The following is a 115343-nucleotide window of genomic DNA, read 5'->3' on the forward strand; positions in this document are numbered from 1 at the left end:
AGTCGGTAATGGATTCACAAGGACGTGTAGTCAACACTTGGGCAGACATCTTAAACAGAGCTAACCTAGGTTTTGAAGTAATGCACGAACGTAATGCACACAACTTCCCTCTTGACCTTGCTAGTGGTGACTCTGCTCCTGTAGCACTAACTGCTCCTGCTATCAACGGTTAATACCGAAACTTGAGACACAGGTAACAAGATAATCAATAGTTGAGCATAAAGCGTCTCTCTAGTTTAGAAGGGGCGCTTTATTTTTAAGACAGCAATGAGTCAATGAATCTAAACCTACCACCAAAATTCAACGAGAATAAATAATCATGTTTCTAACTTCCCTATTGTTAATCTGTTTAATAGCAGTCACAGTTATTACAGAACAAAAGCCTTCTATCGTTGAGCAAGAAGAATTAATTCCTATTCCTGTTCGCACAGATAAAACTAAAGGTTAAACGTCAAATAAATATCAAATAAAGCTTGATTGAGATTGTATTTCTCCAACATATACTGCATACTGCTTAAACACTTATGGCGATCGCTATAAGTGTTTAATTTTTTTAAATATTATCAGCTCAGATATAGGAGTTGGATCTGTTCATTTTTCTGACCAAATTATGGGAAAAATCGCAGGATCGGTATAGTCAGGGAGTCCATTGGCTTGTTTACGACATAAACTATCTAAAAAGTGATGGATTTGTTTGCCATTGTTCCAAAAGGTTTGATAGCGATTTTCACCATCTTGGACGTTCATTACTACTACCCTACGCATGATTTTACTGCGATTTTCATAGCTGCCATGAATCAAGGAGGAATGATGAAAACTAATTTGTCCTTTTTTGAGTATTATGGGAATTTTGTGAAATTCTTGTCCTTGCTGCTTAAATTCTCGCTCAATTTCTGCATGGTTATCATAGTTAAAACCTCGCATTTGATCGGTTTTTGACCATTTATGACTGCGATCGATCACTACTAAAGGGCCTTGTTCTTCGGTAACATCATGAAGAGGAATCCAAGCTGTTAGTAATTTATTAGAAGTGCAATTTGAATGATAAGAACAATCTGTATGCCAGCCAACTTTTGTCGTATTTGGCTGATTAGGTTCTTTACTGACTAATTGATCTTGGAAATATCTGACTGTATCGGTATTCATTAACCTAGCTGCGATCGCGCCAATGATTGGTTGTAAAGATAGTTGCCTAAAAGCTAGATTTTGGAAAGAAATATATTCATTGTTACGTACTGCTGAGCGATCTCCTGGCTGCCAATTTCTACAACCTGCGATCGGTATTTCCGCATCTTTGTTGCCACTATATAATTCTTCACTGGCAATAAATAAAGCATCAATCAAATCTTCGGCAAGGATTTTGGGGGTAACAAACCAACCATGTTCTTGGAAGAATTTAAGATCCTCTACTGATGGTAAAAGTTGCTGCTGCTTTTCATTAAGATGAAATTTTTTTAATTGTCTATTTTCGTTAGCAAATGATAACAATAAATTTAAAGTTTTATTAGTCATTAATTTTAAATTTTAGTTGTATAAATTAGCTGTACTATGTTAAAGACTATTGGCAGGCACAAGAACTTTTTCTTGCAAAGTAAACTTCAAGAACAGAAAGAAAGTTTTAAATTTAAATATTAATAACTAATCTCAATTGAGAGTAAATTTAATTTAAATTATTTAATCAGATATACAAAAAACTGTTTAAATTGACGCTTATTATTAATAATCAATATCAATAATAACATAAATGACACAATATTTTATTTTTCGGTTAAGCCAAAAATAGTTTAGGTTAGGCATTAATCGAATTTAGCTAGAAAAATTACAGTTAAAAGAATCTTCTTTGATTAATTCCAAATTAGCAAGATCAGAAGTATTTCAACAGTAACTATAGTAATTAGCTATTGTTGAAAATTTTATTAGTTACTGAACTTAGTTAGGTTACCTAAAATAACAATCCCACCAGGTAAAAGATGGTTATAACTCAATCAAGTTTTTTGCTATCAATTGCTTCTGCTCTGGCAAGTTCCACTTCGTGTAAATGCTCTGAAGCCCAATTGCAAAGGGTTTTAAGTGGTTTGACAAGTGTTTTTCCTAGGGGAGTCAAAGAATATTCCACCATTGGCGGTACAACTGGATAAACCTGGCGATGAATCAGTCCACTGTTTTCCAGATTGCGCAGGGTTTGAGTTAACATTTTTTGCGACACTCCCCCAATTTCACGGTGTAATTCGCCATATCTTCTGGTATTTCTCGACAGTGACAAAATAACTAATGCCGTCCACCCAATTAATTTTCAAATCCATATTCCATCAATAGTAGTAGTGTGGGCAATGCCCACGCTACTTAAATGAACCCAATATTTTAGCCTAGACGCGCTACTACTAAGTTTCTTATTACTTTTGAGAAGCTGATTATCTTTACGGTGCTGAAGCAACAGATCACCTTGTTGATTGACAATCAGAACAGCAGCTCCAGGAATAATTAAGGGACGATGCCCAACTAGTGAGCGAAGTTCTTGAACATAGCCCATTTGTAACTTACCTATTGTAATTTTGACTGAATCATCCTAACTTAACTTAACGCGATCGCTTTTTACGCTTAAAAGTCAACACGATCATTGAAAAATTTGCAGAATTATTATTAGGCTTTAGCGACTTCATTACCCTGATTTAGTAGCGCCCAACTCACAAAAACAATGGATAGAATTGCCAGTCCAGTTCTGAACCAATGCCAGTTTGACCAAATTACTATTTTTTCCGAGATGTCACCAAGATCCATAGTCTGACTCAAAAACTCTGCATTTGCACCAGCGAAGTAAATGGGAAAAGTAATTGTACAGATAAACAGAGAAATTAAGCCTAAAATTAACGGCAATCGGCTGCTAGGGGATGACTTCCATGCTGTCGCTAAGGCTACAATCAGCATTAATAATGACACCATATTTAAGGGAATCATGATAGTTGGAAATCGAAAAAAGTTCTCGTTCATCCATGATAAGAACATACTGGGTTGTGCTGCCTGCCAAAAGTTAACGACAGCAACAGCAATAAATAACAAAGCGCCTGAATACAAACTCAAGGCAATCAGTGTTAGCACTTGAAAGATGGTCGAAATCTTCGTCATAATAACTCCTCTTAATTTGCTTTGCTTCCACTACATCAAAGCTCGCTGAGGCTCTGACAGGGTAACTTGGACAGTAATCTTACCGTCATTAAGCAACCAAGGACGAATAGTAAAAGTACGAGCGCCACTGCTATGCATAGGATCGGCCTGGGCAATACTTTGGGCTTCTTCGACTGAACTGGCTCTGTAGATCAACAAGCCATCTCCTTCAAAATATTGACCGTCATCCGTCCAAAGTGGCCCTGCGCCAAATAATACATTGCGGTTTTCTAATTCTCTTAAGTAGGCTCGATGCTCAACGAGATTTTGCTTGACAGAATCTAAGTTCTTGGCGATGGAAGTTACAACATAAAGCTGCATCCGTAGGGAATTACCTGAACTTTCGATAATTTTTTGGGCTTTAACGCGATCGCTCATTTTTCTTACTTTTAATATATTTGTAACTTTAGGCAATTTGTGGCAACACATCTTGAAACAAGATTTGTTGTAATTGCGCACCTTCGGATCGACTCCAATCTTGTGCTAATTCCGCCATCATTGTATTGGTTGCCGTTAGCACTACGCCTTCGCGCTCCATGCGTCGTCTCGACATTTCTTCTGAAAGCTCAAAAGGTGATCCTGACGCATCCATTACAGCTTGAACTTGATAGCCCTCTTGGCACGCACTGATTGCAGGGAAAACTAAACAAACATCGGTAGTCACTCCCGCCATAATCAAATTTTTGCGTCTTGTGGCTTCAACGGCTGCTTTGAAGTTTGGATCATTCCAAGCGTTGACAATACCTGCGCGTTTGATGCGAGTTTCAAAAGCTGCTGGCAGAATCTCAGCTAATTCTGGTAAGAGCGCACCCTGAATATTTTCTTCTTGACTACTAGTAAGAATCACGGGAATGTTGAGAATTTTCGCTGTCTTTGCCAGAGCTAGAGTATTTCGTTTAACCACTTCTAGAGGTATGTTGTGGATCAATTTCATTGTGCCAATCTGGTGATCGATTAATAACAATGCTGAGTTTTCCGCTGTGAAGATACTACTCATTTCCTTCTCCTATCGGTTTTGTATTTTGTGTTTTGCAAATGATTGAATGTTTTGATTATCGATTCTTAACAGTTAAAAGCGCAAGTACGTACATAAAAATGCTATACATACATATTTGTATGTATAAACTTCCCAGCTATGACTATCAAAGGCTCAAATAATGTTTTAGATTCACATCCTTATCTGCGTCAGACTCTCGATTTGGTCGCGGATAAGTGGGTTGTTGCAGCTTTGTATATTCTTTCTCACGGGACAAAACGTTATGGAGAAATGCAAAGGGAAATCGGCAATATCTCACAGCGAATGCTGACTCGGACACTGAGAGATTTGGAACGAAATGGGCTAGTGCATCGCCAGGTATATCCTGTTGTACCGCCAATGGTGGAGTATTCTTTGACTCCGCTGGGTGAAACGCTCAATGAAGTATTGAAAGCTCTTTGTGATTGGTCAACGGATAATTTTCAGCAAGTGGAAACTGCAAGAGCAATTTATGATGAGGCAAAAAAGCAATGAAGTTATGGTGAAGCGATCGCATTTTCCTATAGTAACTACTTGACTTGACCAAAACGGCGATTCAATTTTTCCTACTTTCTCATTCTTGACGATACATTCGGCGATTTTGGCTAGTATATAATGCCTTTCATTTGTCTATATTTAGGTAATACCACATATTTCTTAATTCATGCTTTTGTTTGCCTTGGCACAAAGATCATGATATACGTAGTGAATTATGTTTAACCTAACATTTTCCTGAGTCATTTTAACGAGTGCATAGTGATGAGATAATTCCAACATAAAATTTATGAAAGGTTGGCTGCACCAATGAAAAAAAAGCTTTTCCCAAAATTGACTGCTCTACTTTGCTTAACCGCTGTGCTATCAATGATTGGTAGTGATCGATTAGAAGAACAGTTCAACCGCTCTAGCTATTCTGCCCAGCAAGCTATTGACACTAGTTCTCAGTCAACTGTTCTTCCAAAAACTCGTAGCGTTTTCAATAATTCTAATCTGGCACTAAGACAATCGCTTCAAGATGTGCGTTATCTAGAACTTAGCGAATCAATTAAAAGTTTTTTAGCAACGCTTGACAAAACCCAACGCGCCGCTGTAGTTGTTCCCTTTGATAATCCCTTTCGCACCCGATCCTTTTGTTATGTACTCGCCCGATGTAAAGACGAGTTTGTCGGCTTAAAAATGTCAGCGCTCAATTCAACGCAAAAAATAGCGTTAAACAACCTGTTGATGAAAAGCTTTAGTGGTTCTGGCTATTCGAGAGCTATTCAAACAATGAATCGCGAATGGCTTGTCGAAGAGATGGAAAATGCCCATCGCGCTGATCCTAAGAAATATCCCACAGTGGGGAGTCCTTTGGTTCCTGAATGGACGCCACCGCCAAAGCGCGCTGCTCCTGATTACTATATCGCTTTCTTTGGGCAGCCTGCCTCCATGCACCCCTGGGGGCTACGCTTTGAAGGTCATCATCTTAGTTTGAATCTGACTTTTGGGGGTGAAGGTTCGCAGCATAAGGTAGGGACTTCACCAATGTTTTTTGGTTCTAGTCCAATGATCGTTCCAGCAAGTCCAAAAACAGCAGAAGGGCAGACTGCCTATCCTCGATGGTACCAGGAAGAAGGTCAGCAATCGCTCAATCGCGAAGCTTGGCTAGCCCGTTCATTCTTAAATGCTTTAGATGCTTCAACTCTCAAGCCTGGCAAGTGGTCAGCGTTGCCCGATGTTGTTTTAGCTGGCGGTACAGATGTTCCGCTAGACGCCTCAAGTTATCTAAAGAATGAGAAGGTGGGCATCGCCGTTGCCAATTTAAGTCCTCTGCAACAAGACTTACTTTATGAATTTGCCCTGGAGTTTTTACAATTACAGGCAAGCCAAAATATCAATATAGATGACTTTAAGGCCAACTTAGCTAACTCACGCGTTTGGTGGTTTGGTAATAAGAAAGATGATCGAGCGGCTCTTTATTTTCGTATTCAGAGCGATCGCTATTTGATTGAGCTGTTACAGTCAGACACTTTTGGCGTCTCCAGTGAAGTAGAATCCAACCACGTACATGCCTCATTTAGAGACTTAACTAATGATTGGGATCATAACTCTTTAGGGGAGCATTTACGCCAGCATCACCATGACGAAGCACTTATTCGTTAAAACGTTAAGATTTCAAGATTGGGGTACCTCAGCCGAATGCAGAAAGCCAATCCTCTGATAACGCAAGTTCGGAGTTACAGTTTGTTTACGCAAAACCGAACATTTTTAGCTAGAAGACGATGAGCGATCGCATTTTTCTAGAGTAACTACTTGACTTGACCAAAACGGCGATCGCGCTGTTGAAAAGCGACTATAGCTCGATCAAACTGCTCATGATTAAAATCTGGCCAGAGAGTATCGGTCACATAGATTTCAGTGTAGGCTAGCTGCCACAGCATGAAGTTACTCAAGCGCATTTCCCCACTGGTACGAATCAAGAGATCGGGGTCGGGACTAGCAGCAGTATAGAGATGTTGAGAGATAATTTGGTCATTAATAGAGTCGGCAGATAGTTCACCCTGCTGGACTTTTTCAGCGATCGCTTTGCAGGCATGAATCATTTCGTGACGACTACCGTAGTTGATTGCCACATTAAAAAATACGCCTTGATTATTTTTTGTCCGCTCCATTGAGCGATACATTTCCTGTTGTAGGGAAGAGGGTAAAGGCGTTAAATCTCCAATAAAATTAATGCAGACTTCTTCTGCTTCCATCTCCTTTAATTCTTTCTGCAACAGCCTTTCAAATAAGCTCATCAAGAAGTTAACTTCTCCTGTGGGGCGACCCCAATTTTCCGTCGAAAAAGCATAAGCAGTTAAAGTTTTTACCCCTAGATCTTTACAGTAACGCAACATCTCCTTCAGGGCATTAGCACCCCTGCGATGTCCTTCAATGCGCGGTAAACCCCTTTGTGTTGCCCAGCGACCATTACCATCCATAATTACAGCAACGTGGTTCGGCAATTTAGCTTGGTTAGTTTGGTTAGTTTGGGTTAATAGATTAGTTACTAATTGAGCTGTCATAGAAATTATTTTAAGTTAAGGACGATTAAACTAAATAAGAAGTTGCTACTTAGAAAATGATTACTTTAGGCTGATTGTATTCAACACTATTGTTCCCGAAAAAATCTGGAGTCGCACAGCACGAGTGCAAATATTCTGGAGTTAATTGACTACTCCAATACCACATTCGTTTTAAAACCCAAATAAAAGTGTAAATCAATTCGCCTCGACATAAGACTGACCAAGATTGCCAATTTAAAATAGACATCATACGTTGAAACGTAGATTTGATCTCCGCTGGAGATTTAATTGTTGATTCATAGGATACAGGCAAGATAGTATGAATTTGGCTAAGAAGATAGCAAATTAACTGTTCTGTACCATCGGGATAGAGCCACATTCCCATTCCCCAGAATTTTGCCAGGTGATTAACTTCGTCCTGTAACAATTCACTCAAGACTTGTTGGGTTGTTCCTGTTGTGTGAGACATCAGCCACAGGTATAAACAGGCTGCACCATATTCTGTGATCACCCGATGTAAACCGTGTTGATATAAATCTTGGTAGGGATTTGTCCAGGCTTGATAGCTTTTGGCAGTTTGTACTTGAGGGGTAATTGATTCAGTTGCTAGCATTTGATAGAGCTTGGTTAAAGCTGGAGTGTGTTGACGCTCTTCTTTTTCCCACAAGCCTAATTCAATGATTGTGCCATCATCTGCGACTATTCCCCCCACTAACCGCGCCATACTGGGATGAATTGGTTCAAGATACTGTCTACTAGTTTGGGTATATTCTCTGATGGGTGCTTCCGTGTCCAACGCACCTTTAATAATCGACAAAAAAATATCCAATTCTAGACCAATAACTTGTTCTGGATGGATATCTTGCCAATTGATGTTAGACCATTTACGGGGTTGTGGATTGAGAAACTGCTGGGGTAAATCCTCTAGGCGATCGCCTAATTTTTGACAACTTAAATATCGCTCGATTAAATAATTAATCCTAACTTTGGTCTGAAAAAAATTAGGACGAAAACAAACTTCTCCCGCTAAATCGATTGCTGGTTGATACATAGACTTATTGCTGACTATTTCCTCAAAAACTCTGTTTTACTTACTTGAAATTTAGCTTAAGTAAATTCCCGTAGTTTGTCTGTCGGAAAAAGTCGGGAGTTGTGAGGCGGAAAAAGTCGGCAAGTCAAAATTTATTGTAATACTCAATAATTTTATTGGAATACTCATTATTTTATAGTTGTCATAAATCTTTACTACAAATAATTAATATTTTTGAGGTTTGATTGAAGATCCTCACAAATTCTTCAAATTTAAAAACTATTATTTAGATCAGATTGAAGCGAGGAAAAATTATGCCGCCTAATTACTAGCCCAAAATTGACTCAACAGACTTATAAGATACTCTGTTATTACTTCAATTCTACTTATAATCTAGTATTTTCATAATTAAATATCAAATAAATATCAAATACACTTAATACTTTTGTAAAAAACTTGGTTTAAATAATTATGGAAAACTCAAATAGCTGTCCTTGTTGCTCCACACCATTACTACATCATTTTGGTAATAATCGCGAGTATTGGTTCTGCCGACACTGCTGGGCAGAAATGCCAAATGTAGAAATGCTCAAAGACACAAAACATCAGTCAGCTTTCAAAATTATTAATTTATCAACTAGCTTTTCTAGATTGAAAAAACCTGTCTTAGCAAGTTAGCAATTATTCATGTTTAAAATCCTGGAGGAAAAGCTAAGTTCATGCATAGAACTATCAATGAATCACAAATTGAAAGACATCAACAGCAGCAAAATCGTTTAAATTCTAAGCTAAATGAACGATTAGAATATTCAGATGTCTACTTCAACCGAGATTCCCAAGGATTTTTTAAACATCTGTCTGTTTGCGATCAAAAACAATTACTAGAAAGGCTAAAATTAATCTACTCTCAAATTCTCTTTGATTATTTTTCTCCTGAAAACAATACGAATAGTTTAATAGATCGTTTTGTAGAAGAAGCTTTCTTTGTCAACTTACCAATGAATAAAGTTGTCGAGATTCACCTAGAATTAATTGAAAACTTAGAACGCCAACTAAGATTTGAAGGACTGCATATTGACTATCTTAGTGACTTTCGCCTCACTCTAATTGATGTCATTGCTCATTTAGGCGAAATGTATCGTAGTGTAATTTGTGAAAAATGTTTACAAGATTGATTTTAAATTACTGAGAGAAATTTAGTATTTTTGTCTTCACAAATTCTTCAAACTTTATTGCTAACCTATCAATACCAAAGCAAAATTAATTTGATAAATTACTTAGATTAAGAGTAGGAGATGAGTGTAATGGAAGAAGCTAGTAAAACTTGGTGTCCAGCGATTGAGTTGAATGAGACTGAAAAAGATTTAATTCTCAAGGCAGAAATCCCTGGGGTTGAAATCAAACACCTAAACATCAGCGCCGATCCAGAATTAATTTCAATTTCGGGACTTCATAACCATCACAAGTCCTCAACTGAACAAGAATTAATTCCTTCTCAACTTCACTATGGGCAGCTTGACTGTAGTGTTCCCCTGCCAAAATCAGTTCAAGTAAACTACGTTAGAGCTGAATTGATTGATGGAGTTTTAACGATCACTATGCCGAAAGTAAATACAGCCAACTTTGTCAGAAGCTAGCACATAGCAATCAGATCGCCTCATCTGATCGCCATGAATAGTGAGGAAGTTGTGAACTTCAGAAGTCTGAGGTCTAAACGATGAAAGTACATGATAGATCATTTAATTTAACACCAATACTAATAGGATTTTCTCTGTTATTAATTGGAGTAGCTCAAATTACTGTTCTGCGGGCGTTGACCAAAGTAATTCTGCCAACTTCAATCAAATCACCTGCTGTAGAGGAAATACAAGCAGCAAAGTTTAGTCCTCAGATGTATCGATTAGAAATAGTCGATAATCATATTCGCTTGATCCCAGAAACCATTCAAACTCGTGTGGCTTCTCCTGAGATTGCCCTCAAGCAAGCACTGGAAAAATTATTAGCTCAGTCTCCAACTTTCGATCCTACTACGACAATTCCTCAGCAAACACGGTTACTCAATTTACATACCAACAAACAAGGTATATATGTAGATTTATCTCCAGAATTTGCTCAAGGTGGCGGTAGTAGTTCGATGATTTATCGAGTAGCTCAAATTCTTTACACTGCTACCAGCATCAATCCTCAAGCACCAGTGTTTTTGTCTATTGCGGGAAAACCCCTCAACGATAACTATCCTTTAGGAGGAGAAGGATTGATTTTAGAATATCCTCTGACCAGACAACAATTCAAGCAAGATTTCTTAGCAGAATAATTAACCTCAGTTCGGGTTAAAACAATTGATTGGTTAAGCTAGCTATTATAGCCCTACGTAAAAATATTAGGATATCTTTGAAATACTACTTCCTATTTTCTACTTACGAGTCAATTACTCTTAATGTCCTAATCTAATTTTGTACGGCTATAGTGACTAACTACTAACCCACTTCAAAGCTTGCTCTGTTTCATCTGGGGTAAAATGTTTGACCTCAATACTTGAAAATAGAGTATTGCCTAGTGCAGCTAAACCTTCTAGCCATCGATGATCGCTTACGATCGCTTCTTTTTCAAAATCTTTTAAATGTTGCAAGCTGAATTTGAGGTCTTTAATAAAAGCGACCAAAGACATTCCTGACCAATTATTGATCTCAGCATAAATTCTTAACTTCTCACCAGTATTGAGCCTTTTTTCAATCAGCTCGACGATGCGATCGAGATCTTCTGCGTCGATCCAGCCATCAATTTCTAAACCGATTATATGGTCTGGTTTATGGGGAATAAGTTTGATAGTCATAACTTGATTTTCCTAGGTTAGGGAAATAAAATCAGGCATAAATTTGATTTTTAATGCCTTTTGGTAAGGTTGAATTTTCTAAAACAGGAGCCTGAGCAAGTAAGATCGAGCAAGGAGAATGATGGATGACATAGTTACTGACACTACCCAAAAACATTGATTTTAAGCCTTGATGCCCTCGTTTACCCATGACTATTACATCCGCGTGGCAAGAATGGGCGAACTCACAGATAGTCGAACTGGGATGTCCTGTAATCTGACTAAATTCAGTTGAGACTCCTGCTGCGATCGCTTTTTCGGTAAAAGAACGCAATAACTTGATGCCTTTTTGTTGAAAATTAAAGCATTCTTGGTCGTATATTTCGTTTGCTTGGCGCATGATCCAAGAATCGACATGAATACAACGATCTTTATGGCGTATTAGATAGGGAGGCATGGTCGGATCGACTTCATCAACAGACAAAACATGCAATAAAATCAAATTTCCTTGGTTGGTTTTGGCTAAAGATAAAGCTGTCTCAAAAACTTGTTTGCTGCCTGCTGAATAATCAATTGCCACTAAAATTTTCTTGAACATTTTACTAACCTTTGCTAACGGTAAATTAAGAAGTAAACCAGATATCAACGAACATTATTTACTGTTTAAAAGTCTGAAGTTTTTGCTTTGGATCTGCTTTTGTTGATTTAGCCATTGCTTGAGCAAATTTAGAATCAAGGGGAGTTCGGACGATTAGAACTGAACAGGGTGCATGATGAGTCACATAATTACTGACGCTACCGAGAAACATTTCTTTCAAGCCTGTTAGTCCCCGACTGCCAATGAGAATCAAATCTGCTGACCAAGTACTTGCTAATTCGCAAATCGCCCGTCCTGGATTACCAGTTAACTGCGTAAATTCAGTGTTGATTCCTGCTGCGGTGGCTTCTTTTACTTTTGCTGACCAGAAATTAATTATTTGTTGTTTATAATCAGCAAATTTTTTCTTAGATAATTCGTAATCGTAACTATCTAAAACTGGATAATAGTCATAGTTAGATATGACGGGATAACTTGGTTCGTCTTCAGCTAAAACATTGAGTAGCATTAAGTCTGCTCCCACAGTTTTTGCTAAAGATGCTGCCGAATCAAAAACCAATTGATTTGCTTGAGAATAATCTACTGCTACTAAAATTTTGTTAATCATTAGAACACCTCTTCTTAACTGAATATCTGCTGCTTCTTCATCTGAAAAAGTTTGGTTAGATTGAGAATTAGAATTAATGTCAGCACGAATAATCAAAACTGAGCAGGGTGCGTGATGGGTTACATAGTTGCTTACGCTGCCGAGAAACATTTCTTTCAAGCCTGTTAGTCCCCGACTGCCAATGAGAATTAAATCTGCTGACCAACTGCTTGCCAATTCGCAAATCATTCGTCCTGGATTTCCTCCCAACTGAGTAAATTCAGTTTGGACTCCTGCTGCTGTTGCTTCTCTAGTCAGATTTCTAAGAAATTCAATTCCATGTTGTTCGTACTTAGCATATTCTTTTTGATATGTTTCATAATTGCGGTTTTCCACAATGGGATAGTAAGTATAAGCTGGGGCGAGAGGATGATCCTCTTCTTTGACAGATAAAACGTGGAGCAACATTAACTTTGCCCCTGTTATTTTTGCCCAAGATACTGCTGTGCTAAAGACAGACTTGCTGTTTTGAGAACGGTCTACTGCTATCAGAATTTTGTTAATCATGAGCGGCAACTCCTTGTTTGTAAGTAGTTAGTAGTTAGTAGATAAGAGTCAAATGCTGACTTCTAGCAACCAATGCCAACTAATTAATATTTCCTTCAACTTCGGCTATTTTTAACCTAGTTTTAAGTATCGAATCGGGATTGAGACTGATAGAATCAATTCCCTGCGTGACTAAAAATTCGGCAAATTCGGGATAATCGCTGGGTGCTTGACCGCAGATGCCAATTTTACGTCCTTTCAGTTTGGCGATCTCGATCGCCATAGTCAGCATGGCTCTTACAGCAGGGTTACGTTCGTCAAATAGATGTGCCACCAAAGCTGAATCGCGATCGAGTCCCAAAGTGAGCTGAGTTAGATCATTTGAGCCGATCGAAAAACCATCAAAGACTTCGCTAAATTCGGCAGCCAGCATAACGTTGCTAGGAATTTCGCACATGACGTATACTTGCAAGCCATTTTCACCTTTCACTAGTCCGTGTTTAGCCATTTCTTCTAGCACTTTACGTCCTTCATCGGGAGTACGACAGAAGGGGATCATGGGAATGACGTTAGTTAAGCCCATATCATCTCGCACCCGCTTGAATGCCTGACATTCGAGCGCAAAAGCAGCACGATACTGGGGATCGTAATAGCGACTTGCACCCCGCCAGCCCAACATCGGATTTTCTTCTTGGGGTTCAAACTGCTTTCCACCCAACAGATTCGCATATTCGTTACTCTTGAAGTCTGACATCCTCACAATTACAGGCTTGGGATAGAATGCTGCGGCGATGGTAGCAATACCCCGCGTTAGTTTATCGACAAAGAAATCAGGCTTGTTGGGATAGTGAATTGTTTGACGAACAATCGCCATTTTTTCGGCAGGATCTTTGAGCTGGTCAAATTTAATTAAAGCTAAAGGATGAATTTTAATTTGGTTGGCAATTATAAACTCAAGCCTTGTCAAACCCACACCGTCACAGGGCAAAGCTGACAACCCAAAGGCTGATTCAGGATCGCCTACGTTCATGAGAATTTGGGTTTTGGTTTGAGGCAGATGATCTAGCTGAATTGATTCCACAGTAAACGGAATTAAACCAGCGTAAACTTTACCTTGTTCGCCGTCAGCGCAAGATACGGTGACATCCTGTCCTGTTTGAATCTTATTAGTCGCATTACCACAGCCGACGATCGCAGGGATACCCATTTCACGGGCAATGATGGCAGCATGACAGGTTCTACCACCCTGGTTAGTGACGATCGCACTGGCTTGTTTCATGATCGGTTCCCAGTCGGGATCGGTTTTATTGGTAACTAATACTTCTCCTGGTTGAAACTGGTCGATATCACTGGCATTTAAAATAATTCTGGCAACGCCTGCACCAATTTTTTCCCCCACCGATCTGCCTGTGGTTAGTAGGGGCGTTTCGTGAAACGCCCTTTCCTGAAACGACCCCACGTTCAATTTATATGTCTGCAATACATTGTTCGTTTTCTGGGATTGGACGGTTTCGGGGCGGGCTTGAACAATAAATAATTCTCCTGTTAGCCCATCTTTTGCCCACTCGATATCCATTGGCGTGTAAACATTACGCACCTGGGAATAATGATCTTCGATCTGACAAGCCCATTGAGCTAATTGCAGAATTTCAGCCTCATTGAGTGCATATTTAGCTCTTTGTAAGTGAGATGTGGGTACGTTTTTGGTTAGTTTACTACCGCCTACGTCGTACACCAGCTTAATTTCTTTACTACCAAGACGCCGATCCAGAATGGGACGATAGCCTTGTTTGAGGGTTGGTTTAAAAACAATATATTCATCAGGATTTACTGCACCCTGAACAACATTTTCTCCCAAACCGTATGCCGCAGTAATTAACGCTGCATCTTTAAAACCTGTTTCCGTATCAATCGAGAACATGACACCAGAAGTTGCCAAATCTGAACGCACCATCTTTTGCACACCAACAGAAAGAGCTACTTCAAAATGATCGAAGCCTCTAATTGTGCGGTAGGAAATAGCGCGGTCAGTATATAGAGAAGCAAAGCATTTGTGACAGGCTTCGAGGACGCACTGAAGATCGTGAACGTTGAGATAGGTTTCTTGCTGTCCTGCAAAACTAGCGTCGGGTAAATCTTCAGCCGTGGCAGAGGAACGAACTGCTACATCCACATTATAGGTATACTGTTTGCAAACTTCTTTTTCTGCTCCTGTAAATTGGTCACAGTAGGAAAAGTCGATTTTGTATTGCTCACATAGCTGGCTGTAGGCTGCGGTAATCGCTGTATCTAATTCTGGGGGAAATGGGGTATTGAGAATTAATGCTCTGGCTTGTTGACCACGCGATCGCAAGCTGTCTAAATTTTCTACGTCTAGATCGGCAAATAGCTGACGCAGCTTGGTTTCTAATCCTGCCTGTTCGATGAAGTAGCGATAGGCATAGGCAGTAGTCGCAAAACCTCCTGGTACGTTAATTCCTTGAGGTGTTAACTGCTGAATCATTTCCCCCAACGAGGCATTTTTTCCACCCACAAGAGCAACATCTGACATACCCACATCTTCAAACCAGAGAATCAAAGCTTTTTGTTTATCTTGTATGGTTCTGCTGCGACGATCTGCTGTGACGACCATAAATTCTACTTCTCCCTTTATCAATGAGCAGTGAACATTGAACATTGAACAATTGATTAATCAGGTTTAAGACCTCTTTTCAACGATCAGTGATCAGCGATCATTGCTCACTGTTGAATTCTAACTTTCGAGCATTGACATCATCTGTAATGCTTTAAAGTTGATAGTTCTGTTGTAGATTAATACTTTGAGGAACTTGTGAGGATGTTAGACTAGCTTTAAGTTAAACAACCCATAATTAATGTTCGAGTTACAAGAACAAAGCCCACTATCATGTCTGAAGCAACTTAGCCCTACTCATCGGTTTGCTAAGGTTGCACAAGGCACGATCGATCGCACTCATCCTCATCCTCGTCCAGTCGGTTCAAATTCCAATTCAATCAAGGTTTTAAGTTGGAATATTGCCAAAAACAATCATAATCGCGTCTGGAGCGATGATTTTCTCACCATAGTCGAACAGCATCAGCCAGATCAAATCTTTCTGCAAGAAGTACGTCTTTGTGCGCTCAAACAGCAAATTCCCGAACTGGCATCAATGGGTTGGAGTTTTGCCCCTAACCTAATTGATACCTTAGATAACAGTTATTCAGGAGTTCTGACGGCGACTAAAAGCGATCGCCTTAAGAGTCAAGCAATAATTACCCAACACCAAGAACCCGTAACTAATACTCCCAAGGTTTCTCTGTTTGTCGAATATTCTTTGGGTAACGGTTCAGGTACTCTCTTGGCAGTTAATACCCACTTGATTAATTTTGTCGAAACCAGCAAATTTCAAGCACAATTACAAGCGATCGAGACAATTATCGGGCAACATCCAGGGGCAGTAATCTTTTCAGGAGATTTCAATACCTGGAATCGATCGCGCTGGCTAATTTTATTACAAATGACCGCTGGATTGGGTTTGACTCCCGTTAAATTTCCCTTTCTGGAAGCGCAAAAGATTAAACGCTTTTTGCTCTCTCCTCCTTTAGATTACATTTTTTATCGCGGACTTGAACAGAAAACTACTGGTGCTAAAGTAATTGATACGATTACTTCTTCAGACCATAATCCTTTATTAGTCGAGTTTTGTCTTTAGATTGCTCTAAAATATATGCTGCTAGGGATTAATCTGGTTTCCATCTATAGCCTGGCGACAATAATTGCCCATGGGTTAGGAATTATTACGGCTGCCCATGCAGTAATGGTGGTGCGTTCATCCCGTGGAGCGATCGCCTGGGGAATTTCAGCGATTACTTTTCCTTGGGTAGCGATTCCTCTGTATTGGATTTTAGGCAAGAACGAGTTTCAGGAATATGCCACCGCTTTACAGAATGCTTATTTAGAGAAACATAAACTAGTCAGTCAGGCATACGGCGCAATTTTAGACTATAAAGCCCTCTTGCCAGCTAAATTGTCAGACATGGAAAAACTGGTGGAGGTATTTACTTTCCTACCCTTTACTACAGCCAATAAGCTCGAACTATTAATTGATGGTCAACAAACCTACGAGGCAATGTTAGCAGGGATTGCCCAAGCTCAAGACTATATTTTGCTGCAATCCTATATTATTCATAGCGATCGCATTGGTAACAAGTTCTTACAGGCTCTGATCGATAAAGCTAGTCAAGGGGTCAAAATTAGCCTACTCTACGATAAAATTGGCTCGCGCAAACTCTCTCGTACCGATCTCAAATTGCTACAACGTAACGGCATCGAGGTTGCTGGTTTTGGTAGCACCAGAAGAAAAGGCAACCGCTTTAGAATTAACTTTCGCAACCATCGTAAAATCTTAATTATTGATGGCAAAATAGCCTTTATGGGGGGCTTAAATATTGGCGATGAATATTTAGGCAAAAATCCTCGTTTTGGTTCATGGCGCGATACTCACCTCAAGATTCAAGGCGCAGCGGTGCAATGTTTGCAGAGTGTCTTTCTGGGAGACTGGTATTGGGTAACTAGAAAAATCCCGCAAGTTGACTGGCAAGTACAACCAGCCGAAGACAGTCAAACAGCACTAATCTTACCCACAGGGCCTGCCGATCGGCTAGATAATTGTAATTTATTTTGGCTTAGTTTGATCGAGCGATCGCAAACCCGTATCTGGATTGCCAGTCCCTATTTTGTGCCTAACGCCTCGGTTCTCAATGCCCTCAAACTAGCTGCCCTACGGGGTGTTGATGTACGAATTATCTTACCCAGTAGCCCCGACCATTTAACCGCCTATCTCTGTTCTTTTTCTTACTATACAGAGCTTCAAGCCGTAAAAATTAAGCTATATCGTTATTGCTCTGGATTTATGCACCAGAAGGTAATCTTAATCGATGATGACCTGGCAGGCATAGGTACGGTCAACCTAGATAATCGCTCATTCTTTCTCAATTTTGAGGTGATGACCTTTTCGATTGAGCCTCAGTTTATCCATAACGTTGAAACCATGCTACAACAAGACTTAAACTCATCTGGCTTGGTCAATCTTGATGCCTATGAGCAAAAGTCATTCTGGTTTAAGCTAGCTGCAAGGGTATCTCGCTTACTCGCACCAATTTTATGAGTTGGGAGTTCTAGTTTTTTTACTTGCTCCAACTCACAAATTCCTCAAAATTTTAAATTAAGCTAACAATAATAGAGCGGGCTAGTAGGTAGTAGGTAGGGGCGAACGGCCGTTCGCCCGTACAGGTAGTAGTAAAAAAAACTTCCTAACATTTTCTAGTATTGCTCTATCTGGAAAAGGAGTCTGAAAGAACTGGCTTAAATATAATTTGAAATTCAGAAAAATTCAGGAAAAATACGATGCTTGATTGGAATATAGTAATTGACGTACACGAACATAGCTTTAGCAGAGCCTATTTATTATTTGAAGAATTCGGCACAGTTTTTCAGAGTGATTTTGAGAATATATTGCTGATGAAAGTGAATAGTATTCCTGAGTTTTTAGATCACTTTAACAGTAAAGTATTAAGCGATCCTAGTTTAGCCAAAGTAGCCTCTCGAATTGTACCTGTTACCTCAACCTTTTCTTTTCCATCGGCGGCAGAGTTTGAAACCAAAGCCAGAGAAGTGATTCTGCAATGGCTACCAATTTTAGCAGGAAAAAAATTCTATGTCAGAATGCACCGCAAAGGTTTAAAAGATGTAATTGATGGTAACGAAGAAGAAAATCATCTCGATCTCATCATCCTTCAAGAACTGGAAAAAATAGGCAACCCAGGGGAGATTAGCTTTGAAGATCCTGAAGCGATCGTAACTGTAGAAACCATCTCTCAACAGGCTGGACTCTCCTGCTGGACTCGTCAGGATTTAGAAAAATATCCTTGGTTAAAACTCAACTTGTCTTAACCGTTGATTAACGCGAGTTCCGAGTTGTCAAAAAGCTGTAAGCTATAAGCCTTGATCCTTTATGTTAAAGCGATCGCTTTCCTATTTCCTATTTCCTATTTCCTATTTCAATTTCCTAATTTACCGAAAATCAATTTTCAGCGAGAATATGTAAACAAACAAAATTTGTGCATCGGGTGGAGAGAAGAGGGAGTTAGAGTGAGTCAACTATCAAAAAGTAAGTTAAGTCACAATCAGATTGAGGATAGCCAGTATGATTGGCGTTTTTGGGCAAACGTGCCGATCTATCCCTACAGTAAGCGACGTACAATTCGGCGAGAAATATTACCCAACACAATTTGGACTTTCGATCAGCTACAGGGCATTTTTTATGTGGTAGTACCAATTCGCATGACCGTGATTAGGTTAGATCGAGGAGGATTACTGGTATATGCTCCTGTTGCCCCTACCAAGCAGTGTATTGATTTGGTGCAAGAGTTAGTAGTAGAGCATGGAGAGGTGAAATACATCATCTTGCCCACTATCTCTGGACTAGAGCATAAATATTTTGTTGGCCCATTTGCGCGCCAGTTTGCCCAGGCAACGGTATTTGTAGCGCCAAAACAGTGGAGTTTCCCCGTCAATTTACCCTTAAGCTGGCTGGGTTTTCCCGCTAAACGCACCCAAGTCTTACCTGCTGACAGTAGCCAGACCCCCTTTGCTGATGAGTTTGATTACGCTATTTTAGGTGATATCGACCTGAGATTGGGTCAATTTGAGGAAGTGGCTTTTTTGCATAAGCGATCGCAAACTTTGTTAGTAACAGATACAATTGTCTCAATTCCCAATCGCCCACCCGAAATCATCGAGCAAGATCTGTTTCCCTTATTGTTTCATGCCCGTGAAAATGGTCGAGAAAAAATCACAGATACGCCTGAAAATCGCCTCAAGGGTTGGCAGAGAATTTGTTTATTCGCCATGTATTTTCGCTCTAGCGTCTTGGATGTACCTGCTTTGGGTAAGATCTTCCAAGATGCTTGGCGATCGCCTAATAAATCACCTCAAGCCTACTGGGGTTTGTTTCCTTTTCAGTGGCGATTTAATTGGCAACAGGCTTTTACTCAATTGCGCCAAGATGGTCGGTTATTAGTCGCCCCCATCTTACAGACTCTAATTCTTAATCGCGCCCCAAAAGCAACCCTAGAATGGGCAGATAAAGTTGCTAGCTGGAATTTTAAACGGGTCATTCCCTGTCATTTTACGGCTCCCGTGACGGCTACCCCCACAGAGTTTCGTCGTGCCTTTAATTTTCTGGAGGCAGATAGTCCAGATAAGTTACCTGAAGCTGATTTAGTCACCCTGAAAAAGATCGATGCTTTGCTCTATAAACCTGGGATTGTCCCTCCTCCACAGCCATTATTGGGAAGTAGGAAATAGGAAATAGGAAGTAGGAAGTAAGAAATAGGAAAACGATCGCCTTCTATTACTATAAAGAGCGATCGCTTGAAAACAAAATAAAGATGAGTTGTAACAACTAACTTTGATTAAAAGGCTAAGAGCTAAGAGCTAAAAGCTAAAAGCTTAAAACACTTTAAGCCACACTAAAAACTAAAACAAAGCCTAAAACTGCGCCAAACACAATCAGGGCATAGAATTGGGCGCGGCCATTTTCTAGGTATTTTAACCCTTCACCACTGAGAACTGCTGCTAAACCAGTTAGGTTAACTGCTCCATCGACAACACGGTAGTCAACTTCCATAATTTGTCTGGCAATACGACGAATGCCTGTGACAAATACTTTGTTAAAGAGATCGTCTATATACCATTTGTTCAGGGAGAAGCGATACAGCGTAGGTACTTTTTTGGCGATACTGCTGGGATCGATCGTTTTAGTCCGATACATGAGTATGGCAACGATAATTCCTGTTACGGCGATCGCTACAGATAACCCTGCCATGGTAATAAATTCGCTTTTGTCGAAGACATGAGCTTCAATAATTTCGCCTGGGGCATGAATAAATTCTTCAAAGTAATTATTCCAGGGGCGACCAAGCAAACCAATTAAGGTAGAGGGGACGGCTAATACTAATAGCGGTAGCGCCATTGTCAGAGGTGACTCATGGGGAGACTTGCTATGACCATGACCTTCATCAGTATCCATAGCGCCTGGGCCAAAGGCCAAACCAGCTTCTCCCATTAGCTGTTGCTTGATTCCTGCATTGTTACCGCGAAACTCTCCTTCAAAAGTCATGAAGTACATACGGAACATGTAAAAGGCGGTTAAACCAGCGGTTGCCCAACCCACAAGCCAAAGAGCAGGGTTTGCTTCAAATGCCTGTCCCAGAATCTCGTCTTTAGACCAGAAACCAGCAAAAGGAGGAATTCCGCAGATAGCTAAATTACCAATAAAGAAAGCTCCCGCAGTAATGGGCATATACTTTCTCAAGCCCCCCATCAACCGCATATCCTGGGCTAATACTGGATTGTGTCCCACCACGTCTTCCATACCGTGGATGACTGAACCAGAACAAAGGAACAGCATTGCTTTAAAGTAGGCATGAGTTCCCAAGTGGAATAAACCAGCACTATAAGAACCAATTCCCATTGCCATCACCATGTAGCCAAGCTGGGAAACAGTGGAGTATGCCAAACCCTTTTTAATATCGTTTTGGGTTAGGGCAATACTTGCGCCTAAAAAGGCAGTAAACGCACCCGTCCAAGCAATCAGAGTCATGGCAGCAGGCACATTCTCAAAGACGGGATACATCCGCGCAATTAAAAATACCCCCGCAGCAACCATGGTGGCAGCATGAATTAGCGCCGAGATAGGAGTAGGGCCTTCCATAGCGTCTGGGAGCCACACATGCAGGGGAAACTGAGCTGATTTGGCTGCTGGCCCCAAAAATACTAAGATGGCAAATAGGGTCGCTAGAAACGCGCTAATCGCACCAGAGGAAACCAGCTCCCCTAGGCGATCGCCCATTACCTGAAATTCAAAACTACCTGTTGCCCAGTAAAGTCCCAGCATCCCAAGCAATAGCCCAAAGTCACCAACGCGGTTCGTCACAAATGCCTTTTGACAAGCATCGGCTGCGGGTTGGCGATCGTACCAAAAACCAATCAGGAGATAGGAACACATCCCGACTAATTCCCAAAAGATATAGATTTGGACTAGGTTAGGGCTAATGACTAGTCCCAGCATCGATGAGCTAAAGATACTCAGATAGGCATAAAAGCGGACATAGCCTGGATCGTGGGCCATGTAGCCATCGGTATAAATCATCACCAAGAAAGCTACGGTGGTAACAATCACCAGCATCATGGCACTAAGATGATCGATCGTGTAGCCCATTGATAGATGAAAGTCTCCCGCTGAAGCCCACTCGATCGTGCGGGTAACGGCTTCGTGTCCGTGGATCTGACTCCACAGAATGGCAAAAGACATCGCCATCGTCGCGCCAAGAATGGAAACGATGAAGACAGCGACTATTTGACGGAGATTATTGGTTGCCTTGTTGACGGAGATTAAACCAATTCCCACGATCATTGCCCCTAACAAAGGCAGAACGGGAATTAGCCAAGCATATTGATAAAGCGGTTCCATGTTTATATCTAATATATAAATTGCTTAACTACAAGATATGATTAACGCTAATCATTGTGACATATACGATTACTTAAGGATCTATTTAGAGATGGAGATGCTTTATTAGTTATTTGGATCATAAGATCTTAGTAAAGAAACGTCCTCACATTGTCATTATTACTATTTTTTGTAAAAGTGCGATCGCCGTTATACCAACTCTCTATGAAAATGCACTAAATGAAATTTAATTCTTTGTCCCAACAGCGCGATTATTCAAGGCGAAATAAATTCGCCGAATCTCGCGCTCAAACTAAGCGGGATAAACGTCTCTGCGTCTCTGCGTCTTTGCGCGAGATTTACAATCAAAATGTTAAGTGCAAGTTTAAGTAGAAATGGTATTAGACATCTAATTGGAATTTTAGAGCAACTAATAGCGACTAGTAAGGACGTTGTAATTAACAGAACAATATTAGATTGCTAACGTGAAATAAAAAGTAGCTCCTTTACCTTCAGCCGCTTCAGCCCAAATTCTGCCGTTATGACGATGGATAATGCGTTGTACTATCGCCAAGCCAATTCCATTTCCTTCAAACTTTTTGGCATTATCTAAACGATGGAAGGGAGTAAATAATTGCTCTGCTGATTTCATATCAAAGCCTAAGCCATTATCTCGTATGAAGTAAATTAGGTTGCGATAGGCTGAACGGATGCGATTTCTTTGATGCAGATCGCTGATTATTTCTAAATCAGTATTAGTTGTGTGTAAAGTTTTGCTTACTTCGGCTGGATTGGAATCGATCGCGCCGACTTCAATACAAGGATATTGCTCATTGGCAGTGTATTTCCAAGCATTATGCAACAAATTTTCTAAAGCGTGCATCAAAAGATTTTCATCGCCGAGGGCGATTATTTGTGGTTGAATGGTTAACTTTACTTCTCTGACAGCTTGTTGTTGCAAGCGAGTACCAATTTCACTCACTAAATCGCTCAAATTTACGGGTTTGATCTCCAGTTCACTTTTTTTGACTTGAGACAGGATCAGTAAATCCTTGATAATTTGCTCCATGCGATCGCTGGAATCGCAGATATGTTTTAAAAAATCTTGTTCTTGTTCATCTCGTTGTTCAAGATCGTATTTGTGTTTCAGCAGTCTAGCCATCCCTTTGATCACAGTTAAAGGGTTCCTTAAGTCATGGGAAACTGTGTAGCTAAAAGCTTCTAATTCTTGATTTGAGGCTTCTAATTGAGAAGTTCTAGTTTTGAGCTGTTCTTCGATCAGCTTGCGCTCAATCGCATAGTGCAGAGCATGAACTAAAACTTTTCCCATCACTTGTCCTTTGACGAAATAGTCTTGCGCTCCTTGTCTAACTGCTTGAATTGCTAACTCCTCGTCATTCGTGCCTGTAAGAATAACGATCGGTACTTGAACAGCTTTTTTGCCAATAGTTTTGAGAGTTGCTAATCCTTGACTATCGGGCAAGGAAAGATCTAGTAAAATTACGTCACAAGGGCATTGTTCTAGATACGCAATTGCTTTGGCTAAATAGTCAACATGAATTATAGAATATTCAAATGTCTTGGCACTTCTAAATTGCTCTTGAATGAGAAAGGCATCACCTAAATTATCTTCGACTAATAAGACATTAAATAGTTTTTGATTCATAAACTAACTGCCATTGGGAGCAAATTTTGGTGGCAACTGAACTAAATTAAGCCAAAAATTTTCAATCTTTTTAATCGCGTTAACAAATTCTTCAAAGTCAAAAGGTTTAGTTACGAAACAACTAGCATAAAGTTGATAGCATTTTAAAATATCTTGCTCTGCTCTGGAAGAAGTCAAAATAATTACGGGTATTGCTTTTAGTTTGGGGTCAGATTTAATTTCTTCTAAAACTTCAAAGCCTGGTTTTCTAGGTAGGTTTAGGTCTAAGAGTACCAGATCGGGACGAGATACTGCTTGATAATCTCCTTGCTGTTGCAAATACGCCATTGCTGCTTCGCCATTGGCTACATGATGAAGATTGTAAGCAATTTTGCTTTCTTGGAGAGCATTAGTAATTATATAAACGTCACCCAAATTATCTTCACACACGAGAATATCAAAAGCTTGGTTACTTTGACGAAGACTCATACAGTCTAATGTTAAATTTTATAACTTAGTTTAGCTTTTTATTATATTGTATATTGTCCCGTATCTAGCTTAGAAAATAACCAAAAGCGTTTTATACAGGGTTAATCATAGCTTTTCGATAATTTAGGTGGTAACTTGGCTAGATTTAACCAAAAAATCTCAATACTTTTGATAGCTTGAAAAAAAACGAAGTAATCAGAAGGTTTAACAATATAGCTGTTGGCGCACAGTTGATAACTTCTGAGAATATCTTTTTCGGTATTAGAAGAAGTTAAAATTACTACGGGAATTGTCCTCAATTTTAGATCGGCTTTAATTTCTTTGAGAACTTCAAACCCGTTCTTTTTCGGTAAATTAAGATCGAGCAAGATCAAATCAGGAAGAGATACATTTTGATAGCCTCGTTCTTGATGTAAATATGCCATTACCGCCTCTCCATCATCAACTTGATAAAAATTGTGATTGATTTGGCTGTCAGTTAGAGAAGAACGAACGATATAGACATCGCCTGGATTATCTTCTCCTAACAGGATCTCGACTGGAGGTTTGATTGGAATAATATCCATGATGTTTTAGCTGCTCTACTTTAATCATCAGTAGCTCAATAGTTAGAGAAAAATTTAAACTTAAAATAATTTTTATATATGTTTAAATCATAAAACATTTAAGAAATTAATTTAATTTAAAACTTAATTCCGATACATTTCTAGGGAATTTGGCTTTTTTTCGGGCACAAAGTAAAGTAAAAAGTAGATCCCTGTTCCAATGTTGAATCTACCCAAATTTTACCGCCATGATATTCGACGATTTTATGGCAAATTGCTAATCCAATACCCGTACCTGAATATTCTTGCCTAGTATGGAGACGCTGAAAAATTTGAAAAATGCGATCGCTATATTGAGAATCCATACCAATGCCGTTATCTTTGACCCAAAATAACCATTGTTGCGGTTGCGCTTTTGCCCCAATTTCAATAATTGGCGGTTCTTCTCTGCGATATTTAATCGCATTGGCGAGCAGATTTTGAAATAGTTGAATCAACTGGGTTGCATCGCCGATTACAGTCGGCAAAGGACTTCTGGTTATTTGAGTGTTGGTTTCTTGAATGGCAAGGTTAAGATTAGATAAAACTCGATCTAATACCTCGTCGCAGTTTACCGACTCAAAAGTTTTACCTTGACTACCAATACGAGAATAAGCTAGCAAGCCTTCGATTAAAGCTTCCATGCGTTCAGCACCATCAACGGCAAAGCTAATTATTTTATCGGCTTCGGCGTCTAGTTGCCCAGAATAGCGTCTGGAAAGTAGTTGGGTAAAGCTGGTGACCATCCTTAAAGGCTCTCGCAAGTCGTGAGAAGCAATATAGGCAAACTGTTCTAGCTCGTGGTTGGAGGAAAGTAATTCTTGATTTAATTGCTGTAGCTGCTGATTAACTTTTTCTAATTCAGCAGTGCGATCGCTAACTCGCTGCTCTAAGTTGGCTTTTGACTCCTCTAAGGCTTGGTTAGAATGCTGTAGTTGTTCAAATAGTACAGATTGTTGAATTGCGATCGCTACATGGTTGGCTAATTGCTGCAAAAAATCAATTTCAGTTGGCTGCCACTTTCTAGATTGAGAACATTCATGGGCAATCATTAATCCCCAAAGATGAGGAGCTGGGGATGATATTTCTGATTGGTCTATAGAAAGTAAGATCGGTACAACTAAGTTAGCCCTGACTTGATATTGTTCTAAAAATTCCACATAACAAGGAGTCAGATCCTTGAGATAAATATCTTCTGTACTGGCAACTCTGCCGTTACGATAAGGTTCTAGCCAACCTTGCTGAAAACAGGGATCGGCAATGACTCTGCCCATAATTGACCATGCCTCATTGTTAACGGATTCTACCATTACTAATCCACTCCAATCGGGGTTAAAGCGATAGATCAAAACTCGATCGCAGTTTAACCATTGACGCACCTCTGCCACAGTAGTGTGCAAAATTTGGTCTAGGTTTAGAGACTGACGAATACGCAGAGCTATGTTGGCTAAAACGTCTGGAAATACCATTAAAGAGATTTAAAGTTAATTGATTAAAGATTTATTAAATAAAATTGTAAATCATTTAGTTGTTTGACTCTTGTTGAAGAATACAGGCACTCTTAAGGACAGCATGTTTAGCATCCTGGAAGACGGTACAGGTATCTTGTAAGAGTGCGATCGCTGGTACAGTTCCCTGTTCTAATTGTTTGATTGCTGCTTGGGTAGCAGGCTGCTGATCCGTTAGCCAGCGATTATCCGCTAGGTAGGAGACGCTAAAACTAGACTTGTCAATTAACCATAGATCGACCCCATAACGTTTAAGGAAATCTTGAGCTAGTGCCAGATCGGGAGTGTATTGTGCCTCAATTAAATCAAAAAGACGCTGCCGTAAGGGTTGGAAATAACCCATATGATAGGGGATAGCGTGTTCTCGACTAGATAAGACCGAGCGATCGCTAAAGCTAGCAATATTATCCGCCTCATCGGTTAAAGAAGCGATTAAAGTGTCTTTGGGTTGCTCTTTAATAAATTCATATAGTTCAGGATATGTGCCAGTAACATAAAGCAATTTTTTTTCACTGAAGGGATTGCCAACCAAAAGGATAATTAATAGCGCCGTGGCAGATTGAGCTGCGATCGCTTTGGCTTGACTAGTAGGTCGATCGATTGCCCAACTTAAAACTGCTTCCAAAAGTACCATTAGGGTTATCCCAGCAGCCAGGATAATCGCAACTCGCAAACTACGCGCCACATAACGACTGGGTAGATACAGCTTAAATAACACTGCATGAGCTAGGAAAAACCAGCCAAAGGAAGGAATTAGTAAATCCTTGAGATAAGAAATTTTCGGATTAATTTTTTCGAGCAAAGGAAAGCGTTGTGGAAACTTAAATAATAAAGGTAAAAACAATCCCGCGATGACTAAATCTGGGACGAATAGTTCTTGGAGGGTTAATCCTGAGCGAATATTAATAAACCAATATTCCCAAAAATTATCAGTGAAAAAAGAAGTCCTGCCACCTGCTGCAAACTGAGGAATGTTTCTCGCTTGCTCTAGAGTAACCGTAGGGCCATATTCACTAGAAGCCAAGACGTAGGGTACAAGTAATATAAAAGCTACAGCTAAACTGATGCCACTAAAAAGATAAACTTGCCGATATTCAACTAGACGGGGAATAAATCCTTTAAATTGCCATAATTGCCAAAATAACGCCCCCGCAAAAATCAAGATCATCGGAGGATAAAATATAGACCCTAAAAAAAGAGTAAAGCATACTCCCCAAAGCGATCGCTTTAACCAAAAATAAAGAAAAATAAAAAATAGCGGATACACAAAATCTTTTGCTGTGCCTGAAATTGTTCCTTGCGCGGCCCAAACATTCTGATTAAATAGTAGAGTAGTCATAAATGCCCCAAAGGGAATGGGCAAGAGTTCTAGACTCACAGCAAAGCTAAACACCGTAATGATTAAAGCGAGTATCCCTGGCAAAAACTTATTAAAAAGCTGAGGCTCGATCCCCAACATCGCCACCCCCTGATAGAGAGTTTTCACTCCCCAAGGAGAAACCGATTCGTAATAATCCGCAATCAGATCGTGGTTAAATAGTTCGGGATCGATAAAACGACTCATCCAAAAAATATGCTGACGAGCATCATCTTGAACAACATAGTCACTCGCAAAAGCTTGTTGTAATGCCAGCAAAGCATAAATCACCGTAAAGAATAGACCTAAACTGAGCCAGGATAGAGAGCGTTTTGTGTATAGTTTAGTTTCAGTTGCTAACAGAAATTTAGCTATTTTGGCGATCGACATTTTAAGATAAGTAAGTTTAACGTCGAATATAGTAACCCTTTTCTCCTTCGGTTTTCACAGATTGCTCCCTATTTACTAGCTACTGCTTAAACATCCTGATGCCACAAGAATTGTTACCAACTTTTTCCCTGGTTATTCCCGTATACAACGAAGAAGAAATGATTGCAGCTACGGTAGAGGATCTTCATCATATATTGCAGTTATATCAATACGAAATCATTGTGGTGAATGATGGTTCGACGGATGCTACTTCTAAGGTACTCTCTTCTGTTAATGGAATTACTTTAATTGAACATAACCGTAACCGTGGCTATGGTGCTGCTCTTAAGACTGGTATCAGACAGGCTCAGTATCCTCTGATAGTTATTACCGACGCTGATGGTACTTATCCGAATGAACGCATCCCCGATTTATTAACCCTAGCATCAAGAGCGGATATGGTGGTGGGTTCAAGGACTGGTAAAAACGTTACCTATTCCAATCTGCGTAAAATTCCCAAGTGGTTTTTAGTCCGTTTTGCTCAGTGGGTCACAAAAACTAAGATTCCCGATTTAAACAGTGGCTTGCGGGTTTTTCAGCGTGATGTTTTGGTTAAATTTATTCCCGTTTTGCCCAACACTTTTAGCTTTACCACTACTATCACCATCGCCATGTTGACTAATAATTATATTGTTCATTATGAGCCTATTGATTATTTCCATCGGGTAGGTAAGAGTAAAATTAAACCGATTCAAGATACCCTACGTTTTGTCCAGTTAATTCTGCGTATGGGTGTTTATTTTGCTCCCTTAAGAATCTTTTTACCCGTCGCGGGACTGTTTTTTACTGCTTTTCTCGTTACCCTGTTTCAAGATTTATTCATTAGACAAGATTTAACCGAGTCCACTCTCATCTTATTCGTCGCTGCGATCCAAGTTGGGATGTTTGCCTTACTAGCAGATATGATCGACCGCCGTAGTAGTAGGTTTTAGGTTTTAGGTAGTAGGTTTTAGGTAGTAGGTAGTAGGTTTTAGGTAGTAGGTAGCGTTACTTGTTACTCGTTACTCGTTACTCCAAGCTTTCTCACCCATTATTAATTAATTGACAAAGCACTAAATAATTAAAGTAATAGCTAACATGATCTGTAAGTATAAATTTCTCATTTTTTTTAAAGCTTAATGAAATTACCAGAATTAGATGTTAAAACTATCGACCGTGTGGTAGAGATGGCTTGGGAGGATCGTACGCCTTTTGCTGCCATTGAAACTCAGTTTGGTTTAAAAGAAAAAGAAGTCATTGCTTTAATGCGCCAGGAGATGAAACCCTCTAGCTTTAAAATGTGGCGCAAACGAGTTACAGGACGCAAAACCAAACATCTGGCAAAAAGAGATTTTGTGGCAGGTAGATTCCGCTGTAAAGAACAGAAGTAGAAGTTAGGAGTTAAACTGGGCTTTATTTCAGGTGTGAGTAATGGCAATTAGGCAGAAGTCGGCAGTTAAGGTGATTGGAACATATTTATTGCTATGCGCGATCGCCTTTTTGATGTTGTTTCCGCTGTTGTGGTTGATTGGGACAGCGTTTAAATCCCCCACAGAAGATATTTTTGCTTTCCCTCCTCAGATATTTCCCAGTCAGCCTACTTGGGCTAATTTTGCGACGGTTTGGGAGACTTATCCTTTTGCTTTCTATCTGTACAATAGTGCGCTCGTGGCTTTTTTGGCAGTGGGCTTTAATTTGCTGTTATGCTCTTTGGCTGCCTATCCTTTGGCTCGTTTGGATTTTAAAGGACGGGAGTTTATTTTTGCTCTAGTCTTGGCAACAATTATGATTCCTTTTCAAATTGTGATGATTCCGCTCTATATTTTGGCGGTTAATTTGGGCTTGAGGAATACTTATTTAGGCATTGTCTTGCCCAATCTGACTTCGGCATTTGGTATTTTTTTGCTGCGACAGGCATTAAAAGCTGTTCCCCTAGAATTAGAAGAGGCTGCCCGCATTGATGGTTGCTCTGAGTTGGGTATTTGGTGGAATATTATGCTACCTGCCATTCGCCCAGCTTTATTTACCTTAGCAATCTTTGTTTTTATTGGTTCTTGGAGCGATTTCTTGTGGCCATTAATCGTGCTGGACGATCCTGATTACTACACCCTACCCTTAGCGGTAGCTAATTTAGCCGATTCTTTTTCTTTAGACTGGAGACTAGTAGCAGCAGGTTCAGTTATTTCCATCGCCCCAATTTTATTATTATTTTTATTCCTGCAAAAGTATATTGTGCCTACGGATGTGGGGAGTGGAGTAAAGGGGTAAAGAAGCAATTATTCAATTAGATTTCAGTTTTATCAGAATTTAAAGTTTGAGATGAATAGTTATTTTCGTGCTTATTCTCTTCTAGTTTTTATTATCAAAAACTTCTGCTGCTATGACCGATTAATATATTCAATTACTACAGCAATTTCCACCTCGTACTATTAATAATGAAGAGGAGTTAGAAGCAACACAAGCGGTTATTGATAAGTTACTCGATCGCCCTTTATTAAGTCCTGAAGAATTAGATTATCTTAACGTATTAGGAACATTGGTTTATGACTACGAACAAAAAGGTGAACCTATTCCCGATATTTATGGTATCGAACTATTGAAAGTTTTGATTGCCGAAAGACAGTTACGCCAAAAAGACCTAATACCTATATTTAAAACAGAATCTATTGTCTCTGATATCTTAAATGGTAAACGACAATTGACACTTCGTCATATTCAAGAATTAGGGCGATTTTTTAATCTATCTCCTGCTGTGTTTTTACCTGAAGAAGAAAGCTTAAAAGCGATCGCTTAAACCAAATCATCTAAATATATTAATCACTTCACCCTGACATCTCCAATAGAACTATGTCTAATCCGATGAAGACTCATAACATCGCCGACCTAATTTAATCAGTTTTTAAAGAACAATTGTGATGGAATCCGACCTACAACAAATTACTAATCGCTTAAAAGATTTTGGCTCAAGATCAGCGACTCCAGAGGCTAGAAAAGAGATTATGACAGCACTGGAGTCAAAGTGGGAAGGGGTGCAAGTGGTAGCAGCTAAAGTTCTTGCAATTTGGGGAGGAAGAGAATCCGTTGATGCTCTTCGTGCATGGCTTATTCAATGTCAACAGCGTAAAAATGGTTGGGCAGTAAGGAGCGTGGCAGTCAAAGCATTGTCAGAATGTATTGATGAATGTGATGTTGACTGGATTCTAGATATGTACTTCTCAGTTTCTGGTGTACTTACAAAACATGAATTGCTGTATCCCCTTGTGGTGAATCTTCCTCCAAAGGCAGCACGAAAAAGATTAATGCTGGAATGCAAAAGTACGGATCGTGACAATCGACAAGCTGCAATGAAAGCAATTGCCAATATGCGAAATAAGTTTCGTAATAGAGAAGCGATCCTTGAACAATTTACTCAAGATCCTGACCCTCAAATTCGTTATGGCGCAAGCATGAATTTGAAGAAGTTGATGATACAATAGCCAACACTCAATAATTCAAGTAGTGTATTCGTTTTCATGTCGACAAATGATTCTGAACTGCAAGCCCAAGCAAGAAGAATTCTGGATGAGATCGCTTTTAAGCCCTTTGAGCAATGCCAACCGCTGAGCCGTGGGTTTAAGAATATCCCTCCTCGCCCTGGTATCTACGCAGTCAGACATAAGATTGATGGACTACTCTACATTGGTAAGACTAAAAGTTTGCGAGGACGTTTCAGTGGTGGCCATAAAGCTTTTTTGTGGGCGTGGCTCGATAAATATAATGACGAAGACGTGCGGATTGCAGTAGAACTTATTGCACACTGGGAAAATCCCACGCTACTATTGGAACTAGAAGCTATAATTCTCAGAGCAACTGAGCCACCTTACAACGTTCAAATTCCAGCCCAGATGTGAAATTATGCAAAGCCAACTTCACGAACAACTATCCCGCTCCGATGCTGAAGTTATTCTACTGCGATTGCCTGAACGGATTCGCACTGCTCTAATCGATCGGGCTGCTGAAATTGAATACCCGATCGAAGCAGTTGTGGAAATGGCGATCGCTAGTTTTCTTGACACAGAAGCTTTAGGTTTTGTCGATTGTAAACCAGGACGTGGACAGTAAGCTTTCAAAGAACTTGAAAAATAAGATGATTTAGTTGCAAAGATAAAAGCGATCGCGATAGCCACTATCAGCTAAATTTTTAGTTTCGTCTTGATTACAGCCTAGTTGGGGCAAAATATCATCTTCTAGGTCTAAATTTACGCCAACAAGATTTAATGGCTGGGGTTGATTTGCCATCAAGCGATTCACCACAGACGCGAACTGATCTTGACCATACTGATTATCGCTAACTAACATAAATTGAGGTGTGGCAGACTGAGGTAACTCTAAACGTTTAAAGGAATAAGCTAAAGCTACCAATTCGCGAATTTCGGAATGAGTTTGGTGAGTTATGGCGACTAAAATCGGGCCGTTGGAAGTTTGTTGAATATAGGTTGCTAAGGCATCTGAATGGAGAGATTTTTTAAAGCCGAAGTCGTTTACAACCGTTAATGAGCCTAATAATCCCATAATTAGAATGACAGTTACTACCTTGTTCTGGGTAATAGTATTGAAAGTGGTGTTTAACCGACAATTAGCTAAAGCTACCGCAACGAGCAAAATCCAGGCGGGAAAATAGCCAAAATGATAACGCGCTGCCAAAGAAGCATCTTTCCCCAGACCATAAATCAACCCTAAAAACATGATTAATGAGCCGACTAAATAACCTGTCAAGATAATCATCGGCAAGCGAGTAGGAGAATTAGCGATCGCTCTACGCCACTGTCTCACCAGAATCGGCATCGCCCAAATCAAAACCCCCAAGACAATCACCCCAGAGCCAATTACCACCACCTTAGACACCCCTTCGATGGGCAAAAGCATCACCATGGTAATCATCCAGACTAGCAGGCGAGGAATTGGCAGGAAAACATCACCAAGTTCATAACTAGTAGCAATCCAGGTGGTCATCTCATTGCCCGCAACGCTTCTCGCCATGGGTAACCAGACCAAAGCAGTCGCCAAAGTTCCTACACCCGCCAAACTCAAGCCCCGCAAATATCTCACAGGTTGGGGATCTCGAATAACTAACCAAAAAAACACTACGGCGATCGCTTGGGCCCCCAAAGCCAAGACAAAGAAATAATGGGTGGCAATGCCCAAACCATTAACTACAATCCAAACTAAACTCAGCCACAGTGGCAAACTTCTTTGCTGACGAATTAGCCTGATACTTTCCACTAAACAGGCAAGAGATGCTATCACCCACAGCACAGTTAGAGTATAGTGTCGTGCTTCTTGTGCCAGATAAACACCATAGGGAGAAAACGCCATCAGCATCGCTGCCAAATGAGCCACCAAACGAGAGCGAAAAGCCATCCAACCCAAGGCAAAAATACCAGGAATTGCCAACGTCCCAAAAACCGCACTCAGCGATCGCGCAACCTGTAATGAGACTAGATCCCCGTCTTTGAGCCAAAAATCTGCCCACCAACGAGTTAACCAAAAATACAGGGGTGGATGAGTACTTTCTTCCACTAATCGTCTAAACACCTCTGGATAGCCAATTGCCGTATCTAAACGTAGGGGGGCTAATAAAGTATCAAGATCGATAACTCGATCGAGGGGAATCTGCTTAAAACCATGACCCAAACTATAGCCAATCGTGGCAATTTCAATTGAGGCAGGAGGTTTTAGCTCTAAGTTAAACAGGCGGATAGCCAAGCCTAAACCAACCCAGACAAGGAGTAATAACAGGCTAATGACAGTAGAGTGTTTTTGCTGATTGCTAAATTGGTTGCTAAATTTCAATTGCAGGTCAAATATTCTCAATTATATCGGTCATGTCAGGCGCTACAAATATTAACAGTCTTTGGCTCAAATGACGAATTAGAACGACAATTCCGTATTCATCATTACAAAATCCCTGGGTCATAAAACGACTATTCTAAAATTTATTAAAATAAACATTTAAGACCTAGATCGAGTTTTTAACCGAGTAATAAGTTTAGGACAACTAATAATGACCATCAATTTGAGCAAAGGGGAAAGAATTTCCCTCGAGAAAGTAGCCCCAGGACTAGTAGAGATTTTTATCGGCTTAGGCTGGGATATTAATGTTACCGATACTGGAGGAGATTTTGATATTGATGCGTCAATTTTTCTTTTGGACAGTAAAGATAAGTTAATTTCTGACCAGCATTTTATTTTTTACAATAATCCCAAAAGTCCAGATCCCGCACAATCAATTCAGCAACGGGGGGACAATCGCACTGGCGCAGGAGAAGGAGACGACGAAATCGTTGATGTTAATCTTAAAACCATACCTCCAGAAGTGGTGAAAATGGCTCTTACCGTTACCATTCATGAGGCGGAGAAGCGCCACCAGAATTTTGGTCAGGTGAGTAATGCTTTCGTCAGAATTGTCAACTGCCAAAATGAACAAGAAATCATTCGCTATGACCTAACAGAAGACTTTTCGGTAGAGACTGCGCTGATTATGGCAGAACTTTATCGCAAGGATGGTGAATGGCGCATGAATGCTGTCGGCGCGGGTTATGAAGGCGGACTACAGGCTTTGGTAGAACGATATCAGTAAAGCTGTAAGCCTTTGATTCAAGCAGCAGTGTAGGGTGGGCGACGCGAAGCTAGTCCTAAAGGACGACGCGTAGCTAGTGCTTTAGCATAAGCTTCGTGACCAGAGGGAATCCTTTAGGGCAAATGCTTTAGTGCATCGCAAATAATCATAAAGAGCGATCGCTCTTTGATAATGCCCACCATTCGATCAGCAATCAGTAATTAGTAATCAGTAATCAGTAATCAGTAATCATGGCAGTTAATCTGAGTAAGGGACAGCGCATTTCTCTAGAGAAAGTCGCACCAGGAATTAGCGAAGTTTTTGTGGGGTTGGGTTGGGATACTAATATTACCGATACGGGGCAAGATATTGATATTGATGCTTCTGTATTTTTGTTAGATAGTAACGAGAAATTGATCTCTGACAATCACTTTATTTTTTATAACAATCTTGCTAGTCCCGATCCTGATAAATCCGTCGAGCATTTGGGGGATAATCGCACTGGCGCAGGAGAAGGAGACGACGAGGTAATTAAAGTCAATCTTAAGCAAGTGCCTCCAGACGTACAGAGGATTTCTATGGTGGTAACTATCCATGAAGCGGAACAACGTCAGCAAAATTTTGGACAGGTGCAGAATGCTTTTGTGCGGGTAGTTAACGCTCAAGATAAACAGGAAGTAGTCAGGTATGACCTGACAGAAGATTTTTCCATCGAAACGGCTTTGATTATGGCGGAACTCTATCGTAAGGATGGAGAATGGCGAGTTAATGCCGTTGGCGCAGGCTACCAAGGTGGATTACAGGCATTATTAGACCGTTATCAATGAACAGTGAGCAATGAGCAATGAGCAATGAGTCCTAAAGGATATGCCCTAAAGGACTAGCTTCGCGTCGCACGTCACAATGAGCAATGAGCAGTAATTAGTAATCAGTAACCAGTAATTAAAATCATGGCAATCAATTTAAAGAAAGGACAGCGTATTTCCCTCACCAAAGAAGATCCCAGTTTGCAGCAAATTATGTGTGGTTTGGGTTGGGACGTTGCGCCCAAGTCTGGGGGATTTTTCGGTGGTAATAAACAGTTCGATCTTGATTCTTCAGTTCTCTGTTTAAATGCTGATAAAAAATTACTCGATGTTAAAAATATAATTTATTTTGGTAATTTAAGACATAGTTCTGGGGCGATCGCTCACCAAGGAGATAACCTAACAGGTGCAGGAGAAGGAGATGACGAAATTATTAACATCGATCTGCCGTTAATTCCTCCCAGCATTGTTTATTTGCTTTTTGCCATTAATATCTATAAATGCAATGAGCGTCGTCAAGATTTTGGCATGGTCGAAAATGCCTTTGTCCGTCTAGTAAATCGCAATAGCAATAAGGAATTGGCTCGCTATAATCTCTCTGGTGCAGAATATCAAGGGATGACGGGGATGATTCTAGCTGAAGTTTACCGCCACAATGATGAATGGAAAATGGCAGCTGTTGGTAACGGATTTAAGATTGCTACCCTGGCAGATATCGCCAAAATTTATACTTAAATTAATTAACTAGCTTTGAGTGTTAGCTCTTTGATGCTTGTTTTAATTGACCCAGAAAATTTTAGAATAAGAGTAAGATTATAAAGCTATTTAGCTAAAGCGATTAATCTACATGATAAATAGAAATACCGTAAAAATTCAGTGTCTTGGATTACCCTAAAAACGACTAAAGCTCGCTGGGAAGCTGACTTAATGCAGCAAATATTAAACGCCTACGATATTCCTTGTCGCGTGCTTAATATTGGTGCAGGAATTTATTGTGGAGATGGCAGCCAGGCAGCACTCCAGGTCAGAACTAAAGATCGATGGACAGCCCTTTTGCTTCTCAGTCCTGCTGAAGATAGTCAAGATTAAAATACTATAAAAACACTATAAAAACACTATAAAAACCTAAATTTATGTCTTCTTTATTTGATTGGTTCGCCAATATTAGAAAAACTGAAGCTCCTTTGCCAAAGCAACAGGAACGAGAAATTGCCGATGGATTATGGACTAAGTGTAACTCCTGTAGTTCGGTAGCCTACACTAAAGATCTTGAGGCTAATCAGCTAGTCTGTCCTGAATGCGATTATCATAATGCGGTAGGAAGCAGTGAAAGGATTAAGCAGCTAATTGATGCTAATACCTGGATGCCGCTGGATGAAAATATTCAACCGATAGATCCGCTTAAATTTCGCGATCGCAAAGATTATTCGGCTAGATTACTCGACTATCAGACCAAAACTGGTTTGACTGATGCGGTACAAACTGGAACAGGTTTGATTGATGGTTTACCCTTAGCCCTAGGAGTCATGGACTTCAGTTTTATGGGTGGCAGTATGGGATCGGTCGTCGGCGAAAAGCTTTGTCGTTTAATTGAACACGCGACAGAAGAACAGTTTCCCGTAGTAGTTGTCTGTTCTTCTGGTGGGGCGAGGATGCAAGAAGGTTTATTTAGCCTGATGCAAATGGCTAAAATTTCGGGGGCTTTGCACCGTCATCAAACCGCCAAACTACTCTATATTCCCGTGCTGACTCATCCGACTATGGGTGGAGTAACCGCTAGTTTTGCCATGCTAGGAGACGTGATTATTGCCGAACCTAAGGCAACTATTGGTTTTGCTGGCAGACGAGTCATTGAGCAAACTCTGAGGGAAAAACTACCCGATGGCTTTCAAACCTCTGAATATCTTTTAGAGCATGGTTTTGTCGATTCGATTGTGCCTCGCACTAATTTGAAGAAAACTTTGGCGCAATTAATTAGTCTGCATCAGCCCTTTTATTCATTAATGTCTCCCATTGAAGAAAAAAACGGTCATTATTCGGAAGTAACAAAGACTGTTTGATTGCAGTCAAGAGTGTAATACCAATTCTCTATAACAATGCACTAAATTAAATTTAACCCCTTTGTGTCTTAGCGTCTTAGCGCGAGATTTAAACTTAGAATATTAAGTGCAGCTTCAAGGAGAAATGGTGTAAGTATCAATTGTCCTACGATTAAATATCCTTTGATCTCGATGCAACTTTTTTTGCCAAAGCAACTATTCATCTTCATGCCTTTAATTATGGTGGCTAATCTTGGCTTATTTCCAGCATCAGCAACCGCCAATGCTACGCCTTTAACTCAAACTGAAATTGACCAAAAGATTAAAACCATACCTCAATGGCAACAGTCAAAACAAACAATTACCCGTACTTTTGAGTTTAAAAACTTTGTTGAAGCGATCGCTTTTGTCGATCGATTAGTCGAGCCTGCCGAAGCAGCAAAACACCATCCTGATTTGGCTATTTCCTACAATAAAGTCACGGTTTCCCTCTCCTCTCACGATGCAGGAGGCTTAACGGAGCGAGATTTTGCTATGGCAAAGACTATCTCCAACCTTGCTAAGTGAACTAAAATGAGTGTAAGATATTTGTCACTAATTGAACACCATATATGCAGCAGTTTTTTGGCGATTGGACTCCGTCCAAGCTTCGCGATCGCAATCAACCTTACTTTAACTGGGTAAACAAGCTGCTTTTGAGCTGGTTTCTAGCTACTCTTGTTAGTACTCCAGCTGTGGCTGATAGTGTGGTTAAAGAAGCCAAAATCTATAAAGTGCGTAATCAAGTAGACATCAACTATGGTCAAAAATTAGATTGGAGTCAAGCCGAACTTGGCGACGTAATTATGCCTCAAGATTCTGTGCGTACTGGTGCTAATTCTCGCGCAGATCTGCTATTTAATGAAGGAACTTTGGTCAGAACAGGTGCAGGCACTATCTTTCGCTTCCCTCCTGGTAAACGCAGCTTTGAATTAACCAGTGGTGCCGCCTTGATTATGATTCGTCCCGAACAAGGACAAAGCACGATTACTACCCCTGAAGCTAAAGTAGTTTCCCAAGGAACGGCTTTATTTGTGCAGCATAACCCCAAGAATAGCTCATCTCTAGTCGGGGTTCTGACAGATAGTCCTGCGGGTCTAGTTAAAGTACAAAGTACCAATGGCGAGGTGACGATTTATTTACAAGCAGGTCAGTTTGTAACAATTGTCGAAGGAGTTGTGGGACTTGTCGAACATTTTGTTTTGCCAATGTTTTATGAAACGGTGGAACTTGCAGCAGGCTTAGGTTTAGACCCAGAAGCAAGGGAAAAACTGCTAGCCAAAGAATCTCCAGCAGTACAGCAAACGATCAGAGCAGTCCAGGCTGAAGCGATCGCGCCATTGCAAAATCAACTAAACTGGCTTCAGGGTCTTTGTCAGGTTCAAGTGGAAACAGAAAACCTCGATCCTTTATTACAAATAATCGGACTTGATGCTTCAGAAATTAAGGCTAATTTAGCTATTGCCGAGCAAAATCCAGTGGTGTTGCCTTTGCGATCGCTTGGTGGAGTAAACTGGTTAGGAAAATATTGTGACAATCAGATTAAGCGTAAATAATTTAAAATCAAATAATTAATCATCTAAAGATTAAGAAAAATTAAGTAGGGTAAAGCTAGTTTAATTTTGCCTAAACTGCTGGTATTGATGATTTTGACCCTAACATTTACTATTGCTACTAGATAACCATTGATTAAACTGTAACAGGATTTACTTAAACATTACAGATTATTACTTTGTTTTTAATAAAGGAGACTAGAAGCAGCTTAATCTTTTATCTTCAGGATCGATGGATGAATTCAATACATCTATCCAAATAAATAAAAAATTAATTTGTTGTCACAATTAAGGAGAGCTTAATGCTTGACGCTTTTTCCAGAGCCGTAGTAAGTGCAGATAGCAAGACTGCTTGCATAGGCGGAGACGAACTACAATCTCTAAAAAACTTTATTTCTGAAGGAAACAAACGTTTAGACGCTGTTAACACAATTGCTAGTAACGCTAGTTGTATTGTGTCTGATGCTGTTGCGGGTATGATTTGTGAAAACCAAGGCTTGATTCAAGCTGGTGGTAACTGCTATCCTAACCGTCGCATGGCTGCTTGTTTGCGCGATGGCGAAATCGTTTTACGTTACATCACTTACGCTCTATTATCTGGTGATGCTTCCGTACTAGAAGATCGTTGCTTGAACGGATTGAAAGAAACTTACACTGCTCTTGGTGTACCTTTACAATCTACTGGTCGTGCTGTTGGTATCATGAAAGCAGCTTCCTTGGCTCACATCAATAACACCAACACCGAAGCTAATGGTGGCAAAAGATTCCGCAGAATGGAAATGAAAGATGGCGATTGTTCTGCAATCACTTCTGAAGCTGCAAGCTACTTTGACAGAGTAATTTCTGCCCTTAGCTAGTTTTTTGTTTAGTCTCAATGTGGTCAGCTTTTGGCACGAGCATTGAAAACTTACCATAATTTAATTTCAAGCAATTCAGGAGATAATTAATCAATGAAATCTGTTGTAACTACAGTTGTTACTGCTGCTGATGCGGCGGGACGCTTTCCCACTACTTCTGACTTAGAGTCAGTCCAAGGTAGTCTTCAACGTGCTGCTGCTCGTATGGAAGCTGCTGAAAAACTAGCTGGTAACATCGATCAAGTTGCTCAAGAAGCTTACGATGCTGCTATCAAAAAGTATTCTTACTTGAACAACGATGGTGAAGCTAACTCCAATGACACCTTCAAAAGCAAGTGTCTGCGTGATGTTAAGCACTACATGCGCTTAGTAAACTACTGTCTAGTTGTCGGTGGTACTGGCCCTCTAGATGAGTGGGGTATTGCTGGACAGCGTGAAGTATATCGTTCTTTGAACTTACCTACTGCTCCTTACGTAGAAGCTTTGACTTTTGCTCGTAACCGTGGTTGCGCTCCTCGCGATATGTCTTCTCAAGCATTAGTTGAATATAATTCTCTATTAGACTACGTAATCAACTCTCTTTCTTAAGAGTTTGGTTTAAGAGTTTAATTTTCTCTTATAGACAGATAATATTAAATATTTCTGTTTAAATAATGAGGGCTTTAGGTCTGTTGCTGTGACTTTAAGAGGTTTTGGTATCAGTCTTAAAGCTCTTGTTGTTTATGTAATATCAAGTAATGACTAATGACTATTGACGCTTTATTTGAAAAACTGAAGCATCCCAATCCCAACCTACGCTTTAAAGCGATGTGGGAAATAGCCGAGGCGAAAGATGAAAACACGATTCCTCGTCTGATGAGCATTCTCGATCAAGAGGATGTATCCTATCGTAGAGCAGCAGTAAAAACTTTAGGTGTAATTGGTGCGGAAGTAGTTCCTCCTGTGGTAGATGCACTGCTAAACAGCGACAACCCTACAGTACGCTCTAGCTGTGCTAAGGTGCTAGCACAAATCACCGTTAATCATCCAGATGTACCAATGCCCGAAGAAGGTATCCAAGGATTAAAGCAAGCATTAAACGATCCTAATCCTGTAGTTAACATACCTGCGGTGATGACATTGGGTGAAATCGGCTCGCCAGTATTTGACCTTTTAGTAGAGACTTTAAACACCACTGACAACATCGTGGTTCAAATGTCGATCATTAATGCTTTAGGCTCGATGGGGGATGAAAGAGGAGTAGAAGTTTTAAGGCATCTGAGTCAAAATCAATCTGCCGATCCCTATCTTCAAGAATCTGCAACTAGCGCTCTATCTCGTTTAGAGATGGTGATTAAATACAAAAGCTAATTAATCAAAAGTTTTTTTAAAATTCAGGGAAAGCTAAGAGTATGTTTAAACAACTGCTCTCGGTATTTCTCGAATCTCGTTGTGAATTTTGTCACCGCACTACTTCTAATAGCCTGTGCGAATATTGTTGGCAAAAACTCTCTAGTCATCAATTAAAAAAAAGCGATCGCCTTCAACTCAATCGGACTCAAGCTGTATTTGCCTGGGGTAGGTATGACGGACAGTTAAAAAGAGCGATCGCCTTGATGAAGTACCAAGGGAAACCAGAAATTGGTAGTGTCTTGGGAACTCTTTTAGGACAAGCTTGGCTAGAGAGTAAACCAATTAAACTTCCGTCCAAAGTAACTGTCGTGCCGATTCCGCTACACCGCAATAAGCAGAAGGTGCGTGGCTTTAATCAGGCAGAAGTGATGGCGAAAAGTTTTTGTCAAATTACAGGATATAAATTAAATACTCAGGCTTTAATTCGGATTAAAGAAACCGAAGCGATGTTCAATCTGCAAACCTTAGCAGCAAGAGCTAAAAATTTACAGGGTGCATTACAAATAGGCGCGAAACTGCCCAAATATCCTGTTTTACTGCTAGATGATATTTACACCACAGGAACTACTGTTAAAGAATCAATTAAAGTATTGCAACAGAATAAAATTGAGGTTATTGGTGTGGCGGTAGCAGCGAAAGCAGGTAAATGATACTAAATCCTGTTGGTATACAACATTTAAAAGTTGAGCAAAGGTAATGGGTAATGGGTAATGGGTAATAGGTAATAAAGTTTCAGCTTTATCTCATTCATTTCTAAACAATAAAAGTATTTGTCTCAGGGGGAACATCCTGCCAACGTCCTTCACCTACTGCCCTGACTGCTTCTTTAAGACTCACATCTCCCGTATAGATTGCCCGACCAACAATTACGCCTGTAACTCCTATTGGTTCGAGGCTCAGAAGACTCAATAAGTCGGTTAGGGAGCTTACACCACCAGAGGCAATTACGGGAATCTCAATTGCTTGCGCTAATTCCCTGAGTGCATCCATGTTAGGCCCCGATAAAGTACCATCACGATGAATATCGGTATAAATAATTGCTGCTGCCCCTTGTTGAGCCATCCGTTGGGCTAAATCTGTGGCTGCGACTTCAGAAGTTTCTAACCATCCCCTAGTTGCTACCATGCCGTTACGGGCATCAATGCCAACCACAATTTGATTGGGAAACTCTTGACATAATTCTGTGACTAGCTCTGGTTTTTCGACTGCTACAGTACCCAAAATAGCTTGCTGAACTCCTGTTTTGAGTAATCGATCAACTCCTGCGCGATCGCGTAAACCACCGCCAACCTGGACGGGAATATCGATCGCTTTGGCGATCGCCTCAATCACTGATAAATTAACTGATTTACCTTCTTTTGCTCCGTCTAAATCGACTACATGGAGTCTGGTTGCCCCTTCTGCTGCCCATTGAAGAGCAACTTCTACAGGATTATCGTTGAAAACTGAAGCCTGATTATAATCGCCTTGATAAAGACGGACACATTTACCGTCTAGTAAATCTATTGCTGGGATGACTTGCATGATTACTGGTTACTGATTACTGATTACTGTTATTAAACATGAGAATACATTTGCTCTGCCCAAAGTTGTACTGACTCGGAGAATAAGGAATGATAGTTTTGTAGTTCGATATTATTCATTCCCAAGCGTCGAGCTTTATCAAATAGGTAGACCAGCGATCGCGTTGCTGCTTCGGCTGCTTGAGGAGTTTCAGGATTGGCTTTTAATAAGGCTTCTAATTCTTTTTTGATGGGGATGAGGGACTCGCGATCGCGACTATTGGAAAAGGGACGGGCTGGAGTCTCTTCTTCTTCTAATAGTTGTCCTTCAGGGGGGACATAGGTATGAGTCTTAGCGTCATAGGCTAATACCTCTCCTGTTTCGATGTTGTAAACCCAGGCATAGATCTTGAGTTTGCCTTGATGTAGTCTAGTTCTGACGATGGGATAGGTTTTGAGATTATCGATCTGAATCAGGACATTTTCTGCCACCAACATATCCATCAAATCTTCATCGTTATAGTTAGAATAGTTTTCCAGCACTAGACGGCGAGTTGCTTCGGCATGTTTGAGCCAATCGTAAACCAGAGGCATATCTTTTTGCAGTTTATTGAGCTTCAATAACCCTTTCATCGCGCCACAGTTAGAATGTCCGCAGACAACTACCTGCTCGATACCCAAGGCGTTAATGGCATACTCAATTGTGCCACCTTCCCCACCATTGGCAGCACCATAGGGAGGAATAATATTGCCTGCGTTACGAATGACAAATAGTTCTCCCATATCAGTATTAGTGATTAAGTTGGGATCGACCCTAGAGTCTGAACAGGCAATGAATAGCACCCTCGGCTTTTGACCATGAGCAAGCTGCTCTAATAGCTCTTGATGACTACTGACATATGTTTGCCTGAATTTATCTAGTCCGCGAATTAGCTTTTTCACTCTTTACCTATTTGCCAAAAAATCGTCAACTTTAAGTTCTATTATCTAATAAAAGCTCAAAAGATTAAATCTAACTTCAAAATCCAAGTTTTAATTTTGGCGATCGCAGAATTTACTTGAATATTAAAATCATGTGTTGCACTCTTTTTCACCGATCGGCTGGGGATGAAGCTGTTTTTAAAGTTCAGAATCTGGGAATTGATACATACTTGTAAACGCAAATTAATTAACTTTTCTACCGCATATTAATCTCCCCGATATCTACAGTTTTTGAAAGTGTTAAAATCCATTCAACCACAGAAATTATATCCGCCAGAGGAATCGGAACTTGTTGCGAAAATCTGCCCTCCTCAATATCTGCCACCACTTCTTCTGTAGCAACATTACCAGGGTTAATAACTGTAATACCTATTTTGTAATCAAATAATGCTAACTTTAATGCTTGCGCTGCTCCTCTCAAGCCAAACTTTGAGGCTGTGTTAGCCACCTCAATTGATGCTGAATTATCCAACCCAGATAGTGAGCCAATAAATATCGCTCTTGGGTTGTCGGATTTAATCAGATTTTTGGTAAGCTGTTTAGTCAGTTCGATGGGAGCAATAGTATTTACTGCTATCACATAGCGAGTTTCTCGATCGGAACTTTGCATAAAGTTGTATTGTTCTGTAAATGCTCCGTCTTCCCAAACTCCCCCCATGAATAATAGGGCATCCAATTTAGATTCACCAATAGTATCGGCAACTAATTTTATGCCTTCTGGAGTGGAAATATCTGCTTGAATCCATTCTCCTGCGACTGGCTGGCTTCTTGAGACGGAAACCACATAATCACCTTTTTGAACAAAATGTTGAGTTACAGCCGCACCAATACCTCGACTAGCTCCTATAACAACGATTCGCTTTTTCTCTAACTGCATTTCCAGCTTTTGTAATTGTCAATAGTTTTAATACTTCTGGTACTTCTTGATTGAATTGATTGAAAATTAAAATGAAATATAGTCATTCCAAATAAAAAACATGCGATCTTGTAGGGACGATTCGCGAATCGCCCCTACTACCTACTACCTACTACCTACTACCTACTACCCACTACCCACTATTTAATCTCAACCCATCAATTCAAACTTAACGATCTACTAAGCAGCATCTAATAATCCGCTATGTCTTAATAAAGGCTCAGTTTGTGGCTCTCTACCTCGGAAAGATTGAAATACTTCCATCGGGTGTAAGCTACCACCGAGAGACAGAACAGTATCTTTAAAACGTTTACCTACAGTTTTCACTGCTGTTTCATTCTCCAGACCAACTTCTTCAAAAGCAGCAAAGGCATCGGCGCTTAAAACTTCCGCCCATTTGTAGCTATAGTATCCTGCTGCATATCCGCCAGCAAAAATATGTCCAAAAGAACAAAGGAAATTGTCTTCAGGAATGGGTTGTAGGACGCTAGTAGTTTTAGCTAGGCGATCGCGCACATCATTAGGAGTTTCTGTTCCTCCTGGTTCATAATTAGAATGGAGTTCCATATCTAACATCCCAAAATGCAGTTGGCGCAGCATTCCTGAGCCACTCATATAGTTTTTCGCAGCAACTAACTTTTGATAATATGCTTCAGGCAAAGTTTCGCCAGTTTGATAGTGTTTTGCCATGCCGAAAAGAGTCGGGCGATCGTAACACCAGTTTTCCATAAACTGACTGGGTAACTCTACTGCATCCCATTCCACGTTATTGATTCCCGCTGCACCGACATAATCAATGGTAGTCAACATATGCTGTAAACCATGACCAAATTCATGAAAGAGGGTAGTTACCTCACCAAAAGTCATCAAGCTAGGTTTGTCGTCCACAGGAGGAGTTTGGTTACAGGTGAGATATGCCACTGGTAAACGAGTTTCTGTCTTACCTTCTACAGTCATTTTTGCTCGACTAACACAGTCATTCATCCACGCACCACCACGTTTTTCGGCGGGACGAGAATAAGGATCGAGATAGAAAAAGGCGATCGCTCCATTTTCATCAGCTATCTTAAAGTAGCGTACATCTTCGTGCCATACAGGTGCTTCCCCATCGGCTGCGGTAATGGTTACGTCAAAGATACGGTTAGCTAAACCAAATAAACCATCCAAAACTTTAGGTAAAGAGAAGTAAGGACGCAATTCTTCCTCATTAAAGTCAAATTTAGCTTCTCGCTGCTTCTCTGCCCAATAACTTACATCCCAATGCTTAAGATCTTCTTGTCCTGCAAAAGCTTTCAACTCTTCAAATTCTTTAACTGCTGCATCATAACTAGCACCTCGCAGATCATCCTGTAGCTTTTGGACTGCATCTACATCAGTCGCCATTTTTTTAGCTAAACTCAATTCCGCAAAATTAGCAAAACCGAGAATATTTGCTTTTTCTTTTCTTAATTCTAAAATGCGATCGATATTGCCACGATTATCCAATTCACCACTAGCAGCACGAGAGACAAAAGCTTTATATAGTTTTTCCCGCAATTCCCGATTTGTGGCATATTTCATGTAGGGAACATAACTAGGATAATCCAAAGTAACTACCCAAGGGCCATTTTCAGCAGTTGCGTCTTCATCGCCTTCAGCTTTAGCAGTTTGCGCCATCAAGCCCAAAGCACTAGGAGGTAAGCCTTCCACGTCTTTTTTATCAGTCAGCTTAAGTTTAAAAGCCTTAGTCGCATCCAAGACATTATTAGAAAACTTAGTGGATAATTCCCCAGACTCCAATTGAATCTGATTAAATCTGTCTTTAGTTTCCCCTGTCAAACCCACACCAGATAATTCAAAATCTTTAATAGAAGACTCAACAATCCGCTGTTGCGCTGGCTCTAATTTATCCCACTCTGCACCATCTTTAATTGCTTTAAATGCTTCGTATAAAGGCTTGCTTTGACTTAGCTTGGTATAAAACTTAATTACCTCTGGCTGCATCTTCTCATAAGCTTCGCGCAATTCAGGACTATTTTTGACCCCCATCAAATGTCCTACAATCCCCCAACTCCAGCCTAAACGCTCTTCTAACTCTGTCAGGGGTTCGATTAAACCAGACCAAGTAGGAGTTACATTTGACTCTAGTTTAGTAACTGCTTCGTCTAACTCTTTTAATAGTTGCGTCATGGCTGGAACGACTTGTTCTGCCTTGATTTCGTTAAAGGGAGGTAGTCCTTTGCCAATTAATAATGGATTTTTGGTAATAGTTGCGTCTGTCATGTAAATAAATGTCTGCCGATTATATTTATATTTATTTACCCTAACGTTTTATCTGAAGGTGTTGCAGCAGTATGCAGGTTGGGATTACCGAAATTTTAGAAATTTTAAGTTTGCGATCGCACGTCCAATCAAATGTAGGGTGGGTAAAAAAATACTTTGAGTACACAACATTTTAATCAAGAAATTTGCCCACCATTAAAATTTAATAATCGGTTAATCAAAATATTTGTAAGTTAGATTTTTTTCAGCTTTTGTTAATTTAAGCTTCACAGCAGGGAATTGTTTAAATAAGTGCCATTTTAGATAACAGATCCTTATTTGAATTAATTTTGTTTATGGAAGTTTTACTTGGCTTGATAGTTGGATTGATTTTAGGCGGAATGTTTATTAGGCTAACAATGCGTTTGCAAATACAAGAAATAAAATCTCAAAAGCGGGCAAGTGATGATAAATTATCTTTTTATTGTTCGCAACTAGAAACATTGTCGGCTGAAAACAATGACCAAAAGCAAAAAAATCAAAGGTTAGAAATAGAAATTCGCTCAACTCTCAGTAAAGCAAGCGATGCAGAGGCGAAGATATCACGCTTATCAGAGTTGCAGCAAGAGGTACAAATTAAAACGAGCGAAGTTCAGAGTCTTCAATCACAGATTACTGTTCAAAAAGAAGATATATCCAGATTAACTGCCGATTTAAGCAACAAAGAGCAATTTGCTAAACAGAAAATCGAAGAGTTGAATACTAATTTACAGCAGGTAAATTCGGAAAGTAACCGTTATCGAGAAGAAATAGAATTAGCCAATCAAAAGAATGCAGCAGCTAACGCTCAACAAGAACAACTAGCTTATCTTAGACAAGAACTAGAACAAGAAAAAATTAAAAATCAAGGGCTTCAAACTGAAAAAACTAATTTAATAGCAAAATTGTCCAACAGTGATACAGAGGCAAAGATATCACGCTTATCAGAGTTGCAGCAAGAGTTACAAATTAAAACAAGCGAAGTTCAGAGTCTCCAATCACAAATTACTGTCCAAAAAGAAGATATATCCAGATTAACTGCCAATTTAAGCAACAAAGAGCAATCCGCTAAACAGAAAATCGAAGACTTGAATACTAATTTACAGCAGGTAAATTCAGAAAATAATCGTTATCGAGAAGAGATAGAATTAGCTAATCAAAAGAATGCAGCAGCTAACGCTCAACAAGAACAACTAGCTTATCTCAGACAAGAACTAGAACAAGAAAAAATTAAAAATCAAGAGTTTCAAGCCGAAAAAAATGATTTAATAGCAAAATTATCCAACTTAGAATCTCAATTAGATTTACTTGAAAACCTAGAACAAAAATTTACCAGCACCTTTGAACTCCTCTCTTCTAAAGCTTTACAACATAATAATCAGCAATTTATTGAAGTAGCCAAGGAAACTTTTGCCAACATTCATCAGTCCTCTCATAATCGATTAGACAACTTAGTTTCACCATTAAATAGCTCCCTTGAGGCATTTAATAAACAAATTAAAGAAATTGAAAATTCTCGACAAGAAGATAAGGGTAAAATTTCAGAACAACTACAGTCCGTTGTTAATGCTCAATATCAACTACAAACTGAAACCGCTAATTTATCAAAAGCTTTGCGTCAGCCTGTAGTTCGTGGTATATGGGGAGAAATGCAATTGAAGCGCGTAGTGGAATTGTCAGGTATGCAAGAACACTGCGACTTTACCATTCAAGAAACTGTTCACACTGAAGACGGTTCTCCTAGTAGACCAGACTTAATTGTTAAGCTTCCTGGCAAAAAACAAGTAATTGTAGATTCTAAGACTCCTTTAAAAGCCTATTTAGAAGCTATAGAAGCAAAAGAAGAATCAATACAGCTTGCGTGTTTGAAAAATCATGCTGGACATATTCGTACTCACATTAATCAACTAAGTTCCAAAAATTATTGGGAACAATTTAATCAAACACCTGAATTTGTGATTATGTTTTTACCTGGGGAAGTATTTTTCAGTGCTGCTCTTCAACAAGACCCAAGGTTAATTGAGTTTGGAATAGAAAAGAAAGTTATTTTGGCTACACCAACAACTTTAATTACACTATTAAAAACCATAGAGTATGGTTGGAGGCAGGAACGAGTTGCAGAAAATGCTCAAGCAATTGGTAATTTAGGTCGAGAACTATATGACAGATTTATTAAATTTACACAGCATTTAAACACTGTCCGTAAAAAGCTTGATGATACTGTTAAAGCATATAATACAACAATAGGGTCTTATGAATCTCGACTTCTGGTAACTGCTCGAAAATTTCAAGAAATAGGTGGTTATGGTAATGATGAAGTTGAAAGTATTAAAATAATTGATCGTTCTATTCAATTAATAACGCAAGAATACAATTTAGAAAATGATAAATAATAAAATTTGATATTCACTTTATAGATTGATATCTCATAGCTGATCTACAAAACCCACCAGGAAATAAGTTAGAAAGCTTGAAGGGAGAATACAGCATTAGGATTGATCGCCAGTGGAGAATCTGTTTTATTTGGAAGAAAGAAAATGCCAGTAATGTGGAAATTGTTGACTATCATTCCTAATTTTACTTAACTACTGTACATATCAAAGCAGATAATGAATAACAAATTATTAGATAATCCAAAAGTAGGTGAAATTCTCAAAGCAGAATTTCTTGAAGAAATTGGGATGAGTCAAAATGCTTTAGCAAAGGCTATTAATGTCCCATCTAACAGAATTCATGCGATCATTAATGGGACAAGACGAGTGACAGCAGACACCGACTTAAGGCTATGCCGTTTCTTCGGGTTATCAGAAGGATATTTTCTCAGACTTCAAAATGCTTATGAACTGATGGAAGCAAAGCGAAATTTAGGAAAAGTTTTAACAGAAATTCAACCCTATGCTTCTTAAAATTCATGGCGCGATCGCCTGCTCCATCGGCAGTTCCATCTTGATTAGTATCATCAACTAAATAATCTAATAATATAGATGACATTTGACAATTGTAGCTTAGTCAAGACAATCGCTTTTTTTCAAGCTTGAGAGAGTTGGAAATTAACAGGATGTGCGATCGCGCTTGGCACAATAAAAAAATAAATTGCTTTGATTTAGTCTTCAATGTCTTGAATAATCATCCTAATTTTAATTTTTAATTCAGGTAAATAGTCGCTAATGATTCCCCAAACTTCAGCTAAATCAACTCTTAGATAATCATGAATTAAAACATCTCTTAACCCAGCAATTCTTCTCCAAGGTATTTCTGGATATTTTTCTTTGATTTTTGGCGACAGTCTTTTTGTTGCTTCCCCTATCACTTCAAAATTTCTAATTACAGCATCTTGAATAATACGGGTACGCATGAAAGTTTCTTCTCCAGCATCTGTGTAAGATTCAATTGCCTCAATACATTCTTGAATATTACTCAGATAAAGTAAATCGTTTTTCATAGAGGAATAGCTTCTTGCAAAACTTGCTCTCTAATGTATTCATGTAAAACTTCTGGTTTAGCAACATCTACTTTATAGCCAAGTAAATCCTCTAAATCTTGAATCAACGCAATTCTATCTAATAGATTTTTTCCAGGCTCTATATCCATCAAGAAATCAATATCACTATTCGTCGTAGTTTCATTTCTAACTACAGAACCAAAAATACGAATATTTGATGCGCCATGCTTTTGAGCAATATCTAATATTTCTGAACGTTTTGCTTGGAGTATTTCTTTATGATTCATACAAAAAATTTTTGAGTTGTTTGATAATTTGTTTTGCAGTTAATCTAGGAGTACGAGGAGACATTTAATTATTCTCTCTACAAAACCAATTCGATTTGTTCAGAGGTTGAATTACTAGAATATAAATCACCTGGAATAGGCTCAAGCATTAATTTAATTGCATCTTCTAAATTAGCGATCGCTTCTTTTTTGGTATCGCCACAGGATGAAATAAAATTAAGTTCAGGGCAAGTAGCAGAGTAAGCTTCTGCTTCTGCATCCCATTCAATTACGGCTCGAATAATCATACATAATTTGCGGGTTTATTGGTTAACTAAATTACGGCATTTTCAATGATACAGATTTGCCTAAAAGTTTCTTGTACAGCATCTGTATAAGATTCAATTGCTTCAATATAGATAGCTCTAGTCATTGTAGCGTAGCCTTCAAATCGGACTTTTTCCCACTTAGGCGATCGCAATACCATTGCCAGTAAGTGTAATTGTTCATTAAGAAACACTCCCGCAACATCTGTCAGAGGCTTCAAAACTGAAATAATAGAGCTAGAGACACTCTTGACCTAATGTGTCAAATAAACAGTGTTCTAACTAATAATAAATATTATTTTGGGGTTGAGTTATGAGTAACAGCAACATCAAAAACACCCGTAATGTGGCAATTGTGGGCCCATACTCTAGCGGCAAGACAACATTACTCGAAAGTATTTTATTTGTAACCAAACAAATTTCTCGTAAAGGCAGTATCAAGGAAAAAAATACAGTTGGTGATAGTTCAACCGAAGCACGCGATCGCCAAATGAGCGTAGAACTATCCGTTGCCGATACCGAGCATCAAGGAATTAATTTGACCTTTTTAGACTGTCCTGGGTCAGTGGAATTTGTCCAGGAAACCTACAATGCCCTAGTGGGTGCTGGAGTTGTGGTGGTGGTTTGCGAACCATTGGTTGATAAGGTTTTAACCTTGGCTCCTTTATTTAAGTTTCTTGATGATTGGGAAATTCCCCATTTAGTATTTATCAATAAGATGGATCGCAGTTCCTATGGTTATGGGGAGATTCTTCAGGCGTTAAAAAAAGTTTCCAGCCGTCCCCTCGTGCCGCAACAGTACCCCATTGTTCAAGCGGAGCAGACCATTGGCTATATTGACCTAGTATCGGAACAAGCTTATCAATATCATCATCAACAGCCTGCGGATCCCATTGCTTTACCAGCAGAATTGATGGAGTTGGAAAAAATTACTCGTCAGGAAATGCTAGAAACCCTGGCTGAATTTGACGACAATTTATTGGAAGAATTAATTGAGGAAATTGAGCCGTCTCAAACCGAAATACTCCAGGATTTGAAACAAGAGCTAGGTGCTGACTTAATTGTGCCTGTCTTTTTTGGGGTGGCAGAACATGATTTTGGCGTTCGTCCCCTCCTTGATGCTTTAGTTAAAGAGGCTCCATCTCCTGAGGTTACGGCTCAACGTCGAGGTTTAGATGTTAATGCCGTAGGTGATGGTGATACCATTGCGCAAGTCTTGAAAACCTATTTTACTGCTCAAGGTGGACGCTTATCCCTAGTTAGAGTTTGGCAGGGAGAGCTGACAGAAGGAATGATCCTGAATGGGGAAAGAATTGGCGGTATTTATCAATTAAGGGGACAACAGCAGAACCCTTTGCCAAGAGCATCTATGGGCAGGATCGTCGCCCTTGGTAAATTGGATCATGCTGTTACAGGAGATACTCTTTCCAATGCGACAGAACCAGTTGCACCCTTGCCTCAAGCAGAAGCGATCGCTCCAGTCTATGCTCTGGCGATTACGCCACAAAACCGTAAGGATGAAGTCAAACTTAGTAGTGCCTTGGGTAAACTTTTGGCAGAAGACCCGTCCTTGCATTGGGAACAGCATGGTGATACCCGCGAAGTGATTTTATGGGGTCAGGGAGAGGTTCATCTTCAGGTAGCCTTAGCTCGTCTCGAACGCAAGTATAACCTACCTATGAGTACCAATTTACCTCAAATACCTTACAAAGAAACTATTCGCTCTGCCACTAACTCTCATGGTCGTTATAAACACCAGAGTGGGGGACACGGTGCTTTTGGAGATGTATATCTCGATATTAAACCCTTGGATCGAGGGAAAGGTTTTCAATTTCATGAAACTATTGTCGGCGGTGTAGTTCCACGGCAATATATCCCAGGCGTGGAAACAGGAGTGAGAGAATACTTAGCTCATGGCCCTCTCGGTTTTCCTGTGGTGGATGTTGATGTTACCCTAACCGATGGTTCCCACCACTCGGTAGATAGTTCGGAGCAAGCTTTTAAACAGGCAGCCCGAATCGCAATGACCGAAGGGATGACCCACTGTAGCCCAGTTTTGTTAGAGCCTGTTTTAGAAATTACTGTTTCTGTGCCGAATGATTTTACTTCTAAAGCTCTACAACTAATTACTGGTAAGCGGGGGCAAATTTTAGGCTACGATCGCATTCCTAACTGGCAGAGTTGGGACATGGTAACAGGGTATTTACCCCAAGCGGAAATGCATGATTTTATTATTGAATTACGTTCTCTGACTTTGGGAGTGGGATTTTTTAATTGGCAAGTAGCTCATTTACAAGAAGTCCCCGATCAGCTAGCCCAACATATCTTAACCACGGCTAGTTAAATGCTCGTCGAGCGATCGCTTTGTGCAATTCTTTCTACAATTCTTAAAGCGATCGCATTTAGATAAAAACTGGCGATCGTATATCCTTTTAGGCTTTTTACTTAGCTAGTCAGAATCGGACTTGCTAAAAGTAGTTTGTCAGCTGCTCTAAAATAATCTTAGAAGTATAAATATTTAAAATTTAAGGGATCGAATATGGAGCGTCGTTCTTTACTCAAATGGCTAGGAGGCTTAACTACAGGGTTAATTTTAACTTCTCAAACCCATGCCCAAGGTCAACAAAAAAGCGATTTACCTACGGATCGCTGGGGTAAATTATTACCCTTAAGAACTTTAGGACAGACAGGGGAAGCGGTAACAATGCTGGGGGTGGGAGGCTCTCATTTGGGAGGCTTGAGTGAAAGAGATGCCCAAGAAACTATTGAAATTGCTTTGCAGGGTGGAGTACGTTTTTTTGATACGGCTCGTATGTATCAGTCTGGGGGTAGCGAAAGGATGATGGGGAAATTGCTGACTCCTAAATATCGGGATGATATTTATTTGATGAGCAAAACTACTGCTCAAAATACTGAGGATGCTCGTCGCGATTTAGAAGATTCCTTACGAGAATTAAATACTGACTATCTCGATTTATGGCAAGTCCATAGTGTCAATAGTCCTGATGATGTCAGCGATCGCATTACCAACGGTGTATGGTCTGTAATGGCAGAGGCTAAAGCTTCAGGAAAAGTTAGACATATCGGCTTTACAGGTCATACCCAACCAGCAGCCCATCTACAAGTATTGGCAGAGTCGGATATTTTTGATACTTGTCAAATGCCAGTTAATCTTGCCGATCCTAGCTATTCTAGCTTTATCAAACAAGTCATGCCCCAGTTAATTGAGCGCAAGATCGGCGTAATTGCCATGAAATCCCTAGCCAATGGTGGTTTTTTTGGTGGTTCGGCTCATGGACAATCGGGCAATAATCCCAAAATTGTTCCTAACCTAGTAAGTATTGCCGAGGCAGTTCATTTTGCTTGGTCAATGCCGATTAGTGTTTTGGTAACAGGTTTTAATAATCCCCAACAAATGCAGGAAAAAGTAGCTCTGGCTAATTCTTTTGTGGCAATGAATGAATCACAACGTCAAAATTTAATTGACAAGGTTGCTGAGTTGGCAGGAAGAACGGTCGAGTTTTACAAAGCATAGCTCGCGCTCGATACTTCGGATAAAAAGAAGAAAATTGAACGGATCAAAAGCTAAATTCTGTTCTTACTGTTCCTACCCACAAAGTATTACCATCTTCGGTGTCGGGGTTAATAACGACAAATCCTCCAGGCGTAATTTCGATATAGTCATTAACTTCTATACGGTATAAAGCTTCTATATGTATAGGAGTGTCTTCCGTAATTAAATTATCATCATCATGACCGCTAATTACAGGTGGTACACCAATGATAATTCCTCCTAGGTTATTTTCTGCGCCTAAATCGGGGAAAGCAAAAGTCAACGCACCGTTGAGGATAGTTGCGCTAGCATCACCATTTTCCTGTTGTTGGGCTTGAGTATAACCAACCCAACCGCCAATTTCTAAACCAGAAGTGACTTCCCAGTTAGCTTGTAAACCAAAATTATTTGAGGTAGTGGCATTTTGTTCAAAAGGTTCGTTAGCATCCTCAACTCCCGTAGAACCCATCAGGTTAACATCATCATTACGTTCATAGGTACGGGTATAGGTAGCAGCAAAAGCTAATTCATCCTCTGGTTTAATTACTAATTGAGCGATCGCACTATAAGAGCTATCAAATAAGCCTCTACCAGCTTGAGGATCGGCTACATCTTCATTATTAATAAAATAACCCGCAAATCCTAGTATTTCATCACTAAATTCCTGTTTAATGCCAATTCCTGAACCTCCAGGGGCGCGTAAAGTAGCTGGATCTCTGCGACCAAATCGAGAAACTGCACCACTACTACTACTGGAAAAAGGATTTAAAACTTCTCCGACATCATTCAGACTAACTCCTGCTGTGCCGAAAAGAATTTCTGTGCGATCGCTCGTTTGAAAAGTATAGGATAGTTCTGATATTTCGATTTGATTATCGCTGTCACTATCAACACTTAGACGACTTAGGGAAGTATCTGTCACATCATCTAAACGACCAAGATCGCTACTTTCTAAACGAACTCTCAGGAGATCTTGACCTGAGAAACTCGTATCAAAAATTAATCTGGTGCGGTAGCCAAAGGTAGTTTGACTATTATCTTCTTGTCCAAAGCTATCAGTTAAAAAGAATAAAACCTGACCATTAAATTTAGTTGTGGTGGAGAATTGTTCTGATTCAAGTTGAGTAATATTAGCTTCGACTTGAGCTACCTTATTGGTTAATCGAGCTAATTCTGGAGTAAAATCTTGTTGTAATCTTTGTAAAATAGTCAAGTCTTTTTGAGATGAAATAGTATCTATTTGTTGTAGACAATGATTTAACCCGACTGCAAATTCATAACGACTTAGAGGGCGATCGCTTTGATCGTTTTGCCATTTTTCAGTACAGCTATAACGTTGAGCTAGAGATTGTAAAGCTTGATATTCCCAGTCTCCAGTGTGAATATTTTTTAATTTTGATACAGCAGGAATTGATTTAATATTATTAGCTAAAGCAGCAGAAGTATTAAAAAAAGATATGATTACAATAATTCCTAATTTTATTTTTTGTTTAAATTTTATTTTCATTAATTTGTTTATAGCAAGGCAAGATTATCTATTTTACTTGGATTGAAATCAAAGTAAGACAATGTGTAGATTAATCAAAAATTACTGATTAACTGTTAACTTTTGACTGCTCACTGCCATCAGTGGTAATATTCCCTGCAAGATTGAATAGCTATAATTTTGAGGATAATGAATGATAGCAAGATGAGCTGCGATATTTAAAGTATTTATCTTCAAAGTTGTCTGTAAAATTTGGGCTAGTAATTTATCTGAAGCAATAATTAAACCAGTAGTTAAACTTGCTTGTTCTGAACTTAAAAAGTATTTTTTTTGCTTAATAATTGTTTGTTGCCAATCTAAAAAATGGTTTTGCGCTAGAGATATATGAGGAATTTTAGATTGGGCTACTAGATCCTTAATTGGGTATCCTGATACTGAGCGATCGGTTAATAGTAAATCAATTGAGTTACTATTTATTAATCCTGTTACACAGGAATATTTAGCTATATTTTTGGCATTAGCTTTAGATAATAATAACCATCGCCAGCCAGTTTTTCCTGCTTTAAGTTTTGGTAAGGTTTCGCCTAAATGATTGGTGACGTTTAAGTATTTAAGCTCACCAATGTTATGTTTTGAGTAAAATTCCAAGCAACTGATCCCACAATTAGATTGCTGCAAGCTATGATAATATTCTGGATTTAAACCAACCGCCGTACTGATTAAAGCTCGATTAGTGCCACCGTGCGCCACAATTAAAATAGTTTGACCGCGATGTTTAGTTAAAATTTTTTGCCAAAATTGTTGTGCTTGCTTAAATAGTTCTCTCACAGGAAACAAAGTACCATTTAAAGTAAAAAGATGGGGAGTATTCTGCCAATAATTATAAGCATCAATAAATTTTTCTTTAACCTCTTGATACAATAATCCCTGCCAATCTGACATTTGAATTTCAGTTAACTGGCGATCGATAAATAGAGGAGGTATATTATTATTTTTTTGTTTAAAAGTAGCAAGAATTGCTTGAGTGGTTTGTTGAACTCTGGTTAACGGACTAGTATAAATCGCATCAAAATTATACTTTTGCAAAGCTAATCCTGTAGAGTAAGCATCTTGATGTCCTTTTTCTGTTAATACCGAGTCATCACTACTACCTTGATATCTGCCCTGTTCGTTATAGGTAGTGCGAGCATGGCGAACTAGGATTATTTTGGTAAAGGGAGCGGAAGGAGATAAGAAATTATTCATAAATTAATAATTATTGCTTACTTACTCATTACTGTATATAGATTTGTCTATTCCAATGAAAATGAAGTGAAGCTTGTGTGAGAAATTTTTCATAATAAATCAAATATTAAACCGCTTCGCGGTAGCTATTAGCTTGACTGGCATAGTGGGAAAATAAACCCACCACTATGGGATTTTTCCACTTTAGAGAAGTGGAGGAATTAAAGCCTGAAGCGATCGCAAATTTTATAATCAAGAATAAATAATATCTACATAATATCTACAACAACTGTTATGCAATGGCAACCAATAAACGACTTACCAACAGATTGGCAAAAATGGGCTAATCCTGAGTTACCACCTTTAGTAACCGTTTGGAATGAGCAAGCAGATCGTTTGCGTGACTCTGGTGAATTTAAAACTTATATGGAAAAATTGCGCCGTGAAATAGCAATTGAGACGGGAATTATTGAAAGGTTATATACACTAGATCGCGGAGTAACGCGATTATTAATTGAGCAAGGAATCAACGAATCTTTAATTCCCCATGGTTCTACAGATCGACCTGTAGCTCAGGTAATTGCTTTGATTCAAGATCAAAAAGCAGCAATGGAAAGTTTATTTGATTTTGTTGGCAGAACAAGAAGTTTATCAACTTTTTATGTTAAGCAGTTACATCAACTTCTCACTCAAAATCAAGATAGTACAGAGGCATTAGTACCATCTACAGGTCAAGTTATCAATGTCCCACTAATAAGAGGAGATTGGAAAAAACAGGCAAATAATCCGATGAGAGGAGATGGCTCTATTCATGAATATTGTCCTCCAGAACAAGTAGCTTCGGAAATGGATCGATTAATTGAATTACATCATCAGCATAACCATAAAAAGATACCACCTGAAATCAAATCAGCTTGGTTACATCATCGTTTTACCCAAATTCATCCTTGCCAAGATGGTAATGGTCGTGTTGCTCGATGTCTTGGAAATTTAGTTTTTATACAAGTGGGTTGGTTTCCTTTGGTAATTACTCGTGATGATCGGGCAATATATATTCAAGCTTCAGAAAAAGCAGATCGAGGTGATTTATCAGATTTGATTAATTTATTTGCGAAAAATCAAAAAAGAGCTTTTATTCGCAGTCTTGGTTTATCCGAGCAAATCTTATCGGAATCACGCCGTACTCAAATTGTTATTGCCTCTATTGCTGACAAACTTAATCAGAATCAATCGATAACAATCCAAAATAGATGTCATCAAGTTGAAGGTTTTGCCAAAGATTTATACGATTTGGCATTGCAACGTTTAGAAGAAGTTATTGCGGAAATTAAACTTTCGCTATCAAATTTATTAGATGAATTTCAAGTTTTTACAGTTACTCCAAAATCTGATGGTTCTCAATCCCATTATCATCGTTATCAAATTGTCGAAACTGCTAAACAATTAGACTATTTTGCTAATCTTCGCTCATATCACCAGTGGATACAGTTAATTATTGACGTTCAATATCCAACTATAATTTTGTTATCATTTCACGTGCTTGGTCATGAATATCGAGGATTGTTAGTATGTTCGGCTTGTGCCTATCATCGAGATGATTCTGGTAACGGAGAAAGTAACACCAATGATATACAAACACTTTCAGAATCTCCTTTTCAATTCTCCTATGCTGATGAAAAAACTGCGCTGATAGAACGTTTTAAAGTTTGGCTCGAAGAAATAATCGTTAATGGTTTAGAGTATTGGAATAAAAGTATTTAAATTTCAACTAACATTAACAGTTTGTTGTAAGCGATAAAGAGTTGCATAATGCTTACCCAGTTTCATTAATTGTTCGTGTGTTCCCTGTTCTAAAACTTGACCCCCTTCCAGATAAAAAATTTGGTCGGCATTTTGGGCAGTTCTTAAATCGTGGGTGATTAAAAAAGTAGTTGATGTTTGCGTTAAACGATCTAAAGCATCGGTAACAATGCGTTCGCTATGGTTATCTAGTCCGACGGTGGGTTCATCGAGAATAACGATGGGAGCATTACGAATAGCAGCACGAGCGATCGCAATTCGTTGTCTTTGTCCTCCTGAAAGGGTTGCGCCTCTTTCTCCCACAACGGTATCGTAACCTTCTGGGAGTGCCATGATAAAATCGTGGGCATTGGCTAAACGGGCAGCCATTTCGATTTCTTTATCAGTAGCTTCGACGCAACCATAGGCGATATTATCTTTAATGCTGGCAGCAAAAAGAATGCTTTCCTGCAAGACAATACTGATTTGTTTTCTGAGGGAATCGAGAGTGTATTCTCTAAGATCATGTTCATCTATTAGTACTCCACCTTGTTGAGGATCGTAAAGGCGTAGCAGGAGACTAACCAAAGTTGATTTACCGCCACCAGAAGCACCAACTAAAGCTACTTTCTGTCCTGGTAAGACGGTTAAAGAGAGATTATTAAGAGTATTGGCTTGATTTTCGTAGGCAAAACTTACGCAACGAAACTCGACCATCCCCCGAAACAAAGGTGCAGGATAAGCCCATTTAGAATCTCTAACTTCAGGTACTATGTCTAATAGATCGATAATTCTTTCTCCAGAAGCGATCGCTTTAGCAATTTGTCCTGTATATTTTGCCAATTGGCGCATGGGTTTAAACGCCACTTTAAGATAGGTGATAAACACTAGTAAGTCCCCTGGGGTAATAGTCTTAACCATTACTAACTGTACTCCTCGCCAGAGAACAATCGAAGTTGCGATCGCCACTAGCACTTCTACGGTACGCTCTTGTCCTGCCCGTAGTTTTTGGGTTTGTGCGCTTTCATTGAGGCTTTTTTGGTTTTGTTTAGCAAAGGTTTTTTCTAAACGAGACTCAAGGGATAAAGCTTGCACTACTTTAATCGCACCGATAGCCTCGGCTGCATTAGCTGCCATTACTCCTTCCCTTTGGCGTTGTTTCTTTGCCACCTTATGAATGCGTTTGCTCATAGTGGCAGTGGTCATTAAAAATATGGGGAAGATAGCCACCGCAATTAAAGCTAACTGGATATTCAACCACATCATCACCCCTAACATTCCCACCATAGTTAAGGTGTTGGTGACTAAAGGTAAAGCAGCAACGACTGTTACTTCTCGCAATCTTTCAATGTCATAAGTAACGCGAGTAATTAAATCCCCCGTTTTGGCTTTGTTATGAAAAGAAAGAGACAAGCTTTGAATGTGAGAATATAAATTAGCTCGAATCTCACTCAATATCTTGGTTGCAGCTACCGCCATTCCTGCTGTGCTGACATAAGCCATTGAGCCACGTAACAAAGCAATAATTACTAAGGCAACCGCTAACAGGGTTAATAAGGTAATGACATTAAAATCATCTAAGAACGGAACTTTTAGACTTTCAACTTTAAACCCCTTGAAAATAATCTCATCAAAAATAAACTTGAGAGGCCAAGGTTCAAGCATATGCAAACCCGTTTCGGCTAATAGTGCCAAGAAGGAAATAGTAAGTAAGCCTGCCTGTTGACGAATTTGGGGCAGAAAATGCTTTACTATGCGATTAAGTCCCGATATTCCTTGCTTTAGGTTCTTTGGTCGTTTTTTTTTCATTATTATTTGTGTTGAATATATACGTTCATCTATTTCTAATTAAGTTTTGTCAAGCTAAAGAAAATATTAAAATCTTATTGAGAATAGCTAACCATTTTATTAGTGTTTCAAACTATGATAAATTTGTTGAATAACTAAGCTACACATAACCTGATATTTTGGATTTTTATGACTAAATTTTGAAATTTTACTATTCTTAATACTTTGAAATTCAAGTTAGTTAATAACTTGCTGTTTTTCTTGATTCTAAAAATCTTGTTAACTCAACAAAACTTTAAATAGTCTTATTGACTAAGTATTATTACTCAATTGACAATCTGCTTGATATTTATATCTTGTCCAAATATAAAACTGGAGTTTTGAGATAAGAAGTCAGAGGTCAGAAAAGATTAATTGGTCACTGATAATTAATTGTTGATTGTTAAGTAGGTAGGCAAAATAATTGATTAAACCCCTACCCTTAGAGCTATTTGTCCTAAAGGATTCCTAAAGGATTAGCTCCTTCGTCCTAAAGGACTTGTCTCGCATAGTTAGAGATACCGCTCCGCATATCGCGTCACCGCTCCGCATATTACTCGTTACTCGTTACTTGTTACTCCCTAACTTCATTTCCAATTTAATTACACCCACCTACTTACTTCCTATTTCCTATTTTTTATTTCCTACTTCGCTCACTGGTCACTGGTTACTGATAACTGATGACTAATATATTTGTTGACCTTTCTTTCTGCTGCCACCAACATTTTTTCCAGCCAAGTTGCATAACCACCAAAGGAAAGTTTTCTAACTAAGGGACGTAAAAAGGCTTGATGACGGCGTTGTCCTAGGCGACTGTAGCGTTTTTTGAAGTACTTATCTTTTTTGGTTAAATCCCACTTCTGCATAAAGTGTTCGAGACTAGCAACTTCCCAAGCATCACTCCAGCGCAACATGAAGTAAGTTAAATCTGACCATTCAAACCCAGTATCGGGAACATAGGTAGTTATAGAATCAGGTTCACAATAGATTTTGCCTCCTGCATTGGTAACAGACATCGAGAAATCAATGTGTTCTCTGGTGCTGAGTAATTTTTCATCTAATAAACCAATGGTGTCAAAGATATCCCTGCGGACTAACATACAGTGAAACTCGGCAAATTTACATTCTCGCCGTTTCAATTTGTCTTGGACTTCGGCCACAGGACGATTGACAAAATAGTGCTTTTCGTAAACTTTGCGTTTCATTTTGTCATTTTTAACCTCTAGGACTATGTGTGCTTCTCCTCCAGCCAGGTGGACTTTGGAATGGAGGTTTTTACCAATACAAACTAGAGGACAAACTACTGTTGCTTCCGTTTCTTCGGCACAGTTCACTAATTTTTCTAACCAACCAGGGGCAACATGAATGTCATTGTCAACGAAAACAACGTATTTAGTTTTGACGAATTGTAAGCCAATATTTCTCGCTTGATTGGGAGAAAGATACTGTTCAGTTCTAATTAACTTGAAATCTTTGACTGATGCTTGATTAGCTAAATAGTCTTGAATATGTCTTGGGGAATTACCATCAACATAAACTAAATCAAAAGGATAATCAGTATGTTGATAAATACTTTCTAGAGATTCGCGAGTATAGCTAAAACGTTCTCTCGGTACGACGATTAATGTTACTTTGTTCTCGTTCATAATTAGTTGTTAATTGCAAATCGTTAATAGTTAATTGTCGATCTATCACCTACTACCTACCCATTACCCATTACCCATTACCCATTACCCATTACCTATGACTCCCGTTACCCTGCCAAAACTTGAATTTTAGGTTGAGTATTTACTGCCAAAACGCGAGCGTAAATCTCTCGCCAGTTGGCTTGTTCTACAGCAGGGTTTAAATCTTGAATAACTTTTTGTTTAGCTGCTTTACCAAAACTCTTTCTGAGTAAAGGATTATCTATTAATTGCGCGATCGCAATTTTCAACTCCTCACTGGAATAGGGATTTACAAGTAAACCGTTGACACCATCTTCAATAATTTCGGCGATCGCATCGACATTTGTACCCACCACCGCTTTTTCGGCTAACATGGCTTCGAGTAAGGCATTAGGACAACCATCATTGAGAGAAGGAATGGCAAAGATGTCCATATAGGCTAAATATCCCAAGGCTTGTTCTCGACTTACTTTACCGGTAATTATTATTTTGTCTTTTAAGCCACTATTTATTAATTCTTGCTCCCAATATTCTCTTTCTTTAGCAACAAACTCACCAACAAATAATAAAGTAAATTCTGTTTCTATTGTTTGACAAGCGTCTAAGAGATATTCAATCCCTTTTTTATCCCGAAAATTACCTACAGAACCAACTACTGTTCCTTTTAATTGATTCACTAAAGACGGAGTGGGCAGGCTATTAAAATCTACAGGGGCAATCGAGTTTAAAAATGCCGAAGATTTATTCACAATTGTCGGTTCAAATAATCTGGCACGGTGCATTAGATCCTGACTAACAAAAGTAGTCCAATCAGAATTAGCTAAAGTCCAGGCTATTTGTTTTTGCTGTTGAGAATCAAAAATATGTTTGTGTAAATCTGCACCACGCACACTATTGATCACTGATAGTCCATTTTCTTTAGCTAACATAGTAGTTAAAAAACCAGTTTCGTTAATAAAAAAAGCATGAACTACATCAAATTGATATTGTTTATGAAGGACAGTTAACTGTCCATAAATATCCATTAAATAATCTTGATCGCGAGCTAGTGTCGAACGAATAGCAGGATATAAACGATGAACAGTAATCCCATCTTGAATACTAGTTTCACAACGAGAACGACTAAAATTTCCTGCGTTAGCTAACTTTCTTTCTTGACGAAATATAGAACGAAAAACCGCTACATGAACCTGATAACCTAAGTCTGTTAATAACAAAGCAATACGTTTAGCAGATACCCCTACTCCACCGACATCAGGGGGAAATTCTTGGGCTGTAAGACAAATAGTTTTCATGGCTGGAATTAATAGTTAATTATTAATAATCGGTGAACTGATTATTATTTAGTCTGTCAAGTTATGATTAATCGTTCGTGAAACTTTTGTGAGAGAATTTTCATGAAGCGATTGGGCTTCACCTACGGACGCGCCTCCAGGCGCTAATCCTTTAGGGCTTCGCGATCGCCTGAGTTGTGGTGTTTATCTAACCTGAATTAATATCCTTTATTTCCAAGGATTAACTATATCGATACCACATTCTCTGAAATCATCTACATTTCGCGTTGCTAAAGTAGCGTTATGGCAACGAGCGATCGCAGCAATCTGAGCATCAATTTGAGAAATAGGACGACCGATTTTTCTTCTTTTGGCAGCTATAGTTGCAAATAATTGTGCTGCATCGGTATCAAAAGGCAAAATACGCCCAGTAAAATCCAACTCAAACATCAAGTTAGCTGCTTTTTTCAAGGCAGTACGTCGTTTTCCTGCTGGTAAAATTTCCAAGCCATAGAGAATTTCAGCTTGAGTCAAAGTAGTAATAAATAAGCTGGGTGCTTGATATTTACCGAACCAAAGCACTACCGATCTATCGGGTTGCGACTTCATGAGTTCCGATAAAACATTAGTATCGAGAATGATCATTACCCAAATTGAGGGGGTTCGCGCATCTCTTCACGAAAAGCAGCAGGAAGATCGTCAACTCCACCTAGTTGGGCAAAACGTTTTTGAATTGATTCAGCCAGATTTTCTGACAATTGAGTATCTTGCAATAAAGTATGGCGTAAAATTTGCCTTACTTCTTCCTCCATAGAATTACCGTGATGTGCAGCCCGAATACGTAATAATTCTTTTATTGGTTCTTCTAAATTGCGGATAGTTATGCTTGCCATAGTATTTTAGTTTCACTTCCTGCTTACATTGTAATCAATGCTAGCAATGCTATCAATTAAATGTCGCTCAAACTAGGGGCAAATCCTCCGCTTCTAATTCTTTTTTTTAAGTAATCTGATGCCACAAATCATCTACACAACTGAAAACTAAAATGTAACAATATTCAGTATTAAACATTGTTACATTCGAGAGACTAGTTTTGATTCTCTTAAATGGAATTTTTCTTTTCAACTATACTTAAGAGTTGCAATCGGCGTGATTCTTAATAAAAATATGAAGTTGTCATTGGAACAAGAAGCCTTGATACCTGTATATACAGAAAAGTGGGTGAATATTGCTTTTTCTGAACAGAATATAGATCGAGAGCGAGCGAAAAAAATAATTATTGCTGCATACACATTTTTAGGATACTCTGAACCAGAAATTCTATTTTTCAAGAATATTGAATCAATTGCTCAAAGTATTCAACCTCTTCTAGAAGAAAAAATATTAGGTTTGACCAAACAAAGTAAAGAACCAGTTCTAAAGAGAATTGGCAATAAATTAGGAAAACCTCTTGCTGGTCGTCTTCAAGGTTTATACAGACAGCTTTGTGTTGAAGTTGATTCCGAATATTATGCTTTATACCAAAATTTATTTGGTTTAGATTTATATAGACGAGAAAAATATTTCTATCAAATATATGATTATACGACTCATGATTGCTCGAATAAAATAAAGCAAAACTTAAACTTTCAAAATTATGAGTTAAGATTCATTTCATCAGAAAAATTGAAAGTTAAACTTCAGGATAAATTTTTCGATGCTATTTTTCCCAACACATTTTATACTAATGATTGCCTATTCATTGATTATTATTGTGAAGTACTAAATCGTAGTTGTAATTATGATCTATGGCATATTCTCAAGCAACTTTGTGCAGACTGTGGACTAATGCTCATTCCTTTTCAGTCAATATGTTTGGTTTGCGATCGCTATCAACTTCCAATCAAAAATTCAAGAAAGCTTGAGTATTTTTAAGTAGGAGAGATAGATTAATAATTATTGGCGATCTATACCAACTGCTTTTGCTTGGTTAATTGTTTTATATACTGTGCTGTATTGTTAACTCCAGCTAAATTTAAACTCAATTCAGTTTTATCTTGTTGAAGATAGCTAATAATTTGCTCGGCAAACTTTTCTGGTTGTAAATCTTCAGGCTGAATCATTTTGACTCGACCTAAATTATCTAATTTCTTCAAACGAGTTTCTTGTTCTTTGTCGTTATTACCCTGAAATGCCATCATCATTGCTTTCACACCAGTGCTTAAAATATTCATGGTAGTGTTGTAACCAGACATTCCAATAGATAAGTCTGCCTGTTGCATATAATTAAGGAAATTTGGAGTGTAACGTTCAATAGTGATGTTATCTAGATTTTTAGTTATTTGTTGCAGTTTTACTAATACTTCATCAGGACTAAAAGCACCTGTAAAAACTTGCAGATGATGGGGAATTTTATCTTTTAAGATAGGTGCAGTATGAGCCACACATTCTAATAAATCGTGTCCAAATCTTCCCCCACCAACACTAACCAAAATTAAAGGTTTATTAGCTATCGGTTGAGATTGAGGTAGGGGTTGAACTACATAACCCGTGTAGTGTACAGGACAAGTTAAGTCATTAACACGAGAAAAGCTGAGGTTAAGTTTAACAAAATTAGGATCGCCATGAATTAATAACATATCAAAATATTTATTAATCAAACGACAAACCTTTTCTTCATGTCTTTGTTGATTTTGTTTAGTAACTACAATATCTCTCACACTAGAAACAATTTTTGTTCCCATTGCTTTAGCTTTTTCCATTAATGGAATCAATTCAAAAGAAAAGCGTCTTCTCCCAAAAGGAAATAGTTCAATAATTAAAACATCTGGTTGAAAGCGATCGCACGTATCTAACAGGATTTTAGTTCTAATAGTTTCTAACTCTGACATGGTTAAATTATCATCTACAGGAGTAAGTTCAGTAAACTCACTATCCGTTTTGATCGCAGGAATATTGATTACTTCAATTTCCCTAGGAAACTCAAATTCTTCGATAACTTCTCCACCATTAATAAAGCAAATTTGAAAGTCAGGTATTAACCCCCGAACTATTTCTACACTGCGAATCAAATGACCCATGCCAAGAATATGTTGGCAATAAAACATTACTTTTTTCATAATTACTATTTATTGATTGCTGATAATTAGTTATCATTCATCGTTACCTATTACCTATTACCTATTACCTATTACCTATTACCTATTACCTATTACCTATTACCTACTATCCACTACCTCCTACCTACTTAGGCAGATTTAAGAGCAATATTAGAACTTTGATCGATATAGAAAGAGTCAAATAAAAGCATTGCTAAATAATCATTAACTCTCGGTAATCCTGTAAAATCTAAATGGCTAATAGATTTAAAATTATTAACTCGCTCTAAACTATTAAGCAAAGTTGCCATTAATAAACTAGAATTCAGTAAGTCAGGATGAATTATCTTAATTAATCCTGCTTTTGCTAAACTTTGAGCGCGGATTAATTGTTCTTGTCCTGGTTTTATACGAGGAACGACGATCGCTTTTTTGCCTTTTTGTAAAACTTCAGTAATGGTGTTATAGCCACACATACAAATTACCGCATCGGCAGTATTAACATAGCTCATTAAATCATTAGTGAACTCTAATACTGTAACTCCAGGTAATGATTGGGCTTTTTGATATATTTTTTGTTGCTGTTCGGGAGGCATTTCTGCACCACAAAAAATGAGGCTGCGGATTTTTTGATTGACAAAGCGATCGCGCTCTTTTGCCAAACCATCAAGATAATTATTAACTAAGAAATAACCATCTTCTCCACCGCCAGGCGTAACTAAAACTAACTTTTCATTACTTTGAATACCTAATTCTTGACGGATAGTACGACGATTTTTTAAACCAGATTCTTTGCGAATATAACCACAAAAACGGACTTTAGATGCAATTTCCTGACTAAACTGATATTCTTGACAAAGATCAAATATTTCTGGCATCCCTACTACTAAGATGCGATCGTAAATAGACTCTACTATCTGGTAATAATTTTCTTTTTGCCATTCCTGAATAGTTTTTTCTGGAGTATCTAAAATATCTCGTAATAATAAAATAAATTTAGTGTTTGGTAAATGATGTTTTAAATAGTTAATTGTTGAGTTTAATTCTCCTCGAATTCCTGATGGTTTTTTATCAACTAAAACTAAATCTGGTTGATAGTTTTTCGCTGCTGCTAAAATTAATTCCGATCGCAAGTTTAAAATAGATTCAATATCTGCATTGAGATATTTAACCGCCATTTCTCCCGATGAACCACGATTAAGACAGGGAAGCTTGATATAGTCTAAACCTTGGGGTAAACGAAAGCTTTGCAGCATTGGTGAACCAGATACTAACAAAATCGAAAGATTAGGAATTGACTTGAGTAAAGACTTACAAATAGCTAGCATTCGGCGAATATTTCCCAAACCGTAAGCATCGTGGGAATAAACCATGATTCTTTGATATTTGCCTGTAGTAACTGAGGAAGGAAGAATACGAGCCATGATAATTACGCTCTGGTTGTGACTAAATTTTTTGAGGTAGTTAGGAGAGTAGAGGAAGTAGAGAGGTGGTGGGGTAGTTAGGTAGAGGAGTTAATTCTCCACTACTTCAATAACTCCATTACTCCAAATACTCTGCTATCTCTCTAAAAAGTTTTCTATTATTGTTAGTTTCACAGTTGTCAATGAATCGTCTATGAAACTTTGATGAGAAAAATCTTACTTTAACAACAGCCATAAGCTATAAGGCAGGTGCATCTCTAAAATCGTCGGTGTCGGGTTTGAAGGTTAAACCCAGTTTTTTGCAATTACTTAAATCCTGACTATTACAGGCAGTAAAAATAATTATCTGTTTACTTACTTTTGAACTTTATACTGATAACTTAAGTTCTTTTTGTGTAGCATAAATTATTTATAACTATATATAAACGACTTACAATAACCTGAACATGAAACTTTGATGAGACAAAATTAATCTTTATAAGATAATCTTTATAAGATATGTATGACTCCACGTAAAAAAGTAATGAAATTTAAAAATTTTATTTGGCGAAAAATATGGGTTTATTATCATAAGCTTAAATTAAGCGTCAATTGGTTAAATCAACTACAAATATATCAAGAAGCCCGTACTCGTATTTTATTATGGTATTTAGCCTTAATGTGTTTATTTACATTGATCGCTATTCCCATGATTAAATATCGCCTAATTGTAGAAGTAACTAATCGAGTGGAAGCAGATTTGCGGGAGGAATTGGAAGAATTTGAAGCGGAATTAATCCAAATTTTATTGAAATTAAAAGTTAAACCAGAGTTAGAACAAACAGAAGTCGAGCGAGCAAACGATAATATTTATCGAGCCTTTGATAAATTTATTTCCACTAACAAAGCCGAAGATGATAATTATTTTATTGCTATTGTTAATGGTTTATTTTATAAAACCAATGCTGCTTTTCTACCGTCACAAATCGACCAAAATTCCGCTTTAATGCAACGCTGGCAGGAGATTACAGTCGAAGAAGAAGCAGAAATCAAAGTAGACGATCCCAAGGTTGGCAGTGTTATTTATAAAGCCGAACCGATTAAAACTACCGAGGAAGTTATTGGTGTCTTTGTCGTCGCTCACCTTTCTGCGGGGGAACGAAGGGAAGTATTAGATTCTTTTAAGATAGTTATTCAAGTTTTAATATTGATGATCTTGCTCGCTTCGTTGCTAGCTTGGTTAGCAGCAGGAAGAGTCTTAGCTCCTTTAAGAAATTTATCCGCAACAGTAAAATCTATTTCCGAATCCGACCTCTCTCAGCGTATTAATACTCAAGGCAAGGGAGAAGTTGCCCAACTGGGTCGTATTTTTAATGCCATGATGAATCGAATCGAAACTGCTTTTGATACTCAACGCAATTTTATCAACGATGCGGGACACGAACTGAAAACCCCCATTACTATCATTCGCGGACATCTAGAATTGATGGATGCCGATCCTCAATCACAACAAGAAACCGTCGAGTTAGTGATCGATGAACTAGACCGTATGAATCGTTTAGTAGAGGATTTAGTTTTGCTAGCAAAATCAGAACGTCCTGATTTTTTGCAGATCGAAACCATCGAGTTAACTTCTTTTGTGACGGAACTATTTAGTAAACTGCAAAAACTGGGGCAGAGGAATTGGTATTTAGACAACGCAATATTATCAGGTAGAATGACGGGCGATCGCCAAAGAATCACTCAAGCAATTATTAATTTGGCAAACAATGCTGTACAGCATACCATCACCGACAGTTTAATTGTTTTTGGGGCGAAAATAGAGGGCAAGCGCGTTGAATTTTGGATTCGCGATACAGGAAATGGCATTGCTGCCGACGAACAAAAACGGATTTTCGATCGTTTTACTAGGGTAAAAAATACTCGTCGTCGTTCGGAAGGTTCTGGTTTGGGTTTAGCCATTGTTAAGACAGTAGTAGAAGCTCATGGCGGAGCGATTAATCTTCAAAGCCAACTGGGGATTGGTTCGACCTTTTCCTTAGTTTTTCCCTTAGAATTTAACGAAAAGCAGAATTGATGATGAAACAAATATTAATCGTGGAAGATGAAACCAGAATTGCTGCTTTTATTGCCAAAGGTTTAAAAGCCAAAGGTTACAACACCACCATTGTCGAAGATGCGGAAACTGCCTTAGCTATGCCTTTTAGTTGTCAATTCGATCTGGCACTCCTAGATTTAGGCTTACCAGGTCAAGATGGCTTAACGGTCTTAGAAACATGGCGCGGACAGGGAGTCAATTTTCCCGTGATTATTTTGACTGCCAGAGACGATGTGATGGATAAAGTAGCAGGCTTAAAAGGTGGCGCAGATGATTATATGACCAAACCTTTTAGCTTTGCTGAACTACTCGCTCGCATAGAAGTGAGATTAAAAGCTAGTAATAATAATCATCAAGCCGAAGCTAAGATGCAGATTCAGCGAGGCAATATGATTCTTAATCTGCGTACGCGCAAAGTTCAAGTGGGCGATCGCGAAGTGGAATTACCAGCCAGGGAATTTACGATGGTAGAAGTGTTTTTTCGCCATCCTGGGCAAGTAATGACCAGACAACAATTATTAGATTTGGTTTGGGGATACGATTACGACCCTGGTTCTAATATTGTCGATGTTTATGTTGGTTATCTACGCAAAAAATTAGGCAACGAATCGATTGAAACCGTCCGAGGTATGGGTTATCGGTTGGGTAGTAGTTAGTAGGTAGTAGGTAGTAGGTAGTAGTTAGTAGGTAGTGGGTAGTAGGTAATAAGTGTCTCAACAATGAAAAATTTCTCACTTAAGTTTCATATCGCTTTCATTGATTAAGACGAAAGTAAAAGTATTAAAAGTATTAATTGAGTAACCACTCAAGTTTATATAGGAGAATCACTAGATGAAAATTCTCGTTACTGGCGTAGCTGGCTTTATTGGCTATCATTTAGCTACAAGGTTATTGGCAGAAGGTAATCAAGTTTACGGTATAGACAACCTCAATGATTACTATGATGTCAGTCTCAAACAAGCTCGTCTCCAACAAATATTACCCCAGAGCAATTTTACCTTTGACTATTTAGATATTAGCGATCGCACTTTGGTAGCAGAATTATTTGCAGCCAATGACTTTGATGTTGTGGTTCATTTAGCTGCTCAAGCTGGTGTACGTTATTCCCTACAGAATCCCCATGCTTATGTTGATAGTAACTTGGTTGGTTTTACCAATATCTTAGAAGGTTGTCGTCATAGTTCGATTAAGCACCTGATTTTTGCCTCTTCCAGTTCAGTATATGGTGCAAATACCAAAGTTCCTTTTGCTGTCAGTGACAATGTCGATCGTCCCATCTCTCTCTATGCAGCCACCAAAAAAGCTAATGAGTTAATGGCTCATGCCTATAGTCATTTATATCAAATACCCATTACTGGCTTGCGTTTCTTTACTGTTTATGGAGCTTGGGGTAGACCTGATATGGCATATTTCAAATTTGTTAAAGCGATCGCTGAAGACCGACCTATTGATATTTATAATTTTGGCAAAATGAAGCGAGACTTTACCTATATTGATGATGTTATTGAAGCAGTAACTAGAATTATTCCTACTCAACCTTTAACTCGCAATGGACAACCCCCTTATAAAATTTACAATTTAGGTAATAACCAACCAGTCGAGTTGAAGGAATTTATCACCACGATTGAAACAATTATGGGCAAATCAGCTCGCAAAAATTTACTGCCCATGCAGCCAGGAGATGTAGTCTCTACCTATGCAGATGTCCAAGAATTAATTACAGATTTTGATTTTCAACCCAGTACTTCTATTGCGGTGGGACTGGAAAAATTTGTTAGCTGGTATCAAGAATACTATCAAGTTGCTGGTAGTGCATTAAGAAAGTATGGGAGCGATCGAATAACCCAGTTTCCACACGTAGCTTATTTAGATGAAATGCTTTCTCTGCGGTCATGACCAGCCCAGGATTATTTGCTAATTTGATTTGCAATAGGTAGAACAAGGATTAATTACAGCGATTTAATCCTCAAAAATTCGACAGGAAAAAAGTAATTAGCTGATGAAAATCAAGCAGCGTGAATAATTCCCTCCTCCAAAGCGATCAGTTACCATCGTATTGAAGTCTTAGGATATTTGGATTATGGATACCACACCACTGATATGTCATAACTATATCGATGGGAATTGGATTTCTGGGCAAACCAGCAAAGAAAGTCGTAATCCTGCCGATTGGCGAGAAGTGGTCGCCACCTTTCCCAGTTCAAATGTCAATGATGTCAATCTGGCAGTTGCAGCAGCTAGAAAAGCTTATAAAACCTGGCGACTCGTACCTGCTCCCGTCCGTGCAGAATTAGTACATCGAGTCGGTGAAATATTGCTACAACGCAAAGAAGAACTGGCAGATCTGATGAGCCGAGAAATGGGCAAACCCTTGACCGAATCCCTCGGTGACGTGCAAGAAGGAGTTGACTGCGCTTTCTACTATGCTGGTGAAGGTCGTCGTCTGTTCGGTCAAACTACCCCTTCCGAGTTAAATAATAAGTTTGCCATGACCATACGCGTACCAGTGGGTGTTTGTGCGCTGATTACCCCTTGGAATTTTCCCATTGCCATACCTTGTTGGAAAGCTCTGCCTGCTCTTGTTTGTGGTAATACCCTGATTCTCAAACCCGCTCAAGATACTTCTGCCTGTGCAACCATGCTCACAGAAATTTTTGAGCAAGCCCAATTGCCTCCTGGGGTGGTTAACCTAATTCACGGTTCAGGTGAAGTAGTGGGTAGAGCATTGCTAGAGCATCCAGATATAGATTTAGTATCTTTTACAGGTTCTTCTACTACAGGTGCAGAAATTGGTGCTACCTGCGGACGTACCCACAAGCGAGTATGTTTGGAACTAGGGGGAAAAAATGCCCAAATTGTGATGGAAGATGCCGATTTAGAATTAGCCCTCGAAGGAGCATTATGGGGAGCGTTTGGAACTACAGGACAACGCTGTACTGCTACTAGTCGCCTGCTTCTCCACCGCGATATCAAAGCCGAATTTACGGCTAAATTGCTAGAACAAACTAGTAAGTTGCGTCTTGGTGCTGGTGCAGATGTCCAAACACAAGTAGGGCCTTTGGTTAATTCATCTCAGTTAGAACGAGTCAAGCATTATATCGAAGTTGCCCGTAGCGAAGGAGCAAATTTGCTTATTGGTGGAGAAGCACCCACAGAAGCAAAGTTCGAGCATGGCTATTTCTTTTTACCAACTATTTTGGATGCAGCTACACCAACCATGAGAATTGCTCGCGAAGAAATATTTGGCCCCGTGTTGGCTTTAATAGAAATCAATTCCTTTGAAGAAGCGATCGCGATTCTCAACGATACAGATTATGGTTTATCCTCGTCAATTTATACCAGAGATGTTAATCGTGCTTTCATGGCAATGCGCGATATTGAAGCAGGAATTACCTATATCAACGGCCCAACAATTGGGGCTGAGGTACATCTGCCTTTTGGAGGGGTGAAACAGACAGGCAATGGTCATCGCGAAGCTGGTAGTGCAGCCCTAGATGTTTTTACAGACTGGAAGACTATTTATGTTGATTTTTCTGGTCGCCTGCAACGCGCTCAAATTGATAATCGCTAGTAGGAGAAGTTTGGGGTTTAAGCGATCGCTATTTTAGATTTAAACTTCACTTATCTATTAATATCGGGAGTTTGATCGCTCACACATCCATCGCATATTCGATCTGGTAAACTGAGGATATTAGTTTGGCTAAGTTAACTTATGACCATTACAATCGACCAAGCGATACAACAGAAGCCCATCAGTTTTGACGAGTTTCTCGTTAGTTATGGTGGAAATAATCGCTATGAATTAATTGATGGAGAGGTCTTCGACTTGGAACCAACAGGCTCGCATGAAGAGGTTGCAGCTTTAATCACTACAAAGATCTGTGTTCAGATCGATGCAACATGCTTACCTTGGTTTGTCCTTCAGCGGGGAATATTACGCCCTACCAACATTGGGATGACGGCATTTAGACCTGATGTTGCAGTAATCGATCGAGACGAACTTGCTAAAGAAATGCTTTGGTCTGACCAGTCGATCCTGACTTTGGGCAGTTCGATTAAATTTGTAGCGGAAGTGGTTAGTAGCAATTGGCAAAATGATTATTCCCGTAAGGTTGAAGACTACGCGGTTTTAGGTATTCCTGAATATTGGATTGCCGACTACGCTGGATTAGGTGGTACTCGACATATTGGTAAGCCCAAACAACCGACCCTATCTATCTGTACATTAGTAAATGGGGAGTATGAAATTCAGCTGCTTCGGGGCAATCAAACTATCCGCTCTCTAACCTTTCCAGATTTAAAACTGACGGCCGAACAGGTGTTGAAAGCAGGTAGGTAAAATCACCCTAGCTAGTTTCGAGAAATAATATTAATTTTTGAGCGATCGCTGCTCAGGATTTAATTAACCGCAATTTTTTAAGGATCGAGAGGACTTCTGACTCCTCCTTGCTGGTGCTTAATATAAGGCTCAAGCATGGCTTGACAATTAAGCAAATGCTAAAGTATTATTTAGTTAAGCATTTACTTAAATATCTTTATGAGTCGATCAACTGCCAGTACCGACGTTTTTCAAGCGATCGCTGGCATTACTGGTTGCAACAAAAATTACCTGAAGTATTAACTATGAGTTCAAATCAGCAGTTTCTGCAAAATTTATACGAAGCCTTCAACAACCGCGAACTTGAAACAATCATCTCGGTGATGCACCCAGACGTGAAATGGGCTAACGGGGTAGAAGGCGGTTTTGTTTATGGACGCGACGCGGTGCGCGAATACTGGACTAATCAATATAAGGTTATTCAAGTGCAGCTTGAAACCTTAAAGTTTGAGACGGATGAAAACAATCGAAATGTCGTTACCGTTCATCAAATCGTCAGAGATTTGCAAGGCAATTTGCTCGCGGATACAACAGTTCAGCAAATCTTTACTATTGAGAATGGTTTGATCGTTCTTTATGAAATTGGCGAAACTGAAACAATCCAAGAGATGATTCAACAGACGAAAACTTCCAAATCTTTATAAAGAAACTCTTTCTGAGAATGACTGAAGTTTTTTTAGATACTTCTTTTGCGATCGCTTTATCTTCAGTCACCAATTAAAATCATGTGCGGGCTGTTCAGCTTGCTAATCAAATCGACATTAACAAAAATATATTGGTTACTATATAAAATGACTATTTTTTCAACATCTATTTATGCTACGAGAAAATCTTAAAAAAGAATTAGACAAACTAAACGATGAGCAACTCAAAAAGATTGCTGATTTTATAGCCGACCTTGAGCCTCAGTCTATACAAAGCACATCGTCTATCCCATTTGGGCAAGAAGCAACACCATCTGAGAGGGCGAGAGAATTTCGTGAATGGGTTTTACAACTTCCTAAAGGTAGTCCAAGTTTACGAGACGAAGCTTTTGATCGTGAAAGTATTTACGAATAATGACGAAATATTTGCTTGACACTAATACACTAATATAGAGAATTAACAATGAGTAAAGCAAAATATATTCCCGAAGAGATATTATTATCAATTAAAAAATTACCCCAAGATTCTTTAGGAGAGTTGGTAAATTTTATTGAGTATCTTCAATTTAAAAATAGTTCTGAACCAAATCAAAATCGTCAAAATTATAAAGAAGCAGAAGTTAATTTAACAACAAAAATAACTTCTGAAGAAAGTGAGCAAATAATTGAAGAAATATTGACGGAAGTTGGTGAAAAAATCCCTTCTCTTTCTGATTATGCGATTAGTCGTGCTGGAATTTATGAAGACCATTCTTGACTATGAATTATCTAGTCGATACTAATATTTTACTGAGATTACCAGACCGCAACCATCCCCAACATCTGATTATTCGTAAATCGATTCGTTTACTTCGCAGTCAAGGACATAATTTATATATCACACCACAAAACTGTGCCGAATTTGGGAATGTTGCAACTCGTCCGAGTGATAAAAATGGCTTGGGTTTAGATGTAGAAAAAACTGCCAAACTTTTACGATTGTTTGAGCGTCTTTTTTATGTTATTCCTGATAATTCAGATATCTATTCAGAATGGAAAAGGTTAGTTAAAGCTTTTCAAATTAAAGGAATACAAGTTCATGATGCTCGTTTGGTTGCAGCGATGAAAACTCATGGATTGGAAGGCATTTTAACTTTTAATGTCAAAGATTTTAAACGCTATCAAGTTGAGGGAATCAAAGCAGTTAATCCTCAAGATTTAGCAATTAATAATTAATTACTGGGTGATTGTTGTGAAAAATGTTTTTCTATAATTTTAGGCGTTTTGATTTAAATTACCGTTGATACTCAGTGTTCGTAGTGCTGAGTTTAAATTCCTCTACAACCGCTGAAGGGGAACGTTAGAAATATTTTTTAGGTTTACTCTATAACACTCTCTGATTTTGTGCATAAATCCTTACTTTTTTACTGAGATAGAAAGATTACCCTAGAGAAGTAATTTCCCATTATTAATTAGCCACTTTTATGCTCGAAATTGCCACAAAACGCACTCTGCCTAAAAAACCATTGTTAATTACAACTTTACCAGGGCCACGAGCAAAAGAACTGGTAGAACGCGAGCGATCGCGCGGTAACATCTCCTTCTTATACTCGCGATTATCCCCTGGTAGTGGCTAGAGGTGAGGGCTGTATGATTGAAGATGTAGATGGCAATGTTTTTCTAGATTTTACGGCAGGAATTGCAGTTACAGCCACAGGTCACGCTCATCCTCAAGTCGTACAGGCAATTCAAGAACAGTCGGCTAATCTATTGCATATGTCAGGGACTGATTTTTACTATCCGCAGATGGTAGAATTGGCGGAAAAATTAGCCGATCGCGCTCCTTTCCCTCAATCTTTAAATAAAGCTCGGGTTTTCTTTACTAATTCTGGAACTGAATCCAATGAAGGAGCGATAAAACTAGCCCGCTATTACACTAAACGTTCTGGGATAGTTGCATTCGTTGGTGCATTTCACGGACGCACCTATGGCTCAATGTCTCTAACAGCATCTAAAAGAGTTCAGCGACAAGGATTCGGGCCTTTACTCCCTGGTGTTACTCATATTCCCTATGGTACTCATGCCAGTCTCGATTATTTGGAAGAAAAGTTATTTAATACAGTACTGCCTCCAGCAGAAATAGCAGCAATTATTGTCGAACCAATCCAAGGGGAAGGTGGCTATATTGTGCCTGAAGATGGTTTTTTAGCTAGAATTCGCGATATCTGCGATCGCTATGGGATTTTAATGGTTGTTGATGAAGTGCAATCGGGTATGGGACGAACTGGCAAGTTATTTGCCATTGAACACTGGGATGTTATGCCCGATATTATTACTCTGGCTAAGGGTATCGCTAGCGGTTTACCTTTGGGTGCTATTCTAGCGCGATCGCCAATAATGACTTGGACTCCAGGTTCTCATGCTACTACTTTTGGCGGTAATCCCGTCGCCTGTGCTGCTGCCAATGTCACCCTACAGTTATTAGAATCAGAATTAATGGCAAATGCTCGTAACATGGGAGAAGAATTACAAGCTGGTTTGACTCAATTAGCAACTAAATATTCGCGAATTTCTTACCCTAGAGGCAAAGGATTGATGGTGGCAGCCGATTTATTAGACACAGAAGGAAATCTCGATTCCAATTTACGCGATCGCCTGATTAACCAAGCTTTCTATAAAGGTTTACTGTTAATTGGTTGTGGTAAATCTGCCATTAGGTTTTGTCCTCCTTTGGTGATTGATCGCAACCAAATTCAAATAGCCCTACAAATTATTAGTGATTTATTAGCGCAAATATCATGAAAGCTGTTGAAATTGCCAATTTACTTTGGGATACTCTCTGGCAGGATTATTATCATAGGGTTGAATACGCTCGCATCTACGAACAAATGATTCGAGAAACTGGACATAGTATTGCTAACGATCATATTGCTTTTCGTTCTTTAGGTTTAACTATTAATCGCCAGGGTACAGAAATTAATCTGGGAATTCCCTATCTTGCCAAAATAATCGAAGCTTTAGGCTACGAAAAAGCTGGAGAATACGAATTTAGCGATCGCTATTTAAAAGCGTGTCACTATCGCCATCCCGAACAAAATCGTTTTAATTTACCCAAACTTTTTATCAGTGAATTGGTAGTAGATGCTTTACCTGCAACTTTAGCCCAACAAATTAAAGAAACGGTTAACACTGGTAGTTTTTTCCATCAGCCGAATTTAAACCAATGGCTGACAACAGAATCCCCAGAAACAATTATCACTCAACTCAAAACCGTATTTTCTCGTCCTTGGCAACCCCCCAAGCGATCGCTAGTTGAAGCAGTCAATAAAGTCACTCAATATGGCGCGTGGGTGCTAATCCACGGTTATGCTGTCAATCATTTTACTGGTTATATCAATCATCACCATGATTCCATCTACTCGGATATAGAAAAGACAGCACAAGCTTTAGGCGATCGAGGGATTCCCATGAAAAACGAAATTGAAGGCAGTTTAAATACTGGATTGCGTCAAACAGCAACCGCTGCTGTCACTGAGATGGTTGAAGTTTGGGATGATAACAGCCAAGAATTGAGTCAAATTCCCTGGACATACGCTTACTACGAGCTAGCCGAACGAAATATAGTTGAAGGTAAGCTGTTTGAAGGATTTTTGGATGCTCAGGCTAAAAATTTGTTTTCGATGACCAAAACTCGATCTAATTATATGAAGTCCGTTTAAATAATTTCAATTAAAACTCGCGCCTTAAAGGATATGCGAAGCGGTATACCATTTGCGAAGCTTATCCTTTAGGACAAGGGTACAATGTGCTTTAGCACTAGCTTCGCGTCGCAAAGACGCTAAGACGCTAAGACATTTATCTCGCTTAGTTTGGGGCTAAGATTTTATTAGAAGTAATTAAGCGGACTTGATATTACAGGCGATCGCGTTCTAAATCGTAAATAACTTTCTCCGCTAACCAGTTAGGAGAACGATCGGCGTGAGTTAACATCGTTCCAGTTAATAATCGGTTCGCAGTTTCGCGATTGTGAATCAATTGCAGTAATTTTTTACGCAGTTTGGGACTAATGCGATCGAGTAATAAAGTATTAGTCTTACCGTTGGCTAAATTAGTTACAGAAGCTTTATCGTGCCGAGATAAACGATAAGCAATAAACCCCCCACCAATACTTAAGCCAGTAATGCCAATAATTCTATTGATGTTATCAGTTGAACTATTTTCACGAGCAGTATCTAACCAGACGCGATCGTTTAAATTAGCTGCATCAGCTACAGATACTCGTTGTTCCTCAATCGGAAGAGCTTTTGTTGGTATAGCAAATAACCCAGTAGCGATAACAGCAGTTAAAAAAGCGGGAAACGAAATAGATTTTTGCATGGTTTTAAAAGTTAGAGATTACTTTAGAAACAATTTAAATATTCTCTAGATCGGCTTGATTTCTTGTATGTATGTTTTATATATTTATTTTGACAATTAAAAATGACAATGAGATGTCAAAAAAATGATCATTAGATGTCACTTACAAGCCTATTTTTGCTGATTAGTGATTTATAGCCGTACAAAATTAGCGATAGACAATTAGGACGATCGACTCGTAGGTAGTAGGTAGTAAAAAACATAGTCTATTCAAATGAAAACAGCTGTAACTAGATCTGATGATCCTGTGAGCCTTAAACTTTACTACCCAAGTGCATTGGCAATAAAAGCAACGTTCATCCGTAAAATTTCCAACATCAGGTCATAGTTAATCCGATCCAGCGTGTCATTAGCACTATGAATATTACTGTTGGCACTATCACCCCCTTCAATTGTGAGTACGGCGGCAATTTCTCTCTCAATAAAAGATACATGATCGCTGGCAAAGGGGTTAAGTGAAGTTTGTACAGTTAATTCTGTGTATGTTGCTGCTGCTTCACTCAAGGCATCAATAATTGCTTGGGAGATCGGCGCACCTTCAAGTAGGACAGTGGGGGTAGTTGTGTTTAATCCCCCAATCATATCCATATTCAAAACTGCTTTAATTCTGGCTTGTTCGGTAGTATCTAAACTAGCCACATACTGCTTACTCCCAAAAAGTCCTTGTTCTTCACCACCTAGAAGAATTAAACGTAAGTCATGCTTATTTTGATGTGTCTTGAATACTTTAGCAATTTCCAGCAAACCAGCAGAACCACTACCATTATCATCTGCACCAGGCGCGATCGCATTTTCTCCACCTGGAATATTAATCGAATCTAGGTGTGCGATCGCCAGTATAAGGTCTTTCGTTTCTGAAAGATCACCAGGGCGATCGGCAATCACATTCTGACTAGTACTACTGCCAACTGCGATGGTTTCCAGTCTGGTATCATAACCGATTGTTTCTAATTGTTCTTTTGACCAATCAGCAGCTAACCGATAAAAACTGCTAGTTGAGTAACGAGTAGACCATGAAACAAGTTGAGTAAGGTTAGCTGACAAACTAGAGCGAGATAATTGAGCTAACAAATTTTGAATGCCAACTTGGGGAGTTCTTCTCAACGCAGCTTTTGGTTGCTCTCTAAAGACAACCATATTTTCTGCTAGAGGTTTTATTCCATAGCAAGGCTCATCACCTTTTTGATAGGACTCAACCAAATCTGGAGTCAAATCTACTACTAAAAACCTGCCTTTATCAATTAAAACTGGGACTTCGGGATGCTCTTGCTGAAATAATCGTCCTTTTTGCACTACTAAATATAGATTATCTTGCTCGGTAGGGCGAGAATTCCGTTGTAGAGAAATACCGCTACGTCCAGCACTATTTAAAATCTGATTCCAATCTGATTTATCAGCAATTAATAATGCTTCGTTGCCAAATTGGATGCAATTCGTATTGGTAAGTTTGGTCAAATCTAATTGCGATCGACAAATATCAATTGATGTACGAGAAGTGAAAACTTGCATCTTTGTTATTATTTGATAATTTTAAACAGAGTCTTTTTGTGAAGGAAGACAAGTTATTTTTACCTTATCCAAACATTAAAGAGCATCAGAACTTTTAATTAAGGCTCTTGGCCCATCTAAAGTAGCTCTCATTCTGGCAACTTGCCCAGCACTAAACATGAACATAGCGTCATCATCAACATAGTCCATATAGTTCATATACATATCTCCATTAGGAGCATTGCCACAGGTTATGCGTGGGAAAGTCGGACGACCAAAATTTGAATCTGCTTGGTTAGGAGTATCTTCAACTGCATCAGAACCAGCACATGCGCCCATATCATCACCCCAAATATGTCTTAAATTTAGCCAGTGACCGACTTCATGAGTAGTAGTTCTTCCTTTGTTAAAAGGTGGAATAGCTGTACCAACATCACCAAAGTACTGATGACTAATTACCACACCATCTGTTTCGGCATCACCACCAGGAAACTGAGCATAGCCTAAAAGACCACCGCCTAAATTACATACCCAGATATTTAAATACTTATCTGCTGACCAAGCATCCTTACCACCAGTTGAGGCAAATTTGACAGCATCGTCAAAACTAAAGGCTGTTTTTTGCGTAAAAGTTCTTGTGATGCCGTTGGTTGGATTGCCATCAGGATCTCGTACTGCCAACTTAAATTCAATTTTGGCATCTGCGACAAAAGGTATAAATGGTTCAGGAACTAGACTAATATCAGCATTTTGTTTTCTGTAATCTTCATTCAGGATTCTGATCTGACTTGTAATCTGCTCATCAGTTATATTTTCCAAACTATTGTTAAAAACTACATGTACGATAACAGGAATGGTAATGAGCGGAAAATCTGCTCTAGCGCGGGCGCTGTCTGTCTCATAGTCTCTGCTGTATTGCTCAATGGATAGTCGCTGCTGCCTGTATGTAAGAGAGGTTTCCATCAATATTTGATGGTGAATCATAGTGCCACAGGTGCGTCTTTGAGAAGTCATGTTTTTCTTACTCCACTAATCTAAAATAATGTTTTAATCTATATTTTCAAGGCTTTGACTATTACTTGTAATTAAGTAATTACTATTATGCAAATCATAGTTTTTGCGAAAAAACTTTACATAATCTGCTTGCTCTTCTTTAATTCAGTGTAGATAGTTCAGAATAAATGTGTAGGCAATACTCAAAAATTAATTATTAAAATGATAATTATTATCAAATTAAATGAAATATAGATGCTTTTCCAGGAGAAGTTTTGTAATTGGGTTATCAATTCTATCTATAGTGCAACTAGGCTGTTTAGACAAACCAATGAATAACAATCTTCCGTCAGCAATTTTTCAACACTGGATACATTCCCGAGAAGAAGATACTGAAAAGGTAAAAGTTTATCGACCAAGTAATTATCAATTTCCTCCGTCGAGAGGAAGAGATGGATTTGAGATTAAAAAAGATGGACAATTTATTCAGTACGGAATTGGAGCTACTGACAGACCACAAAAGATTACAGGAACATGGAAAGCTGAAAAAGACAATCAAATTAAAATTTCTTGGGAAAATCAAAACCAGAATTATACAATGCAAGTCTTGTCATGTGAAAAGGGGTTATTAAAAGTTCGTTACAGCTGGTAAATTTCAACTTGTAGTTTTATGTTTAGTAAATAATGGCTCTGGAGTTTTTTAACAAAGTATGACCAGGGAAAGATGTATGCCAGCGATTGTTTAAATTAGTTTAAACATAGTAGCTTTGTTTCACATCATGAATTATTTAGTAACAGTTTTAGAGAACAAACAGCAAGCAGAAGAAGCATATTCTGTTCTGCAAAAAGATGGTATTCCACCAGAAAAAATAACCATTCTTGGTCAAGGCTATCAAAGCGCCGATGAATTTGGTTTAATCAATCCTAATGACCAGGCAAGCAAAAGAGCAAGTAAATTAGCTTATATGTTAATTCCCTTTGGTTTTGTTGCAGGTTATGTATTTAATTTGCTTACAGGTATTCACCTTTTTTCCTTTACTAACTCAACAGCCGAGCATATTATCGGCGGTATTTTGGGTGCAGCCTCTGGATTATTAGGTGCAGTTTTTGTCGGTGGTGGTGTTGGTTTAACCACAGGTAGCGGGGATGCTTTGACCTATCGCAACCGTCTCAATGCAGGTAAATATATTATTGTGACTAAAGGTACTGATAGTTTGATTCGTCAAGCGACAAAATTATTGCGTCAGTTTGAGCCTGAGTATATTCAAGGTTATGAAGAACCTGTTTAGTAAACCTGTCTATTGATAGTAAAATAATCTTTTGCGCCTAAAAAGCTCTCATTCTCACCAATTGCCACCAACAAAGACAACCAGAGATGAGAAAGAAACACCCTGCCACAATTAAGCCGAGGGATAAATTATAGCGAGAAGCGATCGCCCCAACCAAAGGCGCAATGATAGCAAAAGCAACCCGAAAGACTAGACTATTGAGAGAAAGAATCGTCGCCCTCACAGAAGAAGCAATTTGTTGATTGATGGCATTGAGAATTAACGGGGAAGAAAAACCCCGCACTAAATAGATGCTCAGGATCAAAACTAGACCCCAAACTTGGTTAATACTTCCCAGGCAAATATAGGAAGTGGCTAAAATAATTATGAGCAAGAAAATGGCTCGTTTGATCCCGAAAAGGCGCTGTAGATGGTGAGAATTGATTGATGCTAAACTCATTCCCAAGTGAAATATTGCCCACGCCCAACCAAAAGCTTGAATGGGAATATTTAATTGCTGGAGATAGTCTTGTGATAGCCAGACGATTAGGAAACTAGCACTAGAAAAAGTACTGCTAAGTAGGATTAACCATCGTAGTTTAGGGCGTTTATAAACATCAATAATGATATCTTTGAGCTGATTTAATTTTTGAGTTTGGGCGATCGCTTGGTGAAATTTTGGCTCGACTAAAGTTAGGGCTAAAGCAAAATAAATAATTAAGCAAACCGTCTGGAAATAAAAAGGATAGACCAAATTAATTGAGGCGATCGCAGCACCGATAATGCCACAAACTGCTTCACTAATGCCAGCAATAGCACCTAATCTGCCTTCCCATACCTGATAGTGTTGTTCTTTCCCCAACTGGATCAAGGTATCGTAACCCAGCGCGGTATTTGCCCCTGAAATCAGACTTCCAGCTACTCCCGCTAAAATTTCGGCGATCGCAAATGCGGTAAATGAAGTTCCCACACAGTAAATTAACCAACTAGCAACCCATACCCCACTACCAACGACTAAACAGGCTTTTCTCCCCCAAAGATCGGCTAAATATCCAGAGGGGACTTCTAACACTAAAATAGACAAGGATAAGATGGTTTTGAGCAGTACTATCTGTTCAATGTTTAAGCCGTAATGCTCATAAAATAAAACAATAGTGGGAATGGGAAACCAAGCAAAGGCTAATCCCTGTAAGATGTAAAGTTTGGTTAAATTAGCTGAGTAAGATTGGTTCAAGTAAAAATTTAGGTGAAAGGAAATGCAAGTTCAGGTAATTTATTTGATCTTAAAATGATTGAACCGATTAATTTACTAGTTCCCTTGTTCTTACTTGGGATAATCATCATCTCGGCAGTATATTTTAATAACCAATCTTGATGTCAGAAATACGCGGAGTCTGGATTACCAATCGTCCTCACAGCAAAATTTTAGAGTCACGGCAACATATAATTGAGGCGCTAGATTTCCTGAGCTTCTATGGCTTTAATCTGATTTTTCCTGTGGTTTGGAATCGGGGTTATACTCTCTATCCCAGCCAGGTAATGAGTCAACACAATTTACCAGTAATCGATCCTTTTTATCAAGCGCAGCAGCGCGATCCTCTAGCAGAAATTATCATTGAGGCAAAGCAACGCAACCTAAAAGTAATTCCCTGGTTAGAATATGGCTTTGCAGCTTCTCACTTATTAGATGGCGGACATATTTTACAGCGCTATCCCCACTGGCAAGCAATAGATCGCGATGGAACAACAGTAAGACAGGGAGGCTTAACCTGGATGAATGCTTTTCACCCCGAAGTGCAACAATTTATGCAGTCGATAGTTCAAGAAATTATCCGTAACTATGATGTAGACGGAATTCAAGGATGCGATCGCCTGCCTGCCCTGCCCGTCACCGCAGGATATGATAGTTTTACCGTAGCGCAATATCAATCCAGCTTTGCTCAACAGCCACCCCATAACTATCAAGACAAGCATTGGCTACAGTGGCGCGCCGATCTGTTAACTGATTTTTTAAGTCAGATGTATCAAAATGTAAAAACCATTAAACCTCAAGCAATTGTTTCCCTCTCTCCTGCGGTGTACCCTTTTTGTCTAAATAACCTGTTGCAAGATGTCAAAGCCTGGGTAGATCGAGGTTTATGTGACATGATTCATCCCCAGATCTATCGCTCTAGTTTTTTTAGCTACAACCAAGAAGTAAAACAGATTATTAAAACCTTTGCTCATGATTCATTACCTAAATTTGCTCCAGGGATTGCCTTGACTGCTAATGGTAAAGATGTCAGCCATCGAGACTTGATTAAATATATTAAAACTAATCGCGATCGCCACTTGAGCGGTCAAGTATTTTTCCACTATGAAGGGTTGCGCAAAAATAATGATGCAGTAGCGATCGCCTTAGCTAAATCTGCTAATTATACTGGCGTTGCTGATTTAAAGTATACCACAAGGGTACAACGTGAAATCGATAAGTAAACTGTTCGTAGCTCTAAGCTATAAGCCATAAGCTATAAGCTTTTAATCAATTTTTACTTTTTGGTAGCAGTTTAATTCCGCTAAAACTCCATTACCCACTACCCACTACCCATTACCCACTACCCACTACCCATTACCCACTACCCACTACCCATTACCCATTACCCACTACCCACTACCCATTACCCATTACCCATTACCCACTACCCACTACCCATTACCCATTACCCATTACCCACTACCCACTACCCATTACCCATTACCCATTACCCACTACCCACTACCCACTACCCACTACCCATTACCCATTACCCACTACCCATTACCCATTACCCATTACCCATATATGCAACGTTATTTCAAAGTTTTAAGGTTGTTTTGGTCTACGGCGATCGCCACAGAATTAGAGTATCGGCTCAATTTTGCGATCGCGACTATTACCAGTATTGCTAATTTAGTGGGTAGTTTGTTTGGACTATCGCTATTTTATCGGACTGGCTATACTTTCCAGGGCTGGAATTGGCAGGAAGCAACGATAGTTTTAGGTTTGTTTACTCTCTTGCAAGGCTTTTCTGCTACTTTTCTCGTCCCTAATTTAAACAGCATTGTCAAGCAGGTTGAACAGGGAACTCTCGACTTCGTGTTGCTCAAGCCGATCAGTAGTCAGTTTTGGTTATCTACCAAGACTATCTCTCCTTGGGGGTTGCCCGATCTACTGTTTGGTAGCATCCTGATAGTTTATGCTGGCAATCAATTGGGTTTAGCTTGGTATGACTATCTAGCGAGTCTAATTCCCCTAGGTTTTGGCGTGATTATTCTCTATAGCCTGTGGTTTATTTTAGGGGCAACTAGTATCTGGTTTGTTAAAGTTTATAACGTTACCGAAGTACTGCGAGGCTTATTAGAAGCGGGAAGATATCCGATGGTAGCCTATCCTGTTATTTATCGCTTCTTCTTTACTTTTGTTGTACCTGTGGCTTTTTTAACTACTGTTCCTGCTCAAGCTATGCTCAATCGTAGCGAACTTAGCTGGAGTATTGGTGCAGCTATTTTAGCCTGTGCCTTATTTATCTTCTCTATCTTTTTTTGGCGGTTTGCTTTACTTTTTTACACTAGCGCTTCGAGTTAGCTATATCAGCATAATTAGTTAATTTATTTAATTGGTAGGCGCTGGATATTGGCGTTACTGCCAATTACCACCATTATCGATCCTTTTTTCAGTATTTCTCCTGGAATGGGATTAGTGATAAATCTTTCACCGTTACCAATCGCTAGAACATTGACTCCATAACGCTTGCGCAAATCTAGTTGGGCTATAGTTTGACCATGAAATTCTGCGGGGGTTAAAATTTCCACAATGCTATTCTCCGTATCCAACTGAAACCGTTCTAAGAGTCCAGGTTGAGTTAAAGTGCTAGCCAAAGTGCAACCAGCCTCATATTCAGGGAATACTACCCGATCTGCACCGACTCGCTTGAGTACTTTGCCATGAATTTCTGATGATGCCTTAGCAACTACATACTCTACTCCAGCTTCTTTAACATTGAGAGTTGTAATAATGCTTTCTTGGAGATAGTTACCGATCGCCACAATAACGGTGTCTACTTCAAAAATTCCTGCTTCTTTGAGGGATTCAGGTTCAGTCGAATCTAGCTGAATTGCGTGGGAGGCGACTCTTTGGGCTAAAACCTGAGAGACTAATTTTTCATCGATATCTGTACCTAAGACTTCGTAACCCATCTTATGTAAGGAAGTACAGACTGCTCTACCAAAACGTCCCAAGCCAATTACAGCAAACTGACGGTTGTGAGTACGGGCGTTAGTTAAAAAATTGAGAGATTTCAAGGACTCTAATCTAAATAATTCTAAACTATTGGCATTTTAATCGATCGGATGTCCTTTCGGATCGATGAGGCTGCCTTGATTAATTTAGTGTCTATTGCTCGATCGTTAATTAAGGCAAGACCGATTGACATTTGAGGCAATCCACAAGATATAGATAAAATATAAGCTAATCTATCGATTCAATTCCTATCTACAAAAGCTTAATGACTGAAGCCACCTCTATTCGTCACACCAAACCTATCAGCCAAACGGCTAGCTTGTTCTATCAAGTTGCCATGTCTCAACCTGCATCCCATCTATTTGAAGTTACCCTGAAAATTAGTGACTGGCGATCGCCTACTCTAGATTTAAAGATGCCAGTCTGGACACCTGGTTCTTATTTAGTTAGAGAGTATGCCAGACATCTACAAGACTTTTCGGCGCGTTCTGGCGAGGGGGAATTAACTAGTCGTAAGCTGAGTAAGAATCATTGGCAGATCGCCACCGCTAATGCTAGCGAAATTATAGTTAGCTACCGTATTTACGCTAATGATTTAACAGTACGTACTAATCATTTAGATGCCACTCACGCTTATTTTAATGGTGCTGCATTGTTTTTCTTTGTTCCAGGATTAGAACAGCAACCGATTAGCGTAAAAATTGTGCCACCTCAATCCGACTGGTGCGTTACGACTACCCTAACTAAAATCGAGGGTGAGGAGAATACTTTTCAAGCTCAAGACTTTGATACTTTAGTTGATACTCCCGTAGAGGTAGGCACACACCAAGTATATGATTTTGAGGTACTGGGAAAACCTCATTCATTAGCAATATGGAGTCAAGGTAACGCTAATCCCCACAAGATTATTACCGACACTACCAAGGTGATTGAGGTAGAAGCCGAGATCTTTGATGGTTTACCCTATGAACAGTATTTATTTTTGTTACATCTTTCAGGTAGTGGCTATGGTGGTTTAGAACACAAAGACTGCTGTACGCTAAATTATCCCCGATTTGGATTTAGCGATCGCGAGAAATATGAACGGTTTATGCAGCTAGTAGCACACGAATTCTTCCATCTTTGGAACGTTAAACGCATTCGTCCCCAAGCTTTAGAAACTTTTGACTACGAAGCCGAAAACTACACTACATCCCTCTGGTTTTGTGAAGGAACAACTAGCTACTACGATGCAATTATTCCCTTACGAGCAGGGATTTATGACCAGAAAACCTGCCTCAAAAACTTGAGCAAGGACATTAATAAGTATCTCAACACCATTGGACGTAATGTACAACCTCTGGGGGAATCAAGCTATGATGCTTGGATCAAATTATATCGTCGTGATGCCTATAGTGATAACAATCAGATTTCCTATTATCTCAAAGGAGAACTGGTTTCTTTACTGTTAGATTTATTGATTCGAGCTAAATATCAGAATAAGCGATCGCTTGATGATGTAATGCGCTTGATGTGGTCGCGTTTTGGACAAGAGGAAGTCGGTTTTAGTGAAACTCAACTCAGGGAAACTATTGCTGAGGTTGCAGCCGAGAACCTAGATGATTTCTTTGCTCGCTACATTGAAACTACTGAAGAATTGCCCTTTGATGACTATCTTAACCCCTTTGGCTTATACTTAAAAACTGTTAGTGAATCCGATGCTCCTTATCTGGGAATCAAGGTACAGTCCGATAGTAATCGGGAAGTGATCGAGTTTGTTGCTGCCGAATCTCCCGCAGCGTTAGCAGGAATTGATGCCAAAGATGTGCTGTTAGCAATTAATGGTATTAAGGTCGATGCTAAGTCTCTTGACGAAAGATTAAAAGACTATCAAGCAGAGGATACGATCCAAGTTACTGTGTTTCACAATGATGAATTAAAAACCCTGGCTGTTACTTTAGCTCAACCCCAAGCTAATCGTTATGAGCTGGCGTTCAAAGATAATTTATCCCAGTCACAGCAGCAAAATCTTCGAGGGTGGCTAGGAACAATGAACAATGAGCAATGAGCAATGAGTCCTAAAGGATATGCGAAGCGGTATCTCCAACTATGCGAGACAAGTGGTTTACCATTAGCTCGCAAGCTCGCGTCACAATGAGCAGTGACAGTAGGGTGGGCAAACGAGCAAATTATACTTGTGTGTTTTCAATATTCTTTATGCCCACCTAATCAGTCCTAAAGGACGACGCGTAGCTAGTGCTTTAGCATAAGCTTCGCAAATAATCAGTAATTAGTAATTAGTAATTAGTAATCAATCATCAATCAAAATGCATAATTTTTTAGAAATAGCCTACTTTCAAAATAGATTTGTTCCTTTTAAAGAAGCAAATATCTCCATCGCCACTCATGCTCTTCACTACGGAACAGGTGCTTTTGGTGGAATGAGAGGTATTCCTAATCCAGATAATGCTGAACAAATATTATTATTTAGGCTAGATCGTCACTGTAATCGTTTGAGTGATAGCGCCAAGCTACTTGGTTATGATTTACCAGCAGCAAAAATTCAGCAAATTATTATTGATTTTGTGCAGAAAAATCAGCCCAATAAACCTTTTTATATTCGTCCTTTTGTTTATACCTCTGACTTAGGTATTGCTCCTCGACTGCATAAAATTGAAAAAGACTTTTTTGTTTATGGATTAGAACTAGGGGATTATTTACCTCCTGATGGCATTAGCTGTCGTATTAGTTCTTGGTATCGTCAAGAAGATCGGAGTTTACCTCTACGGGGTAAGATCAGCGGCGCATATATTACTTCTTCCCTGGCTAAAACCGAAGCAGTAGAATCTGGTTTTGATGAGGCAATTTTGATGAATTCTCAAGGTAAAATTTGCGAAGCATCAGGAATGAATATCTTTATGGTGAGAAACAATAAATTAATCACGCCTGGGTTTAATCAAGATATTTTAGAAGGTATTACTAGAGATAGCGTGCTGACTATTGCCAGGGATATGGGGATTGAAGTCGAAGAAAGAGCAATTGATAAAACCGAATTACTAATTGCTGAAGAAGTATTTTTAAGCGGTACAGCAGCAAAAGTAACTCCTGTAAAACAAATTGAAAGCTATCATTTGTCTACCGAGCGACCAATTACCGAAAAAATTAAAGCCAAACTAACTTCAATTACTAAAAATCAAGAGCCAAAATATCAAGATTGGATTTATACAGTTGATTGCTAGGCAGATTAATTATCGCCATTGGTAGATTTCTATTCAAATAATATATAGCAATCCTAAATGAAATGAGAAATTTCTACTACCTACTACCTACTATCTAAAAACCAATCAATGTAGTTTCATGAATTAAATAGGACTGCTATATGGCTCAAGTTGTAGTTGGAGTGATGGGTGCGGGAGATTTAGCAACTCACGAAGATACCGAACTGGCTTATCAGCTAGGTAAATCAATTGCAGAAAATGGCTGGATTTTGCTGACAGGAGGTAGAAAAGTAGGAGTCATGGAGGCAGCCAGCCAAGGTGCAAAAGCAAGTGGCGGAACAGTAATCGGTATTTTGCCTGGCAATAATAAACTAGAAATGTCTGATGCAGTCGATATTGCCATCGTTACTGATTTGGGCAATGGACGCAATAATATTAATGTCTTGTCTTGCGATCTTGTGATTGCCTGTGGTATGGGTTTGGGGACAGCTTCAGAAGTTGCTTTGGCGTTGAAAAATAATCGACCTATAATTTTGCTTCATCAACAAGAAGTAACCTATCAATTCTTTAGTCATTTGGCTTCAGAACAAGTTTTTTCGGCAGAAAATGTGGAACAAGCGATCGCTCTAAGCCAAGAAATTTTGCTCCCTTAGATCAACTAGATCGACGTAGTGAGTTCCAGTCAAGATCATTAAACTCTTGTATAGTACTGATTTGAGCGAAAAAATACTTGACTTTAATGCTATCTTAGGTTATCTGAGGGGAATTCTAAATTCAAAGCTAGTGTTGTCATGATCAATATTCTCGTAGCTGACGATCAAAATTTTGTCCGTAAAACTTTAGAGTCGTATCTCGAACCAGAATCAGATCTTCAGATTGTTGGTTTTGCTAAAAATGGTGAAGTGGCGATCGCTAAAGTAGCAGAGCTAAAGCCAGATGTAGTGTTGATGGATATTGAGATGCCAGTCATGGATGGTTTTGCAGCTACCGAAACTATTGCTCAAAAATATGCCGATACTAAAGTTTTAATGCTTAGTATTCACAATCAAAAACAAGACGTTGCTCGTGCCTTAAAGCTAGGTGCCAAGGGCTATTGGCTTAAAAACACCACAGCTAAAGAATTAGCTAATGCCATTCGCTATGTCCACAAAGGATATTTTCAACTAGCTCTAGAATTAGTAGACAAGCACTTGGCAAAGACTATGACATTGGATTCTTTGCCCAAGCAAGATCTGGAGTTGAGCGAAAAGCTCAACATGGTAGATACAGTTTTAGCCAAAATAGAACAAAAAATTGATTCTTTAGAAGAACTAACGCCTCACAGCCTGAACGAAACCGTAGAAGCGATTGTCAAGCAGGAGCTGTCTCACAATAAAGAGCGTGATGCTAATTTACAGTTTAGATGCGATCGACTTAAACAACAGTTAAAGAGACACGAACAGAAAACAAATTTAGCCATTAAGATCCTGACGATTACTAATTTCAGCTTGTTTGTGGCTATTTTGGCGATAGGTTATTTGAGCTTCAGCAAGTAAAAGAAAAATTTAAACATTAGCAATCAATTGTATTATTGATACTATTCCCTGACAGCATCAGAACTATTTATAGCTGGTTCTATCGCTGCGTATTTAACGATCGCAATTAATTGCTGTTAAGAAATATATTCATCCCTAATTGGTTTGCGAACCAAACCACATCAACACCAGCAATACGGAGTATCTATCAGTCAGATAAAACAATTGTATTTTGTTTTTCATAGACTTAATACTATAATCATCTGGAGATAGATATATTTGAATCTATTTTTATCAAAGACAGAAATAAATCTATGAATGAAATTTTCAATCAGAGTATCTGGCTTGTCCCTCTCTATGCTTTAGTAGGTGCAACTTTAGCTATTCCTTGGTCGCCTGGAATCATTCGTACTACTGGGCCCCGACCATCGGGTTATATCAATATCCTCATGACTTTGGTAGCGCTGACGCACAGTATCTTAGCCTTGCGAGAAATCTGGGGGCAGCCAGCCCAATATCTTTCATTTCCGTGGCTTCAAGCTGCTGATTTGCATATTGCTTTCGATTTAGAAATTTCCACAATTAATCTGGGTGCGCTAGTTCTAATTACTAGTGTCAACCTACTTGCTCAGGTTTATGCCGTTGGCTACATGGAAATGGATTGGGGGTGGGCGCGTTTTTATTGCATGTTGGCTTTATTTGAAGCGGGAATGTGTACTTTAGTACTGTGCAACTCGCTGTTCTTCAGTTACGTAGTGCTAGAGATTTTGACTCTCGGTACTTATTTACTGATCGGTCTGTGGTTCAACCAGTCTTTGGTAGTCACGGGGGCAAGGGATGCTTTCTTAACTAAACGAGTAGGAGATTTAATTCTCTTGATGGGAGTTGTGGCTTTACTCCCTTTAGCTGGAACTTGGAACTATACCGAGTTAGCAGAGTGGGCAAATACTGCTACTGTCGATCCGACTGTAGCCACTTTACTTTGTTTAGCCTTAATTGCTGGCCCTTTGGGTAAATGCGCTCAATTTCCTCTACATCTTTGGTTAGATGAGGCGATGGAAGGGCCGATGCCAGGAACAATTCTACGGAACACAGTGATAGTTTCTACTGGTGCTTGGGTCTTAATTAAATTACAGCCTGTATTAGCTTTATCTCCTTTTGCCTCTAGTTTTATGGTGGCAATCGGGGCAACAACGGCTATTGGGGCGAGTTTAATTGCGATCGCCCAGATCGATATCAAGCGATCGCTTTCTTATTCTGTCAGTGCTTATATGGGCTTGGTGTTTATTGCCGTGGGGACACAGCAAGATATTACAGCACTAAAACTCTTGTTCACCTATGCGATCGCCATGTCATTATTAGTGATGAGTATTGGCGGGGTGGTGTTAAATACCATTACCCAAGATTTAACTCAATATGGTGGTTTGTGGTCGCGTCGTCCCATTTCAGGCATTTGCTATTTAGTGGGTGCTGCTTCATTGGTAGCTTTTCCGCCTTTGGGTTGTTTTTGGACGCTAACAGAATTGGCAGATCGTCTCTGGCAAAACCATCCTTGGTTGGTGGGAGTCATCCTGATTGTTAATGGTTTGACAGCGTTTAGCTTAACTCGCGAGTTTTGTTTAATTTTTGCTGGTCGAATCAAGCAAATGACAGTGCGATCGCCTGAAGGGTTATGGAGTGTGGTATTACCTATGACAGTTGGCATGGGACTCGCTTTACACGCACCTATCTTGTTATACCAGTGGGGTTTATTACCACAGTTATCTGATTTAGATTTAACTATTGCGGCTGCTTTGGCGGTCACAACTTTAGTCGGCGCTGGTGCAGCTAGTCTGATTTATCTCAATGACAGCATTGCCAAACCAATTCAACTAAAGCCGAAGGCAGTACAAGACTTTTTTGCCTACGATCTTTATACCGAAAAGTTTTATCGCCTGACCGTTATTGCTGTGGTGGGTGTAGTTTCTCAACTAGTTTATTGGTGCGATCGCTATTTAGTTGATGGGGTAATTAATTTCTTCGGCTTGGCGACTATTTTTAGTGGTGAAAGTCTTAGATACAATACCTCTGGTCAGACCCAATTTTACTTTCTTTCGATCCTGTTGGGAGTCTTTCTCTTCGTAGGAATAATTTGTTTCCCTTTGTTTTCCAATTATCTTTTATAACTTGTCCTAAAAAACAAGTTTAACTATCAACTTTTTTAATTAATGTAAGCTGTGATTAGAATGATTAACCAACAAGAATTACCAGTTTCTCGTCGTCGCATGATGCAGTTTGGCGCAGGTTTTATTGGTACAACAACCCTAGCTAGTGCGATTGGTTTAAACCTTCACGATTCTCAATCTGTTAAAGCTCAAGAAGTTACAGGTGTTGACATGACTCCTGACCAAGCTTTTCAAAAATTAATCGAGGGTCATCAACGTTTTCTGCAAAATAAAACTACCAATACTAATCAATCTTTAAAATATTTACAATCAGTTTCTGAAGACCAAAAACCTTTTGCTGCTATTATTGGTTGTGCCGATTCTCGCTGTCCTCTTGAAGTTGTTTTTGACCAAGGTTTTGGCAATTTATTTGTGGTAAGAGATGCAGGAAACGTGGTAACACCAGAAGAATCAGGTAGTTTAGAATTTGGAACTTTAGTATTAGGCGCTAAAGTACTTCTCGTTATGGGTCATTATGGTTGTGGCGCGGTCAAAGCTGCTTTAGCAGGACAAGAAGTGCCAGGCTCTATTGCTAGTGTTCTGTCTCACATTGAGCCTGCCGTCAAGGATTATAAAGGACAACAAGATGATAAAGAAGCCGTGAAAAAAGCGACAGAACTTAATGTAATTTATCAAGTGAATAAATTAAAACAATCCCCTGTTTTATCTGAATTGGTTGCTAAGAATCAATTAAAAATTGTAGGTGGATATTTTGATTTTAAAAATGGAGAGTTAAATATACTGGAAACTTAAATATAGTTACTAAATTATTTATTGCTATTTGATACTTTATTGATTGATGAGAGTATCTCATATGGCAGTCCTATTTGATTCATGCAACTACATTGATTGGTTTTTAGGTAATAGGTAGTAGATACTAGAAATTTCTCATTTCATTTAGGATTGCTATAGTAATAAATAGTTAAGAGAATTATCTCTCATAATTATTCAAGCAAAAAACAAGCGCTTTTAAAAAAGATTTAAGTCATACAAAATAATAAAAAATAAAGAAAAAATGCTGAGTTTTTTACTATGGCTACCTGTAATAGGAGCAAGTATCGTTGGATTTATGCCTGGCAAGGCAGAATCAGGACAGTTACGTCAGATTACTACTGTATTTGCTGTGGTAACGTTTGTCTGGACAATTTGGCTCTTAACTCAATTCGACCTAAGTCTTGCAGGATGGCAATTTGCCGAGTATTTACCTTGGATTAAACCAATTGGTTTAAGTTATAGCTTGGCAGTCGATGGTTTATCTTTGCCCTTGTTAGTTTTAAATGCTCTACTGACCATTATTGCAATTTATAGTATTGGCGAAAATGTCGAACGTCCTCGACTTTATTATGCTTTGCTATTGTTAATCAATGCTGGAATTACAGGGGCATTAGTAGCGCAAAATCTCTTACTGTTTGTCATTTTCTATGAAATAGAATTGATTCCCTTCTATCTAATGATCGCTATCTGGGGAGGGGAAAAAAGAAACTATGCCGCCACTAAGTTTTTACTCTATACAGCAGTATCGGGACTACTAGTATTGGCTGCTTTTTTAGGCATTGGTTTCCTCAATGAAGTAATCAGTTTTGATTACGATACTATTTCTACCCAAGGCTTATCCCTTACTACTCAATTAATTTTATTAAGCGTCTTACTAGTAGGGTTTGGCATTAAAATTCCCTTAGTTCCTCTCCATACTTGGCTACCAGATGCCTATACAGAAGCTTCTCCATCTGTGACGATTCTTTTAGGAGGAATCTTAGCTAAATTGGGTACTTATGGCTTAATTCGCTTTGGTTTACAGTTATTCCCCGAAACCTGGTCAGTAGTTGCTCCAGGATTGGCAATTGTCGGCACGATTAGCGTACTCTATGGAGCATTAAGTGCGATCGCTCAAAAAGATATTAAACGTATGGTAGCCTATAGTTCGATTGGACACATGGGCTATATCTTGGTTGCTGTTGCTGCGGGAACACAATTAAGTATTTTGGGTGCAGTAGCCCAAATGATCGGACACGGTTTGATCTTGGCTTTACTATTTCATCTTGTGGGTATTGTCGAACGCAAAGTCGGAACTCGCGATCTCGATGTCCTCAATGGCTTAATGAATCCGATTCGGGGTTTACCCCTCACCAGCGGATTGCTAATTATGGCAGGAATGGCGAGTGCAGGAATCCCTGGTTTAGTGGGCTTTGTAGCAGAATTTATAATTTTTCAGGGCAGTTTCAGTACTTTTCCTATCCCAACCCTGCTTTGCATCATTGCCTCTGGTTTAACAGCGGTTTACTTCATCATTTTGCTTAATCGCACCTGCTTTGGCAAATTAGATAACAAATTGGCATATTACCCTGCTGTCCTAAAATCAGAAAGCATTCCTGCCTTCGTTTTAACTGCAATTATTCTTTTCTTAGGGATTCAACCCAACTGGCTAGTACGCTGGATTGAACCGACTACCAATTTATTAGCAGTAAATGTTCACCACACCGAACAAGTAGCAATGAGTCCTAAAGGATTAGCTCGCAAGCTCGCGTTACAATGAGCAGTGAGCAGTGAGCAGTGAGCAAATAGTTAGTAATCAGTAATTAGTAATTAGTAATTAGTAATCAAAATGACCCAAACAACTATTAAACCAACAAAACTTCCTCCTTCAGATCATCAATATGCTGATATTATTCATCGCCTGGAAGCTGGTGGCTCGATGTTACCCGATACTCCAGAAAACTTGATGCAGATTATTGGTATCTATAAAGCCTATGCAGTACCAATGGACTTTTATTGGCGAGATTTGCTTTATATCGCCGAACGAGTATTTTTAGAACCTTTACCTTTCTTCAAATACTTTCTCCCTCAAGAATATTTAGACTTAGCCAATCACTATGCAGGAGATGATGCTGACTTAAAAGTATGGCGAGGTAAAGCATCGGCTCACCCTGAACTCTTGGAATTTATGCAAAAGGGTGAAACCCGCAAAATGTCTAAGTTGTTTCATCATCTGTGGCACGATCGCATTAATATGGAGTTTGCTGAAGCTTGTATGCGGGCAATGCTATGGCATGGTAGAGACATGGGTATGGGTAGGTTTGATGCTTATTTGGATTCAGATGAATATAAAGCTAATGCCGACAAAGCGATTAAAGCTTATTTTAAAGGTAATCCTGTTATGTTGGGGCTATACAAACTGTTCCCCGATATGTTCCTCGAACAGGTAAGACAACTATCTTACTATTCCAACTTGGGTTTATTTTGGGAAGTAATGGCACCTGTTTTCTTTGAAATGTCCGATATTTATGACGAAGGTGGGTTTAAAGGTGTCCCCGATGCGATGAATTTTTTGGTTAACGGCATTTTCGCTGTGGCAGGTAGACCAATTTATCATCATGTCTATATTGGGGATGAATGCTATGAGATAATTCCTAAATCTAAAGGTTTTACCTGGCTATACGAGGCTGCTCTACCTTATGTAGAAGCTGTCTTTTACCGTACCGCTCCCTTCCGTGGCACAAAATCTTATAATGCCCAAGCTAAACAAGTCCCCACTGAACAAAAAGATTTTCACTACGGTATTTTATACGCAGATGTCTTCCCTGTTGGTACTGCGGGCATTCCTCCCACTTTATTAATGGATGATATGTACCATTTTCTGCCAGATTATCTCCAGAAATATTATCGAGAACATTGTCGAGGAGAAGATGATGTCTTAATCCAACTGGGAGTAACTTTCCAGCGATCGATGTATAACGTCACCTCGGCAGTAATTCAGGCTTTGCGTCAGGCTTTACTTTATCCTCTAGACGATTCTAACCCCAAGCATTTACAAAAAAACCGCGAATTTTTTGAAGCACAGATGGATCGTTTTTTGCGTCCAGAAGCCCGCTTAAACTATATTCAATCTCAGGATTATCGTTAATCGTTAGCAATCCCTGTTTTCACTACTCCCCTGGCAGATTATCCTTAAACAGCTCTCTTACAGGTTAAAATTATTCGGCTTGAAGGTTCACTTCCATTTAAAGAATTAAGCTCTTTCAGTTCTAGGCTGCCTCCCATAGTTTCTAAAAGAGTTTTTGACATGAGTAATTTCATGTTGGCGGATAAACTAATCTCTTGTAAAAGTGCGCGAATTTCAGCTAAGTCATGAGTTTGAAAATCTGGCTCAGGGGGACTAGATTCTTGCCAGAGAGTAGCAGGACATTCAAAATCGATTTCAATCTTAACGCTCTCTATGGTTACTTCTGTAGTAGATACTTTAATCACTCCCCTTTTCATTAAGGTAATTCCGCTATCAATAAGGTTGAATATTAGCTGAATTAAACGAGAGCGATCGGCAAAAACGCAAATTTGTGGATTGGGATTAACCAGCTCTACTTTTAAATTGCGGTTTGCTGCTTGAAGATGAGTAAGACGATTTATTTCGGTAAATATCTCGGCAAGCTCAAGAGACTCTAGATAAAGACTATTACTGCCATATTCTGTTTTAGAAACAGCAACAATCTCGTCGATTAATTTCATCAATTTGAGAGCTGAATGATAGGCTTGAGCAATAAATTCTTTTTGTTCTTCAGGACTTTCACAAAGATCTGACAAAATCAACTGGTGCAATCCAATCATGCTGCTAAGAGGCGATCGCAATTCATGGGAAGTTCTCGCTAAAAACCCTGCCTTAAACTGGCTCATCTGCGCTGCCATTTGATAAGCAAGTTGTGCTTGTTTGAGTTCTTCCTTTAGCTCGTCAATTTCGTTCATAATTTCAGCAGATAAATTTCAAAACAAAGCTGGCTAGAGATAGTTATTCACTACCTTGATTGTAGCTACTGATGTATAGCTTTGATGATTCGCACTTAGCGTAACACAGCATTTGTTCAACTAAGCCACTTTATTAACAGAATGACTTGTTTTGCCACGACATCATGACATTTTAACGTCACATAACTTCTCTCTAAATTAAGCTTTGGTTATGAGTCCTAGTTAGATTAGAGTAGGTAGATTATTTTCTTTGATCCAATTTTACTTTTTAAACTGTTGTTAAAATTAATTCAACACTTTTTGATCGGCTTTTACCAAATTTGTAACGTTTTATCATTAGTTGTAAAGCTTCTGGCAACTTAATCTTTACTTTTTGTTATGGCGATCGAGTAGATGATCGATACTTTCAATTCCTAGAGGAGTCGGCATAGCAGTACCAGAATTATTGGTAGGCACAAATAACATGGTTGATTTACCTTCCATGCACATTTCGTATAGCATATTCATAGAACGTAACTGTAAGGATACAGGATTTTTAGCATATTTTTCGGCAGCTTTAGCGATCGCATCAACTGTTAATTCTTCTGCTTCTGCTAATTTTACTCTTGCTCTTTTTTCCCTTTCTGCTGCTGCTTCACGAGAGATAGCTTCTTCTAATTCTTTAGCCACAATGACATCTTTAATTTCGACTCCCACAATTAAGATTCCCCACTGACAAACAAATTCTGCGATATGTTCCATGACAATATCGCCTATTTTATCTCTTTGAGACAATAGTTCATCGAGACTCGATTTACCTACCATATCTCTGATTGAAGAGCGCACAGCTAGTTGAGTAGCTTGATGGTAGTTATCAACATTGAGGATTGCTATTTTAGCATCCAGAACTTTATAAAATAAGATGGCATCGACTTCTACAGGGATATTATCTTTAGTTAATCCTTGTTGTAGCGGTACTGTATAGGTAATTGTTCTTTTGTCTACCTTTTGTGATGTTTGAATCATCGGTAAACAAAGATAAACTCCAGGTTTAGCTATTTTTGATAAACGTCCCAAAGTAAAAATTAAACTTTCTTCCCATTGGTTACAAATTTTGATCGAGGAAATAATAAAAATTAATATTATGCCGATTATAGGTAACAGCACGATCGTCTCCTGATTTTAGTGATGCAACTATTATGACTTTAATTTACTTTTGCGGACAACGAAATATTAAACTAGGTTAACTTAAGCATCAAAGCAATAAATAGTAATTATTCAAGCCAATATATAGATCTTTGAAAAGGATAAGTCGGGAGAGTTATTTTTTTTCCTCCGCTATTTGTAGCTAATGTCTGCCAGTTTATTTTTACGCCGAAAATATACAGTTGAGCCAGTCCATTAATTAATATTTGCCAACTATTTAATTGCTGTTTAATTGAAGAATAAATGATTTTTTGTTTACTTGTTTGCTGATTATTGACGTTATTGAGAATCTGCTGCTCGCCAATTTCCCAATAAATATCTGTAAGCTCATCAGTAACAATAGAATTATCAATGATCGATTCAATTAACTCTTTTAATTCTTGATTTACTGGTTTAAATCTTAAAGCAAGTTTTACGTCTTGATTCAGATTAATCTTGCCTTGCCATAACTCCGACGTAATTTCTTGAGCAAGATATTGAGCTAATTTGGTTTGCAAGTCGCTTACAGAAGTCACACTCATTGCTAGTCGATGATTAAAATGCGATCGCCCTAAATTTACTGTATAGCAAATATCTTCAATTAAAAGATCTGGATGCGAGTCTAAATGATCGAGATAATTTTTAGCCAATTGATTCAACGTCTTGCTGTTCTTCGCAGACAGAGTAAACAGATAGAAATTTCGCTTATTTTGTTCCTGTGTTCCCTCTTCCTCAAGGGAAATATTCGCTTCTTGGACAACAAGATGAGCATTCGTACCACTAAAACCAAATGAACTTATTCCAGCAATGCGGGGTTGTGTTGTTTGATGCCAGGCGATCGCTTTTTGTGGTAATTTAAACGGTAATTTTTGCCAGTCTAAGTTACTATTAGGCTGTTTAAGATGTAAATTGGCAGGAATTAATTTATTTTCTAATACCAGTACAGTTTTAATCAGGCTTACTATCCCTGCTGCTGATTCCAAATGACCAACATTGGTTTTAACCGCACCTAAAATTAATTCCTCATTATCTTTAAATACCTGACTTAGAGCCTCAAGCTCGATCGCATCACCCAAAGCTGTACCCGTACCATGAGTTTCTAGATAACTAACCTGACTTGCTGCAACTTTGCTATTAACTAAAGCCTGCTGGATTACTGCTTGTTGAGACAAACTACTGGGGGTAGTAATGCTGCTAGTACGTCCATCCTGATTAGTTGCCGAACCTAACAAGATAGCTCTAATATTATCTCGATCGGCGATCGCATCACTCAATCGTTTTAAAACTACGATCCCACAACCTTCAGATCTGACAAAACCATTCGCACTCTCATCAAAAGTCTTACACCTGCCATCAGGAGACAGCATTTTAGCTTGAGCAAAATTAAGACTAATCTTCGGCGAAATCAGACGGTTCACCCCTCCTGCCAATGCCATATTACATTCGCGATCGCGTAAACTTTTAATAGCTAAATGTACTGCCACTAAAGATGATGAGCAAGCGGTATCCAGAGAAATACTAGAGCCTGTAAAATTAAAAAAGTGGGATATTCTGCCTGATGCCAAACTATGAGTATTCCCCGTAGTCAGATAAGCATCAATTTCTGCGTTGTTTCTGCTTAACAGTTGATGCCAATAGTCCACCGCAGCAATCCCAATAAACACACCTGTCTGACTACCCTGAACTCGATCGGCGGAAATAGCAGCATTTTCTAAAGCTGACCAACTCACCTCTAGCAATAATCTTTGTTGCGGATCGATGCTAACTGCTTCTTTTGGTGCAATCCGAAAAAAGCTGGGGTCAAACTCTTTTAAATGAGGCACAAACCCACCATAGGTAGTATAAATCTTTTCAAGAGTACTTGTTCCAAGATCGCCATCTTGAGGATTCCAGCGATCGTCAGGAACACTTGTAATAGCATCCTTCCCCTCCTTCAATAACTGCCAAAATTCCTCTGGATTGTTAGCACCAGGAAAACGACAATCCATTCCCACTATAGCGATCGGCTCATGTTTAGCATTTTCCAAAGCCTCTAACTTGCTCTGCATTTGTCTCAAGGCGAGTAATGCTTTTTTAGTGGGAGATAATTCCATACTTTGAGGAATAAAGCTTTGCCCATTCCAGTTAAAATTGCCAGTAAAATTGTAACAGCGATAAGCTTCAATTACGGCTACGGGAGGCATGAAAAATGATTGCACCACAAACTAAACCCATAAGTTTTGAGGAATTTATGGAATGGTATCCAGATGACGGCAAACGCTATGAATTAATTGAAGGTGTAGTTGTTGAGATGTTACCCACTGGTTCTCATGAGGATATTGCTGGTTTTCTAGCCGCTGAATTAAACCTGGAAATTCGTAAGCAAAATCTACCCTATTCCATTCCCAAAAACTGTCTACTTAAGCCTCTGGCAGCTCGTTCTGGATATTTACCTGATGTGGCAGTAATTAACCGAGAATATATTCAAGATGAGCTTCTGTGGCAAAAATCATCAGTAATTCAAAACGGTCAAGCTGTTCCTCTGATAATTGAGGTGGTAAATACTAACTGGCGAGATGATTATGGACATAAATTTGTTGAATACGAAGCGATGGGAATTGCTGAATATTGGATTGTAGATTATCGAGCTTTAGGTGCAGTGCGCTACATTGGTAAACCCAAGCAACCAACTATTACTATTTGCAAGTTAGTTGAAGGAGAATATCAGCTGGAAAAATTTATTAAAGGCGAAATTTTGCAATCCAATATTTTTCCCAAACTTGAATTAAGAACCGATGATATTTTCCAAGTATCAAATTTATGATAAATCAGTACTAATCTAAGAATTGCTATAAAATAATTTAAAATGGAAGTTCTTTTTCTTCGTATTCTAGAATTTCTCCAGGATACATTAACTTATGAGATATAAATTATGGTAAAAATACTTGACTCCTTAACTCAAAAGTTAAATTTTTAAGCTTCCTTCAACTTCACTTTCAATATCCCAATTCATACCATCTGCTACAGTGAGAACAGATAAATAATCTTCAGAAAATTTTAGACGTTCAGGATTGTAATATTCCAAAGCACGTTCTATTTCGCTATGATCATTATTCATTCTTAACAAATAATATAGTTTTGAATTTTGAGAAATATTAATTTGGATCAGTTTATAGTTTTTCCAGCAATCTAGCTCGGTTACTGATAATTCATGACAAATTCTTACATAGCCTAAACCTTCAACTAAAGCCTCTCTTAATGAGCGACATTTTTCTGTTAGTAACCATTTTGCTTGCCATTGCTGAGGATGAAGTTTACCCAATTCTATTGACAGAGTTTTATAGTGGTGTGAATATAAACCAGTTTTGTCCGCAAACTGAATTGCTGGTTTGCCTTCTGCATGGAGATAGTTTAGAGAATCCAATGAAATATCAATCGGGCGATCGCAAATAATACATGCTTGATCTCGAAGAAAGATATAATTGCCGAGTCCAAGTAATGACTTATATGTGTCCCAGTTCTGATGTTCATCATTTAAAACTAAATTAAATTCAGTGATCAAATAGTCCAGCACGCAGACAGAATTAGCAATAGTTGTTATTGAGTTAATGCGTTTATCAAGTGTATGTCCTAAATATTCCCAAATTTTTTCCTGGGATGGTTCATCGAGCTGTTCCCAAATATGCCTCCTAACTTGTCCATCTACACTACTCCAGCCAAATATTCTAAGTTTTAAAAATAATCCCTGACTGTGAAGATTTTTTATATTTTCAAAATCTATTTGAGAGTACATTTGCTCTTCAAATTTGTTTTTCCATCGATTAAAACCACGTACGCGGTGTTTACCAAATGTTTCATTTGACTGCTGAACAGTTTGACCAAGAATAAAGTCACAGCAAGCGTAAGGACTATCAAAAAAGAGTATGACAGGGGGTTTGTACCCAAGCATCTCGTAAGTTGAATTAACTATTTTTTCAGCTTGTTGGCGATTAATTTTTTCAGTAGAAAATGCAATTTTTTTCCATTTTTCTACATAGGAAGGAATTAAGTTAATTTGTTCAAGAGTTAACTGTTCAAATTTTGGAGACATAGCTCTAAATCCAGAAGTGTTGATTGTTAAGAAAAAAGGTAATAAACTGACTGATTGATTCAACATCTTTGCTACGCTACGAAACTTAAGAACATTCTTCCTTTTGGAGCTATTTTGTTATGGAGAACTCAAATTGAATTACAAATTGAAAGAAACTTAGAAGCATATAAATTGCCAAAAAACAATCCAAAATATCCAAATAGATTACGTTCTTGATGGTCAACAAAGAATAACTTTTTATGTTAAATTATTTAGCAATAATTCTACCAATTCTTGAGTTGTAACTAGAGTTTCTGTGTCTTGGGAATATAAATCATAGGTGCGATAACCTTGAGCCAGAATATTATCCCAGGCTTGTTGTAAACTCTTGACTGCATCATATTCTCCCCATTGCTCTAGCATCATCATCGCGCTAGCTAGAGTACCTAAAGGGTTAGCCTGGTTTTTGCCAGCAAGATCGGGTGCAGTACCGTGGATTGGCTCATAAAGACCAAATCCTGCCTCATTAAGGCTAGCAGAGCCTAATAAACCCACCGAACCGACTAAAGCACCACCAAGATCGCTCAGGATATCCCCAAATAAATTACCCGCCAAAATTACATCAAAGTGCCGAGGGTTAATTACTAACTGCATTGCCAAATTATCCACTAACATTGGCTCAACAGTAACATCAGGATATGCTTGAGCGACTTCTAGGGTTAACTTTGTCCAGGGTAAATGAGGTAAAGCATTTTCTTTATGAGCTACCGTCACTAAACCTCGTCGTTTCGCGGCTCGATCTAGAGCAACTTGAGCAATCCGTTTAATTTGCCAATCATAATACTGCATCGTGTGATAGCCATAGCCACCTTGTTCATCTTCTCCTCTACCTGATGCACCAAAATAAATCCCGCTAACTAATTCTCTAACAAATAAAATATCTACTCCAGATAAATAATTACTTTTTAAACTAGAATTATTAATTAAGCTGGGAAATGTTTTGACTGGGCGGAAATTCACAAAGAAATCAAACTTTTTCCTAAGTTCCAATAACCCACCTTGACTGACTGCACCAAATAGAATACCGTCGGCTTTACTACATATTTGCGCTGTTACTTCGGGGAAGTATGAGCCGTACTGCTCAAAGGCTGTCTGTCCAATCTCGCCATAATTTACTTGTAATTTGAAATCATGGTCGATCGCTACCTGGCGCAAAATAGTCAGTGTCGCCTGCACTACCTCTAAGCCGATGCCTTCCCCTGGTAAAACTGCAACAGAATATTGATTCGTCATGATAGTGGCTACTACGTTTATTCAAAAATAGTCTATTAGTTACTTAAATCAAATTTAGAGCAGCCTGATGTAGGATATCAAAGAAAGCGATCGCAAAATAATTAACAATAAATATGCCAACTGTAAAACAGCATTACGCAAATGTCTTAGCAGATGTTTATGCTTGGATGTTGGGCGGGTTCGATTTTGCCCTAAACAAACATACTGAATTTTTTCGACTCAATAACATTAGCCCACAAGCATCTGGGATAGCTATAGATTTGGGTGCTGGTTGTGGATTCCAGTCAATTCCTTTAGCGAACCTAGGGTTTTCCGTTACGGCTATTGATTTAGACCAAAAATTACTTAATGAATTAAAAGCAAATGCCAGCAACTTAAATATTACGACTATCCAAGACGATCTGATTAATTTTGAGCAGTACGTTGATAATCAAGCAGAATTAATTGTTTGTATGACTGATACTCTATTGCATTTAGAGTCTAAGAGGATGTCTGAGAACTCAATTCTGTTATGCTTAGACCCTATCAGATCCCCCCTAGCCCCCCTTAACAAGGGGGATTTAGGGGGATCTACCCACTGGAAACGTAGCAATTAGACTTTTCAAATATCCTCTAACAATGTTCCTGTTCGTCATTACTCTTTTTGACAAGTCAAAGTAGATGCTCCAGAATTATCAATCGATAGAGGAACAAAGGAACTACTATTGTCACAGTTTACTAAACGTACTAAGGTAGGGTAAAAGTCCAGGCGATCGCCATTTTCAGCGGATTAGTACCTTGCGGGAAAATTATGACCAGCAGCGCGATCGATGATCTCGGCAAAGCGATCGCTCTTTTTTGCTTGATTGTGCCAAACTATATATATGTATCACTCTCAATCAAACTTAAGTGTATTAACTAAGGGATTCCATCATAATTCAGGTTAAGTATAGTAAATTAAGTATAGTAACAACGTACATTCACGCTAGGAGTGATAGAGAAAATTGTTTGTTCTCAATGGTTATGAATATTTCTTGGGTTTCTTACTCATATGTAGCGCAGTCCCAGCCCTAGCTCTGACTGCCTCCAAATTATTAAGACCTGGTGACGGTGGCCCCGAACGGCAGACAACCTATGAATCTGGTATGGAACCTGTGGGTGGCGCTTGGATTCAATTTAACATTCGCTATTATATGTTTGCGCTGGTATTCGTGGTTTTCGACGTAGAAACAGTCTTTTTATATCCTTGGGCAGTGGCTTTCAGCCGTTTAGGATTACTAGCATTTGTAGAAGCCTTGATTTTTATTGCCATTTTGGTAATTGCTTTAGTATATGCGTGGAGAAAAGGAGCTTTGGAGTGGTCATGAATTCCCCAACATTTGAACAACAACAGCAAGAAAAAATACTTAATCCCAGTCATCCAACTCAGGTAACTCAGGATTTATCAGAAAACGTTATTTTAACTACGGTAGACGACATTTATAACTGGGCAAGGTTGTCTAGCCTCTGGCCGATGCTTTATGGTACTGCCTGTTGCTTTATTGAATTTGCTGCTTTGATTGGCTCTCGATTTGATTTTGATCGCTATGGCTTAGTACCTCGTTCTAGCCCTCGTCAGTCCGATCTAATTATTACCGCTGGGACAATTACCATGAAGATGGCTCCTGCTCTGGTGCGTCTTTATGAAGAGATGCCTGAGCCAAAATATGTAATTGCTATGGGCGCTTGCACCATTACTGGAGGAATGTTTAGTAGTGACTCGACAACTGCGGTTCGAGGTGTAGACAAGCTAATACCCGTGGATGTATATATTCCTGGTTGCCCTCCTCGCCCAGAAGCCATTTTTGATGCCATTATTAAGCTACGCAAAAAGATTTCTAATCAATCGATTCAAGAGCGAGCTTCAACTATCGAACAAACTCATCGCTTCTATAGTACAAGACATAACATGAAAGCGGTTGAGCCAATTCTTAACGGTACATACCTGAACTCGGCAACTCGCCAAGCGCCACCTAAAGAGCTGGCTGAAGCGATGGGTATGCCTTTACCAGCAATAGAATCAGCAGAGAAAGAGGTGGAACGTGGCTGAAGATCGAGAACGACAAAATCCTGAAGAGAAGGAAACAGCAGCAGACACAGCATCAGAAATAGTGGCTGCGGGCAAAACATCAAGCTGGTTGAGCGAAAACGGTTTTGATAATGAAGCTTTAGCGCCTGATGTCTCTAATGTTGAGCTGATCAAGATAGATGCTGACTTGTTATTACCCATCGCTACTGCTTTGTATGCTTATGGTTATAACTATCTCCAATGTCAAGGAGCCTACGATTTGGGTGCAGGCAAAGAGTTAGTCAGCTTTTATCATTTAATTAAAGTGGCTGATGATGTTGAGCAAGCCGAAGAAGTCCGTCTAAAAGTTTTTCTACCGCGAGATAATCCTCGTGTTTCTTCAGTGTACTGGATCTGGAAAGCAGCAGACTGGCAAGAACGAGAAAGCTATGACATGTTTGGCATTATTTACGAAGGACATCCTAACCTCAAGCGGATTTTAATGAATGAAGATTGGATTGGTTATCCTTTACGTAAAGATTATGTTTCTCCTGATTTTTATGAATTACAGGATGCTTACTAAGTTTTCTAAATTTGTTTATTTGTTTTAGATTAGTGTAGAGATTTATCAGTAGATCTCTACTTTTTTTTGGTTGAAATAGTAGATTTGAAGCTAATAGCTTTTAAACAATAAAAACTAAAATACTTTAGCTTGAAAAAACTAACAACTGATACCAATTCTCAAAAGCAAAAGGAGACTTGGTAGACTTGGTAGGTTGAGTTAAACGATAGTGCAACCCAACAAAAGTTATAGATGTTGGGTTTTGTGCCTCAAACGCCACTTGCTATATCCGAGGACACCTCGGCGACACGAAGTTAGTCCTAAAGGATAGGCTTCGCAAATGGTATACCGCTACGCGACGCGAAGGACGCGAGCTTGCGAGCTAATCCTTTAGAGCTAGTGCTAAAGCATACCGCTTCGCATATCCTTTAGGGCAACGCAGTGGCTCCCCAACCTACTAGCCCGTCCACATTAATTTGTTGGGTAAAAATGTTGCGCCTCAATGTAGACAAACATTTTAAGATTTTATTAACCCAGCATTTTAGTCTAGACGCTCTACTACACATTTCAAAGCTCATCTATCTAACTAGTTTCGAGAAATGGTATAAAGCATCAAAAAAATTTAGGTATCTTACAGACAGGCAAAAAGTTGAACAAGTCAGAAGTTGATTAAATTTTTAATCTAAATATCCCATTAAACTGGCAGTTTCGTCTGATTCATTGGAAGCAACAGGGCGATTACCCATCACAATATAAGACTCGCTTACTTGAAGAGTGCTAGCAGCAATGGGGCGATTTCCAGAGATGGCTAAAGAACTAATAAATTTTACTGTTCCTTTGGAAACTGGACGATCAGATCCGACAGAGGAGTAAGTATGAACTATTTCGATGCTACTGGGTTCGATTGGACGATTCTGAGGCAGTAGAGTTCTAGGTTGTGTTGACAAAGCTAAAACTTGTTCTCCTGCTTCTTTAGCAGTAGTCTTGGTAGCAGTGGAAGTAGCAGTGGGGGTAGATTTTTCAACAGTAGCCTTAGCTGGAGTAGTTTTACTAGTACTTGTAGTTGCTTTGGCTTGAGTGCCGTTGGGTTTATTGTCTTCAGCCATGAGAATTTTCTCCTGAACTTAAATTTGATAAAGTTTTTAGTTATTGATTATTCTTAATTTATTTTTAATAACTACACTCATTCTTGCATTCTCTGGGTTGGGCGACAAGAGTTTAATTAATTAAAATAAGTTCTAACTGTCTTTACTAATCCTTATCAAGATAGATCTCAGTCAAGTTCTAGGGCTTTAGAGCCACCTTCTTTTAGCTGTTTTAGAACATCATTAATCTGATCCCAAACTAGTCCGCTAGTAAATAGCGTCAACAATAGAGCAACTCCATAGGCAGGAATAAAACCAAAACCGAGAACTAGTAATCCACCGCCTAGAAAAACCCAAACTCCCAAACAAATGCCCGAAAAAGTAATGGCGATCGCTGGATCTTGAGTGGGGTCTATTTTAAAGGAAGTTTGCTGTTTACTATCTTGATATGATTTTTTCAGCTTCTGTTCTAAAAGATTCTGAAACGCTGCACCAGAGGTAATTGCAATAAAAACACCGATGATGGCGACAAAAAATGGTGGTTGAGGTAAATAATACATCTAAATGATTGATTTGAATACACGAGTCAGTGCTTTACTACTCTATCTTGAAGCGGTAGCAGAGGGAATAATTGCCATGACACTTTCAGCAGAAATTTGGCGAAAAGTATTAAAAGCAAAGTCTAATATTTTCTGAGGTTTAATATCATCTTGAATTAAACTCCACAGTCTCTGTACCTCGTCGGTATGAAGGCGATCGCCTTCTGTTAAAGCCATTAGCAATTGTTGACGTAAATATCTTCCTTCTTCTGAAAGTAGATATTGTAAGCCTAAACGAGCTGTAGGTAGAATATCAAAGCTATCGTCTGAACTGGCGATTTCAATCATGTTTTCCAATCTTTGCCATTGGAATTTGCCATCTTTAATCAAAACATCTAATAAGCGTCTTCTCAGTTGCGGGGATTCTCCTGTCAGTAACCTTTGAGATACATAGGGATAGGATACTTCGACGATTTTAAAGTTAGGGTTAAGACTCAACGCTAATCCTTCTTGAGTAACCAGAGAACGAATAATTAGTGCAAACTTGGCAGGAAGACGAAAAGGATATTCATACATTAATTCGGAAAATTCATCCGTAATCGTTTTGAAGTTAAAGTCCCCCACGCTTTCGCCGATCGCATTACCCAAAACAGCTTCTAAAGCAGGAATAATTGGCTTAATATCAGTATCGGGAGTTAAAAAGCCTAAATTGACAAAATCTTGTGCTAACCCTTCATAGTCACGGTTGATCAACTGCACCACCGCAGAAGCGATCGTTTCCTTCATCGACTCAGAAAGCTGATCCATCATGCCAAAGTCAATGTATGCCATTCGTCCATCAAGGGTAGCAAAGAGATTCCCTGGATGAGGATCGGCATGAAAAAAGCCATATTCCAACAGCTGACGTAAGCCTGAAGTTACACCGATTCTGACCAAATTATCTGCATCTAATCCCGCAGCTTCTAACTTCTCTAGATCGGTTAGCTTGATGCCGTCAATCCATTCGAGGGTTAGAACATAGTTATTGCAGTATTGATGGTAGATCGCGGGAACTTTAACTTCAGGATCTCCCGCAAAATTGGCAGCAAATTGTTCGGCATTTTGAGCTTCATTGAGATAATCAATCTCTTCAAATAGCTTCAAACCAAATTCATCGACGATTAGAGCCAGATCGTGTCCTAAATTGAGGGGTAACCAAGGCTCGATCCAACCAGCCAAAAGCCTCATTAGATAAAGATCGAGACTTAATTGAGGACGTAAATTAGGACGTTGAACTTTTACGGCGACGGTTTCTCCACTATGTAAGACCGCTTTATATACTTGCCCCAAACTAGCAGCAGCGATGGGATCGGGGGAAAATTCGCGATAAACTTCGCTAATAGAGCGCTCTAAACCCAATTCGATAATATCAAAAGCAATCTGATTGGGAAATGGCGGTAGCTGATCCTGTAGCTTGGTCAACTCATCCAAAAAGTCTTTGCGAATCAGGTCTGGTCGCGTAGATAGTGCCTGTCCTACCTTGATATATGCAGGGCCAAGCGCCGTAATAACTTTGCGTAGTTCTCTAGCTCTTTTTGGCTGATTAATAAATTCTCGATTGGTTATTCTATCCCAATAAAGATGTAGGGCAAAATTGCCAAACAGCCAGACAACGGCGATCGCCCGCCAGATTACCTGCCAGGGTCGAAAACGATAATAAGATGCGATTGCCTCTGCATCGTAACTTAAGGATTGACCAGGTTCTAGCTGAGAATAATTCATTGTTGCTTGCTGAACGCCGAAGCGTGCAGATAAATCCGTTTCGCTCTTAAACTTAACTGTATTACCAACTTGTTAACTTACTCATAACTACCCACTATTTTTTTGGTAGCTAATGATTATATTAGTATACAAAACTACATTTTGCTTAATTTTACGGTAATAATTTAGCTTAAAAAGCAACCGCTACCGCCAGCATTTCTTCTGGAGTGAGATGAGAATGAACAATTTGACCATCTTTAAACCAAATAATTCGGTTAGTTAGTTTAGCCACCTCTGGTTCATGAGTAACCATAACCACGGTGATTCCGCCATCATGTAACTCACCAAAAATATCTAACACTTCTCTAGTGGTGTGAGAATCTAATGCTCCAGTCGGCTCATCTGCCAATAATAACAAGGGTTCATTCACAATTGCTCTAGCGATCGCGACTCGTTGCTGCTGTCCCCCTGATAGTTGATTGGGACGATTATTCATTCTATTAGCCAAACCTACTCTAGTTAAAGCTTCTGTTGCGCGATCGCGCCTTTCCTTAGAGGCTATTCCCGCATAAACCATGGGCAACATCACGTTTTCTAATGCACTAACTTGAGGTAGTAAATGAAATTGTTGAAACACAAAGCCAATTTTGCGATTGCGAATTTCGGCTAGCTGTTCATCTGCTAATCCAGCAACACTGATGTTGTCTAGGTAATATTTACCTGCGGTAGGTCGATCTAAACAGCCAATAATATTCATGACAGTAGATTTACCTGAACCTGATGCACCCATAATCGAACAATATTCTCCCTGGTGGATGATTAGATCGACTTTATCTAAAGCATGAACTGCTGTATTACCAATCCCGTAGACTTTTTCTATCTCTTCTAAACGAATAATTATCGGCTTAGATGGCTTAGATTGAGGCGTTTGAGCGGATAAATTCATAGGATTAAAAAGTGTCTAAATATCTGTAGTTTAGACTAACAAGAATAACCAGAGGAAAGAGGAAATAAGAAATAGGAAATAGGAAGTAGAAAGTAGGAAATTTTGTAAGGCGGAAGTAGTGTTTCAAAGATGTCCGAATGTTTTTACGTAGTAGGTCGTCAAATTTGTTTTGAGTAATGAGTTTTTAATTTACTACCTAAGTAGGTAGGCAAAATAATTGATCAAACCCCTACCCTTAGAGCTATTTGTCCTAAAGGATTCCTAAAGGATTAGCTCCTTCGTCCTAAAGGATACCGCTCCGCATATCGCGTCACCGCTCCGCATATTACTCGTTACTCATTACTTGTTACTCCCTAACCTCATTTCCAATTTAATTACACCCACTACCCACTACCCACTACCTAATCTCAACCCATCAATTCAAACTTGACGATCTAGTAGGTCTATAACTGCTTCTGTTTGAAGGGGGTGATTAATCTTTCCTCAGAGGCAAGGCAATTTTATTAAAGCAGAGTAGGATCTTAGTCTATTAATTTTTTATTATGCTTAAAAGTGGTAGTTAGTCCAAGCCACTCAGGAAATTGAGATTATGACTAAATCTATTAACACTCCCCCAAATCCTGAACCTGAGAAACCAAAGGTTTGGCAGCGTTTGTTGAACAAGCTTAAGTCTTCTCCGAAAACGGTTGTCGCGGGAGTTACGGCGATCGCAGCTGTAGGTAGTTTGGGCTACTGGGGAACACAAGTATTAGCCAAAAAGAAATTAGCGCCGTTTCTGGAGAATCAAATCGGCAAGATTATTGAGCGTCCCCTTGATTTGGGAGAGTTAAAAGGTTTTTCTCTCAACGGTGTTGAGTTTGGTCAGACGGTTATTCCGCCGACAGCTACCGATCCAGATAAGGTGACGGTGGAAGGGGTAAAAGTTGGGTTTAATCTTATCCCTGTCTTATTTCGTCGTACTCTACCTCTAGAGGTGGCTTTAATTCAACCTGATATTTATCTCGAACAAGAGCAGGATGGAGAATGGATTAACTTAGATTTTCTCAAGAAAGATACTGAAAAAAAAGAGCCGTTGGTTTACTTTGATGTAGATTTGGATGTCGAACAAGCCAATATTACTGCTGTACCTTACCAGCAGGAGCCGCTTAAAGGGAAGTTAGACGGTAGTGGAAGATATAATCAGAAACAAGCTTTGGCAGAATATGATCTCGACGCAACTATTGAACAGGCTAAAGCAACAATTCAGGGGGAAACTAAGCTAGAAACTGGCAGCACCAATACCAGACTGCTGGTGGAGAATCTGATTTTAGCGGATGCAGCGACATTTTTACCAATTCCCGTAGAAATTAATAGTGGTACGCTCAACGCCGATTTAGATATTAATATTCCTTCCTTAGACGAAATTACCGCAGCTAATGTTAAAGGAAAAGTTAATCTGCAAAACCTGTCGGGATCGGCTACGGATTTAGACGCTCCTATTTCGGCAGAATCTCAGCTAAATTTCAGTGGTCGTAATGCCCAAATCAACCAAACTCGGGCAACTTTAGGCGATATTACCGCCCAGGTAGATGGACAGGTTAATTTAGATAATGGCTACGATTTAGATGTTGATGTACTGCCGTTTCAACTAGCTAGTCTACCCAATAAACTCACTGAGGGTTTACCTGTGGATGTTGCAGGAATAATCGAAGCACAGGTTCAACTACGAGGAGCAATTAAAGATCCCAAACTAACGGGCAAGATTAACAATACTCAGACGGTAATTATAGGTCAAACGACTTTAAAGAAAATTAAGGCTGATTTTCGTGGTGATTTAGAGCAAGTCGTCTTAGATGATGTGCAGATTATCCCTGTGGCAGGGGGAAAGGTAATGGCAGCAGGAAAAATCGAGACTAATCTACGACAGGCTTTAGAAAGTAAGCAGCCAATCGATTCAACTAAGATGCCACTAGCCTTGAGCTTTACCGCCGATTTACCCACACAACAGCTGGTTAATCCTTACTATCAATTACCCCAAAATGTGGCGATTGGTAATCTTCAAGCTGAAGGACAGATTGACGGCACTTTAAATAATCCTCAAGGCATGGTCAATTGGAATATTGCCGACTCTAGCGCGAGAAACCTAGAAGATGTTGCAGGCTCAGGAGAATTGGTTATTGCCAATCAGAATATACAGCTGCAAGACA

Annotated in this window: 113 protein-coding genes and 2 pseudogenes (1 of these 115 running past the window's edge); 64 read left to right on the top strand and 51 right to left on the bottom strand. The window is 39.0% G+C overall.

Annotated elements, in window-relative coordinates; translation table 11 throughout:
- A partial coding sequence (locus KME09_04680) for a photosystem II q(b) protein (protein MBW4533212.1) occupies nt 1-173 on the top strand: 173 nt, incomplete at its 5' end.
- A gap of 418 nt (nt 174-591) precedes the next feature.
- On the opposite strand, the gene KME09_04685 is transcribed toward KME09_04680, so the two are convergent.
- The 6 genes from KME09_04685 to KME09_04710 form a co-directional block, all read right to left on the bottom strand.
- Nucleotides 592-1512, bottom strand: a complete 921-nt coding sequence (locus KME09_04685) for a phytanoyl-CoA dioxygenase family protein (GenBank protein ID MBW4533213.1) — start codon at nt 1510-1512, stop codon at nt 592-594.
- 469 nt (nt 1513-1981) lie between these two features.
- On the bottom strand, nt 1982-2287 hold the full coding sequence (locus tag KME09_04690; protein ID MBW4533214.1) for a helix-turn-helix transcriptional regulator: 306 nt from the start codon (nt 2285-2287) through the stop codon (nt 1982-1984).
- A gap of 6 nt (nt 2288-2293) precedes the next feature.
- Nucleotides 2294-2530: a hypothetical protein gene (locus KME09_04695; GenBank protein ID MBW4533215.1), complete on the bottom strand. Its 237-nt coding sequence runs from the start codon at nt 2528-2530 to the stop codon at nt 2294-2296.
- 110 nt (nt 2531-2640) lie between these two features.
- Nucleotides 2641-3123 (bottom strand): hypothetical protein, encoded by a 483-nt coding sequence (locus tag KME09_04700; GenBank protein ID MBW4533216.1) that lies wholly within the window; start codon nt 3121-3123, stop codon nt 2641-2643.
- A 30-nt stretch (nt 3124-3153) separates the two neighbouring features.
- A complete protein-coding gene (locus KME09_04705) occupies nt 3154-3540 on the bottom strand; it encodes a hypothetical protein (protein ID MBW4533217.1) in 387 nt (128 codons plus the stop codon).
- Between the two features lie 28 nt (nt 3541-3568).
- A complete protein-coding gene (locus KME09_04710) occupies nt 3569-4159 on the bottom strand; it encodes an isochorismatase family protein (protein ID MBW4533218.1) in 591 nt (196 codons plus the stop codon).
- A 138-nt stretch (nt 4160-4297) separates the two neighbouring features.
- On the opposite strand from KME09_04710, the gene KME09_04715 reads away from it, so the two are divergent.
- Complete coding sequence (locus tag KME09_04715) at nt 4298-4672, top strand: helix-turn-helix transcriptional regulator (protein MBW4533219.1); 375 nt, start codon at nt 4298-4300, stop codon at nt 4670-4672.
- A 369-nt stretch (nt 4673-5041) separates the two neighbouring features.
- Nucleotides 5042-6319, top strand: coding sequence for a DUF3500 domain-containing protein (locus KME09_04720; GenBank protein MBW4533220.1), 1278 nt, complete (start codon nt 5042-5044; stop codon nt 6317-6319).
- 146 nt (nt 6320-6465) lie between these two features.
- On the opposite strand, the gene KME09_04725 is transcribed toward KME09_04720, so the two are convergent.
- Both KME09_04725 and KME09_04730 read right to left on the bottom strand, forming a co-directional pair.
- Nucleotides 6466-7221 carry an isoprenyl transferase gene (locus KME09_04725; protein MBW4533221.1) on the bottom strand — a complete coding sequence of 252 codons (756 nt, stop codon included), beginning with the start codon at nt 7219-7221 and terminating at the stop codon, nt 6466-6468.
- A gap of 49 nt (nt 7222-7270) precedes the next feature.
- Entirely contained in the window at nt 7271-8272 is a 1002-nt protein-coding gene (locus KME09_04730; GenBank protein ID MBW4533222.1) for a ferritin-like domain-containing protein, read from the bottom strand.
- Between the two features lie 698 nt (nt 8273-8970).
- Here KME09_04730 and KME09_04735 point away from each other — a divergent pair.
- The 3 genes from KME09_04735 to KME09_04745 all read left to right on the top strand — a co-directional run bounded on the left by KME09_04735 (nt 8971) and on the right by KME09_04745 (nt 10565).
- Nucleotides 8971-9426 carry a hypothetical protein gene (locus KME09_04735; protein MBW4533223.1) on the top strand — a complete coding sequence of 152 codons (456 nt, stop codon included), beginning with the start codon at nt 8971-8973 and terminating at the stop codon, nt 9424-9426.
- A 129-nt stretch (nt 9427-9555) separates the two neighbouring features.
- The gene (locus tag KME09_04740) at nt 9556-9888 is read left to right on the top strand and encodes an Hsp20/alpha crystallin family protein (protein MBW4533224.1); all 333 of its coding nucleotides are present in this window, start codon (nt 9556-9558) and stop codon (nt 9886-9888) included.
- An 80-nt stretch (nt 9889-9968) separates the two neighbouring features.
- Entirely contained in the window at nt 9969-10565 is a 597-nt protein-coding gene (locus KME09_04745) for a GerMN domain-containing protein (protein MBW4533225.1), read from the top strand.
- Between the two features lie 156 nt (nt 10566-10721).
- Here the strand turns inward: KME09_04745 and KME09_04750 are convergent, their stop codons facing one another.
- The 5 genes and pseudogenes from KME09_04750 to ppsA form a co-directional block, all read right to left on the bottom strand.
- On the bottom strand, nt 10722-11084 hold the full coding sequence (locus tag KME09_04750) for an STAS/SEC14 domain-containing protein (protein MBW4533226.1): 363 nt from the start codon (nt 11082-11084) through the stop codon (nt 10722-10724).
- A gap of 31 nt (nt 11085-11115) precedes the next feature.
- A complete protein-coding gene (locus tag KME09_04755) occupies nt 11116-11661 on the bottom strand; it encodes a universal stress protein (GenBank protein ID MBW4533227.1) in 546 nt (181 codons plus the stop codon).
- Nucleotides 11662-11719: 58 nt separating this feature from the next.
- Nucleotides 11720-12268: a universal stress protein gene (locus KME09_04760; GenBank protein MBW4533228.1), complete on the bottom strand. Its 549-nt coding sequence runs from the start codon at nt 12266-12268 to the stop codon at nt 11720-11722.
- 84 nt (nt 12269-12352) lie between these two features.
- Nucleotides 12353-12814, bottom strand: a pseudogene (locus tag KME09_04765) (universal stress protein).
- Between the two features lie 79 nt (nt 12815-12893).
- Nucleotides 12894-15425, bottom strand: coding sequence for a phosphoenolpyruvate synthase (ppsA, locus tag KME09_04770; protein ID MBW4533229.1), 2532 nt, complete (start codon nt 15423-15425; stop codon nt 12894-12896).
- A 241-nt stretch (nt 15426-15666) separates the two neighbouring features.
- Between ppsA and KME09_04775 the strand changes: the two genes are divergently transcribed.
- The 4 genes from KME09_04775 to KME09_04790 all read left to right on the top strand — a co-directional run bounded on the left by KME09_04775 (nt 15667) and on the right by KME09_04790 (nt 20159).
- The gene (locus KME09_04775) at nt 15667-16503 is read left to right on the top strand and encodes an endonuclease/exonuclease/phosphatase family protein (protein ID MBW4533230.1); all 837 of its coding nucleotides are present in this window, start codon (nt 15667-15669) and stop codon (nt 16501-16503) included.
- Nucleotides 16504-16518: 15 nt separating this feature from the next.
- Nucleotides 16519-17958: a cardiolipin synthase gene (gene cls / locus KME09_04780; GenBank protein ID MBW4533231.1), complete on the top strand. Its 1440-nt coding sequence runs from the start codon at nt 16519-16521 to the stop codon at nt 17956-17958.
- Nucleotides 17959-18197: 239 nt separating this feature from the next.
- Nucleotides 18198-18743, top strand: coding sequence for a hypothetical protein (locus KME09_04785; GenBank protein MBW4533232.1), 546 nt, complete (start codon nt 18198-18200; stop codon nt 18741-18743).
- A gap of 198 nt (nt 18744-18941) precedes the next feature.
- Nucleotides 18942-20159 (top strand): DUF4336 domain-containing protein, encoded by a 1218-nt coding sequence (locus tag KME09_04790; GenBank protein ID MBW4533233.1) that lies wholly within the window; start codon nt 18942-18944, stop codon nt 20157-20159.
- A 154-nt stretch (nt 20160-20313) separates the two neighbouring features.
- Here the strand turns inward: KME09_04790 and KME09_04795 are convergent, their stop codons facing one another.
- From KME09_04795 to KME09_04820, 6 genes are all read right to left on the bottom strand, one after another.
- On the bottom strand, nt 20314-22326 hold the full coding sequence (locus KME09_04795; GenBank protein MBW4533234.1) for an NAD(P)H-quinone oxidoreductase subunit 5: 2013 nt from the start codon (nt 22324-22326) through the stop codon (nt 20314-20316).
- A gap of 451 nt (nt 22327-22777) precedes the next feature.
- Complete coding sequence (locus tag KME09_04800) at nt 22778-23971, bottom strand: response regulator (protein MBW4533235.1); 1194 nt, start codon at nt 23969-23971, stop codon at nt 22778-22780.
- 3 nt (nt 23972-23974) lie between these two features.
- Complete coding sequence (locus KME09_04805) at nt 23975-24439, bottom strand: response regulator (GenBank protein MBW4533236.1); 465 nt, start codon at nt 24437-24439, stop codon at nt 23975-23977.
- Nucleotides 24440-24540: 101 nt separating this feature from the next.
- Nucleotides 24541-25005 (bottom strand): response regulator, encoded by a 465-nt coding sequence (locus KME09_04810; protein ID MBW4533237.1) that lies wholly within the window; start codon nt 25003-25005, stop codon nt 24541-24543.
- Nucleotides 25006-25145: 140 nt separating this feature from the next.
- On the bottom strand, nt 25146-26492 hold the full coding sequence (locus KME09_04815; GenBank protein MBW4533238.1) for a GAF domain-containing protein: 1347 nt from the start codon (nt 26490-26492) through the stop codon (nt 25146-25148).
- Between the two features lie 55 nt (nt 26493-26547).
- Nucleotides 26548-28278, bottom strand: coding sequence for a hypothetical protein (locus tag KME09_04820; GenBank protein ID MBW4533239.1), 1731 nt, complete (start codon nt 28276-28278; stop codon nt 26548-26550).
- A gap of 98 nt (nt 28279-28376) precedes the next feature.
- Here KME09_04820 and KME09_04825 point away from each other — a divergent pair, with 98 nt between their 5' ends.
- From KME09_04825 to KME09_04855, 7 genes are all read left to right on the top strand, one after another.
- Nucleotides 28377-29249 carry a glycosyltransferase family 2 protein gene (locus KME09_04825; protein ID MBW4533240.1) on the top strand — a complete coding sequence of 291 codons (873 nt, stop codon included), beginning with the start codon at nt 28377-28379 and terminating at the stop codon, nt 29247-29249.
- 186 nt (nt 29250-29435) lie between these two features.
- Nucleotides 29436-29687, top strand: a complete 252-nt coding sequence (locus tag KME09_04830; protein MBW4533241.1) for a TIGR03643 family protein — start codon at nt 29436-29438, stop codon at nt 29685-29687.
- Between the two features lie 40 nt (nt 29688-29727).
- Complete coding sequence (locus KME09_04835; protein MBW4533242.1) at nt 29728-30564, top strand: carbohydrate ABC transporter permease; 837 nt, start codon at nt 29728-29730, stop codon at nt 30562-30564.
- Nucleotides 30565-30691: 127 nt separating this feature from the next.
- On the top strand, nt 30692-31090 hold the full coding sequence (locus KME09_04840; GenBank protein ID MBW4533243.1) for a transcriptional regulator: 399 nt from the start codon (nt 30692-30694) through the stop codon (nt 31088-31090).
- A 118-nt stretch (nt 31091-31208) separates the two neighbouring features.
- Complete coding sequence (locus KME09_04845) at nt 31209-31772, top strand: hypothetical protein (protein ID MBW4533244.1); 564 nt, start codon at nt 31209-31211, stop codon at nt 31770-31772.
- Between the two features lie 36 nt (nt 31773-31808).
- A complete protein-coding gene (locus KME09_04850) occupies nt 31809-32186 on the top strand; it encodes a GIY-YIG nuclease family protein (protein MBW4533245.1) in 378 nt (125 codons plus the stop codon).
- A 4-nt stretch (nt 32187-32190) separates the two neighbouring features.
- A complete protein-coding gene (locus KME09_04855) occupies nt 32191-32397 on the top strand; it encodes a hypothetical protein (protein ID MBW4533246.1) in 207 nt (68 codons plus the stop codon).
- 30 nt (nt 32398-32427) lie between these two features.
- Here the strand turns inward: KME09_04855 and KME09_04860 are convergent, their stop codons facing one another.
- Nucleotides 32428-34128, bottom strand: a complete 1701-nt coding sequence (locus KME09_04860; GenBank protein ID MBW4533247.1) for a hypothetical protein — start codon at nt 34126-34128, stop codon at nt 32428-32430.
- Nucleotides 34129-34339: 211 nt separating this feature from the next.
- Between KME09_04860 and KME09_04865 the strand changes: the two genes are divergently transcribed.
- The 11 genes from KME09_04865 (at nt 34340) to KME09_04915 (ending at nt 42230) form a co-directional block, all read left to right on the top strand.
- Nucleotides 34340-34915 carry a TerD family protein gene (locus KME09_04865; GenBank protein ID MBW4533248.1) on the top strand — a complete coding sequence of 192 codons (576 nt, stop codon included), beginning with the start codon at nt 34340-34342 and terminating at the stop codon, nt 34913-34915.
- A gap of 230 nt (nt 34916-35145) precedes the next feature.
- Nucleotides 35146-35721, top strand: coding sequence for a TerD family protein (locus KME09_04870; GenBank protein ID MBW4533249.1), 576 nt, complete (start codon nt 35146-35148; stop codon nt 35719-35721).
- 123 nt (nt 35722-35844) lie between these two features.
- Complete coding sequence (locus KME09_04875; protein MBW4533250.1) at nt 35845-36435, top strand: TerD family protein; 591 nt, start codon at nt 35845-35847, stop codon at nt 36433-36435.
- 141 nt (nt 36436-36576) lie between these two features.
- Nucleotides 36577-36789 (top strand): hypothetical protein, encoded by a 213-nt coding sequence (locus tag KME09_04880; protein MBW4533251.1) that lies wholly within the window; start codon nt 36577-36579, stop codon nt 36787-36789.
- Between the two features lie 44 nt (nt 36790-36833).
- Nucleotides 36834-37760, top strand: coding sequence for an acetyl-CoA carboxylase, carboxyltransferase subunit beta (accD, locus tag KME09_04885; protein ID MBW4533252.1), 927 nt, complete (start codon nt 36834-36836; stop codon nt 37758-37760).
- 219 nt (nt 37761-37979) lie between these two features.
- The gene (locus KME09_04890; GenBank protein MBW4533253.1) at nt 37980-38306 is read left to right on the top strand and encodes a 4a-hydroxytetrahydrobiopterin dehydratase; all 327 of its coding nucleotides are present in this window, start codon (nt 37980-37982) and stop codon (nt 38304-38306) included.
- A gap of 44 nt (nt 38307-38350) precedes the next feature.
- Nucleotides 38351-39334, top strand: a complete 984-nt coding sequence (locus tag KME09_04895; protein MBW4533254.1) for a FecR domain-containing protein — start codon at nt 38351-38353, stop codon at nt 39332-39334.
- A gap of 299 nt (nt 39335-39633) precedes the next feature.
- Nucleotides 39634-40188: a bleomycin hydrolase gene (locus KME09_04900; GenBank protein ID MBW4533255.1), complete on the top strand. Its 555-nt coding sequence runs from the start codon at nt 39634-39636 to the stop codon at nt 40186-40188.
- A 93-nt stretch (nt 40189-40281) separates the two neighbouring features.
- Nucleotides 40282-40776: a bleomycin hydrolase gene (locus tag KME09_04905; protein MBW4533256.1), complete on the top strand. Its 495-nt coding sequence runs from the start codon at nt 40282-40284 to the stop codon at nt 40774-40776.
- A gap of 156 nt (nt 40777-40932) precedes the next feature.
- Nucleotides 40933-41538, top strand: coding sequence for a HEAT repeat domain-containing protein (locus KME09_04910; GenBank protein ID MBW4533257.1), 606 nt, complete (start codon nt 40933-40935; stop codon nt 41536-41538).
- Nucleotides 41539-41579: 41 nt separating this feature from the next.
- Nucleotides 41580-42230: a ComF family protein gene (locus KME09_04915; protein MBW4533258.1), complete on the top strand. Its 651-nt coding sequence runs from the start codon at nt 41580-41582 to the stop codon at nt 42228-42230.
- A 103-nt stretch (nt 42231-42333) separates the two neighbouring features.
- Here the strand turns inward: KME09_04915 and hisA are convergent, their stop codons facing one another.
- The 4 genes from hisA to KME09_04935 form a co-directional block, all read right to left on the bottom strand.
- Entirely contained in the window at nt 42334-43104 is a 771-nt protein-coding gene (gene hisA, locus KME09_04920) for a 1-(5-phosphoribosyl)-5-[(5-phosphoribosylamino)methylideneamino]imidazole-4-carboxamide isomerase (GenBank protein ID MBW4533259.1), read from the bottom strand.
- A gap of 32 nt (nt 43105-43136) precedes the next feature.
- Nucleotides 43137-44024 carry a carbonic anhydrase gene (locus KME09_04925; protein ID MBW4533260.1) on the bottom strand — a complete coding sequence of 296 codons (888 nt, stop codon included), beginning with the start codon at nt 44022-44024 and terminating at the stop codon, nt 43137-43139.
- A gap of 235 nt (nt 44025-44259) precedes the next feature.
- Entirely contained in the window at nt 44260-44940 is a 681-nt protein-coding gene (locus tag KME09_04930; protein MBW4533261.1) for an SDR family oxidoreductase, read from the bottom strand.
- A 219-nt stretch (nt 44941-45159) separates the two neighbouring features.
- Nucleotides 45160-47241 (bottom strand): M3 family metallopeptidase, encoded by a 2082-nt coding sequence (locus tag KME09_04935; GenBank protein MBW4533262.1) that lies wholly within the window; start codon nt 47239-47241, stop codon nt 45160-45162.
- Nucleotides 47242-47576: 335 nt separating this feature from the next.
- On the opposite strand from KME09_04935, the gene rmuC reads away from it, so the two are divergent.
- Genes rmuC through KME09_04950 form a run of 3 tightly spaced genes read left to right on the top strand, consistent with a single transcriptional unit; the run spans nt 47577 to nt 50165 of the window.
- Entirely contained in the window at nt 47577-49652 is a 2076-nt protein-coding gene (gene rmuC, locus KME09_04940; protein MBW4533263.1) for a DNA recombination protein RmuC, read from the top strand.
- 35 nt (nt 49653-49687) lie between these two features.
- Nucleotides 49688-49834: a type II toxin-antitoxin system RelE/ParE family toxin gene (locus KME09_04945; GenBank protein MBW4533264.1), complete on the top strand. Its 147-nt coding sequence runs from the start codon at nt 49688-49690 to the stop codon at nt 49832-49834.
- A 34-nt stretch (nt 49835-49868) separates the two neighbouring features.
- Nucleotides 49869-50165 carry a HigA family addiction module antidote protein gene (locus KME09_04950; protein MBW4533265.1) on the top strand — a complete coding sequence of 99 codons (297 nt, stop codon included), beginning with the start codon at nt 49869-49871 and terminating at the stop codon, nt 50163-50165.
- A 197-nt stretch (nt 50166-50362) separates the two neighbouring features.
- On the opposite strand, the gene KME09_04955 is transcribed toward KME09_04950, so the two are convergent.
- The 4 genes from KME09_04955 to KME09_04970 all read right to left on the bottom strand — a co-directional run bounded on the left by KME09_04955 (nt 50363) and on the right by KME09_04970 (nt 51514).
- A complete protein-coding gene (locus tag KME09_04955) occupies nt 50363-50701 on the bottom strand; it encodes a DUF86 domain-containing protein (GenBank protein ID MBW4533266.1) in 339 nt (112 codons plus the stop codon).
- Nucleotides 50698-50988 (bottom strand): nucleotidyltransferase family protein, encoded by a 291-nt coding sequence (locus tag KME09_04960; protein ID MBW4533267.1) that lies wholly within the window; start codon nt 50986-50988, stop codon nt 50698-50700. The genes KME09_04955 and KME09_04960 overlap by 4 nt, the downstream gene beginning before the upstream one ends.
- Before the next feature lie 77 nt (nt 50989-51065).
- Nucleotides 51066-51275 carry a type II toxin-antitoxin system HicB family antitoxin gene (locus KME09_04965; protein ID MBW4533268.1) on the bottom strand — a complete coding sequence of 70 codons (210 nt, stop codon included), beginning with the start codon at nt 51273-51275 and terminating at the stop codon, nt 51066-51068.
- 26 nt (nt 51276-51301) lie between these two features.
- Nucleotides 51302-51514, bottom strand: a complete 213-nt coding sequence (locus KME09_04970; GenBank protein ID MBW4533269.1) for a hypothetical protein — start codon at nt 51512-51514, stop codon at nt 51302-51304.
- Nucleotides 51515-51606: 92 nt separating this feature from the next.
- Here KME09_04970 and KME09_04975 point away from each other — a divergent pair, with 92 nt between their 5' ends.
- Both KME09_04975 and KME09_04980 read left to right on the top strand, forming a co-directional pair.
- Nucleotides 51607-53637, top strand: a complete 2031-nt coding sequence (locus tag KME09_04975) for an elongation factor G (GenBank protein ID MBW4533270.1) — start codon at nt 51607-51609, stop codon at nt 53635-53637.
- A 195-nt stretch (nt 53638-53832) separates the two neighbouring features.
- A complete protein-coding gene (locus KME09_04980; protein ID MBW4533271.1) occupies nt 53833-54828 on the top strand; it encodes an aldo/keto reductase in 996 nt (331 codons plus the stop codon).
- 43 nt (nt 54829-54871) lie between these two features.
- Here the strand turns inward: KME09_04980 and KME09_04985 are convergent, their stop codons facing one another.
- Nucleotides 54872-56353 carry an iron uptake porin gene (locus KME09_04985; protein ID MBW4533272.1) on the bottom strand — a complete coding sequence of 494 codons (1482 nt, stop codon included), beginning with the start codon at nt 56351-56353 and terminating at the stop codon, nt 54872-54874.
- A gap of 81 nt (nt 56354-56434) precedes the next feature.
- Nucleotides 56435-57577, bottom strand: a complete 1143-nt coding sequence (locus KME09_04990; GenBank protein MBW4533273.1) for a histidine phosphatase family protein — start codon at nt 57575-57577, stop codon at nt 56435-56437.
- A 273-nt stretch (nt 57578-57850) separates the two neighbouring features.
- On the opposite strand from KME09_04990, the gene KME09_04995 reads away from it, so the two are divergent.
- Nucleotides 57851-59317 carry a Fic family protein gene (locus tag KME09_04995; protein MBW4533274.1) on the top strand — a complete coding sequence of 489 codons (1467 nt, stop codon included), beginning with the start codon at nt 57851-57853 and terminating at the stop codon, nt 59315-59317.
- Nucleotides 59318-59320: 3 nt separating this feature from the next.
- On the opposite strand, the gene KME09_05000 is transcribed toward KME09_04995, so the two are convergent.
- From KME09_05000 to KME09_05020, 5 genes are all read right to left on the bottom strand, one after another.
- Nucleotides 59321-61147 (bottom strand): ABC transporter ATP-binding protein/permease, encoded by a 1827-nt coding sequence (locus tag KME09_05000; GenBank protein MBW4533275.1) that lies wholly within the window; start codon nt 61145-61147, stop codon nt 59321-59323.
- A gap of 668 nt (nt 61148-61815) precedes the next feature.
- Nucleotides 61816-62808 (bottom strand): glycosyltransferase, encoded by a 993-nt coding sequence (locus tag KME09_05005; protein ID MBW4533276.1) that lies wholly within the window; start codon nt 62806-62808, stop codon nt 61816-61818.
- Between the two features lie 107 nt (nt 62809-62915).
- Nucleotides 62916-64133, bottom strand: coding sequence for a glycosyltransferase (locus KME09_05010; protein ID MBW4533277.1), 1218 nt, complete (start codon nt 64131-64133; stop codon nt 62916-62918).
- 198 nt (nt 64134-64331) lie between these two features.
- Nucleotides 64332-64712, bottom strand: coding sequence for a type II toxin-antitoxin system VapC family toxin (locus KME09_05015; GenBank protein MBW4533278.1), 381 nt, complete (start codon nt 64710-64712; stop codon nt 64332-64334).
- Nucleotides 64713-64747: 35 nt separating this feature from the next.
- Nucleotides 64748-64996 carry a hypothetical protein gene (locus KME09_05020; GenBank protein ID MBW4533279.1) on the bottom strand — a complete coding sequence of 83 codons (249 nt, stop codon included), beginning with the start codon at nt 64994-64996 and terminating at the stop codon, nt 64748-64750.
- A gap of 286 nt (nt 64997-65282) precedes the next feature.
- Between KME09_05020 and KME09_05025 the strand changes: the two genes are divergently transcribed.
- Nucleotides 65283-66017: a hypothetical protein gene (locus KME09_05025; GenBank protein MBW4533280.1), complete on the top strand. Its 735-nt coding sequence runs from the start codon at nt 65283-65285 to the stop codon at nt 66015-66017.
- Nucleotides 66018-66049: 32 nt separating this feature from the next.
- Here the strand turns inward: KME09_05025 and KME09_05030 are convergent, their stop codons facing one another.
- Nucleotides 66050-67189, bottom strand: coding sequence for a glycosyl transferase (locus tag KME09_05030; GenBank protein MBW4533281.1), 1140 nt, complete (start codon nt 67187-67189; stop codon nt 66050-66052).
- 140 nt (nt 67190-67329) lie between these two features.
- Nucleotides 67330-68604: a glycosyltransferase gene (locus KME09_05035; GenBank protein ID MBW4533282.1), complete on the bottom strand. Its 1275-nt coding sequence runs from the start codon at nt 68602-68604 to the stop codon at nt 67330-67332.
- A 523-nt stretch (nt 68605-69127) separates the two neighbouring features.
- On the opposite strand from KME09_05035, the gene KME09_05040 reads away from it, so the two are divergent.
- The 11 genes and pseudogenes from KME09_05040 to KME09_05090 all read left to right on the top strand — a co-directional run bounded on the left by KME09_05040 (nt 69128) and on the right by KME09_05090 (nt 79401).
- Entirely contained in the window at nt 69128-70660 is a 1533-nt protein-coding gene (locus KME09_05040; GenBank protein MBW4533283.1) for a HAMP domain-containing protein, read from the top strand.
- Nucleotides 70661-70662: 2 nt separating this feature from the next.
- Nucleotides 70663-71337 (top strand): response regulator transcription factor, encoded by a 675-nt coding sequence (locus KME09_05045; GenBank protein MBW4533284.1) that lies wholly within the window; start codon nt 70663-70665, stop codon nt 71335-71337.
- A gap of 175 nt (nt 71338-71512) precedes the next feature.
- On the top strand, nt 71513-72577 hold the full coding sequence (locus tag KME09_05050) for an NAD-dependent epimerase (protein ID MBW4533285.1): 1065 nt from the start codon (nt 71513-71515) through the stop codon (nt 72575-72577).
- Nucleotides 72578-72761: 184 nt separating this feature from the next.
- Complete coding sequence (locus KME09_05055; protein ID MBW4533286.1) at nt 72762-74252, top strand: aldehyde dehydrogenase family protein; 1491 nt, start codon at nt 72762-72764, stop codon at nt 74250-74252.
- 153 nt (nt 74253-74405) lie between these two features.
- A complete protein-coding gene (locus KME09_05060; protein ID MBW4533287.1) occupies nt 74406-75020 on the top strand; it encodes a Uma2 family endonuclease in 615 nt (204 codons plus the stop codon).
- 284 nt (nt 75021-75304) lie between these two features.
- Nucleotides 75305-75703 (top strand): nuclear transport factor 2 family protein, encoded by a 399-nt coding sequence (locus KME09_05065; GenBank protein MBW4533288.1) that lies wholly within the window; start codon nt 75305-75307, stop codon nt 75701-75703.
- A 172-nt stretch (nt 75704-75875) separates the two neighbouring features.
- Nucleotides 75876-76118 carry a hypothetical protein gene (locus tag KME09_05070; GenBank protein MBW4533289.1) on the top strand — a complete coding sequence of 81 codons (243 nt, stop codon included), beginning with the start codon at nt 75876-75878 and terminating at the stop codon, nt 76116-76118.
- 48 nt (nt 76119-76166) lie between these two features.
- On the top strand, nt 76167-76460 hold the full coding sequence (locus tag KME09_05075; protein ID MBW4533290.1) for a DUF2281 domain-containing protein: 294 nt from the start codon (nt 76167-76169) through the stop codon (nt 76458-76460).
- Nucleotides 76461-76462: 2 nt separating this feature from the next.
- Nucleotides 76463-76918: a type II toxin-antitoxin system VapC family toxin gene (locus KME09_05080; protein MBW4533291.1), complete on the top strand. Its 456-nt coding sequence runs from the start codon at nt 76463-76465 to the stop codon at nt 76916-76918.
- 248 nt (nt 76919-77166) lie between these two features.
- Nucleotides 77167-78484 (top strand): annotated as a pseudogene (locus KME09_05085) (acetyl ornithine aminotransferase family protein).
- The gene (locus tag KME09_05090; GenBank protein MBW4533292.1) at nt 78481-79401 is read left to right on the top strand and encodes a DUF1338 domain-containing protein; all 921 of its coding nucleotides are present in this window, start codon (nt 78481-78483) and stop codon (nt 79399-79401) included. Before KME09_05085 ends, KME09_05090 begins: the two are co-directional and overlap by 4 nt.
- Before the next feature lie 193 nt (nt 79402-79594).
- On the opposite strand, the gene KME09_05095 is transcribed toward KME09_05090, so the two are convergent.
- The 3 genes from KME09_05095 to KME09_05105 all read right to left on the bottom strand — a co-directional run bounded on the left by KME09_05095 (nt 79595) and on the right by KME09_05105 (nt 82600).
- Nucleotides 79595-80059, bottom strand: a complete 465-nt coding sequence (locus KME09_05095) for a hypothetical protein (GenBank protein ID MBW4533293.1) — start codon at nt 80057-80059, stop codon at nt 79595-79597.
- A 303-nt stretch (nt 80060-80362) separates the two neighbouring features.
- A complete protein-coding gene (locus tag KME09_05100; GenBank protein ID MBW4533294.1) occupies nt 80363-81607 on the bottom strand; it encodes a Zn-dependent exopeptidase M28 in 1245 nt (414 codons plus the stop codon).
- A 75-nt stretch (nt 81608-81682) separates the two neighbouring features.
- Entirely contained in the window at nt 81683-82600 is a 918-nt protein-coding gene (locus KME09_05105) for a zinc metalloprotease (GenBank protein ID MBW4533295.1), read from the bottom strand.
- 310 nt (nt 82601-82910) lie between these two features.
- Here KME09_05105 and KME09_05110 point away from each other — a divergent pair, with 310 nt between their 5' ends.
- Complete coding sequence (locus tag KME09_05110) at nt 82911-83231, top strand: hypothetical protein (protein MBW4533296.1); 321 nt, start codon at nt 82911-82913, stop codon at nt 83229-83231.
- Nucleotides 83232-83358: 127 nt separating this feature from the next.
- Nucleotides 83359-83868, top strand: a complete 510-nt coding sequence (locus tag KME09_05115) for a hypothetical protein (GenBank protein ID MBW4533297.1) — start codon at nt 83359-83361, stop codon at nt 83866-83868.
- Nucleotides 83869-83905: 37 nt separating this feature from the next.
- On the opposite strand, the gene KME09_05120 is transcribed toward KME09_05115, so the two are convergent.
- Complete coding sequence (locus KME09_05120; GenBank protein MBW4533298.1) at nt 83906-85009, bottom strand: MFS transporter; 1104 nt, start codon at nt 85007-85009, stop codon at nt 83906-83908.
- A 212-nt stretch (nt 85010-85221) separates the two neighbouring features.
- Between KME09_05120 and KME09_05125 the strand changes: the two genes are divergently transcribed.
- Both KME09_05125 and KME09_05130 read left to right on the top strand, forming a co-directional pair.
- Nucleotides 85222-86322, top strand: a complete 1101-nt coding sequence (locus KME09_05125) for a family 10 glycosylhydrolase (GenBank protein MBW4533299.1) — start codon at nt 85222-85224, stop codon at nt 86320-86322.
- A gap of 346 nt (nt 86323-86668) precedes the next feature.
- Nucleotides 86669-87451, top strand: a complete 783-nt coding sequence (locus KME09_05130; GenBank protein ID MBW4533300.1) for an ABC transporter permease — start codon at nt 86669-86671, stop codon at nt 87449-87451.
- Nucleotides 87452-87474: 23 nt separating this feature from the next.
- Here the strand turns inward: KME09_05130 and KME09_05135 are convergent, their stop codons facing one another.
- A complete protein-coding gene (locus tag KME09_05135; protein MBW4533301.1) occupies nt 87475-88167 on the bottom strand; it encodes a TrkA family potassium uptake protein in 693 nt (230 codons plus the stop codon).
- Between the two features lie 203 nt (nt 88168-88370).
- Between KME09_05135 and KME09_05140 the strand changes: the two genes are divergently transcribed.
- The 8 genes from KME09_05140 (at nt 88371) to KME09_05175 (ending at nt 98921) form a co-directional block, all read left to right on the top strand.
- On the top strand, nt 88371-90152 hold the full coding sequence (locus KME09_05140; protein ID MBW4533302.1) for a M61 family metallopeptidase: 1782 nt from the start codon (nt 88371-88373) through the stop codon (nt 90150-90152).
- Between the two features lie 259 nt (nt 90153-90411).
- On the top strand, nt 90412-91323 hold the full coding sequence (locus tag KME09_05145; GenBank protein ID MBW4533303.1) for a branched-chain amino acid transaminase: 912 nt from the start codon (nt 90412-90414) through the stop codon (nt 91321-91323).
- A gap of 140 nt (nt 91324-91463) precedes the next feature.
- On the top strand, nt 91464-91955 hold the full coding sequence (locus KME09_05150) for a TIGR00725 family protein (protein ID MBW4533304.1): 492 nt from the start codon (nt 91464-91466) through the stop codon (nt 91953-91955).
- A gap of 138 nt (nt 91956-92093) precedes the next feature.
- Nucleotides 92094-92837 (top strand): response regulator transcription factor, encoded by a 744-nt coding sequence (locus KME09_05155; GenBank protein MBW4533305.1) that lies wholly within the window; start codon nt 92094-92096, stop codon nt 92835-92837.
- A gap of 293 nt (nt 92838-93130) precedes the next feature.
- Nucleotides 93131-94981: an NAD(P)H-quinone oxidoreductase subunit F gene (locus KME09_05160; protein MBW4533306.1), complete on the top strand. Its 1851-nt coding sequence runs from the start codon at nt 93131-93133 to the stop codon at nt 94979-94981.
- Between the two features lie 60 nt (nt 94982-95041).
- Complete coding sequence (locus KME09_05165; GenBank protein ID MBW4533307.1) at nt 95042-95773, top strand: carbonic anhydrase; 732 nt, start codon at nt 95042-95044, stop codon at nt 95771-95773.
- A 262-nt stretch (nt 95774-96035) separates the two neighbouring features.
- The gene (locus KME09_05170) at nt 96036-97553 is read left to right on the top strand and encodes an NADH-quinone oxidoreductase subunit M (GenBank protein MBW4533308.1); all 1518 of its coding nucleotides are present in this window, start codon (nt 96036-96038) and stop codon (nt 97551-97553) included.
- 69 nt (nt 97554-97622) lie between these two features.
- A complete protein-coding gene (locus KME09_05175) occupies nt 97623-98921 on the top strand; it encodes a CO2 hydration protein (GenBank protein MBW4533309.1) in 1299 nt (432 codons plus the stop codon).
- A 44-nt stretch (nt 98922-98965) separates the two neighbouring features.
- On the opposite strand, the gene KME09_05180 is transcribed toward KME09_05175, so the two are convergent.
- The 3 genes from KME09_05180 to KME09_05190 all read right to left on the bottom strand — a co-directional run bounded on the left by KME09_05180 (nt 98966) and on the right by KME09_05190 (nt 103011).
- The gene (locus KME09_05180; GenBank protein MBW4533310.1) at nt 98966-99754 is read right to left on the bottom strand and encodes a HAMP domain-containing histidine kinase; all 789 of its coding nucleotides are present in this window, start codon (nt 99752-99754) and stop codon (nt 98966-98968) included.
- Between the two features lie 366 nt (nt 99755-100120).
- Entirely contained in the window at nt 100121-100903 is a 783-nt protein-coding gene (locus tag KME09_05185) for a hypothetical protein (GenBank protein MBW4533311.1), read from the bottom strand.
- Nucleotides 100904-101007: 104 nt separating this feature from the next.
- Nucleotides 101008-103011, bottom strand: a complete 2004-nt coding sequence (locus KME09_05190) for a polyketide synthase (protein ID MBW4533312.1) — start codon at nt 103009-103011, stop codon at nt 101008-101010.
- Between the two features lie 95 nt (nt 103012-103106).
- Here KME09_05190 and KME09_05195 point away from each other — a divergent pair, with 95 nt between their 5' ends.
- Nucleotides 103107-103721 (top strand): Uma2 family endonuclease, encoded by a 615-nt coding sequence (locus KME09_05195; GenBank protein MBW4533313.1) that lies wholly within the window; start codon nt 103107-103109, stop codon nt 103719-103721.
- Between the two features lie 141 nt (nt 103722-103862).
- On the opposite strand, the gene KME09_05200 is transcribed toward KME09_05195, so the two are convergent.
- Complete coding sequence (locus KME09_05200; protein ID MBW4533314.1) at nt 103863-105053, bottom strand: hypothetical protein; 1191 nt, start codon at nt 105051-105053, stop codon at nt 103863-103865.
- A 171-nt stretch (nt 105054-105224) separates the two neighbouring features.
- Nucleotides 105225-106259 carry a 3-isopropylmalate dehydrogenase gene (locus KME09_05205; GenBank protein MBW4533315.1) on the bottom strand — a complete coding sequence of 345 codons (1035 nt, stop codon included), beginning with the start codon at nt 106257-106259 and terminating at the stop codon, nt 105225-105227.
- Nucleotides 106260-106372: 113 nt separating this feature from the next.
- Between KME09_05205 and KME09_05210 the strand changes: the two genes are divergently transcribed.
- From KME09_05210 to KME09_05225, 4 genes are all read left to right on the top strand, one after another.
- Nucleotides 106373-106855, top strand: a complete 483-nt coding sequence (locus KME09_05210) for a class I SAM-dependent methyltransferase (protein MBW4533316.1) — start codon at nt 106373-106375, stop codon at nt 106853-106855.
- A gap of 387 nt (nt 106856-107242) precedes the next feature.
- On the top strand, nt 107243-107605 hold the full coding sequence (ndhC, locus tag KME09_05215; protein MBW4533317.1) for a photosynthetic/respiratory NAD(P)H-quinone oxidoreductase subunit C: 363 nt from the start codon (nt 107243-107245) through the stop codon (nt 107603-107605).
- The gene (nuoB, locus tag KME09_05220; protein ID MBW4533318.1) at nt 107602-108327 is read left to right on the top strand and encodes an NADH-quinone oxidoreductase subunit NuoB; all 726 of its coding nucleotides are present in this window, start codon (nt 107602-107604) and stop codon (nt 108325-108327) included. The genes ndhC and nuoB overlap by 4 nt, the downstream gene beginning before the upstream one ends.
- Nucleotides 108320-108868, top strand: a complete 549-nt coding sequence (locus KME09_05225; GenBank protein MBW4533319.1) for an NAD(P)H-quinone oxidoreductase subunit J — start codon at nt 108320-108322, stop codon at nt 108866-108868. Before nuoB ends, KME09_05225 begins: the two co-directional genes overlap by 8 nt.
- A 656-nt stretch (nt 108869-109524) precedes the next feature.
- Here the strand turns inward: KME09_05225 and KME09_05230 are convergent.
- The 4 genes from KME09_05230 to KME09_05245 form a co-directional block, all read right to left on the bottom strand.
- Nucleotides 109525-109953, bottom strand: a complete 429-nt coding sequence (locus tag KME09_05230; protein MBW4533320.1) for a hypothetical protein — start codon at nt 109951-109953, stop codon at nt 109525-109527.
- A gap of 167 nt (nt 109954-110120) precedes the next feature.
- Nucleotides 110121-110492 carry a hypothetical protein gene (locus KME09_05235; GenBank protein MBW4533321.1) on the bottom strand — a complete coding sequence of 124 codons (372 nt, stop codon included), beginning with the start codon at nt 110490-110492 and terminating at the stop codon, nt 110121-110123.
- Between the two features lie 42 nt (nt 110493-110534).
- Nucleotides 110535-112232 (bottom strand): AarF/ABC1/UbiB kinase family protein, encoded by a 1698-nt coding sequence (locus tag KME09_05240; protein ID MBW4533322.1) that lies wholly within the window; start codon nt 112230-112232, stop codon nt 110535-110537.
- A gap of 169 nt (nt 112233-112401) precedes the next feature.
- Nucleotides 112402-113109 carry an ABC transporter ATP-binding protein gene (locus KME09_05245; GenBank protein MBW4533323.1) on the bottom strand — a complete coding sequence of 236 codons (708 nt, stop codon included), beginning with the start codon at nt 113107-113109 and terminating at the stop codon, nt 112402-112404.
- A 649-nt stretch (nt 113110-113758) separates the two neighbouring features.
- On the opposite strand from KME09_05245, the gene KME09_05250 reads away from it, so the two are divergent.
- Nucleotides 113759-115343 carry the beginning of a translocation/assembly module TamB domain-containing protein gene (locus KME09_05250; GenBank protein MBW4533324.1) on the top strand. It continues 4247 nt past the right edge of the window, so the window shows 1585 of its 5832 coding nt (coding positions 1-1585); its start codon is at nt 113759-113761; its stop codon lies beyond the right edge, outside the window.

Origin of the sequence: Pleurocapsa minor HA4230-MV1, from assembly GCA_019359095.1 — a bacterium.
Classification (GTDB): Bacteria; Cyanobacteriota; Cyanobacteriia; order Cyanobacteriales; family Xenococcaceae; genus Waterburya; species Waterburya minor.

Bases quoted from the DNA above. Each gene is read 5' to 3' on its own strand.
- KME09_05140 (MBW4533302.1), top strand. From the start codon at position 88,371: ATGACTGAAGCCACCTCTATTCGTCACACCAAACCTATCAGCCAAACG.
- KME09_05030 (MBW4533281.1), bottom strand. From the start codon at position 67,189: ATGTTTTATTGCCAACATATTCTTGGCATGGGTCATTTGATTCGCAGT.
- KME09_04855 (MBW4533246.1), top strand. From the start codon at position 32,191: ATGCAAAGCCAACTTCACGAACAACTATCCCGCTCCGATGCTGAAGTT.
- KME09_04775 (MBW4533230.1), top strand. From the start codon at position 15,667: ATGTTCGAGTTACAAGAACAAAGCCCACTATCATGTCTGAAGCAACTT.
- KME09_05050 (MBW4533285.1), top strand. From the start codon at position 71,513: ATGAAAATTCTCGTTACTGGCGTAGCTGGCTTTATTGGCTATCATTTA.
- nuoB (MBW4533318.1), top strand. From the start codon at position 107,602: ATGAATTCCCCAACATTTGAACAACAACAGCAAGAAAAAATACTTAAT.
- KME09_04875 (MBW4533250.1), top strand. From the start codon at position 35,845: ATGGCAATCAATTTAAAGAAAGGACAGCGTATTTCCCTCACCAAAGAA.
- KME09_05100 (MBW4533294.1), bottom strand. From the start codon at position 81,607: ATGCAAGTTTTCACTTCTCGTACATCAATTGATATTTGTCGATCGCAA.
- accD (MBW4533252.1), top strand. From the start codon at position 36,834: ATGTCTTCTTTATTTGATTGGTTCGCCAATATTAGAAAAACTGAAGCT.
- KME09_04745 (MBW4533225.1), top strand. From the start codon at position 9,969: ATGAAAGTACATGATAGATCATTTAATTTAACACCAATACTAATAGGA.
- KME09_05105 (MBW4533295.1), bottom strand. From the start codon at position 82,600: ATGACTTCTCAAAGACGCACCTGTGGCACTATGATTCACCATCAAATA.
- KME09_05095 (MBW4533293.1), bottom strand. From the start codon at position 80,059: ATGCAAAAATCTATTTCGTTTCCCGCTTTTTTAACTGCTGTTATCGCT.
- KME09_04715 (MBW4533219.1), top strand. From the start codon at position 4,298: ATGACTATCAAAGGCTCAAATAATGTTTTAGATTCACATCCTTATCTG.
- KME09_05020 (MBW4533279.1), bottom strand. From the start codon at position 64,996: ATGGCAAGCATAACTATCCGCAATTTAGAAGAACCAATAAAAGAATTA.
- KME09_05145 (MBW4533303.1), top strand. From the start codon at position 90,412: ATGCATAATTTTTTAGAAATAGCCTACTTTCAAAATAGATTTGTTCCT.
- KME09_05150 (MBW4533304.1), top strand. From the start codon at position 91,464: ATGGCTCAAGTTGTAGTTGGAGTGATGGGTGCGGGAGATTTAGCAACT.
- KME09_04915 (MBW4533258.1), top strand. From the start codon at position 41,580: ATGTTTAAACAACTGCTCTCGGTATTTCTCGAATCTCGTTGTGAATTT.
- KME09_04720 (MBW4533220.1), top strand. From the start codon at position 5,042: ATGATTGGTAGTGATCGATTAGAAGAACAGTTCAACCGCTCTAGCTAT.
- KME09_04760 (MBW4533228.1), bottom strand. From the start codon at position 12,268: ATGATTAACAAAATTTTAGTAGCAGTAGATTATTCTCAAGCAAATCAA.
- KME09_04930 (MBW4533261.1), bottom strand. From the start codon at position 44,940: ATGCAGTTAGAGAAAAAGCGAATCGTTGTTATAGGAGCTAGTCGAGGT.
- KME09_05240 (MBW4533322.1), bottom strand. From the start codon at position 112,232: ATGAATTATTCTCAGCTAGAACCTGGTCAATCCTTAAGTTACGATGCA.
- KME09_04685 (MBW4533213.1), bottom strand. From the start codon at position 1,512: ATGACTAATAAAACTTTAAATTTATTGTTATCATTTGCTAACGAAAAT.
- KME09_05130 (MBW4533300.1), top strand. From the start codon at position 86,669: ATGCAACGTTATTTCAAAGTTTTAAGGTTGTTTTGGTCTACGGCGATC.
- KME09_05125 (MBW4533299.1), top strand. From the start codon at position 85,222: ATGTCAGAAATACGCGGAGTCTGGATTACCAATCGTCCTCACAGCAAA.
- KME09_04910 (MBW4533257.1), top strand. From the start codon at position 40,933: ATGACTATTGACGCTTTATTTGAAAAACTGAAGCATCCCAATCCCAAC.
- KME09_05110 (MBW4533296.1), top strand. From the start codon at position 82,911: ATGAATAACAATCTTCCGTCAGCAATTTTTCAACACTGGATACATTCC.
- hisA (MBW4533259.1), bottom strand. From the start codon at position 43,104: ATGCAAGTCATCCCAGCAATAGATTTACTAGACGGTAAATGTGTCCGT.
- KME09_05205 (MBW4533315.1), bottom strand. From the start codon at position 106,259: ATGACGAATCAATATTCTGTTGCAGTTTTACCAGGGGAAGGCATCGGC.
- KME09_04820 (MBW4533239.1), bottom strand. From the start codon at position 28,278: ATGTCGATCGCCAAAATAGCTAAATTTCTGTTAGCAACTGAAACTAAA.
- KME09_04725 (MBW4533221.1), bottom strand. From the start codon at position 7,221: ATGACAGCTCAATTAGTAACTAATCTATTAACCCAAACTAACCAAACT.
- rmuC (MBW4533263.1), top strand. From the start codon at position 47,577: ATGGAAGTTTTACTTGGCTTGATAGTTGGATTGATTTTAGGCGGAATG.
- KME09_04900 (MBW4533255.1), top strand. From the start codon at position 39,634: ATGCTTGACGCTTTTTCCAGAGCCGTAGTAAGTGCAGATAGCAAGACT.
- KME09_04700 (MBW4533216.1), bottom strand. From the start codon at position 3,123: ATGACGAAGATTTCGACCATCTTTCAAGTGCTAACACTGATTGCCTTG.
- KME09_04825 (MBW4533240.1), top strand. From the start codon at position 28,377: ATGCCACAAGAATTGTTACCAACTTTTTCCCTGGTTATTCCCGTATAC.
- KME09_04955 (MBW4533266.1), bottom strand. From the start codon at position 50,701: ATGAAAAACGATTTACTTTATCTGAGTAATATTCAAGAATGTATTGAG.
- KME09_05015 (MBW4533278.1), bottom strand. From the start codon at position 64,712: ATGAAGTCGCAACCCGATAGATCGGTAGTGCTTTGGTTCGGTAAATAT.
- KME09_04975 (MBW4533270.1), top strand. From the start codon at position 51,607: ATGAGTAACAGCAACATCAAAAACACCCGTAATGTGGCAATTGTGGGC.
- cls (MBW4533231.1), top strand. From the start codon at position 16,519: ATGCTGCTAGGGATTAATCTGGTTTCCATCTATAGCCTGGCGACAATA.
- KME09_05055 (MBW4533286.1), top strand. From the start codon at position 72,762: ATGGATACCACACCACTGATATGTCATAACTATATCGATGGGAATTGG.
- KME09_04805 (MBW4533236.1), bottom strand. From the start codon at position 24,439: ATGAGTCTTCGTCAAAGTAACCAAGCTTTTGATATTCTCGTGTGTGAA.
- KME09_04750 (MBW4533226.1), bottom strand. From the start codon at position 11,084: ATGACTATCAAACTTATTCCCCATAAACCAGACCATATAATCGGTTTA.
- KME09_05155 (MBW4533305.1), top strand. From the start codon at position 92,094: ATGATCAATATTCTCGTAGCTGACGATCAAAATTTTGTCCGTAAAACT.
- KME09_05165 (MBW4533307.1), top strand. From the start codon at position 95,042: ATGATTAACCAACAAGAATTACCAGTTTCTCGTCGTCGCATGATGCAG.
- KME09_04710 (MBW4533218.1), bottom strand. From the start codon at position 4,159: ATGAGTAGTATCTTCACAGCGGAAAACTCAGCATTGTTATTAATCGAT.
- KME09_04735 (MBW4533223.1), top strand. From the start codon at position 8,971: ATGCATAGAACTATCAATGAATCACAAATTGAAAGACATCAACAGCAG.
- KME09_05160 (MBW4533306.1), top strand. From the start codon at position 93,131: ATGAATGAAATTTTCAATCAGAGTATCTGGCTTGTCCCTCTCTATGCT.
- KME09_05210 (MBW4533316.1), top strand. From the start codon at position 106,373: ATGCCAACTGTAAAACAGCATTACGCAAATGTCTTAGCAGATGTTTAT.
- KME09_04830 (MBW4533241.1), top strand. From the start codon at position 29,436: ATGAAATTACCAGAATTAGATGTTAAAACTATCGACCGTGTGGTAGAG.
- KME09_05080 (MBW4533291.1), top strand. From the start codon at position 76,463: ATGAATTATCTAGTCGATACTAATATTTTACTGAGATTACCAGACCGC.
- KME09_05070 (MBW4533289.1), top strand. From the start codon at position 75,876: ATGCTACGAGAAAATCTTAAAAAAGAATTAGACAAACTAAACGATGAG.
- KME09_05040 (MBW4533283.1), top strand. From the start codon at position 69,128: ATGAAATTTAAAAATTTTATTTGGCGAAAAATATGGGTTTATTATCAT.
- KME09_04965 (MBW4533268.1), bottom strand. From the start codon at position 51,275: ATGATTATTCGAGCCGTAATTGAATGGGATGCAGAAGCAGAAGCTTAC.
- KME09_05090 (MBW4533292.1), top strand. From the start codon at position 78,481: ATGAAAGCTGTTGAAATTGCCAATTTACTTTGGGATACTCTCTGGCAG.
- KME09_05075 (MBW4533290.1), top strand. From the start codon at position 76,167: ATGAGTAAAGCAAAATATATTCCCGAAGAGATATTATTATCAATTAAA.
- KME09_05175 (MBW4533309.1), top strand. From the start codon at position 97,623: ATGACCCAAACAACTATTAAACCAACAAAACTTCCTCCTTCAGATCAT.
- KME09_04740 (MBW4533224.1), top strand. From the start codon at position 9,556: ATGGAAGAAGCTAGTAAAACTTGGTGTCCAGCGATTGAGTTGAATGAG.
- KME09_04730 (MBW4533222.1), bottom strand. From the start codon at position 8,272: ATGTATCAACCAGCAATCGATTTAGCGGGAGAAGTTTGTTTTCGTCCT.
- KME09_04800 (MBW4533235.1), bottom strand. From the start codon at position 23,971: ATGAATCAAAAACTATTTAATGTCTTATTAGTCGAAGATAATTTAGGT.
- KME09_04995 (MBW4533274.1), top strand. From the start codon at position 57,851: ATGCAATGGCAACCAATAAACGACTTACCAACAGATTGGCAAAAATGG.
- KME09_05230 (MBW4533320.1), bottom strand. From the start codon at position 109,953: ATGGCTGAAGACAATAAACCCAACGGCACTCAAGCCAAAGCAACTACA.
- KME09_04850 (MBW4533245.1), top strand. From the start codon at position 31,809: ATGTCGACAAATGATTCTGAACTGCAAGCCCAAGCAAGAAGAATTCTG.
- KME09_04935 (MBW4533262.1), bottom strand. From the start codon at position 47,241: ATGACAGACGCAACTATTACCAAAAATCCATTATTAATTGGCAAAGGA.
- KME09_04695 (MBW4533215.1), bottom strand. From the start codon at position 2,530: ATGGGCTATGTTCAAGAACTTCGCTCACTAGTTGGGCATCGTCCCTTA.
- KME09_04985 (MBW4533272.1), bottom strand. From the start codon at position 56,353: ATGAAAATAAAATTTAAACAAAAAATAAAATTAGGAATTATTGTAATC.
- KME09_05005 (MBW4533276.1), bottom strand. From the start codon at position 62,808: ATGAACGAGAACAAAGTAACATTAATCGTCGTACCGAGAGAACGTTTT.
- KME09_04990 (MBW4533273.1), bottom strand. From the start codon at position 57,577: ATGAATAATTTCTTATCTCCTTCCGCTCCCTTTACCAAAATAATCCTA.
- KME09_04870 (MBW4533249.1), top strand. From the start codon at position 35,146: ATGGCAGTTAATCTGAGTAAGGGACAGCGCATTTCTCTAGAGAAAGTC.
- KME09_04785 (MBW4533232.1), top strand. From the start codon at position 18,198: ATGCTTGATTGGAATATAGTAATTGACGTACACGAACATAGCTTTAGC.
- KME09_04705 (MBW4533217.1), bottom strand. From the start codon at position 3,540: ATGAGCGATCGCGTTAAAGCCCAAAAAATTATCGAAAGTTCAGGTAAT.
- KME09_05200 (MBW4533314.1), bottom strand. From the start codon at position 105,053: ATGTTGAATCAATCAGTCAGTTTATTACCTTTTTTCTTAACAATCAAC.
- KME09_04895 (MBW4533254.1), top strand. From the start codon at position 38,351: ATGCAGCAGTTTTTTGGCGATTGGACTCCGTCCAAGCTTCGCGATCGC.
- KME09_04755 (MBW4533227.1), bottom strand. From the start codon at position 11,661: ATGTTCAAGAAAATTTTAGTGGCAATTGATTATTCAGCAGGCAGCAAA.
- KME09_04960 (MBW4533267.1), bottom strand. From the start codon at position 50,988: ATGAATCATAAAGAAATACTCCAAGCAAAACGTTCAGAAATATTAGAT.
- KME09_04980 (MBW4533271.1), top strand. From the start codon at position 53,833: ATGGAGCGTCGTTCTTTACTCAAATGGCTAGGAGGCTTAACTACAGGG.
- KME09_04795 (MBW4533234.1), bottom strand. From the start codon at position 22,326: ATGGAACCGCTTTATCAATATGCTTGGCTAATTCCCGTTCTGCCTTTG.
- KME09_04810 (MBW4533237.1), bottom strand. From the start codon at position 25,005: ATGGATATTATTCCAATCAAACCTCCAGTCGAGATCCTGTTAGGAGAA.
- KME09_05065 (MBW4533288.1), top strand. From the start codon at position 75,305: ATGAGTTCAAATCAGCAGTTTCTGCAAAATTTATACGAAGCCTTCAAC.
- KME09_04865 (MBW4533248.1), top strand. From the start codon at position 34,340: ATGACCATCAATTTGAGCAAAGGGGAAAGAATTTCCCTCGAGAAAGTA.
- KME09_05180 (MBW4533310.1), bottom strand. From the start codon at position 99,754: ATGAACGAAATTGACGAGCTAAAGGAAGAACTCAAACAAGCACAACTT.
- KME09_05195 (MBW4533313.1), top strand. From the start codon at position 103,107: ATGATTGCACCACAAACTAAACCCATAAGTTTTGAGGAATTTATGGAA.
- KME09_05045 (MBW4533284.1), top strand. From the start codon at position 70,663: ATGAAACAAATATTAATCGTGGAAGATGAAACCAGAATTGCTGCTTTT.
- KME09_05190 (MBW4533312.1), bottom strand. From the start codon at position 103,011: ATGGAATTATCTCCCACTAAAAAAGCATTACTCGCCTTGAGACAAATG.
- KME09_05115 (MBW4533297.1), top strand. From the start codon at position 83,359: ATGAATTATTTAGTAACAGTTTTAGAGAACAAACAGCAAGCAGAAGAA.
- KME09_04950 (MBW4533265.1), top strand. From the start codon at position 49,869: ATGAATAACAAATTATTAGATAATCCAAAAGTAGGTGAAATTCTCAAA.
- KME09_04890 (MBW4533253.1), top strand. From the start codon at position 37,980: ATGGTGGCTAATCTTGGCTTATTTCCAGCATCAGCAACCGCCAATGCT.
- KME09_05170 (MBW4533308.1), top strand. From the start codon at position 96,036: ATGCTGAGTTTTTTACTATGGCTACCTGTAATAGGAGCAAGTATCGTT.
- KME09_04835 (MBW4533242.1), top strand. From the start codon at position 29,728: ATGGCAATTAGGCAGAAGTCGGCAGTTAAGGTGATTGGAACATATTTA.
- KME09_04815 (MBW4533238.1), bottom strand. From the start codon at position 26,492: ATGGTATTTCCAGACGTTTTAGCCAACATAGCTCTGCGTATTCGTCAG.
- KME09_04905 (MBW4533256.1), top strand. From the start codon at position 40,282: ATGAAATCTGTTGTAACTACAGTTGTTACTGCTGCTGATGCGGCGGGA.
- KME09_05235 (MBW4533321.1), bottom strand. From the start codon at position 110,492: ATGTATTATTTACCTCAACCACCATTTTTTGTCGCCATCATCGGTGTT.
- ppsA (MBW4533229.1), bottom strand. From the start codon at position 15,425: ATGGTCGTCACAGCAGATCGTCGCAGCAGAACCATACAAGATAAACAA.
- KME09_05035 (MBW4533282.1), bottom strand. From the start codon at position 68,604: ATGGCTCGTATTCTTCCTTCCTCAGTTACTACAGGCAAATATCAAAGA.